Source organism: Algoriphagus sp. NBT04N3, assembly GCF_019443765.1.
Lineage (GTDB): Bacteria > Bacteroidota > Bacteroidia > Cytophagales > Cyclobacteriaceae > Algoriphagus > Algoriphagus ornithinivorans.
The window spans coordinates 3,930,625-4,045,967 of the sequence record NZ_CP048415.1 but is presented as its reverse complement, the minus strand read 5'-3'; the positions used below and the strand labels follow the sequence as shown (position 1 = coordinate 4,045,967).

Annotated in this window: 106 protein-coding genes and 2 tRNA genes (2 of these 108 only partly in view); 54 read left to right on the top strand and 54 right to left on the bottom strand. The window is 39.6% G+C overall.

What is annotated here, in order from left to right:
- Both fumC and GYM62_RS17620 read right to left on the bottom strand, forming a co-directional pair.
- Positions 1-36, bottom strand: partial view of a class II fumarate hydratase gene (gene fumC, locus GYM62_RS17625; protein WP_219957369.1) — the 5' end (the start) only. The gene continues 1,365 nt to the left of window position 1, outside the view; the window shows 36 of its 1,401 coding nt (coding positions 1-36); it begins with the start codon at positions 34-36; its stop codon lies off the left edge, out of view.
- 77 nt (positions 37-113) lie between these two features.
- Positions 114-599, bottom strand: coding sequence for a hypothetical protein (locus GYM62_RS17620; protein ID WP_144605940.1), 486 nt, complete (start codon positions 597-599; stop codon positions 114-116).
- A 102-nt stretch (positions 600-701) separates the two neighbouring features.
- Here GYM62_RS17620 and GYM62_RS17615 point away from each other — a divergent pair, with 102 nt between their 5' ends.
- Positions 702-1,121 carry a DUF2867 domain-containing protein gene (locus tag GYM62_RS17615; protein ID WP_219957368.1) on the top strand — a complete coding sequence of 140 codons (420 nt, stop codon included), beginning with the start codon at positions 702-704 and terminating at the stop codon, positions 1,119-1,121.
- A 16-nt stretch (positions 1,122-1,137) separates the two neighbouring features.
- Here the strand turns inward: GYM62_RS17615 and GYM62_RS17610 are convergent, their stop codons facing one another.
- The 3 genes from GYM62_RS17610 to GYM62_RS17600 form a co-directional block, all read right to left on the bottom strand.
- Positions 1,138-1,518, bottom strand: a complete 381-nt coding sequence (locus GYM62_RS17610) for a RidA family protein (RefSeq protein ID WP_144605942.1) — start codon at positions 1,516-1,518, stop codon at positions 1,138-1,140.
- Between the two features lie 597 nt (positions 1,519-2,115).
- Positions 2,116-4,209, bottom strand: a complete 2,094-nt coding sequence (gene recG / locus GYM62_RS17605) for an ATP-dependent DNA helicase RecG (protein ID WP_144605943.1) — start codon at positions 4,207-4,209, stop codon at positions 2,116-2,118.
- An 86-nt stretch (positions 4,210-4,295) separates the two neighbouring features.
- Entirely contained in the window at positions 4,296-5,357 is a 1,062-nt protein-coding gene (locus GYM62_RS17600) for a phosphotransferase enzyme family protein (RefSeq protein WP_144605944.1), read from the bottom strand.
- Positions 5,358-5,514: 157 nt separating this feature from the next.
- Here GYM62_RS17600 and GYM62_RS17595 point away from each other — a divergent pair, with 157 nt between their 5' ends.
- Positions 5,515-7,290 (top strand): sodium:solute symporter family protein, encoded by a 1,776-nt coding sequence (locus GYM62_RS17595; protein WP_144605945.1) that lies wholly within the window; start codon positions 5,515-5,517, stop codon positions 7,288-7,290.
- Here the strand turns inward: GYM62_RS17595 and gldD are convergent.
- Positions 7,287-7,859 (bottom strand): gliding motility lipoprotein GldD, encoded by a 573-nt coding sequence (gene gldD / locus GYM62_RS17590; protein WP_144605946.1) that lies wholly within the window; start codon positions 7,857-7,859, stop codon positions 7,287-7,289. The two genes, GYM62_RS17595 and gldD, sit on opposite strands and share 4 nt — an antisense overlap.
- Before the next feature lie 77 nt (positions 7,860-7,936).
- Between gldD and GYM62_RS17585 the strand changes: the two genes are divergently transcribed.
- Positions 7,937-8,467, top strand: coding sequence for a DinB family protein (locus tag GYM62_RS17585; RefSeq protein WP_091653350.1), 531 nt, complete (start codon positions 7,937-7,939; stop codon positions 8,465-8,467).
- Positions 8,468-8,506: 39 nt separating this feature from the next.
- On the opposite strand, the gene GYM62_RS17580 is transcribed toward GYM62_RS17585, so the two are convergent.
- From GYM62_RS17580 to GYM62_RS17565, 4 genes are all read right to left on the bottom strand, one after another.
- Positions 8,507-9,115: a nitroreductase gene (locus tag GYM62_RS17580; RefSeq protein ID WP_144605947.1), complete on the bottom strand. Its 609-nt coding sequence runs from the start codon at positions 9,113-9,115 to the stop codon at positions 8,507-8,509.
- 14 nt (positions 9,116-9,129) lie between these two features.
- The gene (locus tag GYM62_RS17575) at positions 9,130-10,482 is read right to left on the bottom strand and encodes an NAD(P)/FAD-dependent oxidoreductase (RefSeq protein WP_091653353.1); all 1,353 of its coding nucleotides are present in this window, start codon (positions 10,480-10,482) and stop codon (positions 9,130-9,132) included.
- Positions 10,483-10,640: 158 nt separating this feature from the next.
- Entirely contained in the window at positions 10,641-11,927 is a 1,287-nt protein-coding gene (kynU, locus tag GYM62_RS17570; RefSeq protein WP_144605948.1) for a kynureninase, read from the bottom strand.
- A 41-nt stretch (positions 11,928-11,968) separates the two neighbouring features.
- Entirely contained in the window at positions 11,969-12,481 is a 513-nt protein-coding gene (locus GYM62_RS17565; protein WP_144605949.1) for a 3-hydroxyanthranilate 3,4-dioxygenase, read from the bottom strand.
- 122 nt (positions 12,482-12,603) lie between these two features.
- Here GYM62_RS17565 and GYM62_RS17560 point away from each other — a divergent pair, with 122 nt between their 5' ends.
- Both GYM62_RS17560 and GYM62_RS17555 read left to right on the top strand, forming a co-directional pair.
- Entirely contained in the window at positions 12,604-13,584 is a 981-nt protein-coding gene (locus GYM62_RS17560; protein WP_144605950.1) for a dipeptidase, read from the top strand.
- Complete coding sequence (locus tag GYM62_RS17555) at positions 13,584-14,204, top strand: thiamine pyrophosphokinase (protein WP_144605951.1); 621 nt, start codon at positions 13,584-13,586, stop codon at positions 14,202-14,204. Before GYM62_RS17560 ends, GYM62_RS17555 begins: the two co-directional genes overlap by 1 nt.
- Here GYM62_RS17555 and GYM62_RS17550 read toward each other — a convergent pair.
- From GYM62_RS17550 to GYM62_RS17535, 4 genes are all read right to left on the bottom strand, one after another.
- A complete protein-coding gene (locus GYM62_RS17550) occupies positions 14,191-14,676 on the bottom strand; it encodes a GAF domain-containing protein (protein WP_144605952.1) in 486 nt (161 codons plus the stop codon). The two genes, GYM62_RS17555 and GYM62_RS17550, sit on opposite strands and share 14 nt — an antisense overlap.
- Positions 14,669-15,694, bottom strand: a complete 1,026-nt coding sequence (ribD, locus tag GYM62_RS17545) for a bifunctional diaminohydroxyphosphoribosylaminopyrimidine deaminase/5-amino-6-(5-phosphoribosylamino)uracil reductase RibD (protein WP_144605953.1) — start codon at positions 15,692-15,694, stop codon at positions 14,669-14,671. Before ribD ends, GYM62_RS17550 begins: the two co-directional genes overlap by 8 nt.
- The gene (locus GYM62_RS17540; RefSeq protein WP_186300116.1) at positions 15,694-16,494 is read right to left on the bottom strand and encodes a DUF4382 domain-containing protein; all 801 of its coding nucleotides are present in this window, start codon (positions 16,492-16,494) and stop codon (positions 15,694-15,696) included. The genes ribD and GYM62_RS17540 overlap by 1 nt, the downstream gene beginning before the upstream one ends.
- Positions 16,495-16,581: 87 nt before the next feature.
- Positions 16,582-17,394 carry a DUF4382 domain-containing protein gene (locus GYM62_RS17535; protein WP_219957367.1) on the bottom strand — a complete coding sequence of 271 codons (813 nt, stop codon included), beginning with the start codon at positions 17,392-17,394 and terminating at the stop codon, positions 16,582-16,584.
- A gap of 104 nt (positions 17,395-17,498) precedes the next feature.
- Between GYM62_RS17535 and dgt the strand changes: the two genes are divergently transcribed.
- Together dgt and GYM62_RS17525 are read left to right on the top strand one after the other, a co-directional pair.
- Positions 17,499-18,842 carry a dGTP triphosphohydrolase gene (gene dgt / locus GYM62_RS17530; protein WP_219959484.1) on the top strand — a complete coding sequence of 448 codons (1,344 nt, stop codon included), beginning with the start codon at positions 17,499-17,501 and terminating at the stop codon, positions 18,840-18,842.
- Positions 18,843-18,947: 105 nt separating this feature from the next.
- Entirely contained in the window at positions 18,948-21,950 is a 3,003-nt protein-coding gene (locus tag GYM62_RS17525; RefSeq protein ID WP_219957366.1) for an AsmA-like C-terminal region-containing protein, read from the top strand.
- A gap of 60 nt (positions 21,951-22,010) precedes the next feature.
- Here GYM62_RS17525 and GYM62_RS17520 read toward each other — a convergent pair whose 3' ends face one another.
- The 14 genes from GYM62_RS17520 to GYM62_RS17455 form a co-directional block, all read right to left on the bottom strand.
- The gene (locus GYM62_RS17520; RefSeq protein ID WP_219957365.1) at positions 22,011-23,804 is read right to left on the bottom strand and encodes an acyl-CoA dehydrogenase family protein; all 1,794 of its coding nucleotides are present in this window, start codon (positions 23,802-23,804) and stop codon (positions 22,011-22,013) included.
- A gap of 18 nt (positions 23,805-23,822) precedes the next feature.
- Complete coding sequence (locus GYM62_RS17515; RefSeq protein ID WP_091653369.1) at positions 23,823-24,998, bottom strand: acetyl-CoA C-acyltransferase; 1,176 nt, start codon at positions 24,996-24,998, stop codon at positions 23,823-23,825.
- A gap of 91 nt (positions 24,999-25,089) precedes the next feature.
- Complete coding sequence (locus tag GYM62_RS17510) at positions 25,090-25,461, bottom strand: four helix bundle protein (protein WP_091653371.1); 372 nt, start codon at positions 25,459-25,461, stop codon at positions 25,090-25,092.
- Positions 25,462-25,522: 61 nt separating this feature from the next.
- Entirely contained in the window at positions 25,523-27,928 is a 2,406-nt protein-coding gene (locus tag GYM62_RS17505) for a 3-hydroxyacyl-CoA dehydrogenase/enoyl-CoA hydratase family protein (RefSeq protein ID WP_144605958.1), read from the bottom strand.
- Positions 27,929-27,975: 47 nt separating this feature from the next.
- Positions 27,976-28,437, bottom strand: coding sequence for a MarR family winged helix-turn-helix transcriptional regulator (locus tag GYM62_RS17500; protein ID WP_144605959.1), 462 nt, complete (start codon positions 28,435-28,437; stop codon positions 27,976-27,978).
- Between the two features lie 255 nt (positions 28,438-28,692).
- Positions 28,693-30,441: a long-chain fatty acid--CoA ligase gene (locus GYM62_RS17495; RefSeq protein ID WP_144605960.1), complete on the bottom strand. Its 1,749-nt coding sequence runs from the start codon at positions 30,439-30,441 to the stop codon at positions 28,693-28,695.
- 532 nt (positions 30,442-30,973) lie between these two features.
- Positions 30,974-32,674 carry an Ig-like domain-containing domain gene (locus GYM62_RS17490; RefSeq protein ID WP_250161354.1) on the bottom strand — a complete coding sequence of 567 codons (1,701 nt, stop codon included), beginning with the start codon at positions 32,672-32,674 and terminating at the stop codon, positions 30,974-30,976.
- Positions 32,671-33,465, bottom strand: a complete 795-nt coding sequence (locus GYM62_RS17485) for a class I SAM-dependent methyltransferase (protein ID WP_255590418.1) — start codon at positions 33,463-33,465, stop codon at positions 32,671-32,673. The genes GYM62_RS17490 and GYM62_RS17485 overlap by 4 nt, the downstream gene beginning before the upstream one ends.
- A 100-nt stretch (positions 33,466-33,565) precedes the next feature.
- Complete coding sequence (gene mnmG, locus GYM62_RS17480; protein WP_219957364.1) at positions 33,566-35,434, bottom strand: tRNA uridine-5-carboxymethylaminomethyl(34) synthesis enzyme MnmG; 1,869 nt, start codon at positions 35,432-35,434, stop codon at positions 33,566-33,568.
- 78 nt (positions 35,435-35,512) lie between these two features.
- The gene (gene ybeY / locus GYM62_RS17475) at positions 35,513-35,938 is read right to left on the bottom strand and encodes an rRNA maturation RNase YbeY (RefSeq protein ID WP_219957363.1); all 426 of its coding nucleotides are present in this window, start codon (positions 35,936-35,938) and stop codon (positions 35,513-35,515) included.
- Between the two features lies 1 nt (position 35,939).
- Positions 35,940-36,341 (bottom strand): ATP-binding protein, encoded by a 402-nt coding sequence (locus tag GYM62_RS17470; protein WP_091653382.1) that lies wholly within the window; start codon positions 36,339-36,341, stop codon positions 35,940-35,942.
- Positions 36,342-36,376: 35 nt separating this feature from the next.
- The gene (locus GYM62_RS17465; protein WP_144605964.1) at positions 36,377-37,141 is read right to left on the bottom strand and encodes an exodeoxyribonuclease III; all 765 of its coding nucleotides are present in this window, start codon (positions 37,139-37,141) and stop codon (positions 36,377-36,379) included.
- A gap of 2 nt (positions 37,142-37,143) precedes the next feature.
- Positions 37,144-37,506: a hypothetical protein gene (locus GYM62_RS17460; protein WP_144605965.1), complete on the bottom strand. Its 363-nt coding sequence runs from the start codon at positions 37,504-37,506 to the stop codon at positions 37,144-37,146.
- A 5-nt stretch (positions 37,507-37,511) separates the two neighbouring features.
- Entirely contained in the window at positions 37,512-37,853 is a 342-nt protein-coding gene (locus tag GYM62_RS17455; protein ID WP_091653386.1) for a carboxymuconolactone decarboxylase family protein, read from the bottom strand.
- Between the two features lie 79 nt (positions 37,854-37,932).
- Here GYM62_RS17455 and GYM62_RS17450 point away from each other — a divergent pair, with 79 nt between their 5' ends.
- From GYM62_RS17450 to GYM62_RS17410, 9 genes are all read left to right on the top strand, one after another.
- Complete coding sequence (locus tag GYM62_RS17450; protein ID WP_219957362.1) at positions 37,933-38,631, top strand: ComF family protein; 699 nt, start codon at positions 37,933-37,935, stop codon at positions 38,629-38,631.
- A gap of 5 nt (positions 38,632-38,636) precedes the next feature.
- Positions 38,637-39,179: a YfiT family bacillithiol transferase gene (locus GYM62_RS17445; protein WP_144605968.1), complete on the top strand. Its 543-nt coding sequence runs from the start codon at positions 38,637-38,639 to the stop codon at positions 39,177-39,179.
- Positions 39,180-39,191: 12 nt separating this feature from the next.
- Complete coding sequence (locus GYM62_RS17440) at positions 39,192-39,950, top strand: SDR family NAD(P)-dependent oxidoreductase (protein WP_144605970.1); 759 nt, start codon at positions 39,192-39,194, stop codon at positions 39,948-39,950.
- 7 nt (positions 39,951-39,957) lie between these two features.
- Entirely contained in the window at positions 39,958-41,373 is a 1,416-nt protein-coding gene (locus GYM62_RS17435; protein ID WP_219957361.1) for a pyridoxal-dependent decarboxylase, read from the top strand.
- A gap of 12 nt (positions 41,374-41,385) precedes the next feature.
- Positions 41,386-41,949 (top strand): hypothetical protein, encoded by a 564-nt coding sequence (locus tag GYM62_RS17430; RefSeq protein ID WP_144605973.1) that lies wholly within the window; start codon positions 41,386-41,388, stop codon positions 41,947-41,949.
- A 61-nt stretch (positions 41,950-42,010) separates the two neighbouring features.
- On the top strand, positions 42,011-42,388 hold the full coding sequence (locus tag GYM62_RS17425) for a transposase (RefSeq protein WP_219956869.1): 378 nt from the start codon (positions 42,011-42,013) through the stop codon (positions 42,386-42,388).
- Positions 42,358-43,206, top strand: a complete 849-nt coding sequence (locus GYM62_RS17420) for an IS3 family transposase (protein WP_219959479.1) — start codon at positions 42,358-42,360, stop codon at positions 43,204-43,206. Before GYM62_RS17425 ends, GYM62_RS17420 begins: the two co-directional genes overlap by 31 nt.
- Positions 43,207-43,326: 120 nt before the next feature.
- Complete coding sequence (locus tag GYM62_RS17415) at positions 43,327-43,782, top strand: PaaI family thioesterase (protein WP_219957360.1); 456 nt, start codon at positions 43,327-43,329, stop codon at positions 43,780-43,782.
- Positions 43,783-43,966: 184 nt separating this feature from the next.
- Positions 43,967-44,383 carry a hypothetical protein gene (locus tag GYM62_RS17410; RefSeq protein ID WP_144605977.1) on the top strand — a complete coding sequence of 139 codons (417 nt, stop codon included), beginning with the start codon at positions 43,967-43,969 and terminating at the stop codon, positions 44,381-44,383.
- Positions 44,384-44,399: 16 nt separating this feature from the next.
- Here GYM62_RS17410 and GYM62_RS17405 read toward each other — a convergent pair whose 3' ends face one another.
- Entirely contained in the window at positions 44,400-44,939 is a 540-nt protein-coding gene (locus GYM62_RS17405) for an RNA methyltransferase (RefSeq protein WP_144605979.1), read from the bottom strand.
- Between the two features lie 79 nt (positions 44,940-45,018).
- Here GYM62_RS17405 and mutS point away from each other — a divergent pair, with 79 nt between their 5' ends.
- From mutS to GYM62_RS17345, 12 genes are all read left to right on the top strand, one after another.
- On the top strand, positions 45,019-47,622 hold the full coding sequence (gene mutS, locus GYM62_RS17400; RefSeq protein ID WP_219957359.1) for a DNA mismatch repair protein MutS: 2,604 nt from the start codon (positions 45,019-45,021) through the stop codon (positions 47,620-47,622).
- A gap of 48 nt (positions 47,623-47,670) precedes the next feature.
- Positions 47,671-48,468, top strand: a complete 798-nt coding sequence (locus GYM62_RS17395) for a LuxR C-terminal-related transcriptional regulator (protein WP_219957358.1) — start codon at positions 47,671-47,673, stop codon at positions 48,466-48,468.
- 140 nt (positions 48,469-48,608) lie between these two features.
- Positions 48,609-48,681: transfer RNA gene (locus tag GYM62_RS17390), tRNA-Gly, on the top strand.
- An 85-nt stretch (positions 48,682-48,766) separates the two neighbouring features.
- Positions 48,767-48,850, top strand: a tRNA-Leu gene (locus tag GYM62_RS17385).
- Between the two features lie 369 nt (positions 48,851-49,219).
- Positions 49,220-52,390: a CHAT domain-containing protein gene (locus tag GYM62_RS17380; RefSeq protein WP_219957357.1), complete on the top strand. Its 3,171-nt coding sequence runs from the start codon at positions 49,220-49,222 to the stop codon at positions 52,388-52,390.
- Positions 52,391-52,443: 53 nt separating this feature from the next.
- Positions 52,444-53,625 (top strand): serine hydrolase, encoded by a 1,182-nt coding sequence (locus GYM62_RS17375; RefSeq protein WP_219957356.1) that lies wholly within the window; start codon positions 52,444-52,446, stop codon positions 53,623-53,625.
- 71 nt (positions 53,626-53,696) lie between these two features.
- Entirely contained in the window at positions 53,697-54,254 is a 558-nt protein-coding gene (locus GYM62_RS17370; protein ID WP_219957355.1) for an RNA polymerase sigma factor, read from the top strand.
- Positions 54,254-54,985, top strand: a complete 732-nt coding sequence (locus GYM62_RS17365) for a tol-pal system YbgF family protein (protein ID WP_219957354.1) — start codon at positions 54,254-54,256, stop codon at positions 54,983-54,985. The genes GYM62_RS17370 and GYM62_RS17365 overlap by 1 nt, the downstream gene beginning before the upstream one ends.
- Positions 54,986-55,053: 68 nt before the next feature.
- Positions 55,054-57,558: a hypothetical protein gene (locus GYM62_RS17360; RefSeq protein WP_219957353.1), complete on the top strand. Its 2,505-nt coding sequence runs from the start codon at positions 55,054-55,056 to the stop codon at positions 57,556-57,558.
- 139 nt (positions 57,559-57,697) lie between these two features.
- On the top strand, positions 57,698-58,876 hold the full coding sequence (locus tag GYM62_RS17355) for a hypothetical protein (RefSeq protein ID WP_219957352.1): 1,179 nt from the start codon (positions 57,698-57,700) through the stop codon (positions 58,874-58,876).
- Between the two features lie 31 nt (positions 58,877-58,907).
- The gene (locus tag GYM62_RS17350) at positions 58,908-61,091 is read left to right on the top strand and encodes a hypothetical protein (RefSeq protein WP_219957351.1); all 2,184 of its coding nucleotides are present in this window, start codon (positions 58,908-58,910) and stop codon (positions 61,089-61,091) included.
- A gap of 118 nt (positions 61,092-61,209) precedes the next feature.
- Positions 61,210-62,064, top strand: coding sequence for a mechanosensitive ion channel family protein (locus tag GYM62_RS17345; RefSeq protein WP_219957350.1), 855 nt, complete (start codon positions 61,210-61,212; stop codon positions 62,062-62,064).
- Here the strand turns inward: GYM62_RS17345 and GYM62_RS17340 are convergent, their stop codons facing one another.
- The 3 genes from GYM62_RS17340 to GYM62_RS17330 form a co-directional block, all read right to left on the bottom strand.
- Positions 62,065-62,532 (bottom strand): nucleoside triphosphate pyrophosphohydrolase family protein, encoded by a 468-nt coding sequence (locus GYM62_RS17340; protein WP_219957349.1) that lies wholly within the window; start codon positions 62,530-62,532, stop codon positions 62,065-62,067. It abuts the gene before it with no gap.
- Between the two features lie 84 nt (positions 62,533-62,616).
- A complete protein-coding gene (locus GYM62_RS17335) occupies positions 62,617-63,384 on the bottom strand; it encodes a hypothetical protein (RefSeq protein WP_219957348.1) in 768 nt (255 codons plus the stop codon).
- A 164-nt stretch (positions 63,385-63,548) separates the two neighbouring features.
- On the bottom strand, positions 63,549-64,304 hold the full coding sequence (locus tag GYM62_RS17330) for a superoxide dismutase (protein WP_219957347.1): 756 nt from the start codon (positions 64,302-64,304) through the stop codon (positions 63,549-63,551).
- A gap of 177 nt (positions 64,305-64,481) precedes the next feature.
- Here GYM62_RS17330 and dapF point away from each other — a divergent pair, with 177 nt between their 5' ends.
- The 7 genes from dapF (at position 64,482) to GYM62_RS17295 (ending at position 73,930) form a co-directional block, all read left to right on the top strand.
- The gene (dapF, locus tag GYM62_RS17325) at positions 64,482-65,255 is read left to right on the top strand and encodes a diaminopimelate epimerase (RefSeq protein ID WP_339816330.1); all 774 of its coding nucleotides are present in this window, start codon (positions 64,482-64,484) and stop codon (positions 65,253-65,255) included.
- A gap of 93 nt (positions 65,256-65,348) precedes the next feature.
- Positions 65,349-68,729 (top strand): preprotein translocase subunit SecA, encoded by a 3,381-nt coding sequence (gene secA, locus GYM62_RS17320; RefSeq protein WP_219957345.1) that lies wholly within the window; start codon positions 65,349-65,351, stop codon positions 68,727-68,729.
- Between the two features lie 5 nt (positions 68,730-68,734).
- Positions 68,735-69,274, top strand: a complete 540-nt coding sequence (locus GYM62_RS17315; RefSeq protein ID WP_219957344.1) for a hypothetical protein — start codon at positions 68,735-68,737, stop codon at positions 69,272-69,274.
- Positions 69,255-70,445, top strand: a complete 1,191-nt coding sequence (locus GYM62_RS17310) for a M20 family metallopeptidase (RefSeq protein WP_219959482.1) — start codon at positions 69,255-69,257, stop codon at positions 70,443-70,445. Before GYM62_RS17315 ends, GYM62_RS17310 begins: the two co-directional genes overlap by 20 nt.
- Positions 70,446-70,546: 101 nt before the next feature.
- Positions 70,547-71,320, top strand: coding sequence for a S1/P1 nuclease (locus GYM62_RS17305; RefSeq protein ID WP_091653417.1), 774 nt, complete (start codon positions 70,547-70,549; stop codon positions 71,318-71,320).
- Positions 71,321-71,406: 86 nt separating this feature from the next.
- Positions 71,407-73,269, top strand: coding sequence for an ATP-binding protein (locus tag GYM62_RS17300; RefSeq protein ID WP_219957343.1), 1,863 nt, complete (start codon positions 71,407-71,409; stop codon positions 73,267-73,269).
- A 10-nt stretch (positions 73,270-73,279) separates the two neighbouring features.
- On the top strand, positions 73,280-73,930 hold the full coding sequence (locus tag GYM62_RS17295) for a response regulator transcription factor (protein ID WP_219957342.1): 651 nt from the start codon (positions 73,280-73,282) through the stop codon (positions 73,928-73,930).
- Here GYM62_RS17295 and GYM62_RS17290 read toward each other — a convergent pair whose 3' ends face one another.
- The gene (locus GYM62_RS17290; protein ID WP_219957341.1) at positions 73,931-75,310 is read right to left on the bottom strand and encodes an RsmB/NOP family class I SAM-dependent RNA methyltransferase; all 1,380 of its coding nucleotides are present in this window, start codon (positions 75,308-75,310) and stop codon (positions 73,931-73,933) included.
- A 100-nt stretch (positions 75,311-75,410) separates the two neighbouring features.
- On the opposite strand from GYM62_RS17290, the gene GYM62_RS17285 reads away from it, so the two are divergent.
- The 5 genes from GYM62_RS17285 (at position 75,411) to GYM62_RS17265 (ending at position 79,886) form a co-directional block, all read left to right on the top strand.
- Positions 75,411-75,770 carry a DUF1304 domain-containing protein gene (locus GYM62_RS17285; protein WP_219957340.1) on the top strand — a complete coding sequence of 120 codons (360 nt, stop codon included), beginning with the start codon at positions 75,411-75,413 and terminating at the stop codon, positions 75,768-75,770.
- Between the two features lie 15 nt (positions 75,771-75,785).
- Entirely contained in the window at positions 75,786-76,628 is an 843-nt protein-coding gene (locus tag GYM62_RS17280) for a fumarylacetoacetate hydrolase family protein (RefSeq protein ID WP_219957339.1), read from the top strand.
- 54 nt (positions 76,629-76,682) lie between these two features.
- Positions 76,683-77,156: a hypothetical protein gene (locus tag GYM62_RS17275; RefSeq protein ID WP_219957338.1), complete on the top strand. Its 474-nt coding sequence runs from the start codon at positions 76,683-76,685 to the stop codon at positions 77,154-77,156.
- 9 nt (positions 77,157-77,165) lie between these two features.
- Positions 77,166-77,594 carry a secondary thiamine-phosphate synthase enzyme YjbQ gene (locus tag GYM62_RS17270; RefSeq protein ID WP_219957337.1) on the top strand — a complete coding sequence of 143 codons (429 nt, stop codon included), beginning with the start codon at positions 77,166-77,168 and terminating at the stop codon, positions 77,592-77,594.
- 87 nt (positions 77,595-77,681) lie between these two features.
- On the top strand, positions 77,682-79,886 hold the full coding sequence (locus tag GYM62_RS17265) for a DUF5916 domain-containing protein (RefSeq protein ID WP_219957336.1): 2,205 nt from the start codon (positions 77,682-77,684) through the stop codon (positions 79,884-79,886).
- 20 nt (positions 79,887-79,906) lie between these two features.
- On the opposite strand, the gene GYM62_RS17260 is transcribed toward GYM62_RS17265, so the two are convergent.
- Both GYM62_RS17260 and GYM62_RS17255 read right to left on the bottom strand, forming a co-directional pair.
- Positions 79,907-82,306, bottom strand: a complete 2,400-nt coding sequence (locus GYM62_RS17260; protein WP_219957335.1) for a glycogen debranching protein — start codon at positions 82,304-82,306, stop codon at positions 79,907-79,909.
- 13 nt (positions 82,307-82,319) lie between these two features.
- Entirely contained in the window at positions 82,320-83,252 is a 933-nt protein-coding gene (locus tag GYM62_RS17255; protein ID WP_219957334.1) for a polysaccharide deacetylase family protein, read from the bottom strand.
- Positions 83,253-83,347: 95 nt separating this feature from the next.
- Here GYM62_RS17255 and GYM62_RS17250 point away from each other — a divergent pair, with 95 nt between their 5' ends.
- A complete protein-coding gene (locus tag GYM62_RS17250) occupies positions 83,348-84,781 on the top strand; it encodes a DASH family cryptochrome (protein ID WP_219957333.1) in 1,434 nt (477 codons plus the stop codon).
- A gap of 287 nt (positions 84,782-85,068) precedes the next feature.
- Here GYM62_RS17250 and GYM62_RS17245 read toward each other — a convergent pair whose 3' ends face one another.
- Genes GYM62_RS17245 through GYM62_RS17235 form a run of 3 tightly spaced genes read right to left on the bottom strand, consistent with a single transcriptional unit; the run spans position 85,069 to position 87,796 of the window.
- Positions 85,069-86,310, bottom strand: coding sequence for a serine hydrolase (locus tag GYM62_RS17245; protein ID WP_219957332.1), 1,242 nt, complete (start codon positions 86,308-86,310; stop codon positions 85,069-85,071).
- A complete protein-coding gene (locus GYM62_RS17240; RefSeq protein ID WP_219957331.1) occupies positions 86,307-87,368 on the bottom strand; it encodes an aminotransferase class I/II-fold pyridoxal phosphate-dependent enzyme in 1,062 nt (353 codons plus the stop codon). Before GYM62_RS17240 ends, GYM62_RS17245 begins: the two co-directional genes overlap by 4 nt.
- Positions 87,369-87,373: 5 nt before the next feature.
- Positions 87,374-87,796, bottom strand: a complete 423-nt coding sequence (locus GYM62_RS17235) for a VOC family protein (RefSeq protein WP_091653438.1) — start codon at positions 87,794-87,796, stop codon at positions 87,374-87,376.
- Between the two features lie 40 nt (positions 87,797-87,836).
- Between GYM62_RS17235 and GYM62_RS17230 the strand changes: the two genes are divergently transcribed.
- From GYM62_RS17230 to GYM62_RS17220, 3 genes are read left to right on the top strand one after another with little or no spacing between them, the layout of a single operon-like run.
- Positions 87,837-88,739, top strand: a complete 903-nt coding sequence (locus GYM62_RS17230; RefSeq protein WP_219957330.1) for a patatin-like phospholipase family protein — start codon at positions 87,837-87,839, stop codon at positions 88,737-88,739.
- Entirely contained in the window at positions 88,714-89,340 is a 627-nt protein-coding gene (locus GYM62_RS17225) for a class I SAM-dependent methyltransferase (RefSeq protein ID WP_339816325.1), read from the top strand. The genes GYM62_RS17230 and GYM62_RS17225 overlap by 26 nt, the downstream gene beginning before the upstream one ends.
- Positions 89,341-89,355: 15 nt before the next feature.
- The gene (locus GYM62_RS17220) at positions 89,356-89,958 is read left to right on the top strand and encodes a trimeric intracellular cation channel family protein (RefSeq protein WP_091653443.1); all 603 of its coding nucleotides are present in this window, start codon (positions 89,356-89,358) and stop codon (positions 89,956-89,958) included.
- 922 nt (positions 89,959-90,880) lie between these two features.
- On the opposite strand, the gene GYM62_RS17215 is transcribed toward GYM62_RS17220, so the two are convergent.
- From GYM62_RS17215 to GYM62_RS17155, 13 genes are all read right to left on the bottom strand, one after another.
- Positions 90,881-92,041, bottom strand: a complete 1,161-nt coding sequence (locus tag GYM62_RS17215; RefSeq protein ID WP_219957329.1) for a DUF4221 family protein — start codon at positions 92,039-92,041, stop codon at positions 90,881-90,883.
- Entirely contained in the window at positions 92,038-92,922 is an 885-nt protein-coding gene (locus GYM62_RS17210; RefSeq protein ID WP_219957328.1) for a DUF4221 family protein, read from the bottom strand. Before GYM62_RS17210 ends, GYM62_RS17215 begins: the two co-directional genes overlap by 4 nt.
- A 17-nt stretch (positions 92,923-92,939) precedes the next feature.
- Positions 92,940-93,950, bottom strand: coding sequence for an IS30 family transposase (locus GYM62_RS17205; protein ID WP_144602280.1), 1,011 nt, complete (start codon positions 93,948-93,950; stop codon positions 92,940-92,942).
- A gap of 39 nt (positions 93,951-93,989) precedes the next feature.
- Entirely contained in the window at positions 93,990-94,280 is a 291-nt protein-coding gene (locus tag GYM62_RS17200; protein WP_219957327.1) for a DUF4221 family protein, read from the bottom strand.
- 10 nt (positions 94,281-94,290) lie between these two features.
- Positions 94,291-95,436: a DUF4221 family protein gene (locus tag GYM62_RS17195; RefSeq protein ID WP_219957326.1), complete on the bottom strand. Its 1,146-nt coding sequence runs from the start codon at positions 95,434-95,436 to the stop codon at positions 94,291-94,293.
- A gap of 11 nt (positions 95,437-95,447) precedes the next feature.
- Entirely contained in the window at positions 95,448-96,623 is a 1,176-nt protein-coding gene (locus GYM62_RS17190) for a DUF4221 family protein (RefSeq protein ID WP_219957325.1), read from the bottom strand.
- A gap of 4 nt (positions 96,624-96,627) precedes the next feature.
- On the bottom strand, positions 96,628-97,746 hold the full coding sequence (locus tag GYM62_RS17185; RefSeq protein ID WP_219957324.1) for a DUF4221 family protein: 1,119 nt from the start codon (positions 97,744-97,746) through the stop codon (positions 96,628-96,630).
- Between the two features lie 3 nt (positions 97,747-97,749).
- Positions 97,750-98,886 (bottom strand): DUF4221 family protein, encoded by a 1,137-nt coding sequence (locus tag GYM62_RS17180; RefSeq protein ID WP_219957323.1) that lies wholly within the window; start codon positions 98,884-98,886, stop codon positions 97,750-97,752.
- 7 nt (positions 98,887-98,893) lie between these two features.
- Positions 98,894-100,114, bottom strand: coding sequence for a DUF4221 family protein (locus GYM62_RS17175; RefSeq protein WP_219957322.1), 1,221 nt, complete (start codon positions 100,112-100,114; stop codon positions 98,894-98,896).
- Position 100,115: 1 nt separating this feature from the next.
- Positions 100,116-101,252, bottom strand: a complete 1,137-nt coding sequence (locus GYM62_RS17170; protein ID WP_219957321.1) for a DUF4221 family protein — start codon at positions 101,250-101,252, stop codon at positions 100,116-100,118.
- A 3-nt stretch (positions 101,253-101,255) separates the two neighbouring features.
- Complete coding sequence (locus GYM62_RS17165) at positions 101,256-102,389, bottom strand: DUF4221 family protein (protein ID WP_219957320.1); 1,134 nt, start codon at positions 102,387-102,389, stop codon at positions 101,256-101,258.
- Positions 102,390-102,637: 248 nt separating this feature from the next.
- Positions 102,638-103,102 carry a TspO/MBR family protein gene (locus GYM62_RS17160; protein ID WP_219957319.1) on the bottom strand — a complete coding sequence of 155 codons (465 nt, stop codon included), beginning with the start codon at positions 103,100-103,102 and terminating at the stop codon, positions 102,638-102,640.
- A gap of 2 nt (positions 103,103-103,104) precedes the next feature.
- Positions 103,105-103,407 (bottom strand): DUF4286 family protein, encoded by a 303-nt coding sequence (locus GYM62_RS17155; protein ID WP_219957318.1) that lies wholly within the window; start codon positions 103,405-103,407, stop codon positions 103,105-103,107.
- A 105-nt stretch (positions 103,408-103,512) separates the two neighbouring features.
- Here GYM62_RS17155 and GYM62_RS17150 point away from each other — a divergent pair, with 105 nt between their 5' ends.
- The 10 genes from GYM62_RS17150 (at position 103,513) to GYM62_RS17105 (ending at position 113,553) form a co-directional block, all read left to right on the top strand.
- Positions 103,513-104,178, top strand: coding sequence for a carotenoid biosynthesis protein (locus GYM62_RS17150; protein ID WP_219957317.1), 666 nt, complete (start codon positions 103,513-103,515; stop codon positions 104,176-104,178).
- Between the two features lie 98 nt (positions 104,179-104,276).
- Positions 104,277-104,723 (top strand): sterol desaturase family protein, encoded by a 447-nt coding sequence (locus GYM62_RS17145; RefSeq protein ID WP_219957316.1) that lies wholly within the window; start codon positions 104,277-104,279, stop codon positions 104,721-104,723.
- Positions 104,720-105,616, top strand: a complete 897-nt coding sequence (locus GYM62_RS17140) for a MerR family transcriptional regulator (protein ID WP_219957315.1) — start codon at positions 104,720-104,722, stop codon at positions 105,614-105,616. Before GYM62_RS17145 ends, GYM62_RS17140 begins: the two co-directional genes overlap by 4 nt.
- A 206-nt stretch (positions 105,617-105,822) precedes the next feature.
- A complete protein-coding gene (locus GYM62_RS17135) occupies positions 105,823-106,335 on the top strand; it encodes an RNA polymerase sigma factor (protein WP_091653757.1) in 513 nt (170 codons plus the stop codon).
- Positions 106,336-106,339: 4 nt separating this feature from the next.
- Entirely contained in the window at positions 106,340-107,821 is a 1,482-nt protein-coding gene (locus tag GYM62_RS17130) for an NAD(P)/FAD-dependent oxidoreductase (protein WP_219957314.1), read from the top strand.
- 21 nt (positions 107,822-107,842) lie between these two features.
- Positions 107,843-108,685 carry a phytoene/squalene synthase family protein gene (locus GYM62_RS17125; protein WP_219957313.1) on the top strand — a complete coding sequence of 281 codons (843 nt, stop codon included), beginning with the start codon at positions 107,843-107,845 and terminating at the stop codon, positions 108,683-108,685.
- Positions 108,685-109,395: a lycopene cyclase domain-containing protein gene (locus GYM62_RS17120; protein ID WP_219957312.1), complete on the top strand. Its 711-nt coding sequence runs from the start codon at positions 108,685-108,687 to the stop codon at positions 109,393-109,395. Before GYM62_RS17125 ends, GYM62_RS17120 begins: the two co-directional genes overlap by 1 nt.
- Before the next feature lie 95 nt (positions 109,396-109,490).
- The gene (locus tag GYM62_RS17115) at positions 109,491-110,336 is read left to right on the top strand and encodes a 4-hydroxy-3-methylbut-2-enyl diphosphate reductase (protein WP_219957311.1); all 846 of its coding nucleotides are present in this window, start codon (positions 109,491-109,493) and stop codon (positions 110,334-110,336) included.
- A 21-nt stretch (positions 110,337-110,357) separates the two neighbouring features.
- Positions 110,358-111,068, top strand: a complete 711-nt coding sequence (locus tag GYM62_RS17110; RefSeq protein WP_219957310.1) for a fatty acid desaturase — start codon at positions 110,358-110,360, stop codon at positions 111,066-111,068.
- Between the two features lie 82 nt (positions 111,069-111,150).
- Positions 111,151-113,553 (top strand): TonB-dependent receptor, encoded by a 2,403-nt coding sequence (locus GYM62_RS17105; protein WP_219957309.1) that lies wholly within the window; start codon positions 111,151-111,153, stop codon positions 113,551-113,553.
- Here the strand turns inward: GYM62_RS17105 and GYM62_RS17100 are convergent.
- The 3 genes from GYM62_RS17100 to GYM62_RS17090 form a co-directional block, all read right to left on the bottom strand.
- Positions 113,550-114,002 carry a YdeI/OmpD-associated family protein gene (locus GYM62_RS17100; RefSeq protein WP_219957308.1) on the bottom strand — a complete coding sequence of 151 codons (453 nt, stop codon included), beginning with the start codon at positions 114,000-114,002 and terminating at the stop codon, positions 113,550-113,552. The genes GYM62_RS17105 and GYM62_RS17100 overlap by 4 nt on opposite strands.
- Positions 114,003-114,100: 98 nt before the next feature.
- Positions 114,101-114,550: an outer membrane insertion C- signal gene (locus tag GYM62_RS17095; protein ID WP_255590412.1), complete on the bottom strand. Its 450-nt coding sequence runs from the start codon at positions 114,548-114,550 to the stop codon at positions 114,101-114,103.
- 102 nt (positions 114,551-114,652) lie between these two features.
- A protein-coding gene (locus tag GYM62_RS17090; RefSeq protein WP_219957307.1) for a hypothetical protein crosses the window boundary here: on the bottom strand, positions 114,653-115,343 show its 3' portion. It continues 278 nt past the right edge of the window; 691 of the gene's 969 nt are visible here — the last part of the coding sequence; its start codon lies beyond the right edge, outside the window; the stop codon is at positions 114,653-114,655.

The window sequence follows — 115,343 nt, the reverse complement described above, 5'->3', positions numbered from 1 at the left end:
AGGTCCCATGGTGTCTTTTTCTATTCGAATGCTCATGCTATAGGATTTATCGAGTTCATAATTCAGGCCGCTAAAATAATTCTAAAAGCCCTTTTTCCCTAGATAAGAAGGATTTAATCCTTGATTTGTAAGTTGATCAACTGATGAAATTCCTTTCGCGAGATCTTAACCTGACGATGAAAGAAAAAAAGCGCCAAGGCATAATTCAGAACTGCCAAAACTAAGCAAATGCTTCCATTCAAAAGATTTTGAGCTAATCCGAAGAAAAAGGCTGAAAAAGCCAAGAGGATGATGCTCCAGAAAACCACAAAAAAGAGAGCTCCTGGAAAAAGCTTATATTCCAAAAATAAGATAGAACCTCTGGCAGTATCCTCCACTTCCCCCAGAATCAAAGGAAGGAAAGTATTGCTTCGATTGATGACTCTGGAAATTCGAAAACTGTTTTTTCCCACAATTCCATTAAAAGCCACATTTTTGGAGCTTTCAGTTCTTTTATCTAAAAAGTTGACCTCCAACGTTTTTTTAGAAATATGTTCCATGACCTCTTCCTTAGAAAGTGCGCTGACTAAAGTTTCGCTTTGAAAGGGAATGAAGTTCATGTTTAATTAACTAAATGTAGTCGATTGGGTTATCACTTTGTGAAAAAGTCTCCAATCAAAATTAAGATCTTTCAGCCCAATCCTCAGGAAATCATCGAAAAAATGTATTTTCCTATTGAGGTTAATAAAGACGCTGTTGTGGAAAAAGTTTGGAGAATCGGAGGGGAAAATGGCTGGTATTTTGGGACAAAATTATGGAAAATCAGGGGGCTTCTAGATCAATTGACAGGAGGAATAGGCTTTAGAAAAGGGAGAATATCGGCCACTGAATTGAAAAAAGGGGATCCAATTGACTTTTGGAAAGTTTGTCAGGCAGATAAAAGAGAGGGAATTTTAGAATTGGAGGCAGAAATGAATTTGCCGGGCAAAGTTTTTTTGGAGTGGAAGATAGGCTACAATGAGCTGATCCAAACTGTGCGTTTTTATCCTGAGGGAAAATGGGGACGCTATTATTGGAAAATAGTGAAGCCTGTTCACCGCTGGATTTTCCTAAATATGGGAAAGGAAATTGCCAAAGGGTAAACAGGCTTGACAGATTTTATTTCACCGCAACGCAAGAAATCTCAACATTCACATGTTTAGGCAATCGACTTACCTCCACTGTTTCTCTCGCTGGAGGGTTGTTTTTAAAATATTGACCATAGGCATCATTGATGACACCAAACTGATCCATGTTTTGAATAAATATGGTGCACTTGACCACATCGGAGAAACTAAAGTTGGCGGCTCTTAACACCGCTTCCAGATTTTTCATGACCGCATGTGTTTCTTCTGTAATATTCTCGTTGATTAAGTCGCCAGTTTCTGCATCCAGTGCTATTTGACCAGAAACATATAGGGTATTTCCAGCTAGAACTGCTTGAGAATATGGACCGATTGGAGCTGGAGCTTCTTTGGTAAAAATGATCGTGTTAGGCATGGGGATTTGGGTTTTTGGAGAAGTACAAAGGTAAGGTTTGTGGAGGAATTTACGATTTTTGAGTTACGAATTACGAGGGGAATAGGGACTTTTAAGGCTTTTTTAGCAATTGATGGCTTTTTAACTCTAATCGCAAAGGAGCCGAGTAGGCAAAGAAAATCACAAAGATAACTCATATTCCCTTTTGATTTTTTTCCAGGATGATTTGGATTTAATAGTATAATTTGAGTACAAGATTTTCATTTGAAAGGTGAAAACTTGGTTGGAAAATAACTCACTAACCAATAACTACTCCAGATCTAGGATATTTTTCTACCACATAGAGATGATAGAAAACATAGTTTTTAACTCTTTGCGACTTCTTTTCTTTGCGGGAGATAAAATCGCCATGCCTTAGCGAGCTATTTATTTAAACCACATAGGATTCACAATAGCACACATAGGTTTGAAAATAACTCACTAACCAATAACTCTTAACTACTCTAGTTCTAGGATATTTTTCTACTACATAGAGATGATAGAAAACATAGTTTTTAAAAACACTTTGCCACTTCTTTTCTTTGCAGGAGATTAAATAGCTGCGCCGTTGCGAGCAAATTAGGATATCCTACTCCAATTCATGGCCGTTTTCTTCTGCTGCCTAACTTGCCTTAAGATCGGCGCATTCTCAGGCAATGCTAAATTCGGATCATTCGCTAAAATCTGTTGAGCAGCATCCCTCGCCAAAGTCAAAATTGGGGCATCTTTACTTAAATCCGCGATCAACAAATCCGTAACTCCACTTTGCTGTGTTCCCATCAAATCTCCCGGCCCCCTCAGCCTCAAATCTACATCTGCTATCTCAAATCCATCATTGGTTCTAACCATGGTCTCCAGTCTAACCCTAGAATCCTTGCTTAGCTCGTACTTACTCATCAAAATGCAATAACTCTGCTCGGCACCTCTACCCACCCGACCTCTCAACTGATGGAGCTGAGACAAGCCAAATCGCTCTGCATTTTCAATCACCATTACAGAAGCATTTGGAACATTCACGCCTACTTCAATCACTGTAGTGGCAACCATGATTTTGGTTTCCCCCTTCACGAAACGTTGCATTTCATAATCTTTGGCATCTGACTTCATGGATCCATGAACAATGCTCAGTGGATATTGTGGAAATGCACGGGCTATACTTTCATAGCCATCCATCAAGGACTTTAGATCTAAAGTTTCTGAATCTTCTATCAAAGGGTAAACAATGTATACCTGTCTCCCTTTTTGAATTTCCTGATTGATAAAACCAAATACTTTTAAGCGGTCTTTATCATATCGATGCACTGTTTGTATTGGTTTTCTTCCGGCAGGTAATTCATCAATCACCGACACATCCAAATCTCCATAAAGGGTCATCGCCAAAGTCCTGGGAATTGGCGTTGCAGTCATGACTAACACATGGGGGAGAAATTCCTCATTTTTTGCCCAAAGCTTCGCTCTTTGAGCTACTCCAAAGCGATGCTGCTCATCTACAATGGCCAAACCCAAATTTTGAAACTGTACTATATCTTCCAACAATGCATGGGTTCCAATGAGAATTTTCAATTCGCCCGACAGCAGTTCTTCATGTATTATTTTCCTGGCTGATTTTTTAACAGAGCCGGTGAGGATTGCGATTTTCAAACCCATCATATCCGCAAACTCTTTCAGGCCCTCATAATGCTGATTTGCCAAAATCTCAGTTGGAGCCATCAAACATGCCTGTGCACCGGAACTGATCGCTATCAACATACAAATAAAAGCGACCATGGTCTTTCCACTTCCTACATCTCCCTGTACCAGGCGATTCATCTGCTTACCTGACTTAAGATCATGATAGGCCTCTCGAATAACACGCTTTTGTGCATTGGTTAATTCAAAAGGAATATGATTTTGGTAGAAATCAGTCAACAATTCCGTGTTGTCCAAAACTTGTCCCTTGAACTTTTCAGTTCTGGCAACTTTCATCATCAAAAGCCTCAACTGTAAAAAGAAAAACTCTTCGAACTTTAGGCGTTTCCTGGCTCGGTGTAAAAGGCCTGGCTCCGATGGAAAATGTATTTCCTTAACAGCTTCTCTTTTTCCAATCAGTTGATATTGTTGAAGGATCTCCTGAGGAAGTGTTTCCTGAATATGAGGATAGCAGGCCTGCACCAACTGCTCCATGATTTTGGAAATCCCTCTACTATCCAAAAAGCGGGCTCTCAGCTTTTCCGTAGTTGAATAAACCGGCTGAAAATTATTTCTCTTTTCCGAAGCTTGGGATAGTGGTTCCATCTCTGGATGGGCGATACTCCATTTTCTCCCAAACTGAGCAGGCTTTCCAAAAAATATGAATACCGCCCCAGTTGGCAATTTCTTTTGGACCCATTGAATTCCCTTAAACCAAGTCATTTCCATTTCTCCGGTTTCATCAGCCACATGAGCTACCAGTCGCCTTTTTCCGCCCATTCCAATCAGCTCCACTTTCAAAATCCGGGCGATTACTTGGACATTTTCTAACTCCTCATGGAGCTCCCGGATTTTATAAAACTTGCTTCTATCTTCGTAGCGAAAAGGGTAATGCTGTAACAAATCTCCATAAGAAAAAATTGAAAGCTCCTTATTCAGCAAATCCGCCCGTTGGGGACCAACACCTTTTAGAAATTCAATTTTTGTGTCGAAAAATCCGGACAAGAGATTCTGGTTTTAGAGGAAAGCAAATTAAATCGGGTAAGCATCAAAAGCCAAGTTTTTGACTAAAATTGTCAGGTCCTACTGGTTTAAAGACAAACTTTATTTCCTATCTCTTCAAGAATCTTTCTTTTGGCTTGCTGATCTTTTAAAAAGATCATCTGATTTTTCGCTCTGTGAAGATTTTGCTCGGGGTACTTTACCTTATAATAGACATTCCCCATCAAATGATCCGTAAAAAATCTCAATCCCATGATACAAGTCATGATTTCTCCTGCCAATAGCAATGACTCTTTTTCCGCTGAAGTTGCAATACTTCTAATTCCTGACCAATACCCTTTTAGAAGCTCTTCATAAACGTCAATATTCAAATGGATAGCCGGCCAATTGATACTTGTTTCGGATACCGAGCAGCCAACTGTACGAATCAGGTCTCCCAAATCATAAAGCAGATATCCTGGCATTAAGGTATCCAAGTCGATCAAGGCTTTCACATTTTGAGCATTTTCAGAAAAAATCAAATTATTGATCTTGGTGTCATTATGGGTTAAGCGTAAGGGAAGATTGGAGATCCAGGATTTGTAAGCCTCCACTAAGGGCTTTTGGTTGATATAAAACATCAAAATTGACTGTTCCTCTTCATTAAGGTTTTGCTTTGAACTAGCCACCTCCAAAAACCTCTCATACCGCAAGTCCAACCGATGAAAATTGGGAATAGTTTCCTGATAAAGACTGAGGTCAACATCCTTCGCCCAGGATGCGAAAAATCCATACGCTTCCCCCGCAACATATGCCTGCTCTTTACTTTCGATTTCTTGAATAGTGGTGCCCTGAACAAAATCAAAAAGCCGATAGAGTTTCCCTTCCCAGTCTATCATATTTTTTCCTTCAGCAGACTTTAAAGGCAGAGGAAGATCATATTGAAATGGATGACTGTCTCTATATTCAGCCAGCAAGCTTAAATTGGAGGATATTCTTTCCGGGAATTGAAATACTTCCCGATTAAAGGCTTGGAGAACAAATAAACCTTCTGGAGTATTCAATAAAAAAGTCTGATGAATCAAACCCTCTCCCAATTCAGTGAGGGTAGCTTTGGAAATAGGTCCTAATTCATATTCCTTAAAAATGGCTGTAAAGAGTGCTTCATTCATAGTTTGAAAATACAACAGATCCCATTTTAGACATTGAATTCAGGAAATTTTATCAAAAGAGCGAAAATTTTTAATGTTTTTAAAATTTATTAAAAAAGCCAGAAGGCATTTTAATAAATTTTTTGTTATTTGGGCGAATTAAATAAACCCATCACCCATGAATGTCAGCACTTTAGACTGGGCCATCATTGCAGCCTTCTTTATCATATCCCTTTTGATAGGGATTTTCACTTCCAAAAAAGCCGGAAGCTCAGCAAAAGAATTCTTCCTTTCCGGGAGAAATATGCCTTGGTGGCTATTGGGGGTATCAATGGTAGCGACCACCTTTTCAGCAGACACTCCCAACTTGGTTACCGATATAGTCAGAAAAAACGGAGTAGGAGGTAACTGGGCCTGGTGGGCATTTTTGTTAACAGGGATGCTTACGGTATTTGTGTATGCAAAACTTTGGAGAAGATCCGAGGTCACCACCGATTTGGAATTTTATGAATTGAGATACTCTGGAAAAGGTGCTGCTTTCCTGAGAGCTTTCAGAGCATTGTATTTGGGTATTTTCTTTAATGTAGTCATTATGGCTACGGTATCATTGGCTGCGATCAAAATCGGTGGAGTGATGTTGGGGCTTTCTCCCGTACAGACTCTTTTGATAGCCTCAGTGGTTACGGTGATTTACAGTTCTTTGGGAGGTCTGAAAGGCGTTTTATTGACAGATTTCTTTCAGTTTTTTATAGCCATGATAGGTTCATTTGGAGCCGCTTATTTTATCTTGGATTTACCAGAAATTGGCTCTCTGAATAATCTTTTGGCACATGAAAATGTGGTAGACAAATTGGATTTTGTTCCGGACTTCACAGATCCCAATGTGTATATTCCTTTATTCATCCTTCCGATTGCAATTCAATGGTGGGCCACTTGGTATCCAGGAGCTGAGCCAGGTGGCGGTGGCTATATCGCCCAGCGTATGCTTTCGGCAAAAGATGAAAAAAATGCCGTAGGTGCTACTTTATTTTTCAATATTGCCCATTATGCCATGAGACCTTGGCCTTGGATATTAATAGCCCTTTCCTCATTGGTGATTTTCCCTAACATATCTGATATGCAGGAGGCATTCCCTCAGATTCCGGTGGATAAATTAGGAGATGATTTAGCTTATTCAGCCATGCTTACTTTCCTTCCTACAGGCCTAATCGGAATTGTATTGGCTTCATTGATTGCCGCGGTCATGTCAACTCTTTCGACACACCTTAACTGGGGATCCTCATATATCGTGAATGATTTTTATCTCCGTTTTGTAAAGCCGGAAGCTTCTGATAAAGAATTGGTAGCTGTGGGTAGGATTTCCACGGTAGGATTAATGGTATTGTCAGCATTCTTGGCTTTAGCACTTTCTTCTGCTTTGGATGCGTTTAACATTCTGCTCCAAATCGGTGCGGGTACCGGCTTGATATTTATACTTCGTTGGTTTTGGTGGAGAATCAACGCTTACACAGAGATTTCTGCTATGGCCATTTCATTTGTAGTAGCCATATTTTTTGAGGTAATCAATCCTAAAGTCAACTGGATTTTAATTCCTGAAAATCAAGCTTACCTCAAACTCATCTACTCAGTTTCCATCACAACTGTAGGCTGGTTATTGGTTACTTTCCTGACTCAACCGGAAAAGGACGAGGTATTACTCAGCTTTTATAGAAAAGTATATCCGGCTGCTTATGGTTGGAAAAAAGTGTTGGATAGATATCCTGAGGAGAAGCAGACCGTTGGCCAACTTCCAAAAGAAATTGGTTTGATGCTGATTGGTTCCATCATGGTATACGCCGCATTATTTGCAACTGGCTTCTGGATCTACAGTGAGACCTTTCCAGCAATCATCGCTTCAGCAGTGGCAATAGTGGGTGGAGTGATAATTATTAAATCCTGGAAAAATCTGCGTTAATCCCGAAATTTCACTGAATTCATCAGGTGGGCCATGTCCACCTTGATGTATTCTATTACAGGTGCCAACGAATCATTTTTCATAGCTGTATTAAAATACAAGGCTCCACGAAGGAAATGCTCTGTGGAATCTGTAACAAAGAACTGAAATTGGGTAGGTACTTCTCCCTGTAATTCTGCCACGACACCCGTATATCCATTGGGCGTTACCAAGACCGACTCTTCGATTCCATAGGCTTTGATTTGATGCTTGGCTGTCAACTTAAAGGCATCCGTTGACAAAGTTCTGAAATCCTGAGTCTGGGTGATCGGCTTGTAGGTCAAGTGAACTTTAGCTCCAAAGTTCGGATAGCTTAAATTAATCCAATTTTTCTCCGCCAAATTAAAGGAATCTGGCTCAACTCTACTGTGAACGGATAACTCAAATTGATATGCATAATCACCTGATAGAGGCTGGTAGCTATGATTTGGTAAATCAATTCTATTATATCCTGGAGGTTTGGGAAGATAGTTTTCCTCACATCCCATTAGAGCAATTAAAAATATGCCAGCCAATACCATTCTCTTCATGCTTTAAAATTAGTCTTTTGAATTTGATTTGAACTTGGAATAATGGAAATTTAACATGTAACCAACCATAGTTTCCTATGAAAAAGACAATAAGTACCCTGATTTTCAGCCTAGCTGCAGGAATGATGATGCTGGCTTCAGGCTATGCGAATGCCCAAACTACCATGGAGGAGTTTGTGAGCAAATGGAACAACAGTAAGCAGTTTACGATTGATGTGTTAAATAAAATGCCTGACTCAGGAATGGATTACAAAACTGATCCGGATGCCATGAGTTTCAAGGAGCAAATTCATCATATTGGTTCTGCCATTGTAGGCATCTCGAAAGGATTCCTTGGAGGCGGAGATTTTGATTTTACAATCGATGTGGCAACCGCGTCAAAAGCTGAATTAGCAGATTATGTTGCCAAATGCTATGACTATGGAACAGCAACCGCCAAGGCATTAACACCCGAAAAAGCTGGGGAACAAATAGAGGTTTTTGGAAATAAAGTAACTCGAAGACAAGTTTTGGCCCTAATCATGGATCACAGCACTCATCATAGAGGAGCTGCCATTGCATACCTTAGAGCAAATGGTGTAGAGCCTCCTGCTTTTGTGGGATTTTAAATCAAAAGAGGCTGGTTTGATAGAAACCAGCCTCTTTTTTTATTCTCTTATCCAGCCAACTTTATCAGCAATTGGCTCTCTTTTTCCTGCTGGCCAGTTTTCAGTAGCTGGCTTTGCAACATAAAAGAAGCCCATCAGCATATCTTCGCCCTCCAGTCCAAAATCTTCTCTGGCTTCTTCCCAAAACGTCGGTCCACCAGTACCCCAATAAGCTGCTAAGCCATGAGCGGAAGCAGTGAGATACATATTTTGAACGGCCATAGAAACTGCTGCGATTTCTTCCATCACAGGAATACCAGAACCCTCGGTTCTTTTCATCAAAATTGCAATGACATGAGATGCTTTTAGAGGATTCTCTTTGAATTTTTGGTAGGTAGCTTCAATAAATGGGGTCCTATTCTTTTCTGCCCTTTTCTTGTACAACTCGGCCTGATAATCAGCAAATTTTTTCAAGCCCTCACCAGTGTAAACAATAAATCTCCAAGGTTGGGTCAATTTGTGAGTAGGTGCCCAATTTGCGTTTTCCAACATTTCTTCAATGATGCTGTCATCTACGGGGTCATTCTCTTTGAATTGAGCTACGAACATGGATCTTCGTCCACGGATAATCTTATTAACTTCTTCGATGTTAAAATCGGGTTTCTGCATATTGCTATTAAAAGTTATACTGCTTTCGCAGTTTCCATGATATTGATGATTTCTTCGTAGTCCAGCTTGTCCCAATTTTCGGTGATTAAAGGATCTGCCATCACCTTATCCATTACTGCTTCCTGTAATTTTCCTTGAGCATAGGCTTCTGCATATCCCATATCGGAAAAAGTAACCATGGAATACAAAGGAATCCAGTCATTAGGATATAAATCGTGCAATTTTGCCTCAATCTTTTTCCTAAGAATAAATTTAGGATCTGCTACAGAATCACGCATTTCCACGAAGTTTTCCATCGCTAATTGGCAAATTGCGTCTGTATCAGGCTTACGTTGCTTCTGGAATTTTTCAAATACCAAGTCCCAAGAATTGTGACCGAATTTATCCAGATAGCTATTTAAAATATAGCAGTCCTCAAATCCGCAATTCATTCCCTGACCATAGAATGGAACCATCGCATGGGATGCATCTCCCAATAAGATACTGTGCCCTTGAACCCAAGGATAACACTCAATATTGATTAGTGCTGCTGTAGGGTTTTTAAAATATTCCTCCTTTAAGTTGGGCATCAACTGATAAGCATCATCAAAATAATGCTTGAAAACAGATTCCAAATCTGAATCATCATTGATTTTTTCAAAGCAAACTTTACTTCCCTCAAAAGGAAGAAACAAAGTGCAGGTAAAGGACTTGTCTGGATTGGGAAGTGCTATCAGCATAAATTTTCCCCTTGGCCAGATATGCAAGGCATTAGGGTCCATTGCAAACTCCCCTTTGGAAGTTGCCGGAATCGTCAATTCCTTATAGCCATGAGAAATATATTCCTGCTTGTAATTAAATCGAATTTGCTTTTGCATAGCCATTCTCAAAGAAGAGTAGGCTCCATCTGCACCAATAATTACCGGTGCTTCTTTCTTATAAATTCCTTCTTTGGTTTCGAAGGTTATTTCCTGATTAGAAAAATCAACATCCACGCATTTGTGCTCAAAATTGATCACAGCACCTAAGCGCTCTGCCTCCTCAGCGAGAAGTTGATTGAATTTTCCTCGGGAAATAGAATAAATCGCTTGCTTGTTTTTCCCATAAGGAATGAAAGTGGTTCCTCCATGCTCATCATGGACTTTTCTTCCATACATTGGAATCGCTAAAGGAAGAACTTTATCTTTCAGACCAACCTGCTCCAAACTTTTCCATCCTCTATGGCTCAGAGCCATGTTGATAGATCTTCCTCCTTCGTAATAAGGCGTTTTGCGTTTATCAGGCCTTTTGTCGTAGACAGAAACATCCAGACCTTGACGCTTAAGATATATGGCCATCAATGATCCGATTAATCCGGCGCCAAGGATGGTGATTTCGTTTTGTTTCATGAGATTATGATCGCTTTTTAAAAGGCCTTAAGCCTTTCCCGAATAGCTCCACTTGTTGGATGCTCCACTCGGAAATATCTCGCATGCTGGGTGATTAGACTTCTGTTCATCAACTGTATCATGCTCGAACTCATAAGGATTGGTTGATCCTCGCTCTTTTAAGCGAATTTTTCTATAGATTGTTCCAATATCTGTGCAAATCGGAATACATCCTCAAAGCTATTGTAAAGTGGAGTAGGAGCCAGACGAATCACATTTGGATTTCTCCAATCTCCAACAACTCCGTGTTTGTACCATTCATCAAAGACGGCTTTTCCGCCTCTATGAATGTGCAAAGATAACTGGCAACCTCTTTCCAATTGATTTTCAGGGGTAATTATTTCCAAAACACCGGATTCACCACTGATTTTCTTGATCAAAAACTCCAGATAACCAGTTAGCAAAAAGCTTTTTTTCCGAAGGTTTTCAATTCCAGCCTCCTGAAAAATATCTAAAGAGGCCTGATGAGCCGCCAATGCCAAAACATTACTGTTGGCCAATTGCCAGCCGTCTGCTCCATGCATGGGGATAAATCCCTTTTCCATCAGAAAGCGCTGTCCCTCATCATGCCCCCACCAGCCTGCAAACCTAGGTAAATCCGGACTTTCGGCATATTTCTCATGCACATAGATCCCCGAGACATTTCCCGGGCCTGAGTTCAAATACTTATAACTGCACCAAGTAGCGAAATCCACTTCCCAATCATGAAGCTTCAGAGGAATATTTCCTGCAGCGTGGGCCAAATCAAATCCAGCGAAAGCTCCAACGGAATGTGCAGCTTGGGAAATGGCTTTCATATCAAAAAGCTGACCTGTGTAGTATTGAAGGCCTGCCATATTGACCAAAGACAATGAATCTCCCTGCTTTTTAATCTCTGCAAGAATATCTTCGGTTCTTAGCGTATGCTCGCCTTCTCTTGGCTTCAACTCAACGATGACCTCAGCGGGATTTAAACCATGAAATTTCACCTGGCTTTCCAACATATACTGGTCTGAAGGAAATGCCCCAGCTTCAATAATGATCTTATTTCTGGACTTAGTGGGTCTGTAAAAAGAAACCATCAAAAGGTGCAAGTTCACGCTCAGGTTGTTCATAGCCACTACCTCATGCTCATGTGCACCAAATAGTTCTGATAATGCAGGCTTAGACTTCTTTCGGATATGGTACCAGGCATCTTCCCCGTGAAAATGTCCATCCACGGCTAAATTACCCCAGTTTTCAAGTTCTTTTTCCAAATAGCTTTTGACTGATTTGGGTTGTAAGCCTAGAGAGTTTCCACAGAAATAAATGGCTTCTTTTCCATTTACTCTAGGGAATAGAAACTCATTTCTAAATTTTCTCATAGGATCTTCCTGATCCATTTTTTGAGCGAATGCTTCTGAATATTGATAGTCTGGAAATTGCATATGTTTGAGGATGGGTGAAAAGATAAGTTTGAATTTAAACCTTACTTTTCCATGACAGTACCGCAGTTTTTACAAGTAGTGTGTTCGGGATTGTTCCAGAATCTCTCCATGATTGGAGGCAATTGATTTACTATATCCGTCAGCTCGACATATTCTTCATACAGCAAATCACCGCAGTTTTCGCAATGCCAAATAAAGCCATCCTTTTCCCCTGGCCTTCTATAGCGTTCAATTACCAGGCCGACAGTATTAGCAGGTCTTCTTGGAGAGTGAGGAACCTTGGGCGGTAAAAGAAAAATCTCTCCCTCTTTGATATGAATATCTTTAGGCTTGCCGTCTTCAATAATTTTTAAAGTAATATCTCCTTCCAACTGGTAGAAAAATTCTTCTCCCTCATCGTAATGGTAATCTTTACGGGAATTGGGACCTCCCACTACCATCACGATAAAGTCATCATTCCCTTTAAAAACTTGCTGATTTCCAACAGGCGGCTTTAGCAAATGCCTGTTTTCATCTATCCATTTTTTGAAATTAAAAGGTTGGGATACTGCCATTTTGTTTGCTTTTAGGATGATTTGGAAAATATGCTGATATCTAAACTAGTAACAAGATTCCAGCCTAAAAGTATTAAAAAACACGCGTTTTTTTGGTTTACTTTGTCCAAATGCCAGAATTCATGCCCTTCCCAATAGTCGACCTACACTGTGATTTATTATCCTATCTAGCCAAAATACCAAATGCTAGTCCTTTTGCAACAGAGGATATTGCCTGTGCTTTTCCTCATCTGATCAATGGAAATGTAAGATTGCAGATTTGCGCAATTTATACGGATGTACGCCCTAGTTCTATGGATTTGGGTTGGAAACAAGCTGTGATTTTCAGAGAATTAATCGAAAAAGAGTCTACTTCTTTTATGGAGTTCGATGGAGAAAATTTAGCTCCTTCTGAAAAAGTGGGCATTATGGCATCCATAGAAAATGCGGCTGGAATTGGACATGAGGACGCTTCCTGGAAAGAAATTTACGAGCAGTTTGATCGGATTTTGGAAAAAACAGGAAAGCTGGCCTATATCAGTCTTACTCACCATACCGAAAATCGATTTGGTGGTGGGAATTACACGGAAGGAATTGGTCTGAAAGATGATGGAAAAAAATTGCTCGACTACATGAGTGGCAAAAAGATTCCCATTGATCTTTCACATACCTCCGATTTATTAGCAGAAGGAATTTTAACTCACATCAAAAAAGAAAATCTTTCCATCCCTGTTATTGCCAGTCATTCCAATTATAGGGCGATTTGGGATCACAAACGTAATTTGTCAGATGAGTTTGCTCAAGAAATTATCATCCAAAAAGGGATTATTGGGGTGAATTTTCTCCGGGCATTTTTGGATAATGATGTGCCGGATAGATTATACGAACATATCCTTCATGGATTTGAAATTGGTGGAGAAGAGGCGCAATGTTTTGGTGCAGACTTTTTTTACACACTGGATTTTCCTGATCCCAATCGATTCCCTTTCTATTTTCCACTCGCTGAAAATTCTGGAAAGTATCCTGCTATTTTGGAGGCACTTCAAGCTAATTTGGAGCAGAGTTCACTGGAAAAGCTAGCTTATAAAAATGCTCTTAATTTTTACCAAAACCTGTACCGCTAATGTCTTCCCATCATTTTGTCAAAGAGCAACAAGAGCCTGCAGTTTTAATTTTAAATACGGAAGGCTTCAGTTTTGATTCAATCAGTCCCTTATTGGAATGGGTGCCTACTGTATTGGTCGCCGAAACTTGTGTGGAGCAGGTATTGACTTGGGTTATTAAAATAGATGTGATCCTTGCAAGCCAAGAGTTTCAACAAAAGAATTTGCAGCTTTTAGAAGAGCAATATCCCCTGAAATTTTACACTTCTTCTCCTCAGGAATCTTTGGAAAATGCTCTCCACTATTTATTGGCCTCCGCTCATCAAGCAGTACACCTGGTTGGTTTTCCTCATGAAAAGGCTTTGGAATTATCTCTTTTTTTAGAAAAAATGGACCTCACTATTCTGGAGCCAGGATGGAAATTTTACCCAGTAAAAAACGGTGCTTTCAAAAAATGGCTGCCCGAAACTATTTTGGAGATTTTTGGAAAGGAAAATTTGCCTCTAGAAATTGAAAACTCCAACGGAAAAATAATTCTTCCTCTCACATACATCACTAGAATAGAAGTGCCAGAAGGCTTTACCAGCATTCAATCCTCAGAGCTTTTTTGGGTGGGAGAACCTTTGATTAGCTCAAAGTAGCACTCAGAGATTTCATCAGTTTCTCCAAATATTCTTGATCTGTGTTGTCAAAATCATTCAATTGATCAGAATCGACATCCAAAACCATCGCTACCTGATCCCCTTTAAATACAGGAACTACAATCTCTGATCGAGAGGCTGAACTGCAAGCAATATGTCCTGGAAATGCATCCACATCCGGTACCAGTTGCGTTTTTCCTTCTTTCCAGGCGGTTCCACAAACCCCTTTTCCAAAAGAAATTCTCGTACAGGCAATAGGTCCTTGGAATGGACCCAAAACCAGTTGATTTTCTTTGACTAAATAAAAGCCAACCCAAAAGAAATCAAAGGCCTGTTTTAAAGCTGCGGCTACATTGGATAGGTTGGCATATAAGTCCGGCTCCCCCGAAATCAAGGCTTCAATTTGAGGAAGCAAGGCTTCATATTTTTCAGCTTTGGTGGCTGTTTCAGGGATGAATAAATTTTCAGACATGATAATAAATGGCTAGTTCGTCTTCTTGGAATTGGATTCGTTCGGTGGCAGAAATAGGAAGCTGTGGAGCTTCGACACCTTCTTTGAATCTGGTTTTGGAGGTAAACACTCTTGCTTCGTCCCAAAGTTCGGATTCAATAAATTTATTCAAAAGGAAAGCCCCTCCCTCCACCAAAACACTTTGAATTTTTCGCTTTTGAAGGTCTTCCAAAAGTGCGGAAATTTTAAAGTTGGGAGAAAGCTTTACCCATTCAATATTTCCTTGGATTTCTGATTTGACTGTATTGTAACAAATGGTAGGTATCGCTTGATCGAAAATTTTCAAATCAGGTTTAAGTTCCAGTTTCGGATCAATGACCAAGCGAAGTGGATTTTTACCTACCCAATCTCTCACATTCAAAGCTGGATCATCATATAATGCTGTATTTTTCCCTACCAAAATAGCATCTTCTTCGGCTCTCCATTTATGCACCATTTGCCTACTTTGGGAATTGGATATCCACTTGGAGGAGTAATCTTTTCTAGCTACAAATCCATCCAAAGTTTGGGCCCATTTCAATATGACATAAGGTCTCTTTTGCTCGATTTGAGTGAAAAATCTTCGGTTTTGCTTTCGCGCTTCCTTTTCCAAAATGCCTGTTTCAACTTCAATTCCTGCATTTTTTAAGATTTCTATTCCTTTCCCTCCAACAAGTGGGTTAGAATCTGTTGCGGCAATCACCACTTTTTTCACCTGCTTTTCTACCAAAAGGTTGGCGCAAGGAGGAGTTTTTCCAAAATGAGCACAAGGCTCCAAGGTGACGTAGACTGTGGATTTTTTTAGCATTTCAGAATCAATGACAGAATTGACTGCATTGACCTCTGCATGGGGACCACCGTATTTTTGATGATAGCCTTCTCCGATAATTTTATCATCGTAAACAATTACGCAGCCTACCTGTGGGTTGGGGCTTACATTTCCTCTTCCCAATTCCGCTAGCTCTAGAGCTCGCTGCATATATGTGGCATGCATTTCCATCAGGGTCTAGGTCTAAATGTCAAACGATCCAATGCAAGTGTTTCTCCAGCTTCAACCTCGACGTTCTGAAGGGTATCTGGAAGGAAGTTTTGATTTTTGGGATCAAAGTAAAGCGTATAAGTACCTTCTGGCAATCTGAAAAGATACGTTCCGGAACTGTTTGCATGAGTACTGGTGCTATCTCCATTTGCAATGGCAAAAATGGCTGGACGTAATTGATTTTGAGAAAATGTACCTCTGATTTCTCCAACATTTCCCGGAATGACCAAGTCTATGGAAGGAGTAAAATTTAATCTCAAGGGATTTGTAGAAATGGTCTGAATGGATTTTTCCAGATCAAAATCCAGAATCACATCATAGGAAAACCCAGTTTCTATATTCAGGCTTAAAGGTAAAACCACCTCTTCCGAAACGCCATCTGCGTAATTTAAAGCATATCTGTTTTCTCGTTCCCAAAGGAAATTTCTTGTACCTAACCTGACAGCTAATTGGGTGATTTGACCAACAGGCAAGGGACTTCTACCCAGAAGTAAAACCTCTCCGCCTACTAAATCAGAAACCTTGACTTGCTTATTTCCCAGTTCATATGGTATGAAAAATACTTCTTGCGTGCTTTCTCTGCCCTGAACATTCATACTCACATCAACCCCTAGAATTTCCACGAAAACAGAATCATAGGCTGGAGGAGCATCTACCAAAACCAAATTGAGAAGGCCTTCTTGTCTGTCTGCGATGCCATCGCAAGATCCAAAAAGAAGTGTCAGGGCCGAAAAGAAAAAGAAATATGCTGATTTATTCACAATGCAAATTTAGTCCAAAAAGTCAAACTCAGGCCTTAAAAACAAAAAAGCCGGCGAACCGGCTTTTGAGGGTGTATTATTAACAGCTTATTCTTCTTTCAAAGTCACTGTGACTGGATCTAAAACAGTGATTTCGCCTTGCTCAACCACTACCGCTTCCAAACTCACTGGAGTATATCGCTCATTTGGAGTGATCAAAATCGTATATGTTCCAGGCTCTAAGCCTTGAATTTTAAAGTTCCCGGCTTCATCAGTAAAAGTGTTGAAGCTTTCTCCATTTCTGCTAGCTGAAACAGCTATGGTCTGCGCATCCAATGGTAATACCAATCCAGAAATCCCTGCTGCTTCCTCTAAATAAGCTCTCAAAACAGGCTTAAGAATAATGTTTCCTGAGTTTCCTGCAACTACAATTGACTTGGCAACATCGAAATCAATTACCAAATTATAGGATTGTCCTCCTTCAATAGGCTGATTTACCTTAATTTTTAGACCATTTTGTTGAGCACTTGGTGTCTTCAAATCGAACTCATTTCCGTCAGAAACTACGTAATTGTTTTCTCCAAGTACCAATCTGATTTGATCAATTTCCCCTTCTTCAAAATCCTCGGTTCCCAACAACAAAGAATTGTTACCGGTAAGGTCCAAAAGGTTGACCATTTTATCCCCCGGCTCATAATTCATTTCTCTCCAAGATGAATCATCATTCTCATCCGAGTTATCAGACTTCATTCGAACTCTCACAGCGAGAACCTCCACCCAAACTTCATCAAAATCTCCAGGGGCATCCACCAGGTAAAAATTTACGCGGGCCATTCCTTTATCCGGCGAATCATTGTAATCACAAGCGAAGCAAAAAAGGGCTGTTATCGCAAGAAGAAAATTAGAAATATGTTTTTTCATTGGTTTTAGTTTTAGTGCTATTAAAACCCGACCAATGTCCATGCCAAGTTCAATATTCTATTCTTTTGAGGATTTAAGTCTAGACCTTCTTATTTTTGGGCATGATGAAATGGGAAAGACTCCTCACCCGAGGAAGATTTGGAGACAAACCTGGATTTATTCCAACTCAAGCCACAAGAAGTGAATTCGAAATCGATTATGACAGAATTATTTTTTCTGCCCCATTCCGCAATTTACAGGATAAAACGCAAGTTTTTCCACTTCCTGAGCAGGCCTTTGTCCATACGAGATTAACTCACAGCCTGGAAGTTTCTTCAGTAGGCAGATCTTTAGGAAAAAGTGCGGGGGAATATTTGATTGAAAAATATCCAAGCCTTCAGAAATTAGGAATCAGCAGTTCAGAAATCGGAGGAATCGTAGCTGCGGCTGCTTTGACTCATGACATTGGAAACCCTCCTTTTGGCCATGCTGGGGAAGAGGCTATTTCTGATTTTTTTAAATTTCATCCTGCCGGAAAAATATGGGAAAACCACGTCAGATTAGAGCAATGGGCTGATTTATGTAATTTCGAAGGCAATGCCCAAGGATTCCGGATGCTTGTATCGAAGCAGTTTGGGCTCAAGCTTACCTATGCTACTTTGGCAGCATTTACCAAATATCCAAGGCCTAGTCAGATTGCCCATAGGGATATCGCCCGAAGAAGTCAGAAGAAATTTGGCTTTTTCATCAATCAATTGACTGATTTTGAGCAGATGGCTTCTTTTCTGGGCTTAGAAAAAGCTACGGATGAATGTTGGTACCGGCACCCATTGGCTTTTTTGGTAGAGGCAGCAGATGATATTTGCTATAGCATTATAGACTTGGAAGACGGATGCACCATGGGACTGGTGGGCTTTGATGAAACCATCTCTTTACTTTCTCCTATCTTAAAAGATAGGTTTGATCCTAAAAAGCTGGAAAATAGAACCGCTTCTCAAAATTTAGGGGCGCTGAGGGCTTTGGCTATTGGTGAGTTGATTCAGGAAACTGTGGAAGCTTTTGTACAATATGAGGAAAGTATGTGCAAAGGAAATTTTGACAAAGCTCTTACTGACATCATTCCCTCTGCTAAGCATCTCCAAAAAATCACAGAAGTCTCTGTTAAAAAAATCTACCGGTCTAAAGTAGTTTTGGAAAAAGAGGCGGCAGGATTTCAGGTTTTGGAAGGTTTATTATCTGTCTTTTCAAAAGCACTGTATCATCAGTTTTATGCCCCAGAGAATTTCTCAGGCCAAGACAAAAGTATTCTTCGTTTATTACCTGAAGACTTTCCTCTTAAAGGTTGGGGAGAAGAAGTGAATCCTTATCCGCTCTTGAGAGCGCTTATCGACTTTATTTCAGGAATGACAGACAAATACGCTCTCAACCTTTACCGCAGAGTAAATGGCATTTCCTTTCCAGGAAGTTAATTCTTCTGAATTTCCGGGAAAACCCATTAACTTTTTAAAGCTTGGCAAAATCTTTACTTGAATCAATTAGGTTCAATTAGCGTTAGAATTTAGAATCAATCTTTTATGAAAAAAGCAATCTATATACTTCTGGCAATTTTTAGTTTTCTAATCCTGAGTGCAGTGGCGATTCCTATCATCTTTAAAGACAAAATCGTCGCAAAAATTAATCAGGAGCTCGATGAGTCTATCAATGCTACAGTCTACTACAATCCTCAAAAAATATCCTTGAGCATTTTTCGAAGTTTTCCCGATGTCAGCGCTGGCTTAGGAGATTTTGGAATTATCGGAAAAGACCAATTCGAAGGGGATACACTGATTCAGGTAGATCAATTGGATCTGGATTTCAATTTAAAATCTGTTCTTTTCGGGGATTACCCTATGCTCACTGGATTGCATTTGAATGGTGGCGATCTTTATATCAAAGTCTTAGAAGACGGAACAGCCAATTATGACATTACCAAATCTTTAGACTCTGAATCAGAATCATCTGAAAGCAACTTTAGAATAGGCATAGAGCAAATCGAAGTAAATCACGTCAACATGATTTATGACGATAGATCCTTGCAGTTTACCATGGCCTTAGCGGATATCATGGCAAGGGGCTCTGGCGATTTTACCTTGGATGTTTATGATTTGCCTGTCAAAGCTACTGCAACTATCGCAGATATGGCTTATGAAGGAACTCATTATCTAACCAATAAAAAATTTCAGGGAGATGCCAACGTTCAGGTCGACCTGGAAAACATGAAATTCAGTTTTGAAAATGGAAAATTTGGACTGAATGATTTTCTTTTTAACATGAATGGCTTTATAGCCTTACCCGAAGAAGGAGTCGATTACGACCTAGCTTTTGCTGCTCCTGATTCGGACTTTAAAAGTGTTCTTTCTTTAGTTCCGGGAATGTATACCGAAAGCTTCTCCTCTATCAAATCCTCAGGAACTATGAGTTTTGAAGGTTTTGTCAAAGGACTTTACACTGAAACCAGCATCCCTTCTTTTGATATTAATCTTCAAATTAAGGATGGAATGTTTCAGTACCCAGAACTTCCTAAGCCTGTGGACAAAATTAACGTCAACATGGCGGTAAAGAATGAAACCTCTCAACTTGAGAATACCTCTATTCAGATTCCTACTTTTTCCATGAATTTTGGTTCAAATCCCATCTCAGGGAATTTCACTCTTCAAAACCTCAGGGATTACCTGATGGAAGGGGAGCTGAATGGTAAGCTTAACTTGAAAGAACTTACTTCTATTTTCCCAATTGAAGGGACTAGCCTTGCAGGAAATCTGGACTTTAGCGCACGAGCCAAAGGCAGATATGATTCTACCAATAAGGTTTTACCTGCTATTGCTGCCCAGTTTAAATTTTCTGAGGGATATGTAAAAAATGCAGAGTATCCTGCCGCATTGGAAAAAATTCATGCGGTTGCCTCGATTCGAAGCGATAAGGGAAGTATGCAGGATTTTGTGGCAGACTTCAGCAGTTTCGGTTTTGAGCTGGAAGGTGAAAAAATTGAAGGAAACCTTAGAATAGCGGATTTTGAGGCGCTCAACTGGCAAGGTGCTGTAGCAGGAGCGGTGGACTTAGAGAAAATCATGGCGATTTTCCCAATTGCAGATACCGAATTGAAAGGAAAAATTCAGGCAAATATCAACAGTACCGGCTCATATCAGGATGTGGAAAAAGAGCAGTTTTCTAGAATCAATACTTCAGGAGACCTCACTGTTTCCCAATTTTTCTTCAAATCTAAAGACTATCCTCAGGGAGTGGCAATCAATCAAGCTAAAGCCAATTTCAACCCCCAGCGAGCTGAATTGGTGGAGTTTGATTCGAAACTGGGAAAAAGCCCACTGACAGCTTCCGGTTTTCTATCCAACTATATGGATTATTTGCTTTCAGAAAACGGAACATTGAAAGGACAGCTTTCCCTGAACAGTTCCTATTTTGATATCAATGAATGGATGAGCGAAAGTAGTAGCTCAAGTACAGACAGCAGCAAACTGGAAGTGATCGCTTTACCAAAAAATATTGACTTCACCATGGCTGTGAGAGCGGATGAGGTAATCTATGATAACCTCAATCTCAAGGAGGTCCGAGGAACCATGGTTTTAAGAGAGGGAATTCTCAGCTTCAATGAGGCAGGAATGAAAACCCTAGATGGACGAATCACGCTGAATGGAAACTATGACCCAAGAGATATTTCCAATCCAAAATTCGATATGAGTTTGGATATCTCAGAGTTAAGTATAGCCAAGGCTTTTCAAAACCTTACAACAGTCAAAGCTTTTGCTCCGATTGCCAAGGATATAACAGGCCGATTCAATACCAAACTCAATTTCAGTGGCCTCTTGGGTCCAGACATGATGCCTGTGCTTTCCTCTTTGGATGTATCCGGAATTTTGGCGATTGCCGAAGCTGCTTTGAAAGAAAATAAAATACTGGAAGGTTTGACCAGCCTTACCAAATTAAAAGATGCCAACACCATCAAATTGAGTAATATCAAAGTTCCGATCAGTATTGAAAACGGGATGATGGAGGTAAAGCCTTTCGATGTGAAATTATGGGATTATCAAACCACCGTACAAGGAACAGCTGGGTTTGACGGGTCCATTAATTATTTACTGAACATGCAGGTGCCGGCTGGGAAATTTGGAGCACAGGCTAATAGTATTTTAGCTAGTATTTCAGGAAGCCAGGCAAATGAGTCCACATTGATTCCTTTATCCATCAACTTGGCCGGTTCTTATAATCAGCCTAAAGTGAGTTTGGCCGGAGGAAATAGTATAGAGACACTGCTGGCAAATGCGCTCAGATCCAGATTTGATTCCGAAAAACAAAACTTTCAAAATCAGGCTCAAGAGCAATTTCAGGCAGCACAAGACAGCATAAAAAATCAGCTGAAACTCAAAGCCGAAATGGTTCAGGACAGCGTGAAGAAAGAATTACAAAAGAAAACAGGTGAAAGTGCAGAAAAGGTAGTACAGGAGGCAAAGAGTATATTGAAAGGAGTACTCAAAGGAACTCCCAAACCCACCAAGCCGGATACTACTTCTACCAAAAATTAATAAAAAAGGCCTCCTGTTGCATTCATAACAGGAGGCCTTTCTCAATCTATCTGTGATTATTTAAAAAGGATATTTTCCAGCCTCAATCATGTAATCAGCTATTTGTCTTCTCAGCTCTTTGGTATTGATCAGATCCATTTTAGTAAATCTCTTCAATCCCATCAACATCACTTTTTGCTCATCTCCTTTGGTAAATGAAGCAATAGCTTCTTTAGCTGCCGCGTTGATTTTTTCCACTGCTTCTGAAAGATAAACTTGAGCCATGGAAATTTGATGCTTGCAAGCTTCTTCTCCTTTGATACTTACCAGTTTTTCAGCTCTTAAAATCGCTGACTCTGCTGCATAAATTTCAATCATCACATCAGCAAGATTCATCATGATTTCCTGCTCATCTTCAATTTTATCCTGAAGAGCCATGGCTGCTTTTCCACCAACCATCAAGAAAACCTTCTTGAGCTTAACCAAAACATCTTTTTCAGATGCAAATAGCTCAGAAGTATCGATAGTTTCAAAGGATGGAACAGATGTCAATTCCTTGGAAACAGCCATTGCCGGCTCAAAAAGGTTGATTTCACCTTTCATCGCTCTTTTCAATAGCATTCCAACCATCAACATTCTGTTGATTTCATTAGTCCCCTCATAAATTCTGGCAATACGCGCATCTCTGTATGCTCTTTCCATCGGGGCATCGGCAGAATATCCCATGCCACCATATACCTGAACGCCTTGATCTACGACGAAATCCAAAACTTCTGATCCATGTACTTTGGCTATTGCTGCTTCAATTGCAAACTGTTCCAAAGCTTTCAATTTTGCTTCCGCATCAGGCATGCCTTCTGCAGCCAAAGCATCCATTCGATCTTCAATATCCTGTCCGGCACGATAGCAAAGTGATTCAGAAACGAAAGTACGGGTTGCCATTTCTGCCAACATACGCTTTACTGCTCCGAAAGAATTGATACTAACTCCGAATTGCTTTCTTTCTGTAGAATATTTTACTGCCAAAGAAGTCACAGTACGAACCCCTCCCAATACTCCGGCTCCTAGTTTTACCCTTCCGATATTCAGGATATTCACAGCGATCTTAAAGCCATTTTCTCTATCAGAAAGCATATTTTCCACAGGAACTTTGCAATCATTGAAGAAGACCTGACGGGTAGAAGATCCTTTGATACCCATTTTCTTTTCTTCTTCATTCATTGTAATCCCGCCAAAGGATTTTTCTACGATGAAGGCTGTCAGATTTTTATCATTCTCAATTTTTGCAAACACGATGAATAAGTCTGCAAAACCTGCATTGGAAATCCACATTTTCTGTCCATTGATCAGATAATGTTTTCCATCTTCAGTTAGAGTTGCTTTGGTTTTACCGCTATTTGCATCTGAACCAGCATCCGGTTCGGTCAAACAATAGCATGCCGCCCATTCACCAGTTGCCAGTTTAGGAAGGTATTTTTGCTTTTGTTCTTCATTGCCATAATACAAAATAGGCAATGTGCCTATACCCGTATGAGCACCGTAGGTAGTAGAAAAAGAACCAGCAGCTCCAATAATATCAGCAATCAACATGGAAGTGTTGAAGCTCATTCCCATTCCACCAAATTCTTCCGGAACAGAAATACCCAATAGACCAAGTTCACCCGCTTTTTTGAAAATGGAAGGAACTAAATCCGGATTTTTCATACTGTCAATTTCCTCGATATTCGGAGTGATTTCCGTATCGATAAAATCCTGACATGCCTGAGCCATCATTTTTTGCTCTTCAGTAAATTGCTCTGGAATAAAGATGTCCTGGGCATCTGTTTCCCGAATAAGGAATTCTCCTCCTTGGATTGATTTTGATAGAGTTGTCATTTTATTTTTTATATTCTTTTATTTCAATAGTTCATAAATTCCAGCAACTCCCTGACCACCACCTACACAGGCCGTGACCATTCCGTACTTGGAATTTCTTCTTCTCATTTCATTGAAGAGCTGCACTGATAACTTCGCTCCTGTACATCCCAGCGGGTGACCTAATGCAACAGCACCACCATTTACATTCACCAATTCTTCATCCATATCCAGTGATCTGATTACTGCTAAAGCTTGAGCTGCGAAGGCTTCATTCAATTCTACCAAGCCAATATCTGACATAGACAAACCAGCTTGTTTTAAGGCTTTTGGCACTGCTTCTTTGGGTCCTATTCCCATGATTCTGGGATCTACCCCAGCTACTGAATAGGACATCATTCTAGCAACGGGGTCCAAATTCAGAGATTTCATCAATCGCTCAGACATGACAACCACGAAGGCTGCACCGTCGGAAGTTTGGGAAGAATTTCCTGCGGTCACCTGCCCACCATTTTTAAAAGCCGGTTTTAATTTTGCCAAAACCTCCATGGAAGTTTCTGCTCGAGGACCTTCGTCTGTATCTACAACAAACTTTCTTGTTTTCTTTTTCCCTTTTTCATCCAGGTAGGTTTCTTCAACTTCTACTGGAACTATCTCATCTTTAAATTTTCCACCATTAATTGCAGCTAGTGCTCTCTCGTGGGATCGAACCGAAAATGCATCGGAGTCCTCTCTGGTAATGGAATATTCTTTGGCCAATTCCTCAGCTGTCAAGCCCATGCTTAAATAGTAGGACGGATGCTCAGAGGCAATTTTCCAGTTTAGGGCAGTTTTGTAGCCCATCATTGGTACCAAAGACATAGATTCTGTGCCACCTGCTATGATACAATCAGCCATTCCAGCCTTGATTTTACCAACAGCCAATGCAATGGCTTCTAATCCAGATCCGCAATAGCGGTTGATGATAAACCCTGGATTATCTATGCCTAAAGCCAGCAAAGAAATCATTCTTCCCATCTGCATTCCCTGTTCCGCTTCAGGTACTGCATTTCCTACTATGAGATCATCGACCATTTTAGCCTCCAGTCCTGGAGTGTTGGCCACCAAATGTTTGATTACATCTGCAGCTAAATCATCCGGTCTGTAAAATCGAAATCCTCCTTTTTTGGATTTTCCAACTGCTGATCTATATCCATTAATTATATATGCGTCCATGGTTAGTTTACTTGAGTGTCTATTGTTAATTTTTAAAGTGCATCTTTTAAATATGAAGCGAGAGATTAGATACGAGAAGCGAGAGCATGAGCTAATAAGGGTTTGACTCTATGTTAGATTTGAGACCAATCAGCATTTTCTGTATTTCGTCAAGTTCAAGATTGATAGATTCGAATGCTTCTTGGTTCAACAATCCTACTCTAGTTGCGATAATCGTTTGAGTCTCCAATTCAAAACTTTCACCTAAACTTATATCAAGACAATTTGAAAACGCTTTCGAAGAATTTCTTGCGGTTCCTTCAGCAATATTTGAAGGAATAGATACACTAGATCTTCTCATTTGAGAGGTCATTCCGAATCTCTCTTCAGAAGGAAATAGGGCCGTTGTTTCATAAACTTTTACTGCCAAATCCACCGATTTTCTCCAAACAGTCAGGTTTTTAAAATTATGTCTCAACTTCATAAGTCATCTGGTAAAAATGTTTACTAATGGTCTCTAGATTCTCGATTCTAGCTTCTCATCTCTAATTTCTAAGCGGTTTTCCTTTAAATAGGATGCTATGAATCCTTTCTAAAGTCTTTTTCTCTCCCGTCAAACTCAGAAATGCTTCTCTTTCCAGATCCAGTAAATACTGTTCTGAAACCTCTGTTGGGGAAGACAAATCTCCTCCAGACATTACCCAAGCCAGTTTTCTGGCAATTTTTGCGTCGTGCTCTGAGATGTAAGCACCATATCTCATTCCGGTAATTCCAGCTTCAAATAGAGCTAAAGAGGTTTTTCCCAAAACTCGAATATTGCTTTGCTGAACAGGCTGAGTATAACCGGCCTCATGTAGCTCTAATACTTTTGCTTTTGCTTCAGCCAGTTGACGCTTTCTGTTTAAGGTGATGCCGTCCTGATTTCTCAGGTAACCCAGGTTTTTTGCCTCGGCAGCTGAAGTGGACACCTTGGCCATAGCAATATTCATGAAGTATTCCTGTAATAGGTTCAATTCCACATCTCCATCTTTCACGGTATTGGCAAAGCGTTTGGTCATTTCTTTGGTACCACCACCTGCAGGAATGAGGCCTACACCTACTTCCACTAATCCCATGTACAATTCTGCATGCGCCTGAATGTGATCAGCATGAAGGGATAGTTCACAACCCCCACCCAAGGCCATATTATGAGGAGCAACCACAACCGGAACCGAAGAATATCTAGCTCTCATCATGGTGTTTTGGAATTGCGCAATCATCAGATTGATTTCGTCAAATTCCTGATCTCCGGCAAACATGAACAACATTGCCAAGTTGGCTCCGGCTGAGAAGTTTCCTCCTTCATTTCCGATTACCAAACCTTTGTGGGACTTCTCCGCCATTCCAATCGCTGTGTTGATTCCTTCGATTACCTCAGCGCCCAGGGAGTTCATCTTGGTATGGAATTCCAATCCTATGACATCATCTCCCATATCATATACGCTTGCACCTGCATTTCCCCAGAGTTTTTTACCTGAAGCCTTGAGAGTATCCAACAATATAAAATCTTCTATACCCGGAATTTCTACGTATGATTTGGATGGGATATCGTAGTAGAGTTTTTTACCATTTTCAACTTTGTAGAAAGATTCATTTCCTGCTTTTAGCATTTCATGAATCCAATCAGCAGCTTTTTCACCCGCCGCTTCCATTTTTTCTACAGTTTCCTTCACTCCGAGAATATCCCAGGTTTCAAAAGGACCCAATTCCCAACCAAAACCCGCGCATACTGCTTGATCAATCCTGTACAATTCATCAGATATTTCTGGAATTCTATGAGAGCAATATTTGAATAAATCATAGAAAGAAGCTCTATAAAATTCACCGGCTTTATCATCAAAATTCATCAAGAATTTGATTCTCTTTTTCATATCCTCGATATCCTTTGCTGCTTCAAGTGCTTTGATTTTTGGTTTTTCTACATCCTTGTATTCAAAGGTTTCGAAATCCAATTCCTTGAGTTCTTTACTTCCGTCTTTGTGACGGATCATTTTAAAATAGCCTTGACCTGTTTTATCCCCGAACCATTTGTTGTTATATAAGACCTCCATAATTTTTGGAAGCTTAAACTTATCTCTGGACTCGTCGTGAGGAAGTGCTTTGTATAAGTTGTTGGCAACATTGACAGTAGTGTCCAAACCTACCACATCCATCGTTCTGAAGGTTGCTGATTTTGCCCTACCGATTACTGGTCCTGTCATCTTATCAATTTCAGATACACCAAATCCCATCTTCTCGATGGTATGCATCCCAGAAATAATGGCATAAACTCCAATTCTATTGGCAATAAAGGCCGGAGTATCTTTACAAAGCACAGTTTCCTTTCCAAGGAATCTATCTCCGTAATCCATCAAGAAATCAACAATTTCAGGATCAGTCTTAGGACCAGGAATGATTTCTAATAATCTTAAATATCTAGGCGGATTGAAAAAGTGAGTTCCTGCGAAATTTTTCTGGAAATCCTCACTTCTACCTTCACACATCATGTGCATAGGAATACCGGAAGTATTCGAGGTAATCAAAGTGCCAGGCTTTCTGAATTTTTCGACTTTTTCAAAAAGTTGTTGCTTGATATCCAACCTTTCAACAACTACCTCAATGATCCAGTCATAATCCTTAATTTTCGACAAATCATCATCAAAATTTCCTGTAGTGATCCTTGATGCAAAGGTTTTGTCGTAGATGGCAGAAGGATTCGACTTCAATGTATTTTGAAGTGCAGCAGTGACAATTCTGTTTCTTACAGCAGGATGTTCCTGGGTAAGGCCTTTCTTTTGCTCTTCTTCTGTGAGCTCAAAAGGTACAATGTCCAGTAAAAGCACCTGTACACCAATATTGGCAAAATGACAGGCAATTCTGGAACCCATTACTCCGGAACCTAAAACGGCTACTTTTTTAATGGTTTTGTTCATTTTTTTGGGTTTTTTGGTAGTCTTGATTCCAAGAAGAATCTTGGAAATTATAGTTCATATATAGGTTTATTCACTTCAATTCCGCTGAACTGGTCAATGACCATCTGGATTTTTTCAAAGGTGGCAAAGAAGCTTTCCAAATCTTTTTCAGGAATAACCTGTCGGATCTGTTCATTAAATTCTTTAATCGTCTTTACTGATATTTCCTTTTTTCGTTTTCCCTCTTCAGTCAGATAAATTCTCACTGATCGCTTATCCACCAAATCAGGTTTTTTGTAGACCAATCCTTTTTCTTCCATAGTCTTCAGCATACGGGTAAGACTTCTTGTTTCCAAGCCAAGCTTGGGAGCAATTTTGGTCGCGGGGGTTCCTTCTTTGGAATTGATATTGATCAATACAAAACCAATGGCAGTGGTAAAGCCTTCTTCGGCTGCATGCTGATTGTACATCCTGGATATAGCATGCCAGGCACTCTTAATGTGAAAATCTACTGTTTCTTCTCTCTTCATACGGATCTCCCATTGTTTTGAGGAGACCTAATTTAAAAAAATTTTGTATGCATGCATACTATATTTGAAAAAAAGTTATGCATGCATCACAAATATTGATTGGAATTAACAAATATTATAAAATATTATTTTAATTAATCTCAATGATTTGAATTTATCAGAATATAATTAATAAACTGAGGTTCTTTCGGAATTTTCTTTTGATTACTGGGATTAAGGACTTAAAAGTCATTTACAGAAACTTTTTGACTCAAATCAAACCTGATAAATGGCTTCTATTTCATCGGCATATTTCTGATGGATTACTTTTCGTTTCAATTTCATCGTAGGAGTCAGTTCACCTGATTCTACTCCCCAAGCTTCAGGCAGTAATCTAAAGCGTTTGATCTGCTCCCATTTTCCAAAATATTTATTGAGGGAATCCACCTCAGATTGGTACTTCTCCAGAATATCTTCTCTTTGGATCATTTCTCTATCAGTGGTGTAAGGAATATCCTTTCGCTTACAATATTCTCTCAATCCATCAAAACTCGGTACGATCAATGCACCAGGGAAATTTCTGTTATCACCTACGACAATCAACTGCTCAATCAAGGTTGATTCCTTGAATTTATTCTCCATCACCTGAGGCGCTATATATTTTCCTCCGGAGGTTTTAAACATCTCTTTTTTACGATCAGTGATTCGGAGATAATTTCCGTCAAGCTCACCTATGTCTCCTGTGTGGAACCAGCCATTCTTAAGTACCTCTGCGGTCATCTCGGGGTTCTTGTAGTACCCTTGCATGACATTGGGTCCTTTGACTAGGATTTCACCATCTTCTGCGATTTTCACTTCCACATCTTTGACAATCTTGCCGACCCAACCAATTCTGATTTCCTCATGATTGGAAATAGAAGCAGTCACCACGGGAGACGTTTCCGTCAGACCATAACCTTCACAGACTTTTATTCCTGCAGCCCAAAAAACTCTGGCCAATCTAGGTTGCAAGGCGGAGGCTCCAGAATTAATCTGCATAATATTTCCGCCTAATGCCTCTCTCCATTTTGAAAAAATGAGCTGGTTGGCAATTTTGAGTTGAAAATTATACCATCCACCCATATCTGCAGCAGGATCATATTTTAATCCAAGATTTAATGCCCAGAAAAATAATTGCTTTTTAATACCTGATAGCTCATAACCTTTTGCTACAATTTTGTCATAAACTTTTTCCAAAAGTCTCGGAACTGTATTGAATACGTGTGGTTGTACCTCCTTTAAATTTTCACCAATACTATCCATATTCTCTGCATAGTAAATCGAGAAACCCAAGTAGAAGAAACAGAAGGATGCTGTCCTCTCGAAAATGTGGCAAAGCGGAAGGAAACTTAAAACTTTGGAGGTACCTTCTGGTGGACTCATGATATGAGAAACCGACAAAACATTACTTAATACATTATGATGAGTTAACATCACTCCCTTTGGTCTCCCTGTCGTTCCGGATGTATAGATAATCGTAAATAAATCCTCGGATTTCACGGCAGCTTTTGATTTTTCCAATATGGAAAGATCACCAGAAAGGCCAGTCTCCTTTAAGGAAGTCCAGTGCTCAACGCCATCAATTTTGTCAAAAGAATAAATTTTGCGATCTCCTGCTACCTCAATCGCTTTCTCATAAATAGTAGTATCCCCAACAAAAATCATTTTGACTTCAGCATGATCAAATATGTAAGCATAATCATCACTGGTAATCGTTGGATACATAGGAACAGAAATCGCTCCTATTTGCTGCAAAGCCAAATCAACAAAATTCCATTCCGGTCTATTTTCTGAAATAATAGCCACTCTATCTCCTGCAGCAATATTTGCTTTCATGAAAGCCAAACTCAGATTATCAATGATCTCTTTGACATCTCTCGAAGAATAAGTAATCCATTCTCCATTTTCTTTTCTGGCAACGGCATCTGTTTTATCAAATTTGGCAATCTGATAAGGCACTAAATCAAAAAGACGGTTTAATTCCATGGGTTTATTGTTTATGAGCTAAGAGATCTATTGTCCGAAGGTTTGAGCTTTTCTTTTTAACTACTAACTCAAGTCTGCGGAAAACGGTTGATTTTTTGTTTGTATTGAAAATTGATTAGCTCCTAATATAACCAAAAAATAAAATTGAAAGGATAGCTATCCACAGTATTCACTTGCTTATAACTCTATTAGATTAATTTTTAAAAAATTTCTTATTAAGGTTATTAAGGCTGTGGAAATGTTGGTAAGTGTTGATTTCTTGATTCCCCACTTTCCTTCCAATCTTATACATTACTTATCTACGACTTATCCTCAGTTTATCCACTTGTATCTATTTGATCACAAAGATTTTATAGCTAACTCGATATTTTTGTGGATGAGCTCTGTGTTTTGAAAGGTGTCTAACTATGCTGTGGAAATCTTATGTGATCTCTGTTGATAGATCTTAGCTTATCCCCTTTTTCGTAGGCTTTACTTTTCAAACTCTTGCCTGTGGTGTATAAGTGTGAGTTAAGTCCACTTTATGCTTTACTTATCCACCGTCTTCTGATGGGTTGTCCACAGGTTTTTTCTGACTGATTCCAGTAGTTTTTGAAGGTTCAATGATGATTCCATCATTAGTCCATCCACCTCTGATGATGATATCCGTACTTGAATTTTCTGGATTTCTAAAATAGAAAATTCTTTCAGCCTGTCTGTTTTCAAAGAAGTTTCCTGGATCCCACCTTCCATTTCCATTTCTATCTTCTATGACTCTTATCTTATAAGTTCCTGCTTCTATCCGTTCAAAACGGAAATTATTGGTGTCTATAAGCTTCTTTTCTGCCTTTAATTCATCCTTGTTATCAATCAACTGTACCACAAATGGTGGTTCTGCATTATTAATTCTGCCGGCCAGTAAGTCTGCTAAAGTTTCTGGTCTGATTTTTCGATAATTAGCTTTTAATTCTTTTAGATTATACTGAAGCTGTATATCCTGAAAAGTAGAATCTGCAACTGTCAGAGTAACAACATCGGATTGTGTGCTGTCTGGAATGGATACCTTTAATCTGAGAACATTTCTCATACTTGAATCCTCAAAATAGTACATCTCTGGTCCTATTTTGATACTTCTCGCTGAGTCTAGTGGGATATAAAGAGAATCTGTGTGGATCTTTGTTATTGGCTTATTAAAGCTTAGAATGGCCTCCATAGTGCCAGTGAAATTTTTGCCCGAATTAGCTTTTACAGTTAATTCCTCTGGTTTTCTTTCATTGACTGGAAATTTGGCATAGATCAGCGTATCAATTTGATATCCTACAGAATCAATCAAATTAACCTTAAATGCTAAGCTATCAGGAATGCTTTTATCTGAAAATAAGCGAATCCTTTTGTCTTCTTTAGTGTAAAATATGCTCTTTCCCAGACTCTCATTTTCAAGCTTGATGTCTACCGCATTTTTATTGAGGATCAAATCATAGCTTCCATTAGTAAAAGATGATCTGAGTAATCTAATAGGTGTTAAATCCGCTTGAGATAGATTGAATATGGCTCCTTCAATATTTTCTTCAATGGTGATTGTGTCTTTTAAAAAATCGTGAGCCTCAGATTTGAATTCTGCCTTTAAACTGTTGTTAGCATCATTCCAAGCATAGGCTCTGTAATTTCCATTCTTGATATTGCTTATTTTGAATTGGCCTGTACTGTCTACTTGCGATATATAATAAGGTGCTGCAGCAAATAAATCTGTTGTGTCATTTTCTGGATATAAGCCTACCAATACGTTTTTGAAATCCGTCTGTTTATCTGGGAAATAGAAATTAACCTGACCACTCAATTCCAGGCTATCTATACTTGAACCTGTTGAAAAGACAATTTTTAGATTTTCTGCAGGATTTCCCTCTGATAAGTCCTGAACTGATTTTTGAAAATTGAATACGTAGGTAGTGTTATCTTCTAATTCCTGATTAAGTTCTATTGTGACAGTATTTTTTAAAGCGGTAGTTACCACCTCATCCTTTTTTACTCTTGGAGTAATGATGATATTTTTATTGGGGTTATCTAGTTTGATATATTCATCAAATACTAAGACTATCTCTTCGGGTTTGATATTTATTGATTGGTCTTTAGGATTTGCCTCCAATAATTTTGGTGGGTCTTCATCTCTAGGTCCTCCCTGAGGTGTACTTTGTTTTGCGCATTGAGTGAATAATGCAACAGAAAAAACTAATAGAAAGGTGTATTTTATCTTCACTTTTTCTGAAGGATATATAGGTTGCTTGAATAATTACCGGTCTTTCTTCCTGATTGATTTGATTTTAATCCTGTCCAAAATGACTTGCTGTAATTGCTTAGTATATTGGAATTTGGGTTCTGATATTTTTCTGATAAAAGCGACACATAATAACTGTCGAATATCATGGGCTTTTTTTCCTTGATACTTAAATCAAATTCTTCTGCCAGATAATTTATAGACTTTTCATTGAAATGATAAAGATGTCTAGGCACATCCCAACCTGCCCAGAATTTTCCATATCGATTTGCATCTTCACTTTCAAAATTTGGGATTGCTAAAATAATATAACCATCTGATTTTAAATGACTTAATACCTTTTTGAACCCTTTTCTTAAAGAATGAATATGTTCTAATACGTGGAATAGCGTAATAATATCAAACTCTTTCTTTAGATCTAAATCAATAAGATTTTTATGGACTTTTTGTTGCAGATTTTCTTTTGCCAGCTTCCTGGCATTTTTATTTGGCTCTAAGCCTTCTACATTCCATCCGTTCTTTTTGGTATAAGCTAAAAACTCTCCAGTTCCACAGCCTATATCCAAAATTGATTTCTCTGTTTTTAATGATTCTATCAACTTGAATTTTTTCTTGATAGAATATTTTCTGACTTTAGAATAGATCAGAGCTGTTAAAGATTTGCTCTTAGTAGAATGGGAGTAATATTCTGGAAAGTCATAATAAGGAGCTATCGCTTTTTCTGTTGGTCTAGGATTGGTAAATACCAACTGACATTTCGTGCATTTACACAAAATGAATCTCTCCTTACTTACAGCGAAATCCGGGATCTCGGTGTAATTAAGAAAAAGCCCACTCTTACAAAGCGGGCATTTTGTTAATCTTTCTACAGGTTTATCTTCCAAGGTAAACAGTCAATATGGATAGGTCAGCTGGTGATACCCCACTTATTCGGGAAGCTTGACCCAATGTTTCTGGTCTAATTTTATTCAATTTTTGTTTTCCTTCAGCAGATAAAGCAGGGATAGCTAAATAATCAAATCTCTGAGGGATTCTAAAGTTTTCCATATTAGAAAGCTTCTCCACCATTTGCTGTTCTTTTTCTATATAGCTATCGTATTTGATTTGAATTTCTGCTTGCTCTAATACTTCGGTTGGATATTTTGATAAATAAGTAGCCAATTCTTTATCCAGCTTCTTCAAATCACTGATCCCGATTTGAGGCCTTTTTAGAAGTTTTTCAGCACTGATTTTTTCCTTGATAGCAGCTGTATCAATAGCTTCCAGCCCCTCATTTGTTGTTTCGTCAGGAAGTAGCTTTTTCTGCTTCAAATCATTGATCAATTTTGCAGTTTGCTCTTTTTTATCCTGCATCTTATCAAATCTTTTTTGATCAGCTAAACCGATAGAATAACCCAACTCTGTTAATCTCAAATCAGCATTATCCTGTCTAAGCAATAATCGGAATTCAGCTCTGGAAGTGAACATTCTATAAGGCTCCTCTGTACCTTTATTGATTAGATCATCTATGAGTACTCCTATGTATGCATCTGATCTTTTCAATATAAATGGATCTTTTTCCTGAGTTTTCAGTGCTGCATTGATTCCTGCAATTAGACCCTGAGATGCCGCTTCTTCATATCCAGTTGTACCATTGATCTGACCTGCAAAGAATAGGTTTTCTACTAATTGTGTTTCAAGTGTGATCTTGAGTTGAGTTGGTGGGAAGAAGTCGTATTCTATGGCATATCCTGGTCGAAACATTTTTGCATTTTCAAAGCCTGGAATTTGCCTCATGGCTTTCTGCTGAACATCTTCCGGTAGAGAAGTAGAAAAACCGTTTACGTAGATTTCTACAGTGTTCCATCCTTCTGGTTCAACAAAAATTTGGTGCCTTTCTCTTTCAGCGAAGCGGTTGATTTTATCTTCAATTGATGGACAATAGCGCGGACCCAAGCCTTGAATTCGGCCATTAAACATAGGAGATCTGTCAAAACCAGTTTCCAGTGTTTGGTGTACATCCTTATTGGTGTAAGTAATCCAACAGGGTCTTTGTTCTTTCAATGGACTTGTTTCATCAGAATAAGAGAATTTTTCAGGGTTCTCATCTCCGTGTTGAACTTCCATTTTGGAATAATCGAGGCTTCTACCATCTACTCTTGGAGGAGTTCCGGTTTTCATTCTTCCCGCTTCGAATCCCAAACTCACCAATTGTTCTGTAATTCCTTTAGCTGCTGCTTCTCCGGTTCTTCCTCCTCCAAACTGTTTCTCTCCTATATGAATGATACCATTTAAGAATGTCCCATTGGTTAGGACAACAGTTTCTGATTCTATTTCTAAACCTATTCCGGTTTTAACACCTACTACTCTATTGTCTTTGACAATGATTCCAGTAATCATTTCTTGCCAAAAGTCCACATTGGGTGTTGCTTCTAAGGCCAATCTCCATTCCTCAGCAAATCTCATTCTGTCATTTTGAGACCTTGGAGACCACATGGCAGGACCTTTTGATCTATTAAGCATACGAAATTGTATCATGGATTTATCTGAAATAATCCCAGACATACCTCCGAGTGCATCAATCTCCCGTACAATTTGTCCTTTAGCTACTCCACCCATTGCTGGATTGCAGGACATCTGTGCGATGGTATTCATGTTCATGGTACACAATAATACCTTAGAACCCATCTTTGCCGCAGCATGTGCTGCTTCACATCCGGCATGTCCTGCTCCTACTACTATGACATCATATTTTTGAAACATGATAATTTTCCTTTACTGTTTCACGTGGAACACTTACTAATGAAGTGTGCAATTTGATTTACTGTTCCACGTGGAACACTATGATTTTTTATATAATTCAATAGCGAACTCTTCCTTTGTTCTCATGAGTTCTGCTTCTTCTTTCTTCTTGTCTTTGTATCCAATCAGATGAAATAAACCGTGACTAATCACTCGGCTTAATTCATCTTCCTCTTTGACTAGATGTTTGGATGCATTTTCCTGAACTCTATCAATACTGATGAAAATGTCTCCTTCGATAAGTCCATCTTCTTCTGAATTGTCAAAGGTGATAATATCTGTATAAGTGTGGTGATTTAAATACTCCACATTAATTTGGTACAAATATTCATCCGAACAGAAAATATAATTGAGATCAGAAATCTGAAAGGATTCCGATTTGGCTATTTCTTTAAGCCATTGCTTTCTCTTGTTTTTCTGCTTGAGCTGAAAAGGGCTGTCTTCAGTAAAGAAATTAATCGCCATGTTAATCCATGTAAAAGGAAAGGATTGTTTTCTTTCCGTTTTCTTCAAACTTTACCTCATCAGTCAAATGTCGAATCAAGAAGATTCCTCTGCCTCCTGGTTTGGCGATATTTTCCGGGGAAGTAGGATCAGGTAATTGTTCCAAATCAAAACCCTCTCCTTCATCTTCGATGATGAATTGCAGTTGATCCTCTTCTGCTTTCAATTCCAGATGAACCAGCTTGTTCTTGTTACTTTGGTTTCCGTGAATGATAGCATTACTGATACATTCTGTGACAGAAATCATAATATTCCCATAGATATCATCATTGATTTCAAACTTCTCGCGAGCATTGTCAATGAAGCTCTCAATGATTTTTATGTTCTCAATCAGTGATGGTATTGAAATTTTTATAGAATTCATTCCTTTTATATGCTATGGGTAATATTTATTTGCGTTTAATCTTCAATTTCTAAAACAATCGGACAATGATCCGAATGCACCACATTTGGCAAAATTACTGAGCTTTTTAATTTGTTCTGCATTTCCGCAGTAGCCATATGATAATCTATACGCCATCCCAGATTTTTTGATCGTGCATTTGCCCGATAACTCCACCAAGTGTATTGATGAGGGTCTGGATTAAAGTGTCTGAAACTATCCACAAATCCTGATTCGGTGAATTTATCCATCCAGGCTCTTTCTTCTGGCAAGAATCCTGAAGAGTTTTTATTTGACACAGGATTATGAATATCTATGGCCTTGTGACAAATATTATAATCTCCGCTTAAAATCAAATTAGGATGCTCTTTTCTCAAATCTTGCATATATCCATAGATATCATCCAAGAACTCATATTTGAAGTCTTGTCGAATATCTCCAGTGGTTCCTGAAGGAAAATACGCAGATAAAAAGGAGAAATTATCAAATACTGCTTGAATCAATCTTCCTTCATCATCGTATTTGTCCAAACCCATTCCCATTTTGATTGATTTGGGTTTGATTTTGGTAAATATGGCTACTCCGGAATATCCCTTTTTGACAGCAGGAAACCAATGTAACTCATATCCTAAGTCAGTAAATATACTTGGTTCAATTTGGGAAATATCTGCTTTAAGTTCTTGAATTCCAATGATATCTGGGTTTTCAGTCTTCAACCAATCCACAAATCCTTTGTTGATGGCTGCCCTGATTCCATTTACATTGTATGAAATAATTTTCATCCTTAATCAATCTCTATTTGGTACTCTTTTTCAAAATATTCCAAAACCTGAATCTTCAGGAGCTTTTCCTGCTCCAATAAATCGAAGTGAGGAAGTTCTTTTATTAGTTTCCAATGGGGCCAGCCTTCTTGATCTACAAAATCCAATTCGTAAAATCCTGCTAGACTTAAGACCTTGCAAACAGCAATATGCATCAAATCCTGCTTTTGCTCCTTTGAAAATGTCTTGGCCCCTTTTCCTAGTTCCTGAACACCTATTAGAAATAAAACTCCATTGAGATCTTTGGGTTTTTTCCCAATAGTATCTTCCAGCCCAACCAATAGTTTGGACCATTTTCTCTCCAGGTCTAGATCTTTTTTAAACACTTATATTATTGATTTTCAAGTTCTTCCCAATATTCGGTCGCCCTTCTTAAATGAGGAATGACGATGCTGCCACCTATTAATGTTGCGATGGAGAATACTTCAAATATTTCTTTGGAATTGAGCCCAGCTTCGTGGCATTTTCCCAAATGATATTTGATACAATCGTCGCATCTCAAAACCATGGAGCAGGCTAGACCGATCATTTCTTTCGTTTTGATATCCAAAGCACCTTCTGCATAAGCATTGGTGTCAAGATTGAAAAATCGCTTGATCACTTTATTGTCCGCGGCCATGATTTTATCATTCATGCGGGCTCTGTAATCGTTGAATTCCTCTATAAGATTCATTAAATTAATGGTTTAGGATAAATCTGCCGCAAATATACAGCTATTCTGCAAGCAGTTTGAATAACAGCAACTAATGCGTATGCGTTTACTTTTTGTCAAAGATTTTTTGGATTTAATTTTTCCCCGCAATTGCGAGCTGTGCACAAGGGCTCTTTTCGACTACGAGTTTTGTCTTTGTACGATTTGTGAAGGCAAACTTCCAATAACTAGCTATCATCTTCGGGCAACTGACAATGATTTGAAGGATAAATTGCAGGGGTTGACAAGGGTTTTAAGAGTTTTGGCCTTTTTGAAGTTTACAAAAAATGGTAAAAGTCAGCGCTTACTTCATCAGCTGAAATACCGAAATAAGCCTCAAGTCGGATATTATTTGGGTAAAAAGTATGGTCAACTACTCTTAAAACAAGATTATTCAAAAAGCTGGGACTGCATTGTTCCGGTACCCTTACACCGAATGAAACTGAAAAGAAGGGGATACAATCAAAGTGAGGAATTTGCCAAAGGGCTTGCTGAAAGTCTGGGTATTCAAATGGAGAATATTTTAGAGAGAATAGTAGCAACAGAAACTCAAACCAAAAAAAGCAGACTGGAAAGAATGGGAAATGTAGAGGAGGTTTTTCAATTAAAAAGCAATATTTCAGTTCAAAACAGAAACATCTTACTAGTGGACGATGTCATTACTACCGGAGCAACTTTATGCTCCAGTGCAAATGTACTTTTGGCCAATGGGGCAAAAAACGTAGATTTAGCAACCATAGCCGCAGGAGGCAAAATTTAAACCCTATGATTGATATAGAGCATTTAAAGTACCCTATCGGAAAATTTCAGTTTGATCCTGAATCTGCCGAGGAAAATCTCAAAGAGGCGATCGAACAGATAAAATTACTGCCCGAGAACCTAAATAAGGCATTGAGAAATCTCAATGAATCTCAAATAAACACTCCCTACCGGCCTGGAGGTTGGACTGTTCGTCAAGTGGTCCATCATATTGCTGACAGTCACATGAATGCTCTTATCCGTTTCAAATTGGCTTTGACGGAAGATAACCCTACTATCAAACCTTATGATGAGGCTGCATGGGCCAAAATGTCTGATTATGATCTTGCAGTAAATCCTTCTTTGGATTTGATACGAATCATACATTTCAAATGGGTAGTACTTCTGGAAAAAATGGAGCTGAGCGATTTCCATAAAACCTATTATCACCCGGAAAATAAGAGGCAACAAAGCCTTTTGGAAGTTGCTTTGATGTACAGTTGGCACTCCCAACACCATCTCGCTCATATTCAGCACTTGGCCATTCGGGAGAACTGGGTTACAAAATAATATTTTGCTATCATGAACATTTCTCTAAAAAACCAAAGAATATTGGTCACAGGTGCTTCCAGAGGCATAGGAAGAGCTATAGCTCGTCAACTTTCTGAATCTGGAGCTGAAGTAATCGTCCATTTTAATTCCAATGCTGAGGAAGCAGAGTCTTTGTTGAGTCAATTCAAAACTCCAGGATTCATGGAGTCTTGTGATTTATCGGATTCCGGAAAAGTAGTGGGTTTTATTCCTGCATTAATAAAAAAATATGGGCCATTAACCGGATTGGTGAATAATGCCGGGGTTTCTATTCCTGCAAAAGATACTTTGCCTACCGATGAATGGCTGAAAATTTGGGAAAAAACCATGGCGATTAATTCCACAGCAGTTGGAATTCTTTGTAAAGAGTTTGTTGATCAGGCTAAAAGCCAGCAGAACGGTCGGATCATTACTATTTCTTCTAGAGCAGCTTTTCGAGGAGATACTACCGATTATCTGGCCTATGCGGCATCCAAAGGCTCCTTGGTAAGTTTGACAAGGTCAATTGCACGGCATTATGGGAAAATAGGCATTAAAGCCTTTTTAATTGCTCCAGGGTTTACCAGGACAGACATGGCAAATGAGATTTTATCGGAGTACGGAGAGGATTTTGCGCTAAATGATATTGCCTTGAACGAGCTGACTCTCCCTGAGGACATTGCTCCTATGGTCACCTTGCTTTGTTCTGGATTGGCTGATCATGCTACAGGAACTTCAATTGATATCAACGCAGGATCTTACGTGAGATAAAAATCCTATGGATAAGCAGGAATTTAGAAAGAGAGCCCATCAGTTAGTTGATTGGATGGCAGATTACTTGGAGGAGAAGGAAAAATATCCGGTTACACCCAATACAGAGCCCAAAACGATATACAATCAGCTTCCTAAAAATGCCCCTGAGAAGGGAGAATCATTCGATCAGATTTTTGAGGATTTTGAAAAAATAATTCTTCCTGGAATGACGCATTGGCAGCATCCCGCCTTTTTTGGCTACTTCCCGGCGAATAATTCAGAACCTTCTATTTTGGCAGAAATGCTGATGTCAACTTTGGGTGCTCAATGCATGTCTTGGTTGACCTCGCCCGCAGCCACGGAATTGGAAGAAAGAGTTTGTGATTGGTTGAGGGATGCCAAAGGAATAGATTCATCCTGGAAAGGAGTCATTCACGATACTGCGAGCACCGCTACCTTAAGCGCTATATTAACGGCAAGAGAAAAAGCCAGTCATTATCAAATCAATGAAAAGGGCTTTGTTGGGGATATGGTTTTTCGGGTTTATTCATCTTCCCATGTTCACTCATCAATCGATAAGGCGATAAAGATCGCAGGTTTAGGTGTTCAAAATTTAGTTCGAATCCCTGTAAATCAGGAATTTGCCATGATTCCTGAGGAATTGGAAAAAGCGATAGTGGAAGATTTGAAAAATGGCTTTTATCCACTTTGCGTGGTTTCTGCTTTGGGTACCACCAGCTCAACTGCCGTTGATCCAATCGATGAGATCAGTAAAATCACGCAAAAACATGGCCTATGGCATCATATAGACGCTGCTTTTGCAGGTACAGCCTTACTTTTGCCAGAATATCAGCATTTGATGAAAGGACATGAAAAAGCGGATAGCTATGTGTTCAATCCTCATAAATGGATGTTCACTAATTTCGACTGTACCGTCCTATTCTTAAAGGAGCCTCAATACTTGGTCAATACATTTTCTCTCACACCCGAATACCTAAAGACTCAACTGGACAATGAAGTTAACAATTACCGAGACTGGGGCATACAACTAGGTAGACGATTTCGGGCTCTGAAATTGTGGTTTGTCTTGAGAACTTATGGATTAGAAGGAATTCGGGAAAAACTCAGAAATCATTTAAAACTGGCAAAAACAGTTGAGGGATGGATAATCAAGCAAGATAACCTGGAGGTTTTGGCTCCAGTTAATTTCAACACAATCTGTTTTCGATATACTCAGGCAGATTTATCAGTAGAAAAGCTAAATGCTATCAATGAAAAGTGGATGAATGAAGTCAATGCTAGTGGAAGGGCATTTTTTTCACATACTAAACTCGAGGGTAAATTTGTCATTCGCTGGGTAATCGGGCAGACCGATGTGGAACAAAAACATCTTGAAAGTGCATGGGTTTTATTAAAAGAAAAGCTTCAAAGCATTCTTTAATACTATCTGTGTATGGCTGCAAAAGATCCGGTTTTAACTCCTGAGTTACTGAAAATCATCAAAATATTCGGAATAGCTTCCATTTTGCTGGTTTTGGGTCTTTCCTTTTTCAATTCAAGAAGAGCCAACAATACGGGTGATGACCTAACCTTTCGGATGAGTGATGCTGCTAGAATCTATTTTTTAAATATGAAAGCCATCAATTATGATAGAGAAATCCGTTCAGATGCAGGAATGACTTTGTTCAGACATGAAGATCTAAGTGTTGGAAATGAAGACCTGGGAATTCAACTTGTACTTATTTTAAATCCGCCCAAAGATGAGGCTTACCTTTACCTTGAGCCCCAAAATTTTGATTGGCCCATTCAAATCAAATCGGGCGGAGAAACTTTCACTTTTAAAAATGGAAATAAATCAGATCATTTGTCAGCAATAAATCAACTAAAGGCTTTGATTCAAGGTGGAAAAATGATTTCTTTAGTCCAAAATGAAATAGAAATTCCGATTTGGAAAAAAAAATCAGAAAAAGAGGCGCTCAAGCAAGTATTTGAAGACTACGCACGCTTGATGGAATAAAGTTTTGTTCCTAACCGCTTAAATAACTGGACCAGTTTTGTTGCCTAAACTTAGGAACAAAATGATCGAAGACTTACTTAAAAACGCGCGACTTTCTTCCGGTGGTCGAAAGCTACTCACTTCACAACAAAAAGCCTTTATTGTAGAAGATTGGGAAAGTTCTGGCTTATCTTGTCCTGAATATTGTCGCCGACACGGGCTGATCACCAGTCAGGTGTATAGCTGGCGTTCACTTGCTAAATCAGGAGCCATTATGAGTATCAAAAATCAAGGTGACCTACATTCCAAAGCTGAATTGGAAATGCTTAGAAAAGAGAATGAAGAGCTCAAGAAGGCTCTCGGGGAATCTACTTTGGATATTAAGATCCTAAAAAAAAAGTTAGAGATGGATCAACTTCGAAACAAGAAATTGAATCGTTATCCAGACAATTCGGAGTAAGCATGAATAGGATTATCAAGACACTGGGAGTCGCCAAATCCTCTGTATATTATAAAGCAAAGCCCTATCCTGAACGAAAAAGGACAGTGCGAAAAGAACTGTGTGAGCAGATGAAACTGGCTGTTGTAGAAATCACGGCAAAGAAATCCACCTATGGGGTACCCCGGGTCAAGGCGCTGCTCAAACGGGATTATGGGCTCAACGTGACCAAATACATGGTGCACCGCTACATGAAGGAAGAAGGGTTGTTGATTACCCGACACCGAACCAGAGGCAGCAGCAGATCCCATACAGGGCAGATAGCAGTAGAAACACCTAATACGCGATGGGCTAGTGATATCACTTCGATTAAATGCTGGAATGGGGAAAAGCTCCGGGTGGCCTTTCTTCTCGACTGTTGTGACAGGTCCATCATCGCCTGGAAAGCAGGAAAACATATGCAGGCAGTTGATATTGAATTAATGGTTCAAGAAGCCTTACATATCCGCTTTGGAGAGAGTTTGCCTGAACCGGATACACTGCAGTTTTTGCATGACAATGGACCGGAATTCATTGAAAAAAAGCTCAGAGCCAGCTTGAAATCCTGGAATATAATCGATTGTAATACCCCAACCTATTCACCACAATCAAACGGGATGTGTGAAGCCTTCAATGCTACATTTAAACGAGATTATGTCTATGAGAGCTGCCTGGATAATCCAAAAACCGTACACAGGCAAATACAGAAGTGGATGAATGAATACAATACATATGCACCACATTCTGCATTAGAAATGAAAACACCAAATGAATTTTATAACTTTAAAATCGCTGCATAACTAGTCCAACTTTCAAGCGGAAAGAGCAGTTTTGGTTCATTGAGTTTAGAGTTTATCACAAAATAATGTTCATACCTCTTTATTTTTAAACTTTTAAAAACAAAAAAATATTCTTAATTAATGGAAAAAGAGTCAAAGGCATTGCAATTATTTCTGTCTCTTGTGGGTAAAACCTTGGATCAAACTCCATCAGCAGCAGGTAACTGGTTGGCTGGTACATTGAAAGAAGTAAGTGAGAAGCATATCAAGGTGGCTTACACTGTAAGAGCGGAAATGTGCAATCCTGCCAAAATCCTTCATGGTGGAGTAGCCTCGCTAATGCTGGATGACGTAATTGGAATGGGAAATTTTGTTGCCGGCTCAGAATATCTGATGACGAGTATCAATTTGAATGTGGACTTTTTATCTCCTGCTCAAATTGGAGAAGTCTTAGAGGTAAGTGCAGAGTTAATCCGTTCGGGCTCAAACCTGAACCATTGGGAAGCAGTGATCCAGAAAGACTCAGGCAAGATTGTGGCAAAAGCAAGTTCAAATATGATCAAAACCCACGTTAAGCTGAGTGATTTAGGTTTTTAATATCAAATACAATTAAATTTTAATCAATTTAAATAAAGCCTTTAGAATTCAATTGGAATGATTCTTCTGGCATATCCTTAAAAACTACTATTACATGAAATCGAGCATCGGGGAACCTGTGCGAGATTGTCCCGAATCAAGTTCGGGACAAGCTATATGGCCCTTTAAAAACAAATTATATCATATGAAAAAAATTTTACTGACGCTTATTTTTTGCGTTTCCTTTGCATTTTTGTCTCAGGCCCAATGGACTGTTTCCTATCATCAGAGTGATCTACCCTTTTTGGGAATTAATAAGCAGCTAGGTGAAAAATGGATTCCGGAGTTTCGCCTAGGGGCCAATAATTTCACACGATTTCTGAGTTTGGAGCTAGTTGCGAACTATATGGTCAAATCTGATGAGGACCTTCAGATTTACCTGGGATTTGGAGGAAGAGCTAATTTATTTCCGGGACTTGTTTTTCCTGCCGGGATTAATTACTACCCATTTGCTAAAAAAGAATTTGGTTTTCATTTTGAAGCGGCACCTTTGGTTTCATTCCAAAATGGAGCCTTGTTAAGAGGATCTTTAGGCTTTAGATATCGCTTTCTGAAAAACTGATCGGAGTTGGGGGCTTTTAGGAATCGAAAGCCTCCAATTTTACCATCAGATCCCAGACTGCAATTCCCAAGGAAACAGAAATATTCAGGGAATGCTTTGTGCCAAGTTGAGGGATTTCCAAGACTTGATTGCAAGCTTTCAAAACTTCCTCCTCTACTCCAAAAACCTCATTTCCGAAAATCAAGGCATATTTTTTATTAGGTTCTGGCTTGAACTCGTTTAGAAGTATGGATTGGTCAACTTGTTCTAAGGCGCAAAGCTGATAACCTTCCGCCTTCAATTTGTGAACAGCCTCCATGGTATTCAGACAATATTCCCACTCTACAGACTCTGTGGCTCCCAAGGCAGTCTTCTGTATATCACGATGAGGAGGAGTTCCAGTAATTCCACAGAGATAAATCTTCTCCACTCTGAATGCATCCCCGGTCCGAAAGGCCGATCCTACATTATTCAGGCTTCTTACATTATCCAAAACCAGAGCAATGGGTGATTTTTTGGTTTCCTTAAATTCTTCAACGGAGAGCCTTTCCAGCTCTTCCATACTTAATTTCTTCATCTTTTTTGATCTCCCTTGCTTATAGGCTATTTTCAAACTTAATTCGTTCCCCCAAATTTAAGAGAAATTAGCCGAACCCATGAGTAAATCCAAAGATGGAAAAGAAACCCCGCTAATGAAGCAGTATAATGCGATCAAAGCGAAGCATCCTGGTGCCTTGCTTTTGTTTCGTGTGGGTGATTTTTATGAGACTTTTGGTGAAGATGCAATAATTGCCAGCAAGGTTTTGGACATTGTTTTGACTAAAAGAGCCAATGGTGCGGCCTCACATATAGAATTGGCCGGTTTTCCACACCATTCACTGGATAATTACCTTCCTAAATTGGTTCGAGCAGGAAATCGTGTCGCAATTTGTGATCAGCTGGAAGACCCCAAATCGGTCAAAGGAATCGTAAAAAGAGGAGTTACAGAATTAGTAACTCCGGGCCTTTCCTACAATGACCAAGTTCTGGACACCAGAAAAAATAATTACCTGGCATCCATCCACTTTGGAAAGGATAAACATGGAATAGCCTTTTTGGACGTTTCAACAGGGGAATTCATGTGTGCTGAAGGTAATTCCAGCTATGTGGAAAAGCTTTTGCAAAGTTTTGCGCCTGCGGAAATTATTTTTTCAAAAGCTGCGAAGAAAACAGCACATGATCTGATTAAAAACGATTACATCACTTTTCATTGTGAAGATTGGGTATATCAGTTTGATTATACCTATGAAAAGCTCAAAACCCATTTTGAAACGGCCAACCTCAAAGGTTTTGGGATAGAGGAACTGGAGATGGGGATAGTGGCGGCTGGAGCGATCCTTTTTTACCTAGAAGAAACTGAGCATAGAGAAATACAGCATATCTCGGCTATTTCGAGGATTGCTGAAGAAAAGTACGTGTGGTTGGACAAATTTACCATCCGAAACCTCGAATTGGTATTCCCACAGCATGATGGAGGCGTTCCGTTGATTCAAATTTTGGATCAGACGGTAACTCCGATGGGTTCAAGAATGATGAAAAAGTGGATGGTTCTTCCTTTGAAGGAAAAATCTCCAATTGAAGAACGCCTGAATGTGGTTGAATTTTTCCATGAAAACGCTATCCTGATAGACGAAATATTGGCTCATTTGCGCCATATAGGTGATTTGGAAAGATTGATTTCTAAAGTGGTGGTCGGAAGGGCCAATCCAAGGGAAATGAATCAGATCCGTCGGGCTTTAAAAGCGATATTGCCTGTAAAAACTCTTCTCAAAGATCAGCAAAACCCTACCCTCAAAAGATTGGCTGATCAAATCCATCCCTGCGAATACATTTTGGAGAAAATTGAAAGGGAGCTTCAAGAGGATGCACCGATGCTAGTTCATCAAGGAGGCGTGATCAAAGATGGCGTAGATGCAGAGTTGGATGAATACAGAAACTTAGCGAATAAGGGTAAGGACTTTCTCGTTCAAATTCAGCAAAGGGAAATCCAAAATACAGGGATCAGCTCTTTGAAAATTGCCTTCAATAAAGTTTTTGGTTATTACCTGGAGGTAACCCATGCGCATAAGGATAAGGTACCTCAGGAGTGGATCAGAAAACAGACTTTGGTCAATGCTGAGCGATATATCACCCCTGAGCTCAAAGAATACGAGGAAAAAATTCTGAATGCAGAGGACAGAATGATCGCTCTGGAACAAAAATATTTTCAGGACTTAGTTGCTGAAACAGCTCAATTTGTCACTCAAATTCAACAAAACGCCAGAATAGTTGGCACCCTGGATGCGCTCCTATCTTTTGCACAGGTTGCTCTAAATAATAATTATTCCCGCCCGAAAGTATCTGATACCGAAACTTTAGAAATCAAAGACGGAAGGCATCCGGTGATTGAGAAGCAATTACCAGCAGGAGAAGAATATATTCCAAATGATATTTATCTGGATCATGACAGTCAGCAAATAATAATCATTACAGGGCCTAATATGGCAGGTAAATCGGCACTGTTAAGACAGACCGCGTTGATAGTTTTAATGGCTCAAATGGGATCTTTTGTCCCGGCTTCTTTCGCTAGGGTCGGAATTATTGATAAAGTATTTACTCGAGTTGGGGCTTCTGATAATTTATCCAAAGGTGAGTCAACGTTTATGGTTGAAATGACCGAAACGGCTAGCATTCTGAATAATTTATCAGATCGAAGCCTAGTTTTGATGGATGAAATCGGGCGAGGAACTTCCACTTATGATGGAATTTCCATAGCCTGGTCAATTGTCGAGTACCTTCATAATCATCCTACTTTCAAGGCAAAAACCTTGTTTGCAACCCATTATCATGAGTTGAATCAGCTAACGCAGGATTTTCCAAGGATAAAAAACTTTAATGTGGCTGTAAAAGAAGTGGGAAATAAGGTGATTTTCATGAGGAAACTGAAGGAAGGCGGCAGCGAACATAGCTTCGGTATTCATGTAGCTCAAATGGCAGGAATGCCAAACCCTGTTGTCTTGAGAGCTGCAGAGATCATGTCCCATCTTGAAAAGGATAAGGCCATGAACCAGGGCAAAAAGTCTCTTAGTTCTGTCCCAAAAAATAATTATCAGCTTAGTATGTTTGAGATGGATCCTAAGTTCAAAGAAGCTAAAGAACTTTTGGATCAAATCGATATAAATTCAATTTCTCCAATTGAGGCCTTGCTCAAGTTGCATGAAGTGAAGAAAACTATAGAATAATTAAAAATCAGTTTTTTAGTATATTGACTGCAAAAAGAGAGATGTTCTATGGATAAGGTGTTACTAAAGGACCTTAAAAAACAAGATAAGTATACTAAGTTCTTCCAAAATTGGGCGGAGCAGGAGTTTAAAGCTCATCCCAACGAAAGAAGACTATTAGAGAATCTCGAGGCATTAAGCCAAAGTATTGGCATGAACGAGGGGCTTTTGATAGCTTGTTTTGATTATAGAAATCTAAAATTGGCCTTTTTTACTGGGGAGGTTGAAAAGCTTACAGGGTATCCGGAGGAGATGTTCCGCAAAAAGGGGATGGAAACTTCTTTTACCATGGTGCATCCTGATGATCGGGAGGAGCTGTTTAAGTTCCAAAAGATTGTTTTCGATGCCTTTCACAGTTTAAGTTTGAATGAGAGACATTCTTTTGAATTTTCCTATATCACGCGCTGGGTTCATCGAACCTCCGGTGAAGTATCTTGGATGATGGCCAAAGTAAGACCTTATTTGATTGATAAGGATGGCAATTTTGCCATGGACTTACATATTATCGTCAAGCTGTTGACACCACCTAAATACAAGGGTTATGATTGGAACTATTCTTACACTAAAGATGATGGTACCCGAATCATTGTATCTAAAGATTCTCCAAATGACAAGGAGGTCAAGTTGACGAAGAAGGAAAAAGAGGTGGTTGAGTTGATGCTGGAAGGAATGGAATCAAAGGATATTGGGGAGAAATTAAATATTTCTATCAATACAGTCGGAACCCACAGAAAGAATATTCTTCGAAAGCTGGGAGCGAAAAATGTGGCTGAGATGGTTAAAATCTTGGCCTCATATGAATTTTAAAAATTGCTGAAAATCAGTGTGATCCTTAAAATTCCTGAGATTATTAAAAAAATTCCAGTCAGAATTATTGTAAAAATCAAAGAGGAGCTTACCTTTGCATCCACAATTCGCTCAGACAAAGATCTGGGATATTGAAATAAGCGAGAGTAGCTCAGTTGGTAGAGCACGACCTTGCCAAGGTCGGGGTCGCGAGTTCGAATCTCGTCTCTCGCTCAGATCAAGCCCTTGAAAGAGGGCTTTGTTGTTTCAAGCCATAGCTTTAACAAGCAAAAGACAGCCTATAATTTTTATAGGTAATGCCGGGATGGTGGAATTGGTAGACACGCAAGACTTAAAATCTTGTGTCCTTTTGGACGTGCGGGTTCAAGTCCCGCTCCTGGTACATTGAGCCTCACAGAAATGTGGGGCTTTTTGTATTTTAGTTCTTAAGTAATTTAATAGAGTAAAATACTTCAGGCCATTAAAATTATCATTAGACTTTTTAGCAAGTTGGTACAGCCAAGAGGCCTTTAGGTTTTGCGAAGGTCCTTTTCTAATGATTGTGATTTTTTAAGCGAAATCTGAGTTTCCTATATTATGCTCTTGCCTTACTTTAACAAATAAATCTTGAAGAAGTGGGCTAATTATTGAATCTGAAGAAAGGAATCAATTCCTTTTTTCGATGACTTTTTTTAACTTATTCGATGAGTGTTTGATTATTTACTACTTATTATTTCAAATGCGAAGGCTCTTAGTAATTCTTTTTTTCTTTTTGTCGTTTCAACTATTTGGTCAAAAGGGTTCTGCTGATGGAATTATTGACTCATTGTTAGAAAACGGGGCACAAAAAGAAGCCTTAAAACTTGTTGAAAATTATATTCAGGATTTTGAAAGGAACATGCAGTTTGACAGTTTACCTGAATACTTGGTGTTATATGGTCGTGTTGTAAGGGCCATTCAACCAGAAAGTGATGGTAACAAAAAGCTCCTTTTTACTTACCAAAACTGGAAAAAACTCTCAATTGAACCTAGTTTTCAGAGGAAATTAGCTAAAAGTCTTGCCAACTGGTATGAGTATACTGGAAATATTAGTAAAGCCTATGAGGTTACACTGCTTGCATTAGATTGGGCGAGAAAAGAGTCAGGATCGAAGCCACAAATTTTTGCTGATCTCTACCTCAATTTAGGAGGGCTTGCAATAAAAAACATGGATCTTTCGGCTGCCAAAAAGCATTTAACCCAAGTCCTCAGTTTAAACCTTTCCGAAAAAGATCCAGAAAATATTTACTTCGCCAATAGTTACTTGGGAAACATCGCCTATTTTACTTCCAACTTAGATTCTGCAGCCTACTATTATGAAAAAACTTTAAAGGCAATAGATCTACTCGAACCAAGCCCAAGGAACCAGCTTTATCGAAAAAGTATTATCCTGAATAATCTTGCAGGGGTTCAAATGGCTCAAAGCGATTTCAATGCTGCAGAAAAGTCGATGAATCAAACAATCCTTTTTCGGGAAAAATACATGGCTACCAATCTAGATGCCATTGAATATCAAAAAGTACTTCAAGACTATTTGAGTTCCCTCGATAATCTTGCGGGACTCTACAAGCAATTGGGGCATTATAGTCGGGCAAAGCAACTTTTGGAATTTTCCTTTCGGAGAAAAATCGAGGAATTGGGAGAAAATGACTTAGCTACTACCAAGTCTCGTATTCTTTTAGGCCAAATCTACTTTGATATTCAAGAACTTGAAATTTCTAAGAGGTACTTAGAAGATGGCCTAGGAAGACTTCAAAACACTGACCAAGAAAGTTCATATTGGCAAGGAGATGCTCTTCATACTTTAGCTAGGATGGAGGATTTTCTTCAAAATGAAGATGTTGCAGATTCCTTATATCGTCAGGCCAAATTGATTTTTGATGAAGAGCTTCAAGGGGAGTACGATGTGATATATCTGGATTTTTTGAAAAATTTCTCACGTTTTTTAGCTGAAAACAGGAAAACTGCAGAGGCCATTTCCCTTTCGCAAAAGGCTAGGAAATACCTCGAGGAAATTAATTCGGACAATTTGTTTTTGGACTTTAATCAGTCTTTAAATCAGGCAGCAATTCACGAGTTAGGAGGCCAATATTCGGAGGCATTAAGGGTATCAAATAGTACTTTCGAATTATGGAATAGACTAATAAATCGGAGGAATAGTGTTCAAGATTCAATCCAAGCCGTATTTCTTAAACCTAAGATCATCCTTATTAAAAATAGAAGTCTATATAAGTTAGAAAATAAAAGTGCTGAAATTTTAAAATCTATTGAAAAAGAACTTCTGGAGGGCCTTCAAATTATCGACTCTCAATCAGACTTTCTTTTCGAGCCTTCAGACATCAGTATTCAGCTTGATATAAACCGGGAATACTTTGAATTTTTGGAACAAATCGAATTGGATCTTTATCAGGTGTCAGGAAAAGAAATCTATCTGGATCGATTACTGACATATCATGAGCATGCGCGCTATAGGCAAATTCGCTCTAGGCTTCAAAAAAACCAATCAGTAAAATTTGGAGGGATTCCTACGAAAATTCTCCTGCGCGAAGAAAATCTAAAAGATCAACTTAAAAAATCTTTTCTCGATGAAGGGAAAAACCTGGTAGCTTATAGTAAAGCTAAAGAAGAATGGGTAGATTTTCTTGATTCATTGAGAGTACATTATCCCAAATATTATCAGCTTCATTTTGAGACAAGCGAAAGCGCGCTGAAGAGAGTTTATTCCAGTCTAGATCCAAGTATGACCTATCTTCGCTACTTTCAGGTAGGTCAGGACTGGATGGTTTTGGTGATAAAAGAAAAATACAAAAAACTAATACCCTTAAATACGAAATCGCTCTCACCTATTCTGGAAACACTAGCTGATCAATCATCAAAAAATAAATTTCAGCCCTTAGTTTTCCACAAAATCTATCAATTAGTTTGGGAACCCATTAGACCCCATCTAGAAACTCATCGAATAACAATCATCCCTGAAGGCTTATTATTTAATTTGAGTTTTGATGCACTCAGTAAACAAGCAGTTAACCAATGGTCTGAACTTGTAAAGTACTCTTTGATCCAGGATCATAGCTTTTCATATCAATACAGTCTACTTTTGCTGGAAAAGCAAAAAAGAACATCTTACCAGACACAATTAGCTGCTTTTGCACCTGGGTTCTTTGATGGAATGAAAAAAACCTATCAAGCGGCTTTTTTTGATAAACAGTATGTGGATAAAAACTATCTGGAATTGATTCCACAACCATTTACACGAAGGTTGGTAGAAGAGATTTCCTCCAAATTTGAATCAAAAACATATTTAGAAGGTCAATCGACTGTTAGCAACTTCAAGAAAGAAGCTGGAAAATCCCGAATTATTCACCTTGGCACCCATGCCTTTTCTAGCAATGTCAATCCAAGTGATACACATTTGGTTTTTGCTAAGTCAACAGAGAATCCTCTAGAACCTCACGAGCTTTTTGCCAGTGAAATATATGAGTTGAATTTAAATTCGGAATTAGCAGTGCTCCTTGCTTGTGAATCTGGCAAGCCTACTTATGCAGCAGGAGAGGGAATGATATCCTTAGCTCATGCATTTAATTATTCAGGGACTCAATCCATGCTTATAGGCTTAGGCAAAATTGACGAAAAGACCAGTGTTGATATAGCAGATGACTTTTACAGTTTTCTTGAAGAAGGGTTGCCAAAGGATGTAGCACTAAGAGAAGCAAAATTGAATTATATAGCTCAAGCCAATGGAAGAGAATTAGATCCTAGTTTTTGGACAGGTTTAATTATTTTGGGTAATCCTGATCCGGTGGAGATTGAAGCAAAATCAGAAAAGTGGATTATACTTTTTAGCTCAGGATTAATCTTTATGACTATTTTTTGGATCTTGAGAAAGAAATTAAAGGAAAATTGATGACAAATTAGAGGTTAACTCGATGTGAAGGAAAGAACCTAATCTTTCTAGAAATGAAAACCGAAACTTCAAATGCATCCCAAATTCTTCTATTCATTCTGTTCATCTTTTCTATTGCATGCTCAGAAAAATCAGAACCAACACCCCAGCCAATACCCAGTCAAAAAGACTTAATTGAAATTGATTCTCAAATCGAGGACTTCCTTTCTGAATATAATATCCCAGGGGCAAGTTTGGCAATTTCTAAGAATGGAAAGCTTGTATATCAAAAGGCTTATGGTTTAGCCGATCAATCTCAAAATAAACCTATGGAGATCGGAACTCAAATGAGAGTGGCAAGTGTATCCAAATCCTTTACAGGATTAGCAATAATGTTATTGGTGCAAGATGGAAAAATCGCTCTAGAAGATAAAGTGTTTGGAGAAGGGGCAATTTTAGGAACAAACTTCGGCAGTAAACCCTATTCTAATCGAGTGAAACAAGTCACAGTTAAACACCTTCTTCAAATGACTACCGGAGGCTGGGTAGTTAATGGAAATCGGGATGCAATTGATTATGAGCAACAAAGAACCAACGCTGGCTTCTTCGATTGGATGATGGATAATGCATCCCTGACTTTTGATCCTGGGACTCAATATTTATATATCAATACCAACTATTTCGTTGCAGCTAGAATCGTAGAAGAAGTTTCCGGAAAGAGCTTCTCTCAATTTGTAAAGGAAAGAATTATGGGACCTCTCAAAATGGCTTCAACTGCTTATGGAAAAAACGGCACGCAGGGAAGGCTGCCTAACGAGGCGGTATATTATGGGCAAGGTGGAACAAAAGGCTTTGAATATAATTTCAATATAGAAAGGAGAGACGGTGATGGAGGATTGGTTACATCAGCTCCTGATTTACTAAGATTCGTAACCGCAGTCGATGGAAGTCCGTCAAGACCTGATCTATTGCAGCCGGCATTTTATAACCAATTTATCCAAGGTTCGGCTCCTAATCCCAATTTTGCAAATGGCGTAGCAAGTTTTAATCAGTCTAAATATTTTTTTGGAGCCCTACCGGGTACCCGATCAGGATATATGTTTAATGCTAATGGGATGGCAGCAGCAATTATTTTCAACGGAAACGCAGATTACACTCAAGCTAACTATACAAATTTTGCCAATGCACACAATGCTTTAATGGTTAACCTGACAACTAAAAATATCAATAATTATCAAGACATTGATCAATTCTAATAGAACTTAACCGGCCAAAAGCTCTTGGGATAAAGTAGATTTACTTGTATCTTTTTGGCAACTAGCTTAGTATGCCTAAAGATTCAATTCATCAGCTATCGCAAGAAGAACTCGTAAGAGGACTCAGGGAGAAGAACAGGAAAATAATGTCTTCCTTATATAAGGAAACTTTCCCCAAAGTGAGAAACTATATTTTAAAGAATAGTGGAGACGAGGATCAAGCTAAAGATATATTTCAGGAGGCATATTTGTCGGTTTGGCAACAAGTGAATGCTGGAGACTTCTCTCCTAAAAATAATACAGCTTTGCAAGGCTTTCTTTACCAGGTTTCAAAAAACAAATGGCTAGACTTCCTTCGCTCAAGGAAATACAAAGTTGAGCAGCCATTGAATGCTTCTTTGTTGGAAATTTCAGATAATCAAGAAGGTGAGGATCAAGATCAAAGGCTTCAAAAGCTGGAAAAGGCTTTTTTGCAGCTTGGAGAAAGTTGTAAGGAACTCTTGAAGCTGTTTTATTTTAAAAAAGTTTCACTTCAGGACCTCGCCCAAAGCTTTGGTTGGACCGCTCAAACGGCCAAAAACAATAAGTATCGCTGCATGGAAACTCTCCGGAAAATTATCAAATCCTGATGGAAAATAATTTAAAAATCACACCTTCAGAGTACGAGCTGATTGAAGCATGGCTTGATGGAAAACTTACCAAAGAGCAATCACTGGCGTTTCAACATTCAGAAAATGAAGACCCAGAATGGAGTTTGAAAATTCAGGAAGTCAAAATTCTTAAAAATGACTTGGAGGCCTATTTGTTTAAAGTAGAATTGGAAAAAATACATGAAGAAATTGTAAACCAAAAGCCGACCAAATCTGCTTCACTTTCCCGTTGGATTTTAGCAATAGCCGCTTCATTAATACTGATTTTGGTGAGTTGGTGGGGTATTCAGAGCGTATTCCAAAGTCCAAATGAAAAGCTTTTCGCTGCCTACTACCAGACAGACCCTGGATTGATTACTGCCATGTCGGGCTCGGATTCCTACGAATTTGACCGTGGGATGGTAGACTATAAAGAAGGAAAGTATAAGGAAGCTTTGGCACGATGGAACCTTCTTCTTGAAGAGGAATTTGCAGATGACACGCTGATCTATTTTGTGGCAATGGCTAATCTGGAATTGGGAAACTATGATTTATCGCAGAAACTCTTGAAGCAGGTTGCAGATGAAAACGCCTCTGAATTCAAGGAGGATGCGAGTTGGTATTTGGCCTTGATTTATCTGAAGAATGGAGAATTAGATCCAGCAAAACTTATGTTGTCTAATCTTGATAGACCAGAGGCTCAGGCACTTTTAAAAGAAATTCAAAATTAATTCTTAGAATTCTTGATGACTTTTTGAATCTCTTACGATGAGTAAGTAAACCACTTCTTACTTATCTTATGAAAAAGTTACTTTTATTCTTTCTGGTAGCCTTGACTATTTCTTGTCAGGAAGACACCGAACCTGCTAATCCTACCGATCCTACTGTGGGAGAAAACCCAGCCGGAAATTATGAGACTCAGGATGTACAGATTGTCTTGCCCGAGGGAAGCTCTTTGGACCTAACTGGGGCGGAATTGCTTTCATTTGGTGAAAGGTTTCCGGTAGGAAATGAAGGTAAAGTAAAGGCTATTGCTACTCCCGGCGAGGGCAGTGTTACATTTCTTTTGGACAAAAATGGGGAAATAGTCCTGATGGGGTACCTTTCAAGTGATCAAAACAAAATATCTCCTCAGACCACAGCGGATGTGTTATTGTACCAAGGAAGCCGCTTATGGTTAATTCCCGGACAAAATGCCCCAAGTTTCTTTGCCAAAATAGATGAAATTTCTCCCGCAGTTTCCTGGAGAAAAGAATTTGAAGGATTATGGAAGCAAGATCCACTCATACTTTCCAAGGGGATTTTTGTTGAGCCATTGAAGGAAGTATTAAAGCAAATCATGCCAGAACCCAATGAATTGGATATTCGAGCTAAAGTATCCGATATTCAAGTAGATGCGGCAGATATCAAAAGCGGTATTCAGGTTTTTGAAAGCGACCTGGGAAAAATTTCCGTCACCAATTCCTATCGAAGAAGAGCGCATGCTTTCCTGTATAAAGTATCTTCAAAGGATGAATCCGGGGTGAAAACAACTCTTATAACCAACTTAGGAGGCAGTACACCAGCCAAAGAGGATTTTCCCATTGACCCAGCCTCAGCTGCCAATTCTTTAACAGGGATACTGGGCAGTCTGGTGGAAAATACACAATCGGAAATAGCAGCGAAAACAAGTGGTCCAGCATCCTTGCCTTTGGAAGATAAGGAAAGTGAGGCTGAGTATAAGCTGCATATCGTAGGCCCAGGAATAAGCTCGACCAATCCAAAAACCGAAGCAGAGTTCCTCAAATTGACCCGGCTGGAAGTGGAGACTTTTGCCATCGATTTTATGTTCCCGCTCATCATGGAGATTTTTGGGTACAAGGGAGATCTGAAAGAAGGTGGGATTGATATTAAAAATGGTAGAGTTGAGGCTTTTATCGAAAAGACTGAAGTGTTTTTAAAGGCTAGCCCCGATGTTTATGATGAAATAAAAAAAGGTCAATATGCTGCTGCCTTGAAAAAAGGAATAGAAAAAGTGGAAACAGGCCTAATTGAATCTACTTTCAAGGAGATGGCTTTCACAGGCTTTGACATCATGACCGAATTTGGAAAAAACTACGTGAAGGATTTTCCCAAAGTAGATGCCAGTAAATATGATGAGGTTTTTGAAAGTGCAGGAAGAGTGCTCAAAGTATTGAATTCTGCGCTTTTAGCAGGAGATTTTCTTCGAATTGGTCTAGATTTTAGAAATTCCCGTCAGTTTGAGGAATGGACAGTCACAGCCCGCTCTGCCAAAGTCAGCCTCCTTCCTGCCGAAGCCACCGTTTCCAGTCGTGGCAACAAAGAAATCAAAGCCGAAATCAAAAATTTAGAAGAAGAAGGGGGCGATAATTTCCCCTATTTCAAATGGAGCACTTCTGGAAAATACGGCTACATCCAGGACAAAAAAGGTAACAAGGGTAAGTCATTTGACAGTTCGGACAAAGAAATCACTTATTATTCCGAGACCAGCGCCTCAGATCTACCTGAAGAAAACAACTTCGAATATGTCTATGTGGAGGCTTATTACAAAAATCAGCTAATAGGGAGGGACACTACTGTCCTCAATCTGAAAAAGAGCACCTATATCCTGAAACCGGGAGGTCTAGTACTTTCCGGCAAGGAGGATCAGATAAATACAGCCAAACTTTACATCGAGCCAGTCAACCAACGCGATGCTGACTTTACTGGGAAAAAGGTCGTTTGGTCCACTGAAGGGAAACATGGACGATTAGTAAAGTTTGCCGAAAATGGAACAGTCATTACCACCTATGACGATAATGCCATCAATTATCTAGTGACAGATGAGGACACAGAAAAAGGAAGGGAGACCGTCAAGGCGAGAATTTATGAGAAATCAGCAGTAGATGGGGAGTATTTTCTTTACGAGGAACTGAGCCTGGATATTGAGATAGACAATTCAGATAACATCAAAATCATTACAGTAGACCTTACGCTTACCAGTTTCCAAAACAACACGGACAAATTCTACACCTGCGGGTCAAGATTGCAGTTTCTGGTTGAACCTGAGCCCAATGCAGTTTCCTACACAGCAAAAATTATAGATCTCACTCCAGGGGGAAACTTTCTAGGCAAGACAGCTTCTTGGAGTGCAAATAAGACACCTGAAGAGGATGGAAAATACCGAGCATTTATTGTAGCCTTCAAAACTGAAAGCCGACCTGTAAATCTTGGATCACCAAATTGTGGAGCAATTGCTGCAGAGGTGAAATCTAAATTTGTGGGAAAAGCTCAAGTGGTTATCCGGCTAAAAGATCCTGGCTAAGAATGCATAGCTTAAGAGCGTAGAAAAGTCATTGGTGATAAAGTGAGTTCTCTCTACACCAATGACTTTTTTATAAAATTCTTTGATGACTTTTTTCAATTTCCCACGATGAGTAAGCAAACCACTAATTACTTGTCTTATGAAAAAGCTATTCTTTCTACTCTTCGGGTTTTTCTTGTCCTGTCCTGTTTTTTCCCAAACTAGCTACTATTATCCTCCCGGCTACTTTGGGTTGTACAATAATCAATCCACCAGTGCCCGAGCCCAGGGGATGGGTTTCACCACGCTGACAAGAGCCGGAATCGAAAATTCCTTTTATAATCCTGCAGCTATCGGGAGTTCCATGGCCCCGATTCAAGCATATGCCAACTACGCAAATGGACACTCCTACCGTCCAAATTCCAGGTACTATTTCGTAGGTGGAGCATTCAAGCTGAAAGAAAAATTCTCTTTAGGCATTTCTTATTTCAGCTACCAAAATCCTGATCCAGTATGGACAACCATTATTGGTAGCGAAACCTTCGACACGGATTTCTTTTCTCAACATGCTATTTCTTTATTGGCATCATACCAAGTGGTAGAAGGCCTTCAGGTTGGTTTGAGTGCTAATTTGATGCAGGAAAATGCAGTGAATGGAGAAAAGACGAATTCCGACTTTATACCTAGTTTGGGGCTTCAGTATCAAAGACCGGTAGAATTTTTCAAGTCCGAAAAAATACAAGACCAGCAGTTTTTTGGAGCTTTATCCCTCTCCAACTTCCTTTTTAACGGAGAGACCAATCAAGAATACGAGAGTTGGGTTTCTGACAGATATTTGCCCATCATTCTTAGGTTGGGTGCCGGTTTCTCTTTTCAGCTTCCGCTAAATTTAGGTCTGACAGCAGATAAGGCCTACTTCGAAGGGACCGATAAGGCTATAGACTTGCGACTCGACCTACAATTTCAGGATTACCTTCCTGGAGGTCCCAAAAATAACACTGATCATGAACTCAGTACCGCTTTTGGGGTCGGTGCCGAGGCTTGGTTTTTCGAAAGACTGGCCTTCAGGATTGGATATTTCACCGAAAAAGGTCCTTCGGGTATTCAATCCGATGGGGATATCTGGGTGACCGGTAATCGAGCCGGCTTTTCTTGGGGCTATGGTACCCTGATTCCAACCTATCAGCTCACCGATGGCAAAATGCCCTTCGACATAGAAGTCAATCTGGTCACCGGCAAGCAGATTACTTCCCTGAATGAAGAAATATACACCCATCCGGCCATTTTCGCCGATGATACCTTCCAGTTTGCTTTTGGGCTCAATCTGCTTTGGAGATAAGACCCTAATTCCTCTTTAAACTTCTTAAATCATGAAAAAAAGAATTTTCTCCTACATTTTTCTAGCCACACTCCTTTGTCTTTCCTGCAATACAGAAGAAGACATCCTTCCCCAAGATCCTGTAAACCCAGATCCTTTGGTAGGATTGGAGACCTACAGCGTTACTGTAGAATTTCCAGAGGGAAAAAGCCCTGATTTGACCGGAGCTTCCCTTTGGTCTTGGGACAAATCCAGTCCGCTGAATGAGCAGAAATCCGGAAAGGTGATGAAATTTCCCTCCGAATCTGCATTTGCTTATCTTCTAGATAGGCAAGATCGACTCCTTTTAGCCGGAGTGATTGATGCAAATCAGCAAAAACTGGATTTAAGCACCACCGCCAAAACCTTGCTTTTTTGGGGTCTTGGAGGGCCATTTTTCGAGCCTGAACTTGCACCTCGGTTTTTTGCGGAAGTAGAATCTTTTCCCAATTGGCCAGAGTGGAAGTCACAAGTGGATCAGGCTTTTGAAAAGGATCCTTACTTCCTGTCCGATCCCAATCTTGGGCTACTCTTAGGGGAAATGATTAAGGGATTGGATCCTAATTTTCCTGATGCCCGCATCAGCGAGGAGACAAAGGCCTCCGACTTATTGGTGGATGGGGAAATCAAAAGCGGTATCCAAGTATACCAGATCGGATTGAGCCAGTTTGAGATAGCAAACACTTTCAGAAGGCGGGCGACGGGATTTCTCTACAAGACCAAAAGGATAGATGAGTCAGGCAAAGAAGAAGCGATCAATGAATTTCCAGGATCAAGTAATCAGAAGAGTGCGGACAAAACCGTGGAAATCCCCGTGGTCACCGGAATTACCAGCTTTTCGGGAACGGTCTATGAATACCTCTTAGGCAGTACCGAGAAGTCCTTTCGGGTCAATACCGATCCCATAGAAATTCCCTTGAGCCTGAATGAAAAAGAAGCCACCTGGCAGCTGCGGGCCATCGGTATGGGAAAAGGCGGACAAAATCTCAATCAGGCTGAAATCGCCGAGCGTACCAAACTCATGCTTTTGACCTTTACCCTTGATTTTGTCGTGCCTTTGATTGCGGACGGCCTTACCGCCAAAGCCACTGCCTCCAAAAATACAGGAGCTCCCAAAACACAGCAGGATTTCTGGGAGGCGATGATCATTGCTACTGCGGGCTATCTGGACCAAATGCCCAGCGTCAGTCAAAAAGTACAAAACGGAGAGCTATCCGAGGCGGTCAGGGACTTTTTTACCATTGGCTATAATCAGTTCGGCTCGATTTTTTTGGAGGATTTGGCGCGGGTAGCAGCAGAGACGATTTGGGAAAACGCCCCAGCAAATCTTCCCAAACCTAGTTTGGAAGACTTCAAGCAAAGCGCCATCAGAAAGGCCAAGATTTTGACCACGATCGATCTCATGCTAAAGGGAGCTGACTACGCAAGAAAAGTACATGATATTCAAAACTCCAGGAGTTTGGAGGTCTTCGAAATCAAGGCGCGGGAGATCGAAATCAATTTGGAGCCAAGAGAATCAAAAGTATCCCCTGAAAATAGCCGGGAGCTGACGGCATTTATCAAATCCTCTGTAGCAGACGGGCAGGTGATCGAATACGAATGGTCCACTTCTGGAAAATTCGGCTACTTGTATGATGATATTCATGAAGGGAAGAGTTTCTCCAGTTCAAAAAATAAGGTCAAGTATTTTGCCTCTGTCAAGGTTGGAAGCATATCTGAAAATGCAGTCGATACTGTCAAAGTAAGAACCTATATCAAACAAGGTGCAAATCGTACGAAAATTGGAGAAGATTTCGCAATCATCCGAATAGAGGATAAAATTCAATTTATAACAGGATGGGAAATATATGTACCTGTGAGTGAAAGAGAAACGTCTTTATCTCCAACTGGAGTAGAATATACCATATCGAACGGAGGATTTTTGGCAAAATTCACCACAGAAGTAGAGCCTAAAGCCTTTCAGTTTCAGCTTATCCGACAAGATGGAACTAGAGGAAACATAGTAAACAGAAATGCATCGGATTTGCAAAGGGATGGCGAAAGTTATGTCTACAGAGTCGGTGTGGGTAGTATAAGAATAATAAAAACCTACAGTAAAGCAGTAAGGGATGAATGGGTGGCAAAATTCACGGAAGAGCTGGAAGCCAGAAGAAATATTTATCACGCAGTTGAGGTCACGGTGATTCCAAAAGACTAATTCCAGTAAGGGTCGACTTTAAATCGGCCCTTATTTTATTATAATTCTTGGCTCAAATAATTCCACTAAGAGTCAAATCCTGAGCTTTTTTGTATTTTAAGAAAAATCAAAATATAGGATGATGAAAAGCCTTGACATTTTTCAGACAGATTGGGAAGGAATTGAAGCACTTTTAAAGACAATAGGTCTTTCTTTAGCCATCCTACTCGCTTTTTACTTTTTGGGCAATGTCCTTCAAAAATTTTTGAAAAAACGATTATTGGTCCGGATGGATGATCCGCTATTAGCCAATTTCTTATCAGTTGTCTTCAGGTTGATCATTATACTGCTTGGGTTTCTATTGGTTTTTAGAATAATAGGATTGACAGGCCTGGTTTCAGGGCTTCTAGCCGGGGCTGGTATCACAGCTTTCGTGATCGGTTTTGCCCTTAAGGATATCGGCGAAAACTTTTTAGCAGGAATTCTTCTAGCCTTCAAAAGACCTTTTCGAGTAGGAGATATTGTAGATATTAATGGAATGAGAGGGGTTGTTTTGACCTTAAACCTGCGAGATACTCAAATCAAAACTTCGGATGGCAAAGACGTTTTTATTCCCAATGCCACCATCATTAAAAACCCTTTGGTCAACTTTACCATAGATGGATTTCTGCGCTATGATTTTATAATTGGTTTGGATTATGGTTCCGACTACCAAGCCGCAAGAGCTTTAATTTTGGAAGCCATTCAAAAAGTCCCAGGAGTCTTGATGGACACCAAAACGCCCAAAGTTTGGGTTTCAGACCTGGCAGAAAGCACCTTGAATCTGCAGGTGGCTTTTTGGGTAGATACTTTTGATCGAAAGATTGCTGACATGGAAGTGAAAAGCCAAGCTATTATCCAGGTATTGACTACATTAGAAAAGGCCGGATATAATCTTCCGGCCCGTGTATTGGAAATCAAAAACTATAGGGATCAGCCTATCAAAAGCTCTTGATTATTTCTCTACAATTTTCTTCAAATCCGCTGGGGAGTAATTAACTGATTTCAAAGTTTTTCTGTCCCCTTCTCTAAAGACCAAAAACAGATCTCCTTCTTTTTCATAAAAACAGTCGGTTCCTTTTAGCTTATAATGTGCCACTGTGGCCTTAGCTTCTTCTTCTGTGACACAAGCTTTGCTCATGTTTGATCTTTGTACCTCGTCGAAAAGCTCTTTGAATTTTTCACCTAGTCCAAATTCAAGAACAGCTCCTGAAAGCACGTATTGCAGATCGCAAAGCGCATCCGCAATTTCTACCAAATCCTTGTCCGCAATGGCTTGTTCTAACTCTTTCAACTCCTCTGCAAGCAAAGAAACTCTCAATTTGCAGCGGGTTTCAGAAGGAATTGTAGGTTCTGGTAATACAGGGTGCTTAAATGTTTGATGAAATAAAGCAACCGAAGTAAGGGATTTTGGATCTTGCATAGGTATTAATCTAGTTGGAATCCGAAATAAAGAAAAAAGACCGGAAAACCCGGTCTTTTAAAACTTTAAGATCTAATAATGTGCTTAGTTTCTTTTTTTCAAAGTCACTGCACCGTCAACGTTGCTCATGATTCTGGAGTAAAGCAAGGTATTACCATCGACTCCGTTTGGACCGATTTCAATTTTACCGTCTCCATTTCCATCTACTGCCAAGGAAAAGTCAACCCCTGCAAATAGCTTAGTCATGTCGAAATCCAAAACCATTTCGCTTTGGCCTTCTACTTCTACACCGCTGCTAGCTTCTGCCATTGCACGGATTGTTTTTTCGGTTTCAGACCATACAATAGCCTCTGTGTTGTTCACTTGACCTTTAATCCACATTGATTTGTTGAATTTTGGGTCTGAAGAGGCAACGGTGGTGTTTTTCTTCAGCTTAAATTCTGCTTCTGCATAGTTTCCTTCAGGAGTTTCACCTTCAGCAACCAAAGCTGCTCTACTATCACCATTGGCAATAATGGTCAGTGATTTCGTTTGTGCAGCGGAAGTCTGTAGGCTAGAGTTCACATTTGTTTTTAAAGTAATGTTACCCAGATTAATTCCTGCTTGAATGTCTGCTTTTGCAGCATACCTCAATTCCATGTCTGCAGTGGCCACAGTGAATTCTGTGGAAGAGAATCCATTGACGATTACTCTGGAATTGCTGCTACCGGAAGAACCTTCGCTGGCAGTCGCAAAAAGCCTTGCATTGGAATTCCCTTCAGAAGGCATTTGGTCTTCGTTTTCTGAACAAGAACTCAAAATAATTCCGGCTGAAAATGCAATCATTGCGGCGTTTACAAAATTTTTGATCATGGTAATTTTATTTTGGTTTACTTCTATTTGATCCAATTGAGATGCCAACCGGATATCCAGAAAAAAATACGAAGAGCAAAACGTAACTGGATTAGCTAAGAAATGGGCACAAAAAAACGTCGAACTGAATAGTCCGACGTCTTATATTTATTTAATTTTCTGAATTAAATGGCCGCATTATAGCGCTCAGCCACTGTTTTCCAGTTAATTATATTCCAAAAAGCGGAGACGTAATCTGCCCTTCTGTTTTGATAGTTCAGATAATAAGCATGCTCCCAGACATCCAGACCTAGTAAAGGAATTCCTTTAAAATCTGAAATGTCCATTAAAGGATTGTCTTGGTTAGGTGTAGAACCTACGGACAATTTGTTGTCCTCTCCCACCACCAACCATGCCCAACCTGAACCAAATCTAGTCTTAGCAGCAGCTTCAAATTGCTCAACAAATGCCTCGAAACTTCCAAAAGAAGAATTGATAGCCTCTGCCAAATCCCCTTCTGGTCTTTCGGCAGCATCCGGAGTCATGATTTGCCAGAATAGTTCATGATTGTAATGGCCGCCACCATTATTTCTCATTTTCGTGCTGTAATTGGAAATCTTAGCTAATACATCCTCCAAGGGTTTGTTGGTGTCTACATTTTCCTCTCCAACTGCCTCACCCAGGTTTTTTGCATATCCGGCTGCATGTTTGGTGAAATGGATTTCCATAGTCATCGCATCAATATGAGGCTCCAATGCTCCAAAATCGAATCTTAGCGGAGTTTGCGTAAAGCTGGTTGCTAAAATTGCCTGTGCATCACCTTTGGCCTCATTGGAGCAAGCACTTAAGATTCCCGAACCAACCAAACCTACAGCAAGGCCTGCTTTGGAACTGTTCGATAAAAACTTTCGTCGGGATATAGGGTTTTCTGTGAGTTTCATAAATAAATAACTGATTTCTAGTTTCAATGTTAAAAGATACCTGAAACTAACCATTCTTAAGCAGAATTGAAATTGCTAATCAGACATTAAGTCCGATTTTCTGACAAGTTGGTTATGTTTGCATCCAAAGTTTTGCTTGGTTAGGTTTTTGACTTTCTAAAAGTTAAGATGAATAAGATGGTTTTCTATAAATATCAGGGCACTGGAAATGATTTTGTGATGATCGATGATCGGGAGAATAAATTCGATGATCAAAATCTCGACTTGGTTTCCAGAATCTGTGACAGAAAGTTTGGAATAGGTGCTGATGGATTGATTTTAATCCGAAATCATAGAGACTATGATTTTGAAATGATCTATTTCAATGCCGACGGCTCCATGAGTATGTGTGGAAACGGTGCCCGTTGTGCAGTTGCCTTTGCTGGCTTTTTAGGCATCATTGAAGACAAAACGCATTTTTTGGCTATCGACGGCCCTCATGAGGCAGTTTTGAACCAAGATGTGGTGGAGTTGAAAATGGGCAATGTGAAAGGAATTACTGCTAAAAACGGAGATTGCTTTGTAAATACAGGTTCACCACATCATATAAGAGTGGTTGAAGATGTTCATAACTACCCTGTTTTTGAGGAAGGCAAAAAAATACGATATAGAGAAGATTATGCTCCTGGTGGAACCAATGTCAATTTTATAGAGGCTTTGGGCAAAGACGAGATTTTTGTCAGAACCTACGAGAGAGGAGTTGAAAATGAGACCCTATCCTGCGGGACAGGTGTGACAGCAGCGGCCATTGCTTTTGAGCAGGAAAAATCTGATGCTGAGGTGAAAATCAAAACCTTAGGAGGAAATCTTTCCGTACGATTTCACAGAAATGAAGATGGATGCCTGGATAACGTTTGGTTGATTGGACCAGCCAAACAGGTTTTTTCCGGAAAAATGGAACTTTCAAATTAAGAAAGGCACACAAAGGCCTCTCTAGTTTAATTATCAATTGTAATAAAAAGGGCTTAATTTTAAAGCCTGATTTCAGAATCACATACGACAAACATGTTAGATTTTATAGCAAAAGGATTAGCCAAAGTTTTTGGAACCAAATCCGACCGAGATATCAAAGAATTACTTCCGAAGGTTAAAGAAATAAATGACATTTTTTCTGGTCTTCAGAAACTGAGTGATGAGGAGCTTCGTGCCCAAACTGCTCAGATCAAAGAAACCATCAATAGCCATTTACAGGAACTGGATGATAAGATTGCTGGCTTCAGAGCAGAAATTGAAGCCCTGCCTATCGACGCTATCCACCAGAAGGATAATCTTTTTACCCAAATCGAACAGGTAGAAAAAGAGCGGGATGAATCTTTAGAAGAGGTTTTGGAAAAAGTCATGCCTCAAGCTTTTGCAATTGTCAAAGAGACGGCAAGAAGATTTAAAGAAAATGGGCAATTGACCGTGACGGCCACTCTTAAGGATAAGGAACTGGCGGCTACTAAGAAAAACGTGGAGATTGACGGTGATAAGGCCATTTGGCACAACAGCTGGCTTGCTGCAGGAAATGAGGTAGTTTGGGACATGGTGCACTATGACGTGCAGCTGATCGGAGGTATGGTTTTGCACAAAGGTAAAATCGCCGAGATGGCGACGGGTGAAGGAAAAACTTTGGTTTCAACATTACCAGCATACCTCAATGCTTTGGCCGGAAGAGGAGTTCATATTGTTACAGTAAATGATTACCTGGCAAAACGTGACTCGGAGTGGAATGCACCGCTTTTTGAATTCCATGGCCTTTCTGTAGACTGTATTGATAAATATCAGCCTAATTCAGCAGGCAGAAAGAAAGCTTATGGTTGCGATATCGTTTATGGTACCAACAACGAATTTGGCTTTGATTACTTGCGTGACAATATGGCTAGAGACTCTGATGATTTGGTGCAAGGAAAGCATCATTTTGCCATGGTCGATGAGGTTGACTCCGTGTTAATTGATGATGCACGTACTCCATTGATTATTTCAGGACCTGTTCCAAGAGGTGATGTACACGAGTTTGATCAAATGAAACCAAGGGTATCAACCCTGGTTGATGAGCAGAGAAAGTTGGTTCAGGGATTTTTGACAACTGCCAAGAAGTTGATTGCAGAAGGTAATGAAAAAGAAGGGGGACTAGCATTGTTCAGAGCATATCGAGGTATGCCGAAATATAAGCCTTTGATCAAATACCTTTCTGAGCCGGGAATTCGCGTGGTTTTACAGAAAACCGAAAATTATTATCTCCAGGATAATAAGCGAAATATGCCTGAGGCAGACGAACCGCTTTTGTTTACAATTGATGAAAAAAGCAATGTGGTCGATCTGACTGATCGTGGAATCGAAACCATGACTACCAAAAATGAAGACCCTAGCTTCTTCATCATGCCGGATATCGGAGTGGTGATTGCGGATCTTGAAAAGGATGAAAGCATTGATGAAAAAGAAAAGCTTGTAAGGAAAGAAGAGGCGATCAAGGACTACGGGGTAAAAGCTCAACGTATTCATACTGTCAATCAGCTTTTGAAGGCTTATTGTATGTTTGAGCGTGATACGGAGTACATCATAGTGGATGGCAAGGTGAAGATTGTAGACGAGCAAACCGGTCGTGTGATGGAAGGCAGAAGATATTCTGACGGCTTACACCAGGCGATTGAGGCGAAAGAAAATGTGAAAGTAGAAGACGCTACTCAGACCTACGCAACTATTACTCTTCAGAATTACTTCAGAATGTATCACAAGTTGGCCGGTATGACCGGTACGGCAGAGACTGAAGCTGGAGAATTCTGGGAAATCTATAAGTTGGATGTGGTGGTAATTCCAACCAACAAACCTATTCAAAGAGACGACCGAGAGGATAAAGTTTATAAAACGGTAAGAGAGAAATTCAATGCTGTTGTAGACGAGATCAATGAATTGGTTGCCCAAGGTAGACCAGTCTTGGTGGGTACCACTTCAGTTGAAATTTCTGAGGTGTTGAGCAGAATGCTTACTCTGAAAAAAATCCCACATCAGGTATTGAATGCCAAACAACATGCGAAAGAAGCTGATGTAGTTGCTGAAGCAGGAAAAGCAGGTACGGTTACTATCGCTACTAACATGGCGGGTCGTGGTACAGATATCAAGTTGAGTCCAGAATCAAAAAAGGCAGGCGGTTTGGCCATTATTGGTACTGAGCGTCATGAATCCAGACGTGTGGACCGACAGTTGAGAGGTCGTGCAGGTCGTCAAGGAGATGTGGGTTCATCCCAGTTCTTTGTTTCCCTGGAAGATTCCTTGATGAGACTTTTCGGATCTGACAGAATTGCAAAACTCATGGATAGAATGGGATTGGAAGAAGGAGAGGTAATTCAGCACTCTATGATTACCAAGTCCATTGAGAGAGCTCAGAGAAAAGTGGAGGAAAATAACTTCGGTACTCGTAAGCGTCTATTGGAATACGATGACGTGATGAATTCCCAGCGGGAAGTGGTGTACAAGAGAAGAAGAAATGCCCTCAAAGGAGAGCGTTTGGAACTCGATATTTTAAATATTCTTTACGATGTCTGTGAAAGCATTGTGGAGATGGGCAAGTCCACAGAAGACTTGGAAAATCTTCGCATGAATATTTTCACCTCTTTGGGTCTTGACTACCAAATCTCTGAAAATGACCTCAAGTCCAAAGATGCTTCTACTTTGACTCAGGAGCTGTATGAGGCTGCTTTTGAAAGTTACCAAAAGAAAAACCAACAGATCATTACTACTGCTCTTCCGATTTTAAGAAGGGTGCAAGAAGAAAGAGGTGCTACTGTGAAGGATATCATGGTTCCTATTTCTGACGGCATTAAGCAAATCGGAGTGGTCGTGAATTTGGAAAAAATGCTCAGCTCGGAAGGAAATGAGTTGATCAGATCTTTGGAGAAAAATGTCACTTTGGCCATCATCGATCAAAACTGGAAAGAACATCTACGGGATATGGATGATTTAAAGCAGTCCGTTCAGAATGCCGTATATGAACAAAAAGATCCATTGTTGATTTATAAGTTTGAGGCATTTGAGATGTTCAAGCGATTTATCGGCAAATTGAATGAAGATATGGTTTCATTCCTGACTAGAGCTGATTTGCCAAAGCAAGATCCTTCTCAAGTTCAGCAAGCACAGGCTCAAAGAGCACCTGAACCACAAGTTCAAGCTTCCAAAGCTGAGGTTTCAAGCTCCTTGAACCCTGGTGCAAATAGAGCTGCGGCGGCAGCTGCTTCTGCAGGAAGACAGGCCCCTCAAGCTGTGGCTCCAAGAAAGTCTGAAAAGACTTATGGAAGAAATGATCGTGTGACTGTTCAATACACGAACGGAACCCTCAAAGAGGATGTCAAGTATAAAAGTGTGGAACAGGATGTGCAGGAAGGAAAATGTGTAATCATCGATAATTAATCCTTATGAGAGTTGTCTGGTTATTAGTGCTTTTGATTGTTGCAGCTTCTTGCAAAACATCTAGCTCTGCAGTAGATAGTGCATCTTCTTATGAAAACTACTCTGAAGATTTAAGCGCTTCGCTGCCTTCCTATCCTAACTTTGAGGAAAGGAAAGAAGCACAAAAAGCACCCGAACCAGCCACTTCTCCTCAGGCGATTGACAATCAACTTGAGCAAATCGCCAAGCAGCAGTATGACAAGAATAAATCCGAACCGTATTTCAATGGATATAAGGTGTTGGTTTATTCAGGCTTGGATAGAGATTTGGCATTTAAAACCCAGGAGAAAATCAGCATGCTTTTCCCTGATGTTAAGCCAGCCATTCAATATGAGCAGCCGCGGTACTTGGTGAAAGTTGGAAAATATGCCTACAAGGTGGAAGCATTGAAGACTTACCATCTGATCAAAACTGAATTCCCATCGGCACGGATTATTCAAGATCGAATCTTGAGGAAAGAATTTACTGTGCCAAGCCAAAGCAATGATGTTGAAGGACAAAATTAAATCGCTTGCCAAAGCGTATAAAGAAGAAGTAATTCAAAATAGACGTCACCTCCATTCCCATCCGGAATTATCCTATCAAGAGTACGAGACTGCAAAATTTGTTAAGTCTAAACTGGAAGAAATAGGAATTGAAAGCTTGGAACAAAAAGCGACAACGGGGTGGACTGCTTTGATCAAAGGGAAAAACCCGGATAAAAAAGTAATTGCGCTTCGTGCAGATATGGATGCCTTGCCTATTATTGAGGCAAACGAGGTTCCTTATAAGTCCCAAAATCCAGGGGTAATGCATGCTTGTGGGCATGATGCACATACAGCATCTTTGTTGGGTGCTGCCAAAATCCTAAACGAGGTAAAGGACCAATTTGAAGGTACCATCAAGCTTATTTTTCAACCTGGTGAGGAAGTTGCCCCAGGCGGTGCATCTTACATGATCAAAGATGGAGCCTTGAATAATCCACGTCCCAATGGTATAATTGGTCAGCATGTGATGCCTTTCATTCCAGCAGGAAAAGTTGGGTTTCGTCAAGGCATCTATATGGCTTCTGCAGATGAGCTTTATGTCACTGTGAAAGGTAAAGGAGGACATGGAGCTATGCCGGAAACCCTAATCGATCCGGTATTGATTGCTTCCCATATGATTGTTGCTTTGCAACAAGTGATCAGCAGAGTTGCAAGCCCTAAAATTCCTTCGGTACTTTCATTTGGTAGAGTGGAAGCTTTAGGAGCTACTAATGTGATTCCAAATGAGGTGAAAATTCAGGGCACTTTTCGAACCTTGAATGAAGAATGGAGAGCGAAGGCTCACCAAAAAATGCTTCAAATCGCAAAAGGAATCGTGGAGGGCATGGGTGGAGAAGTCGACTTTGAAATCAGAAAAGGCTACCCATTTTTGCAAAATGACCCTAAATTAACCGCTAGAGCCACAGAGGCGGCCAAGGAATATTTAGGTGAAGAGAATGTCATAGATTTGGATATCTGGATGGCAGCTGAGGATTTTGCCTATTATTCTCAGGAAATTGACGGTTGCTTTTACCGCCTTGGAACCCGAAATGAAGACAAGGGAATAGTATCGGGTGTTCACACACCTACTTTTGATATAGAGGAAGATGCTTTGGAAATTGGTGCCGGATTGATGGCCTGGTTGGCTGTGGCAGAACTTCAAAAAGCTTAATACTGAGTTGACATTTTAATCATTTAGCAAAGCTAAGTTTGAATATAGAATTCAGTTTCTAAAGATTTCATTGAAGCAAAAAGACAAATACTCATAAAAGAATGAAAAGATTCAGAATAGCAGGTATTATCCTGCTTTTTTCCTTAGTATCTACCCAAAGCTTTGCCTGGGGTCAGTTGGGACATTATTTGATTGGCCTAATGGCCCAAAGGCAGATGAAAGAATCCACCGTGAAAAGGGTGGAAAAAATTATTTACCCAATGTCCATAGCTCGCAGTGGTACTTGGATGGATGAAATCAGGTCAGATAGCACTTTTAATTATGCCACTACCTGGCATTATTTAACCAGCAAAAACGGAGAATATGATCCTGCTCATCAGGAAAAAGGCGGAGATGCTTACGAGGCCATTCAGCGCTTGAAAAATGAATTGAAAGCAGGTGGATTAACTCCGCAGCAAGAAGCAGAAAAGTTAAAAATGTTAATTCATATGGTGGAAGATATCCATCAGCCACTTCATGTTGGAACTGGAGAAGATCGTGGAGGAAATGATGTGAAAATTGAATTTTTTGGAAACCCTACCAACCTACATGCACTTTGGGACAGTGGAATGATTGAAAGACAGGGAATGAGTTACTCTGAAATTGCCAATGAACTTTACAGAAGAATCACTCCTGAATTGCAAAGACATTATCAGTCTGCAAGCATGCAGGACTGGTTGAAGGAAGCGGTAAGCTTAAGACCTATGGTGTATGATTTGCCGGAAAATAAAAGAATCAGCTATAGCTATATGTATCAATATTATCACGTAGCTGAAGAAAGGATGGTCGCTGCAAGTGTGAGATTAGCGCAGATTTTAGAAGAGATATATGGCTGATCAAAAGTCTGATTAAAGCTTTTAGCCTTTGATCCTTAGGAGTCAAAGGCATTTTTTTTATATTGAAATACTATTTAATAGTTTTTATGCGAATAATTTTTCTATTTCTTCTATCCTTTATTTCTATTGACTCTTTCAGCCAAAATAAAGAACTGAAAAAAGAGTTAGGAAGGATTTATTCAAACCTGGATTCTGCTGATAATTATTTAAAGGAAGCCCAGCGTAAATTAAAGTCTAAAGCTGACTCTGGAATTTACTTTTATTTTGTAGCGGAGAAATTTAACCTTCAAGGAAAAAACATGGAGGCTAAGCGTGCTTTTTCAAAGAGTATAGAGTTTATAGACCCATCGCTGAATCCCGAATTAATTTCCCTAGCATATATCAGACTGACTAGAATAGATCAGGCAGCGGGCCAATTTGATCTAGCCTTGAATCATGCGCAGGATGGAATTGACTTTTCACTGGTTTCCGCTGATTCCAATAATTTGGCTTATCACCTTTTGGATATTGCAGTAATTCATCATGATATGGAGGATTATTCCAAGGGTGTTGAATATGGAAAAAGAGCCATTGAAATTTTAGATCAATATTCTAAAGCAAACCCAATTTACCGAGCATTCGCGCTGAATAGTATAGCGATCAACTTTGACGATTGGAGCAAACCAGATAGTGCCTTATTCTACCACTTCAAAATAATTGAGGATATGGAGAATTTGGACAGCATGCGTGTCATTTTCACTTTCAATAATATTGGTAACACTCTTATTAAACAGGAAAGGTACGATGAAGCCAAAAAGTGGATAGAAATTGCCTTGAAACTCAATCAGAAAGATGGGTATCCTGCCTACGGATTAGCTACCAATTACACCAATTTGGCCAACATCGCTTATAATTTAAGGGATTATAGTGGAGCTCGCTCCTTGATGGACAGTGCAGCTTACTATGTGGCTCTAAGTGGCTCGACTGAGAAGAAAAGAGACTACCTTTTTGAAGAATATAGATTTCATAAGGCGAAAGGAGACTTGCCCAAGGCCATGGGCTTTTTGGAACAATACAGTGCCCTAAAAGACACCATCTTTCAGGAAGAAAGGCTGATGGCAATGAGTGAGATGGAAGCTCGGTACGAAGTAGAGCAAAAAGAAAGGGCTTTAGCTGAATCAAGAGCTGCTTTGGCAGAAAATGAACTATTAGTCGAAAATAGGAATAATCAACTTTTGATGCTTTTGGTGTTTTTATTACTGTCTTTGGGGATAGGCTTTTTTATCTACTATAGGCAAAAGACAAAAAATCGTCACCTCAGACAGGAAGCAAAATTGCAAGCCATCTATGCAGAGCAGGAAACCCAAAAAAGACTGAAGACACAAAGGGATGAAATTGCTTTGGATCTACATGATAATATCGGTTCCCAGTTGACCTTTATCGTGTCTTCTTTAAATAACTTGAAATTTGTCGAATTGTCAAAAGAGAAAATGGCTCAAAAAATTGATCAGATTTCAGGGTTTACAGTGGAGACAGTCAATGAGTTGAGAGATACTATCTGGGCCATGAACAAGGACAGTATGACCATTGAAGACCTGAGAGGCCGTGTTTCAAATTTGATAGCCAAGGCCAAGGAGTCTTGTCCTGACACAGACTTTGAATTAATTATAGACGAAAATGTGGATGCGGGTCATCGATTAAATTCTTTGGAAGGCGTAAATTTTTATAGAATAATTCAGGAAGCATTGAATAATTCGATTAAGTATGCTCAAGCGAGCAAGGTGCAGATTCAAATTATTCAAGGCATGGATAAGGTCCGCCTTGTGGTCAAAGATAATGGGTCTGGAATCAGTGAGACCAACCCTTTCGGCAATGGACTTGGCACCATGAAGACAAGAGCAAGCAGAATCGGTAGATCTATGAAAGTAAATACTGCCCCTGATAAGGGCACAGAAATAATGATTGATTAATTCATCAATTATGGCCATTAGAATTGCAATAGCTGAGGATAATTCATTTTTGCTGAAGGCGATTTTGGAAAAATTATCCTTTTATCCGGATCTTGAGGTGAAGTTTCATGCTTCAGATGGAGAAGAGTTTTTAGAAAAATTGGAGAAAAACTCCAATATCCACCTTGTGTTGATGGACATTGAAATGCCTAAAAAAAATGGTATTGAAACGGTGGAGGTCCTCTCTCAAAAGTATCCCCAAATCAAGACTATAATGTTGACGGTTTTCGACAACGACGAAAACATTTTTAGGGCAATCCAGGCAGGTGCAAATGGATATTTTCTCAAAGAAGTGAATCCACCGGAACTCTATCAGGGAATAATCGACACCTTAGATGGAGGGGCAGCGATGACTCCATCCATTGCTCTGAAAACTTTGAAATTGTTGAGAAATCCTCCTCAGTTTGACGATAAAAATATAGAGGTCAAGCTGACAGCCCGGGAAACAGAAATCTTAGAGCAAACTGCTAAAGGGTTGAATTATAATCAGATTGGGGAAAATCTTTTTATTTCTCCGAAAACGGTTAGAAAACATCTGGAGAATATTTACAGCAAACTGCAGGTTCATAATAAAATGGAAGCAGTTCAAAAAGCGCTGAAAAACCGAATTATAGAAGGCTGATTAAAGCGTCCGAATTCTCCATTCTTTTGGATAGTAATTATTGCTTCGCCCGCCCAGGTTTTTGATCCAGCCTAAAGGCAGATCTTGATAACAAATCAGGACCCAGCCCAAGGGAATCTCATTTATCTCCAAATCTTTTTTCCTCAAAAAATCCAGCGCTTGAGCCAAATTGACATTGAGCAAATTGAAGCCATTTTTGGGTAATGTGGATAAAGCCCACTCGGCAGATGGGATCCAGTCGTTTTTCTGTTTTTTTCCTAATTCAACCCCGAAATACCGGATGCTTAAATGCTGGCTAATTTTTTCAAAATAGGCCTTCCAAGTAGATTCAATTCTAAAATAGGAGTCATTTAGCTGATAGTATTGTCCTGAAGGTTGAAAACCTAATTCCTCATCCAAAGCCTGAGATTCTTTTGGACTGACTTCTTTCAGAAAAGGATGCTTGAAATCCTTAATTTTTCCCGGAGAAAGAGAAAAAGCATCTCCTGGCCTCTTGAAAACTGTAATAAAAAAGCCCTCTCCTTCCACTAAATGCGGGAAAAAACGATAGCCGTAAAAAGTCCCTTCTTCGGTTTTTACTTGGCTTTCCCGAATATTCCATGTTTCATTGAGAGGAATTCTAACCGGTTCATAGGAAAATTCAGAAATCATAAACCGAATCATCTCCTCATTTTCCGCTTCATTAAAGGTGCAGGTACTATAAATCAAATAGCCATCAGCCGCAGTGAGTGCACCGGCTTTGTCCATGATTCTTTTTTGCCTAGATGAGCAAAGTTGCACATGATCCGGGGACCACTCTGTTCTAGCCTGTGGATCTTTTCGAAACATGCCTTCTCCGGAGCAAGGGGCATCCACCAAAACGAGATCAAAGAATCCCTCCAGAGGCTCAAAGTGCTCGGGATCATTATTGCTAACCACCGTATTTCCCAAACCCCATTTGATGATATTCTCTTTTAGAATTTGGGAACGGCTTTGTATTACTTCGTTGGCCACCAAAAGGCCTTCATGACCTAGGTAGGTGCTTAATAAGGTTGACTTTCCCCCCGGGGCTGCCGCCAAGTCCAGGTAGATTCCTTTCGGTATCTGTAGGCTTTGTAAAATATGTTCAATAAACATAGAAGATGCTTCCTGAACATAATAAGCCCCAGCATGAAAACTCGGGTCTAAAGTAAAGGAAGGGCGCTCTTCCAAAAAATATCCTTGCTTAGACCAGGGAACAGGCGAAGCTTGATATTGAAGCTTGAATTTTTTGAATGGGTTGAGGCGAATAGAACTTCTACTATCTTGATCAATAGCCTTTTCGAAAACGTCATATTCTTCGTTTCCGATTAACTCTCTCATTTGAGTTTGAAATGCAGCAGGAAGTTGAAGTTTATCCATATAATTCAGGCCTTAAAGATAGGCAAATGATTTTACTCTGATTTGGAATCAAGCTTTCCTCAATGCCCCAAAATATCTGTAAATTCAGGAAAAAACGGATATGCAAGTCTTAATCTCCATAATAATCAGCTTGATAGCAGTTGAGCACTTATTTTTCTTTTGGATGGAGTCTATTGCTTGGGAAAGTTTTGGCCGAAAGGTTTTCGGAGGATCTAAGGAGTTCTTCAAAACCAACAAGTCTCTTGCCGCAAATCAAGGTTTATATAATGGCTTTGTTGCTACTGGCCTTATTTGGTCCTTTTTTCTGGTAAATGAGCTGTCGATTTCTGTTCGAATATTCTTTCTGGGATTTATCGTAGTTGCAGGAATTTTCGGGGCATACACCGTTTCTAAAAAAATCTTTTGGTTTCAGGCCTTTCCTGCTTTCATTGCATTTATTCTGATTCTCAGCTTTTCATAAACCTATAGCCTAACTATGAAACTATATAAATTAGCATCAGCAACCCTTTTAGAAGTAGATCAATCGTATTTGCTCGGCCCAGAATTAGACTGGGATCATTTATTGGGTAGAGAAAATTTAAAATCTCTGTTGAGTAATGAGTCCAAAAACTGGGAAAGTATCTCCTCCTCCAAAGCAGAGGAGTTATTAAGTGAGGAAATCTTGGCTCCAATGGGGAACCAGGAAGTTTGGGCTGCAGGTGTCACCTATTACCGAAGCCGAACTGCAAGAATGGAAGAGTCTCAAGATTCAGGTGGGGCTGATTTTTATGATAAAGTGTATGCAGCCGATAGGCCAGAACTTTTTTTTAAAGCAACCGCATCTAGAGTTTCTAATCCCGGCTCTGCCGTGAATATCAGAAAGGACTCCTCTTGGGATGTTCCCGAACCAGAATTGACTTTACTTTTATCACCTTCCGGAAAAATCCAGGGCTTTACAATCGGAAATGATATGAGCAGTCGGAGTATAGAAGGTGAAAATCCACTGTATCTACCCCAAGCTAAAGTTTATCAAGGTTGTGCTTCCATAGGTCCATGTATTTGGATTGGAAATCAGTTGGAAAAGGAAACTGAAATTAAATTGGAAATAAAAAGAGGAGGAAAAACCCAGTTTGAAGGAAAAACCAATTTGACACAATTAAAACGGAAACCACAGGAATTGGCCGATTGGTTATTCAGAGCAAATACATTTCCTATTGGTTGCTTTTTGATGACAGGTACAGGAATTGTTCCTGATAATTTTACGCTGGAGGAAGGAGATCAGGTCTTGATAAGTATTGAACCTATGGGTGTGTTAGTCAATTCTGTGAAAAAGATCTAATGACTGTATCAGATTAGAGCTTAAAAGCGTAATGACTTCATAACTAGTGTTATCATGAATAAATTCTGCTGTTTTCTCCTTACTTCATTGTTGGCCCTTTCTTCTTGCACTGAAGCGATTAATCCTGACAAGTCTGATTGGGAAGAATGGGCGCTAACAGAATCTTTTTGCAACTTTTGCCTCAACCCTGGAGACGTAAAGACTTATGATCAGACGGATACTACCTATGTTTACCGATTTAAGAAAGACAGTTCTTTTGTTAAAAACATTGGTGATTATGTGCTTTCCGGTAAGTTTAAGATCGAAGAGAATAATGACAATTTATTTTTGTTGTTGAATTATGACGAAGAGTCCGTGCTTTTGAGCCGTGACAATCCTAGTAATAGGCAACTGATCCACACCTGTTTTTCAGGTCAAGAGTATTTTTCCTGGGATTCTGATGGAAGGTTATTGGGTTCATGGGGAGCATGTGATGGACCTACATTGATATTTGAAAAGACGAGCGATACTAAAAGCATATTTTTTTAACTTGCCGATATGAGTCAGTTTTTTCAGAAAAAATTACGTTTGCCCAATTATCCACAAGGCTATCATTTAATTACTGAAAAAATAGAGGCTGCCATTCCTGAAATTGAACAATTTCAAGTCGGTTTTTTGCAGGTTTTTATCCAGCATACTTCAGCTGCCCTGACTATCAATGAAAACGCTGATCCTACTGTCAGAAAAGACTTCCAAACCTTTGTAAATGAATTGATTCCGGAAACTTATCCACGGTTTATCCACACTTATGAAGGTCCGGATGATATGCCTGCTCACATTAAAGCCAGTTTTTTCGATTCCAGCCTTCAAATTCCGATTTCTGGTGGAAAACTATCCTTAGGAATTTGGCAGGGAATATATATATGTGAATTTAGGCGAAATGCAGGCCCCAGAAACTTGGTGCTAACTGCCTTTGGTACCCGCTGAAAAACGATAAGCATCACATCTTACCATTTGTAAAATTCTCAGAGTCAAAGCTTCAAACAATTCTAATTTTGTGGCATCGACTAAACCATGAGAATAAGCCAAACTATCATTTTGTTTGGGTCCTTGCTGCTATGCTCTGCTGCATATTCTCAGCAAGCTCCCAATGCCTTCGCTTTCAAAACCAGTGAACCCATTGTTTTGGATGGAATCCTAGATGAAGAAATCTGGGGTCCTGAGGGTTGGAACTCTAATTTTACCCAATATTTTCCTTCTGATACCAGTCAAGCTCAAGCGCAAAGCAGAGTGAAGATCGCATTTGATGATCAAAATATATACATAGCCGCGGTCATGGAAAATACAGGACCTCGCAAATATGTTTCTACCTCTTTGAGGAGGGACTATAGAGGAGAGCAAAACGATGGGATCAGCTTTGTATTTGATACGTTCAATGATAAAACCAATGCCTTCCAATTTGGCGTCAATCCTTACGGGGTTCAAAGAGAAGCTCTTTTGGCAAATGGTGGAGCTAGAGGTGACGATCTAAATTTGGCTTGGGATAACAAATGGTATGCGAAGGCAACAATTTTTGAGAATCATTGGCAAGTGGAGGCAATCATTCCTCTCTCCACGTTGAGATTTCAGGATGGTGCCCAAAATTGGAATGTCAACTTTTACCGAATTGACAGTCACTTGGGAGAAAGAAGTACATGGGCCCCTATTCCGAGAAACTTCTCTATTATATCCACAGCTTTTAGCAGAAAGCTGATTTTTGAAGAACCACTTCGCAAGAAATCTGCGAATGTTTCTATTATACCTTATGTAGCCGGAAGAACTTCTAAAAATTATCTGGAAGGAACGTCAGAAAATATGACTCCAGCGGTGGGCGGTGATGCGAAAATTGGGATCGGCCCTGCGTTGAATTTAGACCTTACTTTTAATCCGGATTTCTCTCAAGTGGAAGTGGACCAGCAGGTCACTAACTTAGATAGATTTGAAATATTTTTCCCGGAAAGAAGGCAGTTTTTCCTCGAAAATGGTGACTTGTTTGCCAGCTTCGGACATCCATTGGCAAGGCCTTTCTTTTCCAGAAGAATTGGAGTGGATAGAGATGAGAATACTGGACAAAATGTCCAGAATAAAATTATTTACGGAGCCAGATTGAGTGGTAAAATCACAGATGATTGGCGGGTAGGCTTGATGAATATGCAAACCGCCAATGATGAGCAGGCAGGAATTAATGGTAAAAATTTCAGCGTACTTGCATTGCAAAAAAAGGTGTTCAATCGCTCAAACATAGGCTTAATCGTAGTTGATAGAGAGTCTTTGGCTGCAGAAAATGAACAAGGTCTTTTTAATCCCGATGATTATAATCGTCTAGTGGGCTTGGAATACAATTTGGCATCAGCCGATAACAGATGGACAGGAAAGGCCTTTTATCATAGGACATTTGAAAAGGGAGTAAGTGATGAAACCGGAACTTTCAATGCCTACATCTTATATAATGACTTACATTGGAACTGGAGCTTTAGCTATTTGGATATAGGTGAAAATTATAATCCAGAAGTGGGGTTTACTCCGAGAACAGATTATAAGCGACTGAACCCAGATCTTTCTTACAGCTTCTTCCCGAAGAGTAAATATATCAATCGTCATGGACCTAAAATTGATTTTGAATATCTGTGGAATGATGGATTGGGGATGACTGATAGAGATATAGAGCTGAGTTATGAAATTAGATTTCAGTCTCTTGCGCAGCTGACTTTTTCCAACACCTATAGCTATGTCTATCTTTTCAGTCCATTTGATCCTACTCGAACAGGTGGAGAAAGACTTGCTGCAGGTACTGATTACAGTACCCAGAGATTTGGGATTGATTTTAGAAGTAACCCGAGATTGCCTTTTAATTTCTCTCTTCGAAGTGAGTTTGGAGAATATTTTACAGGAAATATTGCTTCCATTCGAAGTGAGATGGCCATCAGAATGGGCTATACAGCAAATATCTCCATGAATTTCTCTTACAATCAGATCCGACTGCCAGAACCTCAAAACGATGCGAATTTGCTTCTAGTGGGTCCAAGAATCGATCTGACATTTAGCAAAAACCTATTCTGGACAACCTTTATTCAGTACAACAACCAGATAGACAACCTGAATATCAATACCAGGTTGCAGTGGAGATATGCACCTGTTTCCGATTTCTTTGTGGTGTACACAGACAATTATTTTCCGGGTGATTTCATCCCTAAGCAAAGAAGTTTGGTGTTGAAGTTGAATTATTGGTTGAATATGTAAAGCATAAGGAAGCTTTTTTTCTAGAAAGCTTCCACCCTCACCTTTTCCCCAGTCATCAAAATTCTACGATATCCGTTTTGAGTATCGCTGCTGACTTCCTTGCCTAAGACTTTTACTTGTTCATAACTCTCAGGAATCTCAATTGAAAGCCCCCACTTTTTCTGGCTCTGATTGACCTCTATGATCAGATTCTTTCCTTTTTTCTCATAGGTTACAGTGATCTCATTTTCACCAACCTTTACTCGCTCAATTTTGGCTTCTTCCCAATCACTTGGCATCTGAGGACGGATGTGGATAACTTTATTTCCAGCATATGGCTTTATCCCAAAAAACTGGGTGACAATCGGAATCGCATAGCTATACAAGTTCCAAGCTTGGGTAAACATTCCATAGTCGGGAGAAACCTCGTAGATTGATCCGGGTAAGGCAAATCCAAAACTTCTTGTCATTCTTTTTAGATAATCTAAAGCCTGGTCTGGATTCCCATAATTGTTTTCTCCAATTGCAGACACCCCTGTTGGCAATGTCATCACCGCACCGGTATAGGAGAATACTTTGCTCCCCGTAAAAGAACCTTCTTCCAGCTCAGCACTTTCATCTCTATCTATGCCAGTCACAAAAACTCCAAAGGGATTGGTATATTTTCTTCCTGTTTTTAAGGCGATTTGGGCTTTTTCAGGATCGGCCACTCCGACCTCCATTGGAGTATTGACGACCCAATTATGATACAATACAAATCCCTGTTTTTGATCCTTTGGTAATGTGGATAACTTTGATTTAGTAGCTTTTAATTCTTCCACAGCCCAAGGCTTATTCAAAGTATCTGCCCGAATAATGGCTCCATCAATCAGGTGTATGGCCTCATCTGCAGTTCCTATAAAATCGGCATAGCTTCCAAACTCGGGCACCCAAAATTCGGCGTTGATTTTTTCAGCCAGCGCATCTGCAGTTTGTTGATAACTTTCAGAAAGGGCTTTTTTTCCTAAAATTTCAGCTATTTGAGCAGCATCTGCAAAAGCTTTGTAGCTGTAAGCCGCTACATCTATCATTTCAGATTCCAGCCCGTGGATTTCCATCATGCCATAGCCATCCGCTAGGAGATTTCCATCTGAATCATTTTCCTCCAAAAGCCATGTAAGCCCTTTTTCAACTGATGGAAAGTATTTTTCCAAAAACTCTCTATCGCCTGTCCATCGGTAAACCTCCCAAATAGTGGATGCCCACTGAGGCGTTTCATTAATATTTCCCGGATTGAATACCACTCCATTCGTGGAGGCTTCATGGATAATCCTTCCATTGCCATTGGTTTTTTCAGACAAATTGTGGATAAGTTCTAGAGTGGAATAAACCAATTCTTTTCTGCCCGTAGCAAGTAATCCCTGTATGGTGTATTCGCTGTCTACGCCAAAAAACCAAGGATAATCCTGCAATCCTGCACCAAAACCTCTGCCTATTTCAGGAACGTCACGCACGAGCCAGTCTGTGTTATATTTTACCCACTCGAAAGCTTCTTGTAATTCCTGATCTGGAACTTGAATCTGTGCTGTTGATTTCAAAAGTTGATATCGCTCTTTTTTACTAAACCAATCAGCAGCCAGGTTTTCCTGAATTTCTGCCAAGGTGGAAAAAGCTTGGAGTTGACTATTGGTGGAGCCGGCTATAAAAACAGGGAAAATTATAGCACCATCAGCAGGGATACTCAACTCTGTACTAAATGTGGAGGCGAGTCCTTTTCCTTTAGATTCAAATTCACAGCTATTGGCAACAGGACTGACTTGGAATTTAGGATCTGTCTTCCAGGAAACATACCAGTCATTTCCCAAGTCTTTGGCCCAGAAGGTTTGACTCATTTCATCAAAATTGACCTGATCTTCTTGATCGATCATCCCGCTTCTCTCGCCGAGCCAAACTGGCATCAAATCAACTTTTGCGCTCCAATTAAAAGAGATGGACTTTTCGGACTTATCCACATTTTTAATTCTATATAAAACCACCATTCCTTCCTTTCCATCTGGCACAAAATGAAGCCTCTCTACCTTCAGCCCTAATGTGGATAAGTCATATTCTATCAGGTTGGAAAATGGGTAATTCATAAAAGCTTCTGCATTTTCCAAACAGCTTTTTTGATCTCCAATTTGAATTTGGGCACTAAAGCCATCCATTAATTTGATGGGATGCATCCAGATTCCTCCCATTTCGCCTTCTACATGCCAGCCCATATCGGGAAAGCTACCGTCTTGATTTCCGATCAGATATACTCTGTCGCCAGCAGCTGTAAATGGAGATGCTAAATAGGCTTTCTTTCCTGCAAGCCCTTTTTGGGACTCTAAGTCCTCAAATATTAGAGAAAAGGGATCTTGAGTTTCCGAACAGGAGATTAGAGCCAGACAAAAAATGAGATAGGTAAAAGTCTTTTTCATTATAATTTTCATTTTAAAGAAGCTTTCCAATTTCTTTCCAAGTGATCAATTTAATGTTCTGTTCTTCCAATAATTTTTTAGCCTGCTCACTGGTGAAAAAGTCATAATCCTTTTGTCTCCAGGGTGCGTGAAATGAATCATGACCCGAAGTAACTGCATTCATCTCAGCATCGTCAAAGGCTAAGTGCAATAAGAGCACATGCACTCCAGCCGGTAAATTTTTCAATGCATCCGTGTAAAACTCTTCCATACCATTTGCATAAGCTTTTTCATCAGCCATGATAATCTGGTCAATGATGGGAAGTTTTTGGACTTCCAAGCCTTCAAATAGTGCAGGATTGGGTTCAATTAATCCCTTATAAATTTCCTGATTAATCATCGCCGGGATATTGTATTCCAAAGCCAGCTTTACATAAATCCTCATATATTCCGGCTGTCCATAAAACATGCAACCCATATGGGAATCGAGATGGGTGACATCTATTCCCATGGATTTGGCACTTTCTATTTGAGCTCTGACTTCCTTTTCTACTTGTTCAGGACTCGCGTTTTGAGCTACCTCTGCGCAACTTGGAAACATATGCCCGAGTGGATTGACGAGACCGGGAACATCTGTCTTCCCAGCTTCCGGTCCCCAATTATAATGAAGCCATTCATTGGTCAGCGTAATATGAATTCCTATGTCCGGGTTTTTGATGCTTTTGGCCAATTCAGCTACCTCTTTAGACCATGCTGCCGGAACCATCATGCTGGTGGAGCTTACCAGTCCATTTTGAATAGCTTGAAAAGTTGCCAGGTTTTGTGAATGGGAAACGCCTACATCATCACCATGAATGATCAATAATTTGTCTTCCGCAGCATAGCCCAGTTTTTCTTGCAGGCTTTGTGCAAAGTTTATTATTGGGATGAACAGGAATAGAAAACAAATGAAATGGGAGATTTTCATGATGAGTTTAAATTTTCTTGAATTTAAAGAAAATAGGGAAAAATGAATTTTAAAAATATCTCAAACACTTGCCTTAAAAAGCCTGTTCAACAATCATGAAGTATCAAAGAGCGATAGTTTGGTTTAGAAATGATCTGCGTCTGACAGACAATGAGACCTTGCATCAAGCTTTGGCTATGGCCAAAGAGGTGATCCCGGTGTATTGTTTTGACCCCAGACATTTCGAAGCTACTGAACTCGGTTTTTCAAAAACAGGTCCCTTCAGAGCCAAGTTTTTATTTGAATCTGTATTGGATTTGAGGAAAAATTTAAGAGAAACTGGGGCCGATTTGATTCTTCTAAGAGGGAAACCAGAAGTAGAGTTGATCACCCTAGCCAGTCGCGTTAAAGCGGACGCTATTTTTTATTCAGAGGAAGTAACTGATGAAGAAAAAAAGGTAGATGAAGCTTTGGATCAGGCTGCTTGGGGAAAAGGAATTGCTACAGAGTCCTATTGGATCAGCACCCTGTATCATATAGAGGATTTGCCCTTCCCTGTTTCCCAAGTGCCAGAAGTATTTACAGCATTTAGAAAAGCTGTGGAAAAGATGGCTTCAATCAGGCCTACTTTTCCCAAACCCGATAAAATTAATTTTCCAGCAGAAGATTTGTTGCCCATGTCTGGAGTATTGCCAGACCTGAAAACATATGGACTGGAGGAACCTGAGACCGAGCCCAGAGCGGTGATGGAGTTAAATGGTGGAGAGAGTGCCGGTTTAGGGCGAATCCAGTCCTATATATGGGAAAAAGATCTTCTGAAAACGTATAAAGAAACCAGAAATGGATTGATTGGAGGAGATTACAGTTCTAAGCTTTCGCCTTGGTTAGCTTTAGGTTGTATTTCTCCAAGAACCATTTTTGAAGAGGTAAAACGCTACGAAAAGGAGCGCAAAAAGAATCAAAGTACTTATTGGCTCATTTTTGAATTGATCTGGAGAGATTATTTCAGGTTCATCAGCAAAAAACATGGCAATCAAATATTTCAAATTGGAGGTATAAAAAAACAAGAGGACTCCTGGAGAAGAGATAGTGCTCTATTCGAGCGCTGGTGTGAGGGGTTGACAGGAGTCCCTTTTGTAGACGCCAATATGCGTGAGTTGAAATATTCGGGATTCATGTCCAATCGTGGGAGACAGAATGTCGCCAGTTTTTTGGTCAATGATTTTGGGATAGACTGGACTTGGGGAGCCAGTTATTTTGAAAGTATGTTGATAGATTATGACGTTTGCTCCAATTGGGGAAACTGGATGTATGTGGGTGGTGTAGGAAATGATCCCAGAGAAAACCGCTATTTCAATATCCTTCGACAAGGAAAAAATTATGATCGAAACGGGGATTATGTTCGGCTATGGATTCCAGAGCTAAAATCCATTAAAGGCTTTGACATTCACCACCCTTGGGAATTGACAACCAAGGAATTGAGAGACTTAGGAATTTCATTGGGAGGGAGTTATCCACACCCTTTAGTCAAAATGCAGAGTTACTCCTAGCTGAAAAATTGTGGATAAGTCAATCTTTTTTTTGATGCTTACTCTTAATTTTTTCTCGATAAGCAGGGTTAAGTCTCCAAAAAACCAAATAACAAAAGGCCATCCACCCAACCCAATAAAAACAAACTATTGGAATTGTCATGGGATCATTAACAAACCCCCAATCAATTCCAAATTTCAGCCTGTAATTTCCTAAGCTCACTATAGTTTGAACGACTGCTACTATTAGGGCATAAATTGCGTAATGCCTGAAAAATAACTTTCCTTCTATCAGTTTAAATTTCATCTTAATTATTGAGATAATTCAATTTCAACTCAGACCAATCTGGTTTGATTCCTTTTTTTCTTTTCAACTCCTTCTGATAAAGGTATTCCCCCAGTTCTGTAAAAAATGGAAGCCCAATCTCCTCATACTCGTATTGATCATCATTCAGCGTTTCATCTTTATTGACATAAATAATGGCTGAGACGATGAATTCTACATTGTTTTCAAAATCTGCGAAATAACTTCCATCAATCAGATGTCCATAAGCCCATCCAGTTTTATTGAAAATCCTGAATTGTTCGGGAATGGGTTTTTTGTCTGTTCCAAACTTGAAAAACTTGGAATAGCTATCATAATATTCCTCCCCTTGATAGCTGGGGAAGTCCGACTCTCTGGGAAGCATACTCATGTATTTCAGAATGAATTTTCTATGCTCCTCATTGAGTTGAAATCGCTCCTGTTCCAAAAAGGCCTGTGGAAAAACTATCCGCTGAATGACTCCATGTAGATCGCTGAGCGCAAATTTATTTTTGAACGTAAATTCCATTCCAGTATTGATCAGAGAATCTCCGGAGTAATAAGCTCTTCCGATTACTGGTTTTTCAGGATTTGAATAGATAGCCTTGCTTTCCCTTTCCGGTAACTCGAGAATGATATTTCCGCTTTTATCCACAAATTTGATTGGGTTGAAATAACGATTTTCAATTTCATTCGCCGGGAAGCTCAATCGATGGTTGATGATTGTATGATTGAGTCCCTTTTCCGCTAATTTTTGATTGATGTAATCTTGGCCTAATAGCTCATAAAGTCTATTGTAGGCATCATTGTCGGAAACCAATAAGATCTTTTTTATGTAATGAGCTATGCTTGGAAGAGAGTCCTTGGAAGACTTATCCACATAAGCAGGCACTTGAGAAGGTCGCACTGAATCGACAAGCATGATGCTGTTCATATCCAAGTTATCCACATTCTGCTCTTCTAGCCACTCCAAAGCCAATATGGCTACCGGCAATTTTACGGTGGAGGCAGGATAGAAATACCGTTCATCATCCAAATTGAATTCATGCGTATCAAACATGGGAACTCCATGTTCATTTCTGTCAATTTTGGAATAAAGTATTTGAACTTGGAATTTATCGGCAGAGTCTAATACTCTTTTTAAAATTGGATAATCAGAAAGATCTCCCTGAAAAGGTTGATCGTTTTGGTTATCGCAGGAACTTAGAAAAATTGAAAGGATAATTAGATAAAATAGTTTTTTCATTCCTTTTGAAGTTGATAAAGAGTATTGACAAGATAAAAAAGATCATCGAATTCATGAAAAGCTGAAATGACGATGCGATTGATATGTGGACTGCTTTGGGTGGGATAAGGAAAGGAGGATATGATGATTCCTGCATTTTCAAGTTTGGAAACCCAATCAACTTTATCAATAATGAAAGCCGGAAAATCTCTTGAGCCTTTTATGCCTTTGAATCCTGAAATTTCCTGAGCAAAAATCCCACAGTAATCCTGCAGTTGGCTTTTGGATTTTTCATAAATGGATTGAGTTTCCATGAAGGTATGAAGGTGCGCGGGAGAACCGGGAGATGCTCCCCCATAAAGAGGTGTTGACTTGATCGCATCTATTATCTCTTCATTTCCCAAAATAATTCCAGCGGGTAAAGCTAGTGCCTTTCCTAAGGAACCAGAGACTACAAGCTTGATGGCCGGATTTTGCCATTGAGTATAAGTTCCAAAAACTCCCCTGCCCAAAACACCAAAAGCATGGCTGTCATCGATGAGTAGACTAATTGAGTTTTTTTCTGCTAAATCCTTTACCCAGGAATAATCGTGGATTTCGCCCAATAAAGGATCCACTGCATTTCCAATCAATAAAATGTTTTTACCAAATAATTGGCTGGCTTGTTCTTGACAAGCTTTTTTCCATTGATTAAAATTTAATTGGGTGCCGCTAGAATATCCATTGGGAATTACAGCTGCATGGGTATTGGGAGCAACCCAGATTTCTTCGGCCGATTCCGCCAAATATTGGGTTGCTGCAATTCCTGCCAAATAACCGGAACTGAGAACAGCTGATTTTGGGGCTTTGGCTTCTTGAGCAAAAAACTCCTCGAATTCATCAAAGATTTTAAGCCGGATATTATTTACTCTGCTTTGCCCGTGATTGGCCCCTAAGTCAAAGAGGTTTTTAGCCAAAACTTCCAGAAACTCCACATTCTGCCCAATTCCCAAATAGGAGGTTCCACTGAAATAAAGGAAGGACTTTCCTTCTATTTCAATGACTCGATCGATTCCCTTTCGGATATATTGAGGCTTCAAATCTCTTATTTGGCAAAAATTTGTGATTCGTCCTGAAAGGATTTGAATTCTAGGGCATTGCCGCAAGGATCCAGGAAAAACATGGTCGCCTGCTCTCCCACTTCACCTTTGAATCTGATATATGGCTCGATAACAAACTCAATTCCGTGATTTTTCAGTTTGTCTGCTAATGCATGCCATTCATCCCAAGGCAAAATTGCTCCAAAGTGTCTCACGGGTACATTTTTTCCGTCTACCTCATTGGTCTTTGCATTTGCCAACTCATCCGGCTTGATGTGAGCCGAAAGTTGATGACCAAAGAAGTTGAAATCAATCCATTTATCGGTACTTCTACCGATATCACATCCCAGTAAATCGCCGTAGAATTTTCTGGTTTCTTCTATATCTCGAATAGGGAAAGCCAGGTGAAAGGGTTTAAATTGGCTCATAATGTGTACTTTCGTTCATTAATTTTTATACCCTAAAGATATGGCAAAAAAGAAGAAAGTTTCACTGGTTTTGAGCAGCGGTGGAGCTAGAGGATTAGCGCATGTGGGGGTGATTGAAGAGTTGGAAAAAAGAAATTATGAAATAGCTGAAATAGCAGGCTGCTCTGCCGGCGCTTTGGTGGGGGGCATGTATGCAGCAGGCAAGATGGAGGATTTTAAAAATTGGATCTGCAATCTGGACCGGATTGATGTTTTTTCTTTGATGGATTTTACCTTTTCCAGTCGTGGATTTATCAAAGGAGAAAAAGTTTTTTCGGCTCTGAAAAATGTGGTGGAGGATTGTCAGATTGAAGATTTGAGTCTTCCCTTTTCATGCAATGCTGTCGAGGTACATTCAGGAAAGGAAATCATTTTTAATAGTGGAAGTTTGTATACAGCCATAAGAGCTTCCGGAAGTATTCCTTCAGTTTTTGTTCCTGCCGTAGTCGAAAAGCAGATTTTGATAGATGGAGGAGTTTTAAATCCTATTCCCCTTTCACTGATTAAAAAGCGGGAAGACACCATTTTGATGATTGTAGATGTGAATGGATTGGATCAGGATTATGTTGCCCCTCCTAAAAAAGATGCTGAAGGCAACCGTTTTATCACCTTGCCAGCTTGGTTGAGAGAGTATAAGGATAAGATGAGTCAGTTTTTCCCGGAGGAAAAGCCTGAAGACAAAGAAATCAGCTACTCTACGCTCAATTTGGTCAAACGTTCTTTCGACTTGCTTCAGGATAGGTTTTGTGAACTCCTTTTGGAAAAACATGATGTGGATATTCAGGTGAAAGTGGCCAGAAAGCAAGCCGGAACCCTGGAGTTTCATCGCTCCGCTGAATTGATTGAAATTGGAAGAGAAAAGGCCCAAAAGGCTTTAGATGATTGGGAGCATGGAAATCAATGAGCTAAATCGTTTATTGGGGAATGTGGATATCTACCTACTGGATCAGATATTGAAAGGTAGATTTACCAAGGAAATGAAAATTTTGGATGCCGGTTGTGGAGAGGGCAGAAATACAGCCTACTTCGTCAATCAGGGATATCAGATTTTCGGAATTGACCCTGATGAGTTTGCGATTCAGTATTGTCGCTTTCAGTCAAAAAGTTTAAAGAATGAGTATGATGCCCATCGATTTCAAATTGGGAGACTGGAAGAAATTCCTTTTCACGGTGAGGCGTTTGATGTAGTGATTTGTTCAGCTGTTTTACATTTTGCCAAAAATGTGGATAACTTCAGGCAAATGATTTCCGAAATTTATCGGGTTCTAAAGCCCGGTGGGATTTTCTGGTTTAGAATGTGTACTGGCTTTGGTGGAATTCTAGATTCCGCCAAGGAAATAGGAAATGGGGTTTACGAATTGCCAGACGGATCAGTGCGATTTGTTTTGCAGGCTAAGGACCTGGAACAAGTACTTAACTTAGGCTTTGAATATATGGAGGCCCCCAAAACAGTTTTGGTCTTAAATCAGCGGGAAATGGGGGTTTTTACCATGAGAAAAATATAATTGTAAACAATTAAAATGACGCTTCAATACGTTCTTGAACTTGTAGGAACTTTTGTTTTTGCCATTTCCGGTGCTTTGGCAATTAGGGAGAGAGAGCATGATCTTTTTGGAGCGGGGTTTACAGGTTTCATCACTGCTATCGGTGGAGGAACATTGAGAGATATTTTATTGGATTCCTATCCTCTAGTCTGGATTGGGGATATTCATTTTTTATATGCGATTATGCTGGGAGTATTGGCAGCATTTATTTTTCCTGATTTCCTGAGTAGACTCCGAAAAACCTTTTTTCTTTTTGATACCTTGGGGATTGGCTTTTTTACTGTTTTGGGAGTTGAAAAAGCCTTGAGTTTGGGAGTCCGACCTGAAATCGCAGCCATCATGGGGATGTTTACTGCGGTGATGGGTGGAGTGATCCGAGATACTTTAACCAATGAAACTCCGGTTCTTTTTAGGAAAGAAATTTACGCTTCAGCTTGTCTAGCAGGTGCCGTTTTATATGTTGGCTTGAATTATTGGGGATTAGAGAGAGATTACAATTTGCTGATTTCCATGTCCTTGGTGATCAGTATTCGCTTGATAGCGATGAAGTATAAATTGAGCTTGCCTAGGCTGGATTGAGCGTTGATGTGTAAGTGTGTAATTGATTAATCGAGTAATTGAAGAAAATCGCTGGTTGAGGTTGGCGACACTTCATTATTCATCATTGGGTGTTCGATATTTTTTGATCTCATCCATCCAAGTATTGGTCGTCACTGCGAGTGGAGCTTGCGGAGCGAAGCAGTCTCATCATCTCTCCCGAAGGCACAGCAGTTTTTTATTCTCCCGCAAAGTAGCAGAGAGGCAAAGAGTTTTAAGGCTATGTTTTCTATGATTCCTCTGTGGTTTAAAATTTTCTCGCAGCGACTCAGATACGCAGCGGTTTGGGTCTCCCGCAAAGTAGCAGAGAGGCAAAGAGTTTTTAAGGCTATGTTTTCTATCATTTCTATGCGGTAAAAAAATTAGCTCGCAGCGGCACAGCGGTTTAGATCTCCCGCAAAGGAGCAGAGAAGCAAAGAGCTTTTAAAGCTATGTTTTCTATCATTCCTATGCGGTTTAAGAATTAGCTCGCAGCGGCACAGCGACGCAGCGGTTTAGATCTCCCGCAAAGGAGCAGAGAAGCAAAGAGTTTTTAAAGCTATGTTTTCTATCATTTCTATGTGGTTTAAAAAGTGCTCGCAGCGGCGCAGTTACGCAGTGAAATATTCCTCCCGCAAAGCTTTAAAGAGGCAAAGTTTTGACCGTCACTGCGAACGGAGTTTGAAGAGCGTGACACTCTTAATCTATTTTTGGAAACAGCTTTTTACTTCACTCTAAAGAAAGTCTTTCCTATGTGCCTATGTGGTTAACTTCTATTATTAAACCACATAGAAACATAGCCCACATAGCTTATATCGGACATAGTTTTCCCGCAGATTTTCAAAGATTCTAGTCAAAGGCTTGAACCGATCTCAGTATCTCCGCAGATAAACTCTTTTGCAACTTGGCTACTAAGCGGGAGGTTTTATTCTGAAATACTTGGCTTAATTCTCACAAAAGCCACTTCATCATCTACATTTAAGAAACTATAGAGCATGCCATCTCTGACAAAAGTTTTATAAGCAATCTGATAATCCTGCGGCAGCAGAACTTCTGATACTTGATCAAATTCCTTATTGAAAGCTGTCAACACAGTTTTATAAACAATGGAATCTCCAACCATTTTATCCATTTCCGAAGATAATCTCCAATAGAGGCTATTCTTTTTGTCAAACATCAGAGGGCCGTATTTCACATACTTTTTAGTTTCCTTGGCAAGTCGCTCATACTCCTCTTGACTTTCCACTCGCTTTGGGAAATTAATTTTTGCCTCTTGACTTGTGAATTGACTTTCGTAGGTTTTGGATGTCAAAGAGTCGGTTTTCCAGTTGTAAAACTTCAATTCATTTTTGGATCTGGTAGAGAGAATCAACGTGTCATTTTTTACCTGAAGAAGATAAGAATCTAAAATAGCCCCCATGGGATAGTCTGGATATTCCGGCAAATAAAGGCTGGTTCTAAATTTTTCCATCTTTGGAATAAATTCCAGAGGCCGATATTGAAATGTTTTATTTTCCAAGTCAAAAATCACCATGCCAAGAGGAGCGCTTTCCAGTTTCTTGTCTGCATAAAGGGCAATGAGTGTTTTACCATCCTCTGATAGTGACTCATTGAGATCAACTCTCAATTCTTCTGGAAGCTTTTCCCCTGAAAAATCATGGTTATCATAATTCAAATTCCCAAGTTTAGTGCCCTCCAAGTCAAAATGATACAGGTCGTAATTATCTGAAAGAAATATGCTTCCATCTTCCATGGCATATACCTTGCTGATGAAGGGATGACGGATAGAATTGGGGCCATCCAAAGAGAATGGAATAATCCTTTCTAGCTGAAGCTTTTCCAGATTGATGATTTCCAAACCGGGCTCTTTGGCCCCGGTTTGGAAGTTGTACAAGTATTTTTCATCCTTTGATAGGTCCGAACTGGTCAGACTCCAGTTTACATGGATAAACTGATCACCAGCATCGACAAAAACAGTATCGAGGCTGTAGCTAACTTCTAGCTTTCTAGCTTTTTCATTTTCAGAACTTTTCTGACTACATGAAAAAGTCACAAAAAGGATCCCTGCAAAAAGTAATCTTCTCATTTTATTTCTGGTTTAAATCTTACAAAAGCCAGTTCATCTTCAATGTTGATAAAGCGATGATAAACACCATCTTTAATAAAGCTAAAGCCTTGAAAATCAAATTCTCCGATGGATGCTTCTCTGACTTGTTTAAAATCCTCACTAAATATTGTCAAGACTTTATTTTTTCCTATTTGATCAGGATCTGAGCTGAATCTCCAAAAAAGATTTCTAGACTCATCAAACAAGATTTTACCAAATGAAACCTGATTCATTTTTTGTTTGGAGAGCTCATAAAACTGCTTTTCGGAAATAGCAGTTGTCTCAAAGTTTAGCGATTTAGCATCACTTGTGATATTTGAATGAAACTCGAGTTTTTTCGCGTTTCCGGAAGGAATATCAATTTGGTAGACAAAATTATAGGTTGCTGAGCTAAAATAAAGATTAGCTCCTCGTTGCACCAAATATAGATTTTCTTGTGTAGCCATTGTTCCTGCTCCCCTTTCCATTTCGTGAGATATAGAAAATTTGGCAATATCCTTTAGTTCCGGTATCTCAACCATTTTTAGGGACATATCCTCAAGCTTAACGATTGAGATGCCCTCACGTGCCTTCACAAAATCTTGAGGACCATAAAAGGAAAAATAATAAACACCATCTGCTGATAACAGTCCGTTTTGATTGATAGTATAGTCAATATTTAGTTTTTCACCCGAGAGCACATCGGGTTCAAATCTGAAAAAATCAACTTTTTTCAAATCCTGACTAATTTTTACAATCTCATCAAAATGGTAGATGTAGGTATTCAATTGATAATCAACCTGGAGATTAGGAATGTAGGTATCATTTCCTATACCAGTAGGACCTTCCTTTTCCAGAGGGATTAAATCTACTAACTTCATTTCGATAAGAGCCGTGTTCAATTCATAAATGCAACACCTAATTTTTGTTTGAGTTTTTGTAATGGACTAAGGTAATCAAACTTTCTAACGGGTCTGTTATTGATTTTTAATTCTATGGATTGAATTTGTTCCACCGAGTACTGATTCAGGTCTGTTCCTTTGGGTAAAAAAGCCCTGATCAATCCAATTCTGTTTTCCACCGTTCCTTTATCCTGAGACGTATAGGGCCTTGTAAAAAAGGTTGGCAGGTTGAATTTATCCCTGATTCGATGGTGGTTTGCGAAGGCTTTGTCATTATCGAACGTGATTGATTTAAAAAATGAGGCGCCAATCCGTTCGATTCTTCTGGTTATTTTCTGTTCAATGACATCGGCGTTCTTACCCTCTAACTTTTCCAACGTGGTGATTAAAGTAGCCCGGTCTACCAGTACCAGAAGTGCCGATTGATGGTTTTTACCCATCATCAGATCCACTTCAATATCACCGATCCGCTGCCTCTGCTCCACTACGGGAGGCCTTTTTTCAATGGAAACTCTTTCTTTGATCAGTCCTCTGGAATCCCTGTAATTACCTCTTTTACGTTTTCTTTTACCGTGTCTGAGATGTTTGTATAATCCTCTATCCTTCCTGAACTGCCAATGGTTACTTTTTTTTGCCAGCCAGATCCATTGGTAGAGGGTCTCATGGGACACTCCCGGTTGGCCATTGACTCTCCACCTGGCGGCAATCAGTTCCGGACTCAGTTTTTCATCTTCCAGCCAGATTCTGCTCTGCTCCTTCATTACCTCGGTAAACCGTCTGTGTTTGGGTTTGTATTTATGGCGTTCTTGAGCCCGGTTCATTGCTATGCGTGCTGAGTAATTTCCTGCACTACGTCCCCGTTTCCCAGTGTTTCTTTTCAGTTCCCTACTGATGGTACTTTTGTGTACGCCGACCCGACAGGCTATTGCAGTTTGACTGAATCCCTCTTTGTTTAAAACCTCGATTTGATATCTTTGCTCTAGGCTGAGCTGATTGAATTTTTGCATGTCAACACTAATTTAATTATTCAGCCTAAGGAAGGAAGCCTAGGCTTCCTTCCTTAAACTATTAGTGTTGCAATTATTACTTGAATCTGGGAGATCAAAAACTTCAATCTCAAAACTATTTGTGTTGAAATTGTAAAGTTGCCCTTTGGAAGGCGTCAGGTCCGCCGCTCTTAAGCCCTGCTGGAGATAAACGAGCTGGTCACCTGAATCCACCATGACCGTGTCGATTTCATAGGAGATTTCTAGATTTTGATTGGAGCTTGAGTCTTCAGGATCTCCTCCGCAGGAAATCAGGAAAAGGATCAAAAAGTAGATAGGTAGGTTTTTCATAATAGTTAGGTTAAAATTTAAAATCCATCACTACAAAGCCCAACTCATCCTCCACATTGACATAGGACCAGAGCTTGCCGTCTTTGAAGAAAGGGCTTTTAATCTTCAAGTCTTTTACTTTTAGCTTTGCCTCTCCCAAAACATTGAAGTTTTGATCATATGCGAAAAGGTAGTATTCGAATCGCATAGGGTCTTGATAGGTCTCTCCTCGAAAGGTTCGTTCTCCTAGACGGAAATAAATTTGACGACTTTCATCCCAAAGTATTTCCTGAAAATTAACGTTTGAGAAAATTTCATTTTGAATATTACGCACCTCCTCTGGGCTAGACACGTTTTGAGGAATCTCTATTTTTATCTCATTGGGGACAGTCTGATGCTGTATATCCACAAACTCCAATTTCTCTGTTTCTATATTCAATCGATAAAAACCGCTCATAGCAGCAGAAGAAATTATGATGGCTTTGGGTAATCTGCTGAGAAAACTTCTAACAGAATAATAAGCGATTATACTACCCTTGTCTTCCTCAAAAGTAAAGGTGCCCGTATATTTTTCCACAATTTTCATTTTTGGAAGCGGTAGGCTTTTTGCGGATTTTGAATCTGGATTTATGATCAAAAGCAAATGGTCTCCAGCGTCGGGAAACCCAGGGTGAGAGTATATTTTTCTCTTCTCGAAATTGAAGCTGCTTCTAAAAAATAAGGATTGAAAGCTCTGGGAAAGAGCGGAATCTATTCCACTGGGGGAAAAACGTAAGTTTTCCTGTTTTATACCACTCTGATCAAAAATTCCTACGGTGGAATTACTTGTCAAATAAACCTTACCTCGAGGACCTACCTCCAAGCCTGATAGGTAATCCCCTACACCATTGGGACCTTCAGCCTCAAAATCAGTCTTTTTTATAAGCTGTAACTGATTGAGGTTTACTTCCACGAGTTTAAACGGTTTGTATTCAAAAAAATAAATCCTAGATAAATCCTGAGATAATCCATATGGAAAAACCCCACTGCCAAGGTTAAGAAAATCCTCTCCTGAATCTACAATGACCGTGTCTATGGAAAAACTTAAGTTTTCGAAAATATTGTCAGGTAGGGTTTCCAGCTTTTGATTACAGGAGAAAAACCATGCAAAGCCAACAATCAGAAAAATATTTTTCATCTTCCTTATAGTTAAAAATCAAAAGTGAACACCGCAAACCCCAACTCATCATCCACATTGACATAGGACCAGAGCTTGCCGTCTTTGAAGAATCCGGAAAGCGGCAATTCAGAAAACCCTTCAAGCTTCTTTTCCCCTTTGAGGGTAAGATTTCGATCATAGGCAAATAGGAAGTATTCGAAATTCTTGGGTGAGTCGATATTGGCTAGTGGAAGACCTTTACTAGCAAAGCGATAGTAGCGCTGTGTCTGCTCATCCCAGTAAAAGTCCCAATAGTCAATCTGTGTATGAAGCTTATTTAATTCAGCTTGGAATTCTTTATCACTAAATACCTCTTTTTTTATTTCAACATTTTTTCCCAAAGGAGCTAATTCATGCGGAAACGCTTTAAAAAACAGGCTGTCAAGATTTGGGTCATATACATATATGGAATTGCCAACCGTTGATGAAATGAGCACTAGATCATTTAGCTGCTGGAGAAATACCATTTCTCCTTTTCCTCCTCCTCCGTCTGCACTACCTTTCAGTTCTACAAAAAAATTAAAGGTCTTTTCTAGCTCAGGAATTTTTAAAATTCTACCTGTCTCACCCATAGATTCCAGCACTGCAAAATATAATTCCCTGCTCTTGAAACTGCGCGGTAAGGAGTAGAGCTTTTTCCTTTTGAAATCAATGATTTGTTGATTGGAAATACTAAACGATTCAAGGCGGGTTCCTTCAACCATTTCCTCAGAATTAATTTCAATTTGGGCAAGTTTCCTTCCTTCTTTAGAAAAAAACCAACTGTTTCCGAATAAATCCTTTACATAAAACTGCTTATTTGGAAGCCATTTGAACGTGTAAACAAATCGTCCTATTCCATCTGGACCTTCCTGCTCAAAAGGAAAATTGTTGACTAATTTTAAAGATTTCAGATCGATTTCATGAAGTATGAGCCTATGCCGATCAAAGAAATACAGAGAATCATTATTTTGAGATAGGGAGAAATAGTTCTGCTTTCCAAAAATTGATAAGTCTTTCAAATTAAAAAGCTCCTTACCAGAATCTACAATGATGGTATCTACCTGAAAAGTTAAATTTTCCAATACATTAGAAGGTTGGTTTGATTGCGTCTCATTCTCAGAGGTAAGTTTTTTTCCGCAGGCTGCAAAAATTGAAATTGTGAGAAATAAGAACAGCTTTTTCATCCTTTTAAAAATCAAAATCCATCACCGCAAAGCCCAGTTCATCATTTACATTGACATAGGACCAGAGCTTGCCGTCTTTGAAGAATTTGAATCCAAAAATATTATCCGGAAAAATTGCCTCGTGCTGTTGATTGAGGTCCTTATCGTATATTGTTACTACCGCTTTAAATACTGAAGAATCACCAATTTTCCGGTCTAACTCCCTTGAAAATCTCCAAAATTTTTCATTAAAGTCATCGTAGTAAAACCTGCTAAAAGTAACCTTCTCGTTTTCCTTTTGAAATGCAGCTCTCATTTCTTCCACACTTTCAAATGATGTAATTTCTGGGACTTTTTTAAAGTCTGAAGTCAGGCTAGAATGAAAAATTTTACGGGAAACGGAATCTGTTATTTGATCTAAAATATACACTTCATTAAAGTTGGGAGAGGAAATCAAAACTCTATCACCCGCCTGGTCTATATAAGTAGATTCGATTGTTCGAGTTTGTAATTGTCCATCTTGGTAGAAGCTTCTCACATAGGGTTGAATTCGGCTATATATTTCTAAGGGGATGGTCTTGAGTTGCAGATTTTGCAAGTTCAAAACAGCTAATCCTTTTTTTGCCAATTCTTCGTCATCTGGCCCGTATTCGACGTAGCCCTTTTTGCCATCGTCAGAAAGAGTCAAGTTGAAGCCTAGAGACTCATCCACAGCCAAGTTTTCAAAATTCTCCTTTCGAAACTTAATGGCCTTCATTGTTTCTAGTGAAGAATCGAATACCCGAACATCTGAGAAGGTCAGAAAGTGAAATTTCCCATCCTGCGAGATATGCAGAGACCTTGGATTACCAATTCCCGTTGGCCCTTCTTTTTCTAACTGGATTCGATTGGAAAGTTTGAGGGATTCTAAGTCAATCACTTCCAGTTGGAAATTGGTAGGATTTAAATTGTAGAGCAGTTTTTTATCCGAAGAAATAGCCGCGACATTTAGACCATACTTGAGAAAAATAAAATCCTCGCCGGAATCAACCATTACCGTATCCACAGTGTAGGCAAATTGGAATTCTTTTTCTTCGGTGTTATTTCCCTTTTGACTACAGGAAAAGGAAAAAATAGCGATCACTAGTAAACTTAAATATCTCATTTGTTAAAACTTAAAATCCATCACCGCAAAGCCCAATTCATCCTCTACATTGACAAAAGACCAGAGCTTGCCGTCTTTGAAAAAATACCCTCTTATGAAATCTGTAAGCCCATTGAGTTTGCTTTCACCAACCAACTCGTAGTCTTTATTATAGGCTAATAAATAATAGGTGTATTCATTAGGATCATTTCGAGTCTCACCCATTTTGACCTGCGAGGCTAGTCTGAAAAAAAGATTCTTTTTAGAGTCCCACATCAATTTTTGATAAATGATCTGTGAATTGATTTTTGCCATTTCCTGCCTAAATGCTTTTTCTGTTGTCAGGTTTTGCGTGACTTCTCCACTAAGTCGATTGGGAATCATTTGATGTGTGACTTTTATCAAGCGCAGACTGTCTGCGTCCGGGTCATATTCATAAAAATCTCCCATGGCTGAAGTGGATATCAAGAGTTTGTTTTGATGATTGAAGAGATAAACGGGTTGACCTGAAGACATATAGTTTCCGTTTTCATTTGCCAAAAGAGTGTATTTCCGAACTATTTCCATTTCTGGAAGAGCTACTGTTCTGGCAGTTTGATTTTTTACATCAATGATTACCAATTCAGGATTATTAATTTCTTCACCTGTTGGCCAAGAGTAAAAAAGGTTTCTTTTAAAATCGTAAATGGAATTTCCATATAAGGCAAAAAAGTTTTCGGCAAGCTGGGAGTCTATTCCCTTTGGAGTCACTTTGAGATTTTTTTGCTTCTTTCCCGATTTGTCATAAATGCCGATTTGAGGAACACCCAAAACATAAACTTCCTCATTGGGACCTATTGACACTTGGGCCACAAAGTTGCCGACTCCATCAGGTCCTTCGGTTTCGAATTCAGTTTTTTGGGTTAATGTCATCGCTTCCAAATCCACCTCGACCAAAGCAGGTGGACTGTTTTCAAAAAAGAAAAAACCATTGTCGGTCAAGTCGAAGGTTCGGATTCCAAAGCCAAGGTTTAAAAGTTCATCTCCCGAGTCCACCAATATTGTATCAACTGTGAAGGTGAGATTTTCAAGGATATTGCTTTGCTCAATTTTTTCGCTGGATTTCTCCTGACAAGAAAAAATAATGGAGGCAAAAAGAAGGAATAAAAGCTGTTTTTTCATGAGTAGATCACAGATTGTTAATTTTTATATCCCTTTCGGATGGATTTCGTCGCCCATTATTTTTGGGAACAGAAACAAAATCAAACACCGCAAAACCCAACTCATCATTCATATTGACATAGGACCAGAGCTTGCCGTCTTTGAAGAAGGCACTTAAAGGAACTCGATCTAATTCCGGGATTTCAGTTTCTCCGATCAGTTTAAGATTTTTATCAAAGGCGAATAAAAATACCTGAGCCTTGAGGGGAGCCTCTTTATCTTCCCGGGCTTGATAGATTCTTCCAAAACGATAGTATCTCTCAGATTTGTCATCATAAATCAGCTTTTCAAATCCAATCTGAGTTCTGGCTTTTTCCATCTCTGACTGGAATTCTTCTTGTGAAGACACCGTATTACTGATTGGCCTTTCTTTTTGATTGGGCACGATGGAAAAGCTATATTCCAAAAGTTGAAGGGAATCTAATTCTGGATAGAAGCGATAGATTTTGTTGGTAGGTCCGGCTGTTAAAAAATAGTGATTGTCAATTTTTTGGAGGTCAATATCTTCCATATAAATCGACATGGCATCGTTGGATTGGAGCACGATCCGATATTGCCCAGCAATCTCCAAGGCCGGTAAATCAAATAATTTTCCCGTTTTAAAATCCCTGTCTATTTTTATCAGCTTTCTAGTTCCTTCCAAAAAATCCCCCGGCAACGCATACATTTCACTCTTATCGCTTGAGAGCGTAAGGTGGTTGGTTAGGGAATATTTAAATTCTTCTTTGATCCCCTCAATCTCCAATTCCTCCGCCTTGGGAGTCAAATCCATAATTTTTTCTCCCTGGGCATTAAATAGGCCGGAGGTCCGGAAGCTTCCAAAGAAAAACTCCTCGCCCGGATACACATCAAATGACGAAAGATATTCTCCGATCCCATTTGGACCCTCCTTTTCAAACTGGAGAATGGACTCCAATTTCAATTCGTCCAGATTGACTTTGTTGACCAAAGTGCTGGTATTGTCAGAGACGTAGAGGTACTTTTTATTCTCTGAAAGAGCAGACCTTCTGATTCCCTGAGACAGATTGATGATCTCCTCTCCCGGATCGATGATCACAGTATCCACAGAAAAGGAAAAGTCAGCTAGAATATTGGTTGAGTCGTTATCGGCAGATTCTTTCTCACCACTACAGGAAAAAGCGAAAACGGCAAAAAGTGCGAGGACAAAAGTCTTTCCTAATTTGTACATATCAATAGGTTAATGTCATTCTCACAAATCCAGGATCTTCATCTACTGGTCGATAACTGTAGAGCTTGCCCTCAAAGAAAAAGGCTCGTCCAAAGGGATAGGGCAAATCAACTATTTGTTCACCTAGTAATTGCAATTCCTCATCATAGGCAAATAAATAGACATCTTTCTTTTTTGGCTCGCCGGTTTCCAGTTTCCCATTGCTCTTTGATGCAAATCGGAAATACAGCTTTCTACCTGGATCCCAATATAATCCTGAAAATGTCGGCTGCTGATTGATTTCATCGCCTACTTCTCTTACTCTTTCCTGAGAGTCTACTTTTGAGGGAAAAGAGCCTGTCTTTTTTGCTGGAACTAGCTGATGATTGAAAGTTTTAAGTATCAAAGAATCCGTGGCAAAGTCATATAGATATAAGTCGGAAGTACTGCCGGAATATATGACAAGCTGATTGTTAACCTTTTGAATGGATATGAAATCTCCATAAGTAGTGCTTGAGTTTTCACTGCGGAATGACACTTGAAAATTTTTCGTGATTTCCAAAGCATGGAGAGGGATGAGTTCTCCAGTTTTTTGTTCCAAATTCATTTTGGCTATAAATGAACTGAAAAGTTCAGAAGGTTTATTAGGAGTAGAAAAGGCCAGTTTCTTATCTGGGCTGATAGTGAGATTGAAATAAAGTGCATTCAAATCCTCGTCCAAGCCTTGGAATTCCCCAGGCTGTATCTCCATTGTCTGGATTTTTTCTGCTTGCGCATTATAGATTCCCTGAATTCCATAGTGTGCCAACATGAATTCATTCTTTGGTAGGACATCGAAGTAATTGATAAAATTGGGAGCGCGGTTTGGCCCATCTTTTTCAAAGTAAATTCTGCGGACCAATTGGAGCTTTTGAAGGTTTATTTCATGCACCTCAGGTTCTTGGTTTAAGGCAAAGTAGACCGTTTGACCATCTTCACTTAGCCCAAACTGATAATACATCCCAGGATTGAAAATTTCCTCACCCACATCAACTACCACCGTATCTAGATTGATCTGGAGGTCTGCAAGGATATTATCGGATTTTTGGGACCCTTCTTCGGTATTTTCTCCGCAAGAAAAGAGTAGGATCAGGAAAATGACTAATGGAAATCTATTCATGGATTAGAAATTAAATTGAAATCTGACAAAGCCGGCCTCATCTCCCAAAGGCCAGTAGCTATAAAAAGCTCCTTTATAGAAATAGCCATGGTAAGGGGTTACCGTTAGTTCGGGTAAAAAAGCCTCACCGATTAAGTTGAACTCCTCATCATAGGCAAACAGGTAGCAGTCTGACTTTCGCTCATTTCCATCGGGAGAGACTCTGTAATTTTTGGTGCCAAATCGGAAATAAAGTTTTCTGATTTCATCCCAATAGAAATTATCAAAAGAAATCTGCTGCCGAATTTGATTCGCTACCTCCATCTGTTTTTCTCTGGAATCTACCTCATTGGGAAATGAACCGCTTTTTTGGTTTTCTACCAGTTGATGCTCAAAGGAGATCAATTCCAAAGAATCTTTCTTGTAGTCATATCTGTAGACTTGAGCTGTTGAGTTGCAGGTAACCAGCAGTTGCTGATTAATCAATTGTAATCCTACCATGTCGCCATAAAATGAGGCTCCATTTCCCTGGCGGAAAATCACTTGAAAACCTGTGACTAAATCAAAGGCTGGAAGTTTCAAAACCTTACCTTTCTCATTCACCATGTCAAATACCGCAAGGCCCAAGATGGGCTTTCCAAACTCTGCTGGTAAAGAGAAAAAGAAATTTTGTTCTGGGCTGGATTTCAAATAATTAGTGACCATAAAAGGACTCTCAGATTGGAAATCAATCATTTTTTGAAAATCCTGTTCAAATGATTTTAATTTTTTGCCTTCCAGATCAAAAACACTTGGAATCACCCCATCATAAATCATCAGTTGATCTTCAGGAAGGGCTTGAAATGAGGAAATCCACCCTTTGATGCCGTCAGGACCCTCACGCTGAAAGGGATGCCTCGCGAGCAACTTCATTTCTTTCAGCGAAATCTCAAATACCTCAAAGTCTGGTTCGTAGAAAGCGAAGACACGCTCACCGTCTAGGCTTAGGTCTTCGGAATATATTCCATCGGGAGCAAAAATTTCCTCCCCGGAATCGACAGTCAGGCTATCAATTTTGAGCTCCAATTTTTCCAAAATATTGGGAGTCTCTTTTTCGGAACTGTTCTGGCTGCATGAAAAAAAGCTCAGCAGCAAGAGCGCGGTAAAAATTTGTTTCATATAAAAATAATTAAAGATTTAAAACTAATCTTTATTTGCTAAAAACCTAGTGCACAAACGGAAAAAGCGTTGAAAAAAATATCTAATTGGCTACAATCATCACAGTGAGGATAAATCCTTTATTCAAAAAAGAAGGAAGACCGAAGACAGAAGACGGAAGGATCAAATTTCTGGTCCTTTAGGTTGAACCAGAGCCTTGCTTTCTATTAAAAAGGCTGATATACATAATATTAAAATAAACAAAAACCTCAATTCAGATACCAGATAGAAATATTGAGAAGAGTGGCGAAGCAAACCCAGAGAAAATAGGGAATCATTAACCTGGATGCCCAATGAGATATTTTCTTAAACTGGAGAATGCAAATAAAGACCAATACTCCCAAAGGTATGATGACCAACAAGCCTAATGCAGGAGACTCTGCTCCAAAAAATGCCGGGGACCAAATCGCGTTTAAAGCAAGCTGAATAAAATAAAGGCTCAATAAAAACCTCTTTTGAGGGTGATTGCTTTTCCAGATCAAATAGCAAACCCAACCCATCATCAGATACAAAGTCGTCCAAACGGGACCGAACAACCAAGGTGGAGGATTGAAAAAAGGCTTTTCCAAGGTTCCGTACCAGCTATCCACGCTACTGATGGTAAAATAAGCCCCGGTCAGCCCAGCGGCTTGAGGCAAAATGATGCTGATGATGAGTTTGAGCCAGTTGGGCATTTTTAAATGATTTCCAAAAGGGTTCGGAATGCCAGTGCTTTATCTTGGTAGCGTTCTTGCGTTTTGGCTCTCAAGGCAGGAGCATGCTTGGTTTCGTATTCCTGCATTTTGGCAAGGCTCTCGGTAAAATATTGCACTGCATAATTGGTGCTGCCATCATCCGCTCTTTGGATCAATCTCAATAATTTATGTTCAGTGAAAATACCAGTGGCCATTACTTCCGGAATATGGGTGTTTTTTAGCCATTGAATAAAGTCTTCTTCTATCTCGGGAGCAACATTGATGGTGACGTTGTATAGTATCATTTCGTAGTTTTGTAGGGATTTTCCTTTTTTTAATAACAAATTTGGAACATCAAAGTTAGGAATCCCAAACTTAAAACCTCAATTCTGCTCACCCAAGCACCGCTCATGCATAAAGTAGTCACTGAAAATAGCTCCGGGACCAATATAAAAGTAATCATTGCCATAGCGGTAATCATCATCCTTCACGGTGTTGGTTTGGTGGGGCTCAGCTTGCCTGAGTATAGAGATTGGTTTTTGAGTATGACTCCAGCTCAGCTTTTGACTTCTTTGGTGATCATTCTTCTATTTCACAGGGGCTGGTCTGATTCTTTTCCGATTTTTGCCACAGCTGTATTTTGGATAGGTTTTGGGGCAGAATTGATAGGAATTCACACTGGCTATTTATTTGGAGACTATGTATACGGTCCGACCTTGGGTCCTAAGCTTTGGGAGGTTCCTATTATAATAGGTGTCAATTGGTTTATTCTAGCATATCTCACCGGAGTTGCATTCCAGAAAATTCCCAATGATTATTACGCTGCATTTTTAGGCGCCACAGCGATGACCGCGATAGACTATATTTTAGAGCCGGTGGCAGTTTCATTGGATTTTTGGTACTGGAAATTTGACATCATTCCTGTAGGCAATTATTTGGGATGGTTTTTTATAGCCTACCTGATCCACCTGATTTTTAGAAAAGCAAAGTTTGAAAAGCAGAATCCTATTGCACTGCCTTTGCTTTTGACATTAATTTTATTCTTTACCATACTCAATTTTACCGTTGTGGAATGATTTATGACATGAATCATAAAATATTATTCCATAAAGCTGAAACAAAAGGTCAAATTGCAGCTTATAACAAAACAGTCACTTAATTAGTTGTTTTCGTGATGATTAAAGCTATAGGATTTATCGCACTGGGATTTATCGTAATGGAATTTTCCGGTTGGTTGATTCACAAGTACCTGATGCATGGTCCTCTTTGGATGATACATAAGACCCATCATCAGCCCTCTAAGTCTTTCTTTGAGTTGAACGATTTGTTTTCGTTGCTCTTTGGAAGTATTGCAGTAGTATTGATTTTCCTGGGATTGGAAAATCTTGATTATCGGTTTTGGATGGGAATCGGAATCAGTTTGTACGGAGTACTCTATTTCTTTTTGCATGATGTTTTGGTTCATCGCAGACTGAAATGGTTTGACCGACCCAAAAATGCTTTCCTAAAAGGAATCTTCAAGGCGCATAAAGCGCATCATAAAACCAATCAAAAGGAAGATGCTGTTTCCTTTGGATTGTTCGTAGTACCCAGAGAATATTTTAAACAGGAAGAAAAGTGAGCACTTATTCGATCAAAGATCTAGAGCAACTTTCAGGTATCAAAGCCCATACATTACGTATTTGGGAGCAGCGTTACAATTTGCTGAGCCCGAAAAGGACCGATACCAATATCCGTTATTATGATGATGCGGACCTGAAACTGATTTTGAATGTCGCTTTGTTGAATGACAATGGCTTCAAGATCAGTAAGATTGCATCTATGGAAGAAGGAGAAATTCGAACTGAAGTGATGAAACTGACGGAAAGATCTCTAACCCATGACGATCAAATCCACACATTAACTATCTGTATGATAGAAATGGATGAGGAGCGATTCGATAAGATTCTTTCTTCCAATATCCTTAAACTGGGCTTTGAGCAAACCATGCTCAACATCATCTATCCATTTATGTCTAAGATTGGAGTGCTATGGCAAACCGGAGCGATCAATCCCGCGCAGGAGCATTTCATTTCCAATCTGGTCAGACAGAAACTCATTGTAGCCATAGACGGTCAAGTGATTAATGGTGGAGGAAAGAAATTTTTACTCTTCCTACCAGAAGGAGAACTTCATGAAATCTCCTTGCTTTTCGCAGCTTACCTCATCAAAAGCATGGGACATAAGGTTATATACTTAGGACAAAGTACCCCTAATGATGATCTCCTTTCAGTTTATAAATTGCATAGACCTGATTATCTTTTAACTGTAATTACTACATCTCCGAGCTCAGAGTATGCACAAGACTATGTGGATGCTTTGTCAGAGCGTTTTCAGGAAGCAAAAATCTTGATCACAGGGTATCAAGTAATCGGTCAGGATTTAAAACTCCCAGCCAATGTGCAGCAACTTAATTACATCAGGGACATCAAAGTTATGCTGGAAGAGCTCGCAGAAGTGACTCAAGAGAAATAGTCTAAAGAATTTAACAATAAATTAAACAAAAGGCATTCTACCAAGAATGCCTTTTTTTGTCCATTTATATCCAAATTCGGCCACAAATCCCAAGAAAGAGCGGTCAGGAAATATTTTGTTTAATCTAACTGAAAAAAAATTCAACAAAAGCTTTGTATTTTGTTTAAGTATTCCTAAGTTTGATTAAACAAAAAGACAAAGCTACCATGACAACTCTAGAATTCAGTTACTCACTACACAAGCTTTCCAGCACACTGAAACCATTTGCACTGAAGTTAACCAGGGACATGGATGATGCAAATGATTTGTTACAAGACACTATGGTAAAGGCATTTACCAATAGAGATAAGTTTACAGAAGGTACCAACCTGAAAGCATGGTTGTATACCATTATGAAAAACACCTTCATTACCAACTATCAGCGAATGGTCAGAAGAGGCACATTCGTAGACACCACAGACAATCTTCATTACATCAATTCCAGCGATTCTCAGATTGAGAATGGCGTGTATGGAAACTTTGCGATGGAAGATATTTACACCGCAATCGACAAACTGGACGACGTATACAAGACTCCTTTTATGATGCACTACAGAGGATTCAAGTATCATGAAATTGCGGATAAGTTGCAGATTCCAATTGGAACTGTAAAGAATAGAATACATATTGCCAGAAAGCTGTTGAAAGATGATCTAGCAGTTTATAAGAATAAAAATTGATCCTATGAGTAAAAAGCATGTGGTGGTAATCGGTTCTGGCTTTGCAGGACTATCAGTAGCCACCCATCTGGCAGGAGAGAGTTGTTCAGTTACCCTTTTAGAAAAAAACGAAACCCCAGGAGGTCGAGCGAGAAAGTTTGAGCACCAGGGGTTTGTTTTTGATATGGGTCCCAGTTGGTATTGGATGCCGGATGTATTCGAGGATTATTTTGCCCGATTTGGGAAAAAGCCATCCGACTATTATGACCTGATTCGTTTGGATCCTTCTTATGCTGTCATTTATGGAGAGAAGGAAGTTCTGGATATTCCTGCCAATATGGATGAATTCAAAGCAATGTTGGATAGAATCGAACCAGGCGCAGGCAAGCAACTGGATTTATTTTTAGAGCAAGCAAAATACAAATACGAAGTAGGCATTCACGATTTGGTCAAAAGGCCAAGCAGGTCCTTATTGGAATTTGCCTCTCCGGGATTGCTAGTGGATATGGTGAAAATGGATATTTTCCAATCCATGTCTAAGCATGTTCGCAAGTTTTTTAAATCCGAACAGATTATTCGTTTGATGGAATTTCCTGTTCTCTTTTTAGGAGAAACAGCTAAAAATATTCCTGCTCTTTATTCCCTTATGAACTATGCAGATATCGCTTTGGGTACTTGGTATCCCAAAAAGGGAATGCATGAGATTATTCGAGGGATGGTTTCCCTGGCTGAAGAAAAAGGCGTTGAAATCCGTTATGGATCCGAAGTAGAAGAAATTGAGGTGGAAAAAGGCTTGGCAAAACGCGTTCGTCTAATTTCTGGAGAAAAAATTGAAGCGGATATTGTGATTGCCGGTGCAGATTATCATCACGTGGATAAGCATTTGCTCAATCCTAATTACAGCAATTATTCTGAGGAATACTGGGACAAAAGAGTTATGGCCCCTTCCAGTTTGTTATTTTACTTGGGAATTGATAAAAAACTGAAGAATCTGCGTCATCACAACCTGTTTTTCGATGAACCACTTGGTCCTCATGCAGACGCGATTTACAAAAATCCACGATGGCCGGAAAAGCCGCTTTTCTATGCTTCCGTCCCATCTATCACAGATCCTACAGTAGCTCCTAAAGGAAAAGAAAATATGTTTTTATTAATTCCTTTGGCGCCTGATTTGGAGGATTCTGAGGAAATGAGAGAAAAATATTACCACATCATCATGGACCGTCTGGAGAAAATCACGGGTCAGGATGTGCGCCCGCATGTGACTTATAAAAGATCTTATGCCCATTCGGATTTCAAGTCGGACTATCATGCCTTCAAAGGCAATGCTTATGGCTTAGCTAATACGCTTTTGCAAACTGCAATTTTGAAACCTTCTTTGAAAAACAAAAAAGTAAAGAATCTATATTATACTGGTCAGCTTACTGTGCCTGGACCGGGTGTTCCGCCATCCCTGATTTCTGGGCAGGTAGTGGCAAAAGAAGTGATCAAAGAAAACAATCTGTAAATAAATAGGTATATTATAGCAATGGATGCTAAAGCACTTTTTGACCAAACCACACTGGAATGTAGTCGACTGATCACTCAACGATACAGTACCAGCTTCACGCTGGGGATCAAAACTTTGGACAAAAAGTTTCATCTTCCTATTTATGCCATCTATGGTTTTGTTCGCTATGCCGATGAAATTGTGGATACTTTTCATGATCAGGATAAGGCGACTTTATTGGAGAGGTTTAAAAAAGATACCTATGAAGCCATTGATGCAAAAATCTCCCTCAATCCGGTTTTGCATGCATTTCAACTCATAGTTAATCAATATAAAATTGACCTGGACTTGATTGAGGCCTTCCTTCATAGCATGGAAATGGACTTGGATTTCAAAAAATATAATGATTCCAAATACAATGAATACATCTATGGCTCGGCAGAAGTTGTAGGCCTGATGTGTTTGAAAGTTTTCTGTGAGGGTAATCAGGAAATGTATGACCGACTGAAAGAGCCAGCATGTAAGCTGGGAGCCGCTTTCCAAAAGGTTAATTTCCTTCGGGATATCAAAAGTGATTTTGAAGAAAGAGGCAGGGTTTATTTTCCGGGTGTTGATTACAAGCTTTTCAATAGAGATATAAAAACTCAGATAGAGGAAGATATTCAGAAAGATTTTGATGACTCTCTAATTGGGATTGAACAATTGCCGGATGGTGCAAAATTAGGGGTGAAAGTGGCGTATCTCTATTACCAAAAGTTATTTGATAAAATCAAAGGTTTGCCTGCCGAAACTATTACACAGCAGAGAATCCGAATCCCTAATTCCAAGAAGATTTCTTTATTGGTAGGGACCTATTTTGGCACCAAACTGGGCATTAGTTAATGGAGCATTATTTGTATCTGGCGATCAATCTTTTTACCATTTCCTTTCCTTTGGTAAGGTCTTTTGAGCCTAAAATCAGGTACGCAACTAAATGGTACGCCCTTTTCCCAGCGATATTTTTCACTGGAGCGTTCTTTTTGATATGGGATCACTGGTTTACCGTAATGGGAGTATGGGAATTTAACCCCGATTATTTGGTAGGGATTTACTTCTTTCAATTGCCTTTGGAAGAGTGGCTGTTTTTCTTGACAGTTCCTTTTGCCTGTATATTTATCTATGAGGTACTGATTTATTTTTTCCCGAAGGATATTTTCCTGCCATTTGGAAAGCCTTTTGTCTATATCATGGTCCCATTTTTATTGGGTTTTGCAGTTTGGCACTTGGACAAATGGTACACTTCGGTCAATTTTTTCGTAGGAGCAATCGCTTTATTGGTTCATTTTCTAGTCTTTAATGATAAATATTTAGGGCGCTTCTTATTTGCCTATTTTGTTCATCTGATACCGTTTTTCCTGTGTAATGGAGTTCTGACCGGTGGATTGACAGAGGAGCCGGTGGTGATTTATAACAATGCCGAAAATTTAGGGATCCGAATTTGGACAGTTCCAATTGAGGATAGTATCTACTCGATGACGCTCTTGTTGATGAATGTGAGTATATTCGAAAGTATCAGAAGCCGAAAAACAATTCATTCCCTGAAAAGTTTATAGGCTATGAGTTCAGGCAGGTCAAAATTAATAAGTCTTAAGACGATAAATTTTCTGAAAAAACAGCTCGAGGACTAGTAAAACATAATCCAATTCAGATGAAAAATCTCCATGTAGAAATTGACAATCATTCTGGCTTTTGCTTCGGGGTGGTCTATGCTATCGAAATGGCAGAGGAGATTTTGGATGAGCAAGGCTATCTCTACTGCTTGGGAGATATCGTTCATAATGACGAAGAGGTCAATAGGCTTACCAGAAAAGGGTTGAAAATCATTGATCACTCGGAGTTGCATCAATTGAAGGATGAAAAAGTCCTCATTCGTGCGCATGGTGAGCCGCCTTCCACTTATGAATTGGCCATCAAAAATAATCTGACGCTTATAGATGCATCTTGTCCGGTTGTATTGAAGTTGCAAAACAGGATTAAAAATTCTTTCGACAAAGAAGAGACTATTTATATCTATGGAAAGCATGGTCATGCTGAAGTGATTGGATTGCTAGGTCAAACCAATAATAAGGCGGTAGTCTTTCAGGATATTTCCGAACTGGATATTCCTAGCCTTCCGAAAAACCTGACCCTTTACAGCCAGACTACCAAAAGCACGGATAAATTCTACGAGATCAATGAAATCTTAAGGCAAAATGGAATCACTGTTAACACCAATGACACTATTTGCCGTCAGGTTTCCAATAGGGATAAGGAGCTTCGTGACTTTGCTGATAAGTTTAACAAAATAGTTTTCGTCAGTGGCACCAAATCTTCCAATGGTAAGGTGCTATATAACGTTTGTAAAGAGAAAAACCCCAATACATTTTTTGTATCCAATCCAGATCAAATTGAGGAGAGCTGGTTTGAGCCCAATGAAACGGTAGGAATTTGTGGAGCCACATCCACTCCTATGTGGCTGATGGAGCAGGTAAGAGAAAGAATTCTTACCTTTTGAGTCGAAAAAAGGTCTAATTACATGCAGCTGAATCAGTATCGAATCACCCAAAAGGTAGATCCTAAAGGTCTATTGATCGCTTGGAGCATTATTTTGCTTTGGGCTATCTCTTTGGTTTTTTGGATACAGTTTGAAATATCTTGGACAAATCCACTCACCTATTTGGGTATTTTGATACAAATGCACCTTTATACAGGGCTTTTTATTACAGCTCATGATGCCATGCATGGGGTGGTCTCTTCGCACAAGCAAATCAACCATGCCACAGGATGGATCGCAGCTATTCTGTTTTCCTATAATTTTTATTGGAAGCTTTTTCCCAAACACCATCAGCATCATAGGCATGTGGCTACAGATGAAGACCCTGATTATCATGCCTCCGGTAATTTTCTGATTTGGTATCTCTCTTTCATTCGCCAATATGTGAGTATTTGGCAGATATTGTTGATGGCGGTTAGTTTTAATGTTTTAAAGCTATGGCTCCCTACCGAAAATCTGATTGTCTTCTGGATGCTTCCCGCGATTCTGTCCACTTTGCAACTGTTTTATTTCGGCACATACCTGCCTCATAGAGGTGAAAGCGACAATGCCCATCACTCCCGGTCTCAGGCTAAAAATCATGTTTGGGCATTTTTGAGCTGTTACTTCTTTGGCTACCACTTTGAGCATCATGACTCGCCAGGTACTCCATGGTGGAGGCTTTGGAGAGAAAAAGAAAAACAAACTGCTTAAAACCCTTGATTTAGGTCAAATTTTCGGGTATTTCTGAAACTTTCACTTCAGGAATTGATTTTTAAAGTATTCCAACCTGATTATGAAAAAGTATCTCGCGGCACTGATTTGTTTGCTGCTAAGCCTGCCTGTTTTTTCTCAAGGAGTTTTAAAAGGTAAAATCATCAATCCCGTCAATAATCAGCCTGTGGCTTTTGCCAATGTTTTGATCTTGAATACAGAATTGGGAGCCATCAGTGATGAGAATGGAAACTATCAAATCGGTAATATTCCTCCGGGTCTATATAATGTAAGAGCCAGTTTTGTAGGCTTTAAAACTTCCACCAAATACGAGGTTCAAATTACGCAGGCAAAGCCGGTACAAATGGATTTTGAATTACTTGAAGATGCTTCTGAGCTGAATGAAGTAATAGTAAACTCGGAGTTTTCAAGGTCTGAAGAAACTCCGCTATCAGTTCGCAAGCTCAATTCCAATGAAATAGAAAGGTATCCCGGGGGCAACAGAGATATTAGCCGGGTTATCCAGGCTTTGCCGGGAGTGGCCAGTACACCGAGTTTTAGAAATGATATTTTGATTCGGGGTGGCGCACCCAACGAGAATAGATTTTTCATTGATGAAATCGAAGTACCTGTGATTAATCACTTTTCGACTCAGGGTTCTTCAGGAGGTCCGGTTGGGATACTCAACGTCAACCTGATCAAGAATGTGGATTTGATAGCAGGAGGATTTCCTGCTAATAGAATGAATGCTTTAAGCTCTTTCTTTGAAGTTCAATTGAAAGAAGGAAGAAGAGACCAAATGTTTACTCAGCTGACTGTGGGAGCCTCCGAACTGACACTCTCCAATGAAGGACCTTTGGGAGAAAAGACCACCTATTTGCTATCGGCGAGAAGATCTTATTTACAGGGCTTATTTCGACTGTTGGGCTTGCCATTTTTACCCACTTTTAATGACTTCCAAGTCAAGACTACCACCAAACTGAACGAGAAAACAGAATTAACCTTTCTGGCTGTAGGAGCGATTGACAAATTTGTTCTCAATGAAAATATCCCAGAAAATGAAACTCAGGAGGAAAGAGAAAATCGATTGTATTTACTGGGCGTACTTCCAATTCAGGAGCAGTGGAACTATGCCACCGGATTGAAATTAAAGCGTTTTCGGGAAAACGGATTCTGGACTTTTGTGTTGAGCAGGAATATGCTGAACAACCGTTCCTTTAAGTACGCCAATAATGATACGAGCTCAGAGGCCAATCTTTTATTTGATTATTTAAGCCAGGAATCCGAAAATAAATTTCGGGCTGAAAACAGCATCTTTGGAGCGGGCTATACTCTGAAGTATGGAGTGAATTACGAATATGCCCGCTATTTCATTGATAATTTTGATAGGGCAACTCTGTCTGGATCAGGGCAGGTGATCGACATTAATTCCACCTCCAACTTCAGCTCTTATGGAGCCTTCATTTCCGGAAGCAAGTATTTCAATGGTGAGCGCTTGTTACTTACAGGTGGGCTAAGAATGGATGGCTCTGATTTTGGAAGTACAGCCACAAACCCTCTCAACCAAATTAGTCCACGGGTATCTGTTTCTTACCAATTAAAGCCAAATTTATTTGCCACTGCGAATGCGGGCATTTATTATCAAAAACCACCCTACACTGTTTTAGGCTTTCGAAACAATGAAGGCGTCTTGGTTAACCAGGAAAATGATTTGCAGTTCATTAGGAGCAGTCAATTGATCGGTGGGATTGAATTTTTGGTTCCTGAAAAAAATAGGCGCTTTACGGCTGAGGCATTTTATAAAAAGTATGATAATTATCCCTCCTCTATTCGAAATGGTATAGCCTTAGGCAATTTGGGAGCTGACTTCGGAGTAATAGGAAACGAACCTGTCAATTCAAATGCTGAAGGGAGAGCTTATGGAATTGAGTTTTTGGCGCAGCAGCGACTTTTCAAGGATTTCTATGGAATAGCTGCTTTGACATTAGTTAGAAGTGAATTCACCAATCCTAATACAGAAGGCTTTGTTCCATCTTCTTGGGATAATAGGTTTATCGTGAGCTTAACGGCAGGAAAGCGATTCAAGAATAATTGGGAGTTAGGCGCAAGATGGAGATTCTTGGGAGGTACTCCTTATACTCCATTTGATGTACAGGAATCGGCTTTGATTTCAAATTGGGATGTGAGAAACTCAGGGGTCTTGGACTATAGCCGAATTAATGGAGAACGATTGCCAGCATTTCATCAATTGGATTTGAGGCTGGATAAGAAGTATTTTTTCAAAAACTGGAATCTCAACTGGTACGTGGATATCCAAAATGCCTATAATTTTCAGGCCTTACAGGCTCCTATTCTGGTGCCTGAACGAGATAGTTCTGGCCAAAAAGTAGTAAATCCCAATGACCCTAGCCGCTATCAATTGCGTTTGATAGAAAATACTGCGGGTAATGTGTTGCCGACAATCGGGATCATTGTGGAGTTTTAGTGCAATTCTTCCAATAATTTGACGATTCTGTTCGCTTTCTCATCTTCTGAATTTGCGCTGTAAATAAAGCTAATCCACTCTTCTTTTTCTTCTACAGGCAATAGATCGAAAAGCTTAAGCTTTCCTGGGTCATCGCGTAGGCAATCCAAGAGTTCAGGAGGAGCACTATCTGGTAAAGCCTGTCTGTATAGTTTCAAGTGGACAGAGTCACCAGCTTCTTTTTTGATTTTTTTTCGAATTTGCTTCGCCAGTGGTAAAAAAAGCCTGCCATCTCCTACAGGCATCAGGTGTTTGTTCTCAAATTGATATTCGTCGATGCTTCCAGAGACTTTCAGCATACCAAAAGGGTTTTTGGCAGTGATATTTTCCTTTGGGAAAGGAATATAGGTCCATCCTGCTTTTCCTGAGAAACGCTCCAAATAGAAATCACCTTCCAGAATCAGTTCCATCTTCGTATCTGTTTAAACAGAAAAAAGGCAATAATCTCAGTCAGTCGGCATAAAAAAAGCCGGGCGATGACCCAGCTATAAGTTACGTAATAATTAGATTAATTTAATCTCCAACGAATATTTAATCCAAAGCCACCGGCATCAAATGTGGTGTTTTCTATCAAAATAAAATAGGGTCTCCAATCAAGGCCCACAATTAGTGGAATATCGGGGAATTCATATTCTGCACCGATTTCACCTGCAGCTCCAAGCTTAAAAGGGTCACCCAAAAATAAGGAGGGGCCAAATCCCAAATAGTAATTAAACTCTGAATCAGAGATAGGGCGATAGATTGGGTTCCAAAGCAAATCAATCCCTGCTCCTCCGCCTCCGAAGCTTAAGTCACCATGGACTCTACTAAACTCGCCCAAAGCAAAAACCGCGTCTAATGCTACGTTATTCCCATTTACATTACCGAAACGTAGACCCACTTCCTGAGCTTGGCTTTCAAGAGCCGCAAAAAAGCCCAGAAAAAGAACGAGTGAACTGATTTTTAAAAACTTCATCATGATAGTATTTGGTTTAATTTTAGAATAGGCCAAAGCCAATCCTCTTAAGCACCAAAATTAGGCCAATATTTCCTGCTTTTGTCCCAAAATTAGGGACTGCTCTTAGTTTTTTTGCACGAATACGGGTGCTAATTGAGTTTTGAAAGCAGGATCGGATATGTCTTGGAATTCTTTTGTCTCCCAATTCATGAGAATCAGTTTATATCCTTTGGAGGCACTATCTGGCTCGGACTGCTCAAAAGTCAAGAGTTTCCCATCAGGACTCCAGGAGTGATAAACTTCGCGGTTTTCAGAGGGAAAAAGTTTCCAGCTCTCTCCCCCTTCTGGTCTAACTCCGAAAATTGAAGTGGTATTTCCTCTTGAACTGGCATAACTGATGAAATTTTCAGTGGGATGCCACTTGAGTGCTCCAGCTTTATAACCATATTTTTCAGCTGCAGGGTCGTTTGCGGGAAATTTGGTTAGTTGTTTTTCCCCACTACCATTTCTATTTATTAGAAAAACCTCAGGAAAAATTCCCTTTTCTTGGACTTTTGGACTTTTTACATAAGCTACCTGTTTACCGTCGGGAGAAAAAACCGGGTCTTGGAATTTGAAGGCAGTATCATGTATGAATGGTGTATAATTTCCGGTTTTGAGATCAATCAGGTAGAGTTGATAGCGGTTTTCCGTTCTCCCTGATACGATCATGGTTTGGGTTGTTGGGTCCAAATCCATCCAACTGTCCTCTAACCTGAGATTTGAAAATTTTTGAATATTTTTTCCTTCACTATCCATTTGATAGAGAAAAAAG

Excerpts from the sequence above, each read along its gene's own strand:
- GYM62_RS17620 (WP_144605940.1), bottom strand. The coding sequence starts at position 599 with ATGAACTTCATTCCCTTTCAAAGCGAAACTTTAGTCAGCGCACTTTCT.
- GYM62_RS17615 (WP_219957368.1), top strand. The coding sequence starts at position 702 with ATGTATTTTCCTATTGAGGTTAATAAAGACGCTGTTGTGGAAAAAGTT.
- GYM62_RS17610 (WP_144605942.1), bottom strand. The coding sequence starts at position 1,518 with ATGCCTAACACGATCATTTTTACCAAAGAAGCTCCAGCTCCAATCGGT.
- GYM62_RS17600 (WP_144605944.1), bottom strand. The coding sequence starts at position 5,357 with ATGAATGAAGCACTCTTTACAGCCATTTTTAAGGAATATGAATTAGGA.
- GYM62_RS17595 (WP_144605945.1), top strand. The coding sequence starts at position 5,515 with ATGAATGTCAGCACTTTAGACTGGGCCATCATTGCAGCCTTCTTTATC.
- gldD (WP_144605946.1), bottom strand. The coding sequence starts at position 7,859 with ATGAAGAGAATGGTATTGGCTGGCATATTTTTAATTGCTCTAATGGGA.
- GYM62_RS17585 (WP_091653350.1), top strand. The coding sequence starts at position 7,937 with ATGAAAAAGACAATAAGTACCCTGATTTTCAGCCTAGCTGCAGGAATG.
- GYM62_RS17580 (WP_144605947.1), bottom strand. The coding sequence starts at position 9,115 with ATGCAGAAACCCGATTTTAACATCGAAGAAGTTAATAAGATTATCCGT.
- GYM62_RS17575 (WP_091653353.1), bottom strand. The coding sequence starts at position 10,482 with ATGAAACAAAACGAAATCACCATCCTTGGCGCCGGATTAATCGGATCA.
- kynU (WP_144605948.1), bottom strand. The coding sequence starts at position 11,927 with ATGCAATTTCCAGACTATCAATATTCAGAAGCATTCGCTCAAAAAATG.
- GYM62_RS17565 (WP_144605949.1), bottom strand. The coding sequence starts at position 12,481 with ATGGCAGTATCCCAACCTTTTAATTTCAAAAAATGGATAGATGAAAAC.
- GYM62_RS17560 (WP_144605950.1), top strand. The coding sequence starts at position 12,604 with ATGCCCTTCCCAATAGTCGACCTACACTGTGATTTATTATCCTATCTA.
- GYM62_RS17555 (WP_144605951.1), top strand. The coding sequence starts at position 13,584 with ATGTCTTCCCATCATTTTGTCAAAGAGCAACAAGAGCCTGCAGTTTTA.
- GYM62_RS17550 (WP_144605952.1), bottom strand. The coding sequence starts at position 14,676 with ATGTCTGAAAATTTATTCATCCCTGAAACAGCCACCAAAGCTGAAAAA.
- ribD (WP_144605953.1), bottom strand. The coding sequence starts at position 15,694 with ATGGAAATGCATGCCACATATATGCAGCGAGCTCTAGAGCTAGCGGAA.
- GYM62_RS17535 (WP_219957367.1), bottom strand. The coding sequence starts at position 17,394 with ATGAAAAAACATATTTCTAATTTTCTTCTTGCGATAACAGCCCTTTTT.
- dgt (WP_219959484.1), top strand. The coding sequence starts at position 17,499 with ATGAAATGGGAAAGACTCCTCACCCGAGGAAGATTTGGAGACAAACCT.
- GYM62_RS17525 (WP_219957366.1), top strand. The coding sequence starts at position 18,948 with ATGAAAAAAGCAATCTATATACTTCTGGCAATTTTTAGTTTTCTAATC.
- GYM62_RS17520 (WP_219957365.1), bottom strand. The coding sequence starts at position 23,804 with ATGACAACTCTATCAAAATCAATCCAAGGAGGAGAATTCCTTATTCGG.
- GYM62_RS17515 (WP_091653369.1), bottom strand. The coding sequence starts at position 24,998 with ATGGACGCATATATAATTAATGGATATAGATCAGCAGTTGGAAAATCC.
- GYM62_RS17510 (WP_091653371.1), bottom strand. The coding sequence starts at position 25,461 with ATGAAGTTGAGACATAATTTTAAAAACCTGACTGTTTGGAGAAAATCG.
- GYM62_RS17505 (WP_144605958.1), bottom strand. The coding sequence starts at position 27,928 with ATGAACAAAACCATTAAAAAAGTAGCCGTTTTAGGTTCCGGAGTAATG.
- GYM62_RS17500 (WP_144605959.1), bottom strand. The coding sequence starts at position 28,437 with ATGAAGAGAGAAGAAACAGTAGATTTTCACATTAAGAGTGCCTGGCAT.
- GYM62_RS17495 (WP_144605960.1), bottom strand. The coding sequence starts at position 30,441 with ATGGAATTAAACCGTCTTTTTGATTTAGTGCCTTATCAGATTGCCAAA.
- mnmG (WP_219957364.1), bottom strand. The coding sequence starts at position 35,434 with ATGTTTCAAAAATATGATGTCATAGTAGTAGGAGCAGGACATGCCGGA.
- ybeY (WP_219957363.1), bottom strand. The coding sequence starts at position 35,938 with ATGGCGATTAATTTCTTTACTGAAGACAGCCCTTTTCAGCTCAAGCAG.
- GYM62_RS17470 (WP_091653382.1), bottom strand. The coding sequence starts at position 36,341 with ATGAATTCTATAAAAATTTCAATACCATCACTGATTGAGAACATAAAA.
- GYM62_RS17465 (WP_144605964.1), bottom strand. The coding sequence starts at position 37,141 with ATGAAAATTATTTCATACAATGTAAATGGAATCAGGGCAGCCATCAAC.
- GYM62_RS17455 (WP_091653386.1), bottom strand. The coding sequence starts at position 37,853 with ATGAATCTTATAGAGGAATTCAACGATTACAGAGCCCGCATGAATGAT.
- GYM62_RS17450 (WP_219957362.1), top strand. The coding sequence starts at position 37,933 with ATGCGTTTACTTTTTGTCAAAGATTTTTTGGATTTAATTTTTCCCCGC.
- GYM62_RS17445 (WP_144605968.1), top strand. The coding sequence starts at position 38,637 with ATGATTGATATAGAGCATTTAAAGTACCCTATCGGAAAATTTCAGTTT.
- GYM62_RS17440 (WP_144605970.1), top strand. The coding sequence starts at position 39,192 with ATGAACATTTCTCTAAAAAACCAAAGAATATTGGTCACAGGTGCTTCC.
- GYM62_RS17435 (WP_219957361.1), top strand. The coding sequence starts at position 39,958 with ATGGATAAGCAGGAATTTAGAAAGAGAGCCCATCAGTTAGTTGATTGG.
- GYM62_RS17430 (WP_144605973.1), top strand. The coding sequence starts at position 41,386 with ATGGCTGCAAAAGATCCGGTTTTAACTCCTGAGTTACTGAAAATCATC.
- GYM62_RS17425 (WP_219956869.1), top strand. The coding sequence starts at position 42,011 with ATGATCGAAGACTTACTTAAAAACGCGCGACTTTCTTCCGGTGGTCGA.
- GYM62_RS17415 (WP_219957360.1), top strand. The coding sequence starts at position 43,327 with ATGGAAAAAGAGTCAAAGGCATTGCAATTATTTCTGTCTCTTGTGGGT.
- GYM62_RS17410 (WP_144605977.1), top strand. The coding sequence starts at position 43,967 with ATGAAAAAAATTTTACTGACGCTTATTTTTTGCGTTTCCTTTGCATTT.
- GYM62_RS17405 (WP_144605979.1), bottom strand. The coding sequence starts at position 44,939 with ATGAAGAAATTAAGTATGGAAGAGCTGGAAAGGCTCTCCGTTGAAGAA.
- mutS (WP_219957359.1), top strand. The coding sequence starts at position 45,019 with ATGAGTAAATCCAAAGATGGAAAAGAAACCCCGCTAATGAAGCAGTAT.
- GYM62_RS17395 (WP_219957358.1), top strand. The coding sequence starts at position 47,671 with ATGGATAAGGTGTTACTAAAGGACCTTAAAAAACAAGATAAGTATACT.
- GYM62_RS17375 (WP_219957356.1), top strand. The coding sequence starts at position 52,444 with ATGAAAACCGAAACTTCAAATGCATCCCAAATTCTTCTATTCATTCTG.
- GYM62_RS17370 (WP_219957355.1), top strand. The coding sequence starts at position 53,697 with ATGCCTAAAGATTCAATTCATCAGCTATCGCAAGAAGAACTCGTAAGA.
- GYM62_RS17365 (WP_219957354.1), top strand. The coding sequence starts at position 54,254 with ATGGAAAATAATTTAAAAATCACACCTTCAGAGTACGAGCTGATTGAA.
- GYM62_RS17360 (WP_219957353.1), top strand. The coding sequence starts at position 55,054 with ATGAAAAAGTTACTTTTATTCTTTCTGGTAGCCTTGACTATTTCTTGT.
- GYM62_RS17355 (WP_219957352.1), top strand. The coding sequence starts at position 57,698 with ATGAAAAAGCTATTCTTTCTACTCTTCGGGTTTTTCTTGTCCTGTCCT.
- GYM62_RS17350 (WP_219957351.1), top strand. The coding sequence starts at position 58,908 with ATGAAAAAAAGAATTTTCTCCTACATTTTTCTAGCCACACTCCTTTGT.
- GYM62_RS17345 (WP_219957350.1), top strand. The coding sequence starts at position 61,210 with ATGATGAAAAGCCTTGACATTTTTCAGACAGATTGGGAAGGAATTGAA.
- GYM62_RS17340 (WP_219957349.1), bottom strand. The coding sequence starts at position 62,532 with ATGCAAGATCCAAAATCCCTTACTTCGGTTGCTTTATTTCATCAAACA.
- GYM62_RS17335 (WP_219957348.1), bottom strand. The coding sequence starts at position 63,384 with ATGATCAAAAATTTTGTAAACGCCGCAATGATTGCATTTTCAGCCGGA.
- GYM62_RS17330 (WP_219957347.1), bottom strand. The coding sequence starts at position 64,304 with ATGAAACTCACAGAAAACCCTATATCCCGACGAAAGTTTTTATCGAAC.
- dapF (WP_339816330.1), top strand. The coding sequence starts at position 64,482 with ATGGTTTTCTATAAATATCAGGGCACTGGAAATGATTTTGTGATGATC.
- secA (WP_219957345.1), top strand. The coding sequence starts at position 65,349 with ATGTTAGATTTTATAGCAAAAGGATTAGCCAAAGTTTTTGGAACCAAA.
- GYM62_RS17315 (WP_219957344.1), top strand. The coding sequence starts at position 68,735 with ATGAGAGTTGTCTGGTTATTAGTGCTTTTGATTGTTGCAGCTTCTTGC.
- GYM62_RS17310 (WP_219959482.1), top strand. The coding sequence starts at position 69,255 with ATGTTGAAGGACAAAATTAAATCGCTTGCCAAAGCGTATAAAGAAGAA.
- GYM62_RS17305 (WP_091653417.1), top strand. The coding sequence starts at position 70,547 with ATGAAAAGATTCAGAATAGCAGGTATTATCCTGCTTTTTTCCTTAGTA.
- GYM62_RS17300 (WP_219957343.1), top strand. The coding sequence starts at position 71,407 with ATGCGAATAATTTTTCTATTTCTTCTATCCTTTATTTCTATTGACTCT.
- GYM62_RS17295 (WP_219957342.1), top strand. The coding sequence starts at position 73,280 with ATGGCCATTAGAATTGCAATAGCTGAGGATAATTCATTTTTGCTGAAG.
- GYM62_RS17290 (WP_219957341.1), bottom strand. The coding sequence starts at position 75,310 with ATGGATAAACTTCAACTTCCTGCTGCATTTCAAACTCAAATGAGAGAG.
- GYM62_RS17285 (WP_219957340.1), top strand. The coding sequence starts at position 75,411 with ATGCAAGTCTTAATCTCCATAATAATCAGCTTGATAGCAGTTGAGCAC.
- GYM62_RS17280 (WP_219957339.1), top strand. The coding sequence starts at position 75,786 with ATGAAACTATATAAATTAGCATCAGCAACCCTTTTAGAAGTAGATCAA.
- GYM62_RS17275 (WP_219957338.1), top strand. The coding sequence starts at position 76,683 with ATGAATAAATTCTGCTGTTTTCTCCTTACTTCATTGTTGGCCCTTTCT.
- GYM62_RS17270 (WP_219957337.1), top strand. The coding sequence starts at position 77,166 with ATGAGTCAGTTTTTTCAGAAAAAATTACGTTTGCCCAATTATCCACAA.
- GYM62_RS17265 (WP_219957336.1), top strand. The coding sequence starts at position 77,682 with ATGAGAATAAGCCAAACTATCATTTTGTTTGGGTCCTTGCTGCTATGC.
- GYM62_RS17260 (WP_219957335.1), bottom strand. The coding sequence starts at position 82,306 with ATGAAAAAGACTTTTACCTATCTCATTTTTTGTCTGGCTCTAATCTCC.
- GYM62_RS17255 (WP_219957334.1), bottom strand. The coding sequence starts at position 83,252 with ATGAAAATCTCCCATTTCATTTGTTTTCTATTCCTGTTCATCCCAATA.
- GYM62_RS17250 (WP_219957333.1), top strand. The coding sequence starts at position 83,348 with ATGAAGTATCAAAGAGCGATAGTTTGGTTTAGAAATGATCTGCGTCTG.
- GYM62_RS17245 (WP_219957332.1), bottom strand. The coding sequence starts at position 86,310 with ATGAAAAAACTATTTTATCTAATTATCCTTTCAATTTTTCTAAGTTCC.
- GYM62_RS17235 (WP_091653438.1), bottom strand. The coding sequence starts at position 87,796 with ATGAGCCAATTTAAACCCTTTCACCTGGCTTTCCCTATTCGAGATATA.
- GYM62_RS17230 (WP_219957330.1), top strand. The coding sequence starts at position 87,837 with ATGGCAAAAAAGAAGAAAGTTTCACTGGTTTTGAGCAGCGGTGGAGCT.
- GYM62_RS17225 (WP_339816325.1), top strand. The coding sequence starts at position 88,714 with ATGATTGGGAGCATGGAAATCAATGAGCTAAATCGTTTATTGGGGAAT.
- GYM62_RS17220 (WP_091653443.1), top strand. The coding sequence starts at position 89,356 with ATGACGCTTCAATACGTTCTTGAACTTGTAGGAACTTTTGTTTTTGCC.
- GYM62_RS17215 (WP_219957329.1), bottom strand. The coding sequence starts at position 92,041 with ATGAGAAGATTACTTTTTGCAGGGATCCTTTTTGTGACTTTTTCATGT.
- GYM62_RS17210 (WP_219957328.1), bottom strand. The coding sequence starts at position 92,922 with ATGAAGTTAGTAGATTTAATCCCTCTGGAAAAGGAAGGTCCTACTGGT.
- GYM62_RS17205 (WP_144602280.1), bottom strand. The coding sequence starts at position 93,950 with ATGCAAAAATTCAATCAGCTCAGCCTAGAGCAAAGATATCAAATCGAG.
- GYM62_RS17200 (WP_219957327.1), bottom strand. The coding sequence starts at position 94,280 with ATGAAAAACCTACCTATCTACTTTTTGATCCTTTTCCTGATTTCCTGC.
- GYM62_RS17195 (WP_219957326.1), bottom strand. The coding sequence starts at position 95,436 with ATGAAAAATATTTTTCTGATTGTTGGCTTTGCATGGTTTTTCTCCTGT.
- GYM62_RS17190 (WP_219957325.1), bottom strand. The coding sequence starts at position 96,623 with ATGAAAAAGCTGTTCTTATTTCTCACAATTTCAATTTTTGCAGCCTGC.
- GYM62_RS17185 (WP_219957324.1), bottom strand. The coding sequence starts at position 97,746 with ATGAGATATTTAAGTTTACTAGTGATCGCTATTTTTTCCTTTTCCTGT.
- GYM62_RS17180 (WP_219957323.1), bottom strand. The coding sequence starts at position 98,886 with ATGAAAAAACAGCTTTTATTCCTTCTTTTTGCCTCCATTATTTTTTCT.
- GYM62_RS17175 (WP_219957322.1), bottom strand. The coding sequence starts at position 100,114 with ATGTACAAATTAGGAAAGACTTTTGTCCTCGCACTTTTTGCCGTTTTC.
- GYM62_RS17170 (WP_219957321.1), bottom strand. The coding sequence starts at position 101,252 with ATGAATAGATTTCCATTAGTCATTTTCCTGATCCTACTCTTTTCTTGC.
- GYM62_RS17165 (WP_219957320.1), bottom strand. The coding sequence starts at position 102,389 with ATGAAACAAATTTTTACCGCGCTCTTGCTGCTGAGCTTTTTTTCATGC.
- GYM62_RS17160 (WP_219957319.1), bottom strand. The coding sequence starts at position 103,102 with ATGCCCAACTGGCTCAAACTCATCATCAGCATCATTTTGCCTCAAGCC.
- GYM62_RS17155 (WP_219957318.1), bottom strand. The coding sequence starts at position 103,407 with ATGATACTATACAACGTCACCATCAATGTTGCTCCCGAGATAGAAGAA.
- GYM62_RS17150 (WP_219957317.1), top strand. The coding sequence starts at position 103,513 with ATGCATAAAGTAGTCACTGAAAATAGCTCCGGGACCAATATAAAAGTA.
- GYM62_RS17145 (WP_219957316.1), top strand. The coding sequence starts at position 104,277 with ATGATTAAAGCTATAGGATTTATCGCACTGGGATTTATCGTAATGGAA.
- GYM62_RS17135 (WP_091653757.1), top strand. The coding sequence starts at position 105,823 with ATGACAACTCTAGAATTCAGTTACTCACTACACAAGCTTTCCAGCACA.
- GYM62_RS17130 (WP_219957314.1), top strand. The coding sequence starts at position 106,340 with ATGAGTAAAAAGCATGTGGTGGTAATCGGTTCTGGCTTTGCAGGACTA.
- GYM62_RS17125 (WP_219957313.1), top strand. The coding sequence starts at position 107,843 with ATGGATGCTAAAGCACTTTTTGACCAAACCACACTGGAATGTAGTCGA.
- GYM62_RS17120 (WP_219957312.1), top strand. The coding sequence starts at position 108,685 with ATGGAGCATTATTTGTATCTGGCGATCAATCTTTTTACCATTTCCTTT.
- GYM62_RS17115 (WP_219957311.1), top strand. The coding sequence starts at position 109,491 with ATGAAAAATCTCCATGTAGAAATTGACAATCATTCTGGCTTTTGCTTC.
- GYM62_RS17110 (WP_219957310.1), top strand. The coding sequence starts at position 110,358 with ATGCAGCTGAATCAGTATCGAATCACCCAAAAGGTAGATCCTAAAGGT.
- GYM62_RS17105 (WP_219957309.1), top strand. The coding sequence starts at position 111,151 with ATGAAAAAGTATCTCGCGGCACTGATTTGTTTGCTGCTAAGCCTGCCT.
- GYM62_RS17100 (WP_219957308.1), bottom strand. The coding sequence starts at position 114,002 with ATGGAACTGATTCTGGAAGGTGATTTCTATTTGGAGCGTTTCTCAGGA.
- GYM62_RS17095 (WP_255590412.1), bottom strand. The coding sequence starts at position 114,550 with ATGATGAAGTTTTTAAAAATCAGTTCACTCGTTCTTTTTCTGGGCTTT.